The following is a 105,080-nucleotide window of genomic DNA, read 5'->3' on the forward strand; positions in this document are numbered from 1 at the left end:
CTCTGGAAGATGACATCATCATGGCAATCTGGAGCTGCGTGGGATACACCGTACTGCTGTGCTTTACGCTGTTCAAAACCGGCAGTCTCGCAAAATCAGTCTTTCAGGCGCACTAAAGGAGGGTTCTGTATGAAAAAATATCAAATCATTTACGCAGACCCGCCATGGAACTACAAAGTATATTCCAAGAAAGGATTGGGACGCAGTGCAGAAAGTCACTATCCGACCATGAGTATCGAGGATATTTGTGCGCTGCCAGTAGGCAACTTGGCGGATAAAGACTGTGCCTTGTTTTTATGGGTCACGATTCCATGTTTACTGGAAGGTCTCTCAGTTCTGAAGGCATGGGGATTTACCTATAAAACCGTCGGCTTTGTTTGGGTAAAGCAAAATCGAAAGGCAGATAGCTTGTTCTGGGGAATGGGATATTGGACGCGCTCCAATGTGGAACTTTGTATCCTCGCAACGAAAGGACATCCCAAGCGTATAAACGCAGCTGTTCATCAGGTTATTGTCTCTCACATTGAAGAACATTCAAAAAAACCGCAGGAAGCCAGAGAACGCATTGTCTCATTGATGGGTGATCTCCCGCGCATAGAACTGTTTGCTCGTCAATCCACACCCGGTTGGGATGTGTGGGGAAATGAAGTGGACAGCTCTATTTCATTCCCATAAAGGAGGTGGATAATATGGCTTATGTACCCGTACCCAAAGATTTAACCAAAGTCAAAACCAAGGTCATGTTCAATCTGACACGAAGGCAGCTGGTCTGCTTTACCGCCGGGGCGCTTGTAGGTGTACCGCTGTTCTTGTGGCTCCGTGAGCCTGCGGGAAACAGCATGGCTGCCATGTGTATGATGCTGGTCATGATGCCCTTCTTCCTGCTGGCAATGTATGAAAAGCATGGACAGCCCCTGGAAAAGATCGTCGGCAACATCCTCAAAGTAGCTGTGATCCGTCCCAAGCAGCGTCCCTACCAGACCAATAACTTTTATGCCGTATTAAAGCGGCAGGAAATGCTCGATAAGGAGGTGTATGACATTGTTCACCGCAATGAAAAGCTGGCTGCGCCGTCTGCTGGGAAAACCGGAAGAAAAGACCGTGCATCCGGTAAAGACAAAGAAAAAGCTGTCCCGCGCCGATAAGAAGCAGATCGAAGCGGCCATTGCCCGCGCCAACCGCACGGACAAAAAAGGAAAATCGGCACAGGACAGTATCCCCTATGAACGAATGTGGCCGGACGGGATCTGCCGCGTATCGGACAGCCACTACACAAAGACCATTCAGTTTCAGGACATCAACTATCAGCTCTCCCAAAATGAAGATAAGACCGCGATCTTTGAGGGCTGGTGTGATTTCCTCAATTATTTCGACAGCTCGATTCACTTCCAGCTGTCTTTTTTGAACCTTGCGGCATCGGAGGAGACCTTTGCCAACTCCATTTCCATTCCGCCCCAGGGGGATGCCTTTGACAGTATCCGTGAGGAATATACCACGATGCTGCAAAATCAGCTGGTCAGAGGCAACAACGGTCTCATCAAGACCAAATACCTGACCTTTGGTATCAACGCTGACAGCATCAAAGCCGCCAAGCCCCGTCTGGAGCGTATTGAGACCGATATACTCAATAACTTCAAGCGTCTTGGTGTAGCCGCCAGAACATTGGACGGTAAGGAAAGGCTTTCCCAGCTTCATGCGGTATTCCACATGGATGAACAGCTCCCGTTTCAGTTTGAATGGGACTGGCTGGCTCCTTCCGGCCTGTCCACGAAAGATTTTATTGCACCAAGCTCCTTTGAGTTCCGCACCGGCAAGCAGTTCCGTATGGGCAAGAAATACGGGGCTGTTTCTTTTTTGCAGATTTTAGCCCCAGAGCTGAATGACCGTCTGCTGGCTGATTTTCTGGATATGGAAAGCTCGCTCATTGTGAGTATGCACATTCAGTCGGTGGATCAGGTGAAAGCCATCAAAACGGTAAAGCGTAAGATTACCGATCTGGACCGCAGTAAGATTGAGGAACAGAAAAAAGCAGTCCGCGCCGGATACGACATGGACATCATTCCTTCTGACCTTGCCACCTACGGCAGCGAAGCGAAAAAGCTGTTGCAGGATTTGCAGAGCCGAAACGAGAGAATGTTCCTGGTCTCCTTTTTGGTGCTGAACACAGCGGACACCCCCCGTCAGCTTGGCAACAACATCTTTCAGGCAGGCTCTATTGCCCAGAAGTATAACTGCCAGCTGACCAGACTGGACTTCCAGCAGGAAGAAGGGCTGATGAGCTGTCTGCCCCTGGGACTCAATCAGATCGAGATTCAGCGAGGGCTGACCACCAGTTCTACGGCTATCTTTGTACCATTCACCACACAGGAATTATTCCAGAACGGCAAGGAAGCCCTGTACTACGGCATCAATGCCCTGTCCAACAACCTCATCATGGTGGATAGAAAGCTGCTGAAAAACCCCAACGGCTTGATTTTGGGTACGCCGGGTTCCGGTAAGTCTTTCAGCGCCAAGCGTGAGATTGCCAACTGCTTTTTGCTTACCAATGATGATGTCATCATCTGTGACCCGGAAGCGGAGTACGCACCTCTGGTGGATCGTCTGCATGGGCAGGTCATCAAGATCTCGCCTACCTCAACCAACTACATCAATCCGATGGATCTGAACCTGGACTATTCGGATGATGAAAGCCCGCTGTCCCTCAAGTCTGACTTTATCCTCAGCTTGTGTGAGCTGATCGTGGGCGGTAAGGACGGATTGCAGCCGGTGCAGAAAACCATCATCGACCGTTGTGTGCGTCTGGTCTATCAGACCTACCTCAATGACCCGCGCCCGGAGAATATGCCCATACTGGAGGACCTATATAACCTGCTCCGTTCACAGGAGGAAAAGGAAGCCCAGTATATCGCCACGGCCCTTGAAATCTATGTAACCGGCTCCCTCAATGTGTTCAATCACCAGAGCAATGTGGACATCAATAACCGCATTGTCTGCTATGACATTAAGGAGCTGGGCAAGCAACTCAAGAAAATCGGTATGTTGGTGGTCCAGGATCAGGTGTGGAACCGCGTTACCATTAACCGCGCTGCCCACAAGTCCACCCGTTATTACATCGACGAGATGCACCTGCTTTTGAAGGAGGAGCAGACCGCCGCTTATACGGTGGAAATCTGGAAGCGATTCCGCAAATGGGGCGGTATTCCGACAGGTATCACCCAGAATGTCAAAGACCTTTTGAGCAGCCGCGAGGTGGAGAACATCTTTGAAAACTCCGACTTCGTGTATATGCTCAACCAGGCAGGCGGAGACCGTCAGATTCTCGCCAAGCAGCTGGGCATTTCCACGCACCAGCTTAGCTATGTGACCCACTCCGGTGAGGGCGAGGGCCTGCTGTTCTATGGCTCCACCATCCTGCCCTTCGTTGACCACTTCCCGAAGAATACTGAGCTTTACCGCATTATGACCACCAAACCCCAGGAACTGAAAAAGGAGGATGAATAACTATGAAACAGAATATTTGCGAACTTGATACCATGATTTTTTTCCGTGAGGCATTGGAGGCTCACGAATTCATGTTGCTTCCGGTAATGGCCTCCGCTGTTGTTGAGTGTCGTACCGCTGACAAAGAACTCAAAACCTTGAATGAGGATGGCGAAATTGGTCTTGCCCGTCTCTTTTCGATTTGGGCGAATATGATGTGTGCCCCTGGTGCAGCAACCATTGTAGGGTGCAGACCTATCACAATGCTCTCTGAGATTCTGGCGCAAGTCCATGCGTATCTCACCGTGCATCCGCTATATGATCCGGAAGGTTTGGCCCTCTATGTGGAGCTGCACCACATGATGGATGCTATCCTAATGGGTGATTGGTTTGAATAAAGAGCCGCGCTTGCGCTTTACTGATGAGGAACGGGCTGACCCTGCACTGGAAAAGCCGATCCGCAAAACGGAGAAAGCTACGGCCAGAGCAGATAAGGCGCAGGCCAATATTCCAAAGAAAAAAGTCAGACAGACGGTCATTGACCCGGACACCGGGAAAAAGACCTCGAAGCTGACCTTTGAGGACAAGAAAAAGCCACCCTCCAAACTTTCTCAAGGGGTCAAGGAAGCTCCCGTCCATCTGGTTGTGGGCAAGCTCCACAAAGAGATCCGGGAAACAGAACAGGACAATGTGGGCGTGGAAAGCGCCCACAAGTCCGAGGAAGCGGTGGAGACCAGCGCTTATCTGGTGCGGGAGGGCTATCGCAGCCACAAGCTGAAGCCGTACCGCAAAGCAGCACAGGCAGAGCGCCAACTGGAAAAGGCAAATGTAAATGTTCTGTACCAGAAATCTTTGCAGGAAAATCCCCAGTTTGCCAGCAATCCACTTTCCCGCTGGCAGCAAAAGCAGGCCATCAAAAAGCAGTATGCCGCCGCCAAACATGCCGGTCAGACTGCTGGAAATACTGCCCAGGCTGCATCCAAAACAGGAAAAGCCGCAAGGACGGTAAAAGAAAAGGTACAGCAGGCAGGGGCATTCGTCATGCGCCACAAGAAGGGTTTCCTGATGGCAGGGGTTTTGTTCCTCATTACCTGTATGCTGATGAATACCATGTCCTCCTGCTCCATGATGGCGCAGAGCATCGGTTCCGTTCTCTCCGGCACCACCTATCCGTCGGATGACCCGGAAATGCTGGCGGTGGAGGCAGATTATGCAGCCAGAGAAGCCCAGTTGCAGGAGGAAATCGACAACATAGAAAGCAGCCACCCAGGGTATGACGAGTATCGCTATGACCTTGGTATGATCGGCCATGACCCCCATGAGCTGGCGGCAGTTCTCTCTGCTGTCTTGCAAGGCTATACACGCCACAGCGCACAGGCAGAGCTGGATCGTGTGTTTGATGCACAGTATCAGCTTACGCTGAGAGAAGAAATTCAGATTCGCACTTACACTGACGAAGATGGGGATGAGCATGAATATGAATATCGTATTCTCCATGTAACTTTAACAAGCCGTTCCATTGCCTCTCTTGCGCCAGAACTACTGACTCCGGAGCAGATGGAGATGTACCAGGTCTACCGACAGACTATGGGCAATAAGCCGCTGTTATTTGGTGGCGGTTCTCCCGATACAGGTGTTTCTGAAGATTTGACTGGTGTTGAATTTATCAATGGCTCCCGCCCCGGCAATCCGCAGCTGGTGGAACTGGCGAAAAGTCAGGTGGGCAATGTGGGAGGACAACCTTATTGGAGCTGGTACGGCTTTGACTCCCGTGTGGAATGGTGTGCCTGCTTTGTATCATGGTGCTATGGTCAATCCGGTCGAACGGAACCACGCTTTGCTGGTTGTCAGTCTCAGGGTGTTCCGTGGTTCCAGTCTCATGGACAGTGGGGCGCACGAGGATATGAAAACATCGCCCCCGGTGATGCCATTTTCTTCGATTGGGATCTGGATGGTTCCGCAGACCATGTGGGAATTGTTGTCGGCACCGATGGCAGCCGTGTTTATACCGTGGAGGGAAATTCCGGCGATGCCTGCAAGATTAAAAGTTATGACCTGAATTATCAAAGCATTAAGGGCTACGGCCTGATGAACTGGTAACAGAGATTTTTAAGAAGGAGTGATAGACGATGGCAAAGAACAAAATTGAGCGCATTGACCAGGAGATTACAAAGGTCCGCGAGAAGATCGCAGAGTATCAGGAAAAGCTCAAGGCGCTGGAGGTACAGAAAACCGAGGCAGAAAATCTGGAGATCGTCCAGATGGTGCGCGCACTGTGTATGACCCCGGCTCAGCTGAGCGCCATGCTGTCCGGAGGCACAGTTCCCGGCAGTTTTGCTGATGACAACAACGAACAGGAGGAAAACAGCTATGAGGAATAAACGATTGCTCCGAACACTTTCCGCCCTTTGCCTGACGCTGGTGCTGGCATCGGGCTTTACCGTTCCCGCTTTTGCCCAGGGCGCAGCGCCGCCCCCGGCAGAGGATACCACCAATGACAGCAATGTGGTGGTGGAAGAAACGGAAAAAGCACCTCCGCTGACCCCGGATGGCAACGCCGCTCTGGTGGATGATTTCGGGGGCAATAAACAGCTCATTACCGTTACCACCAAGGCGGGCAACTATTTTTATATCCTGATCGACAGGGCCAACGAGGATAAAAAGACTGCTGTTCACTTTCTGAACCAGGTGGATGAAGCGGACCTGATGGCACTGATGGAAGATGGAAAACCCAAAGAGGAGCCGCCTGCTGTGTGCAGCTGTTCGACAAAATGTGAAACAGGGACAGTCAATACGGCCTGCCCGGTCTGTGCAACCGATATGAGCAAATGTACGGGCAAAGCACCGGAACCTCCGGCAGAAACACCGGAGCCGGAAAAAGAGAAGCCTGCCGGACTGAACCCGGCTGTCCTGATCCTTCTGCTTGCTCTATTTGGCGGCGGTGGCGTATTTGCCTACTTGAAGCTCGTTAAGAATAAACCTAAGACCAAGGGCAATGACAGCCTGGACGATTATGATTATGGCGAGGAAGATTCCGAGGAATGGGAAACCGAGGATGAAGAAGTCCTTGAGGATGGTTTTGAGGGTTCTGATCCTAATGAGGAAAGCGATAGAACAGATTGAACTATTTGAGCGTAGCGTATTTCAAATCATTGCGGGATAAGGGACAGAGGACAGGGAGAAATTCCTGTCCTCTGCTGCTCTATTCACTCTCTTACTGCAAATCCACACCCAAAATCAGCAGCACATGGTCAAAGAAAGGAGGACCTCACAATGAACACATGGAACTGGTTATTACACTTTCTGATTATTTTTGATCTGGTCGCCTTCGGAATTTACTTTGGAGGAGACATTCTTTTCACTGCTATCAGCAAAGTTCAAAAAAAGTCAAAGAAGGACGATGACTTGGATCTTTATGATTTTGAAATTGAGACCGCACCCCAAAAGCGCTCTTTATGTGTGGACTCAATCCGAATGCTTTATTCTGGTGAGATAGATGAATTTGTGGAAAAGGAACTGTTGCCTGATGCAGCGGAGACCATGAACGCTTTATCTGAAGCTGAAAAAACAGCAGTTAGCCTGTTACTAAAAGCTTATATCGGTTTTTTGAGCGAAGAAGCAACGGTAGATGAACAAAGTTTTCCCATGGTTAAGGAACTGTTGTCTTATACACAGGGCAGCAAAGAAGATGGTGAAAAAGATGCCATAGATTGTCTGATGGAAGATACGGTCAGCAGAACCCACAGACATCGAGAATATTACAACAATTATCAACGCTATCAACTGATGCAGGTGGATAAAGAGCGTGTGATTATGGCCTGCAATATCATAATCAATGATTTGATTGGCAGGTTGTACCGATATGATTATCGCTTTGGCTATGACATTACACTTGCCTCAGAACACAGCATTGCAAAAAAACTGTCTGATAATTGGCAGAATGAATGGGAGGTTGAAGATTATGAAGCTGGTGATTGCTGAAAAACCATCGGTTGCACAAAGTCTGACGGCGGTGATCGGTGCAACTGCCCGTAAGAACGGGTATCTGGAGGGCAACGGCTGGCGTGTCAGCTGGTGCGTGGGCCATCTGGCCGGTCTTGCGGATGCAGACAGCTATGACCCCAAGTACGCCAAGTGGCGATATGATGACCTGCCCATCCTGCCGGAGCATTGGCAGATGGTGGTGGGAAAGGATAAGAAAACGCAGTTTGATATTCTCAAAAAGCTGATGAATGCCCCGGATGTGACGGAGGTGGTAAATGCCTGCGATGCAGGATAGTGCGGATAGGTGACTTAAGAAAAAGAAAAAAGAGACCTCATTTTGTTGAAAATCAAATTTCAAAGTCATTAAAGGAGCTATTCAAATGAAACAAAATCAGAATTTCGACCATAATCACTCTCAAAAAGTGCTTTCCTGCCACTACAACATGGACACCAACCGGGTGGAAGCCCGATTTGAAGATGGCACCACCCTTTCCATTGATTGTATCTCCATTGAGGACGAATACGGCAACACCCCTGCGCAGCGAGCAGAACTGGACTGGCTACTATATAACAAGCCCTTAGAGTACGTCCAGCTTGTGCTGAGTGGTGAGATTGAGCATTATCTCTCACTTGGCTGTGACCATGGCATATTAGTAACCGTCAAATCTCCCGGCGGATGGACACCCATGGGATAATAGTAGTGGAACGTTTCGCGACGTTCCACTACTATTAACATCAGGGAGGACACCATGACATCAACAGAGCTAAAGCACCAGGCACGACAACAGAAATGGGTGGCAGCGATTCAGAATTGCAGAAGCAGCGGTCTTCCGGTACGGCAGTGGTGCAAGCAAAGAGGAATCACACCATCTACATACTATCGTTGGGAACGGGAAGTGCTGTCCATCGCAGATGCGGCACCGGAATTCCCCGGGGCACCTGCGTTTGCAGAGTTACCAGCACCGAAACAGCAGGATCGGAACGTTTCAGAATGTTCCGCCACGCTGCGGATCGGCAATAGCAGCATTGACTTCTATCAAGAGCTGAGTCCGGACCTGCTGAAAGCCCTGGTCGAGGCGCTGCGGCCATGCTGAACGATTTTTCCGGAGCGGATCGGGTCTATATCGCCTGTGGCTATACCGATCTGCGTAAAGGCATAGACGGTTTGGCCCGGATGGTGCAGCAGCAGTTTGAATTGGATCCGTTCACCAACACGCTGTTCCTGTTCTGTGGGCGGCGCAGAGACCGGATCAAGGGACTATACTGGGAAAAGGACGGGTTTATTCTGCTCTACAAGCGGCTGGAACAGGGTGCATACCAGTGGCCGAGAAGTGAATCTGAAGTACGGTCACTAACGCCGCAGCAGTACCGCTGGCTGATGGAAGGCTTACAGATCGAGCAGCCAAAAGCCCACCGCCCAGTATCTGGGCTGAGCATAATATAAGGCAGATTAAATTTCCGAAAAGCATCGAAAACACTGGCTTTTTGACACTTTTTGTGGTATAATTTTCACATGGAAAACGAGAAGAGAATTGCCACAAGTAACGCTGAAATGGTGACCATTTCACGCGCGGAATATGAATCTCAGCAAACTCAGCTCACTGAACTCAAGCTCCAGAACCAATGGCTTCTGGAGCAGTTGGGTCTTGCGAAAAAGCGGCAATTCGGCTCCTCCTCCGAGAAGTTGCAGGAGGGCCTGATGGATCAGCTTTCGCTAAGCTTCAATGAGCTTGAAGCCTACGCCTATGGCACCAAATCCGCTACGCCGGAGCAGGTTGCCGTGAAAGCCCATGCGCGCAAGAAGCAGTCCGGCAGCGTGACCGAGATCGTTCCGGAGGGCACACCCACTGAAGTGGTGGAGCACCGTCTGAGCGAAGAAGAGCTGATCTGCTCCGCCTGCGGCAGCAAAATGGAGGAGATCGGCAAAGAGGTCCGCCGGAGCCTGCAAATGGAGCCTGCCCGGTTCTGGATTCGAGAGGATGTCTACTATACCTACGCCTGCAGGAAGTGCGAGCAGGACAGCGGCGAGGCCAACATCCTGAAAACACCGAAGGAGCCTGCGCTGCTGCCCGGCAGCTATGCTTCCGCGGAGGCGGTAGCGCATATTGCGGTACAGAAGTTTGTGATGTATTCCCCGCTGTACCGGCTGGAGCAGGAGTTTCACCGCCAGGGATTGAAGCTCTCCCGGCAGACCATGTCCAACTGGCTGCTGAATGTCTCTGATACCTGGCTGCAGCCCATCTACGAGGTGCTGCACCGGCAGCTCTGCAGGGAGAAAGTTCTCCATGGCGATGAGACGACGCTGCAGGTACTGAAAGAACCCGGGAAGGCGGCGACCAGCAAGTCCTACATGTGGCTGTACAGGACCAGCGGCTGTACGGAGCATCCGATTGTCCTGTATGAATACCAGCCGAACCGGAAGGCAGAGCACGCGGAGGAGTTCTTAAAGGGCTTCTCCGGCTGGCTCCATGCGGATGGATACCATGGTTACCACAGGCTGCCGGAGAATATCCGGGTGGTTGGCTGCTGGGCCCACGCGCGGCGAAAATTTGATGAGGCGCTGCAGACGCTACTGCAGGAAAAGCGAAAAGATTCTCTGGCAGCGGCCGGCGAGTGCTACTGCTCAAGGCTGTTCCAGTTGGAAAAGTCTTTCGCAGAACTGACACCAGAAGAACGACATGCTAAGCGGCTGGAACAGGAAAAACCGGTTCTGGACGCTCTATTGGCGTGGGCAAATGCGGCCAGCGGCAAGGCGGCACCAAAGTCCGCTCTGGGTAGGGCGCTGCACTATCTGCTGGAGCAGTGGCCATACCTGATCCGTTATCTGGAGGATGGGCGGCTGGAACTGAGCAACAACCGTGCTGAACGCAGCATAAAGCCTTTTGTTATGGGCCGCAAGAATTGGCTGTTTGCCAATACACCGGGCGGCGCACAGTCCAGCAGTGTGATCTACAGCCTGATTGAGACAGCGAAAGAAAACGGATTAGATCCGTACCGTTACTTGCTCTGGGTTCTGCGGAATGCTCCCGCTATGAGCCAGATGGACGAGGCTTGGGCCGAACAACTCTTGCCTGCCAGTGCACCCCAGGAATGCAGAATACCAAAAGAATGAACATCTCTGGCCCAGCTGCGGTTGCTAAGCCAGAGATGCTTTTTTATGCGCCGGGAGATTTGACGGTTACGTTTTTGATTCCTTTTACCAGGGTTTCTTTTCCCTCCAGTAATTCTTTTACATTCGTTTTGGTTAGTTTTTTCTTTCTAAAATGTTCAGCTAAAGTAAACTTACATTCAGGATAATTTGAACAACCATAAAACGATTTTTTTAATACAATATTGTTGCCACACTTAGGACATTTTCCTACAAGGGGTCCCGAGCGCTTAGTGGGAATTTGTACCCCTTATCGATACAAATTCCCCGTAGGCGCTAGGGACCTCTTTAGCTTCTTGGAAGCTGTCAGTAGTATATCTAATAATTTATCTCCATTCCCTTTAGTAACGTGTAACTTTCCAAATTTAAAAAAGCGACTCATAGAATTATTTCCTCCCGTTAAATAATAGATAACTATTAAAAATAGACAATACTTGCTCATAAGTAATGGTACTTAAATTGTTTACTTTGGCGTGTTTCATTGCTTGATGAAACTGATTTTTAGTAAACAGTTGACGATATTCTCGATTGACCCATTTTGAAACAAAGTACGTATATAGCTTCCAATATTTATCTGGAACATCTGTGGTATGGCGGGTAAGTTTTATTAAGACACTGTTTACTTTTGGTTTAGGATGAAAGCATTCCGCTGGCAGCTTAAGCAATTGCTGAATCGAGACTTGAGTGTGCAAGAGCAACCCTAGTGTTCGGTGAATATCCAAGGTACGCTTGTAGAATCCTTCTTCAACAATCAGATAGATGTCAGACGCACGGCTTTCAAAAACCACTTTTTTAATAATTTGTGTGCTTAAATGGTAAGGAATATTCCCAACAATTTTATACCTCTGTTTGTTAGGGAATTGAAACTGTAGAATATCTTGGTGAATTAAAGTGACACGAGTATTCAGTTTTAATTTTTCTGACGATAAGTTGAATAGATGACTGTCTAATTCAATAGACGTTACCTGTTTACTTATTTTAGCCAGTTTCGTCGTTAAATGCCCTTTACCTGTTCCAATTTCGTAAACGGTATCGGTTTCTTTTAAATTCAATTGTTTTATTATTTGGTTGAGTACTTTTTCACTCGTTAAAAAGTTTTGAGAATATTTTATATTTTTGTTCATGTAATCTCTCCTGAAGTGATTACATCTATAAACAAATACAGAAGTTAAACGATTTGTTTGTAATTTTAGTTATCTGTTTAAAAAGTCATAAGATTAGTCACTGGTAGGAATTAATCTAACGTATTTATTTATCTGCGTAATCACTGTTTTTAGTCTGTTTCAAAACAGTAGATGTTTTATCTACATTACGCATTTGGAATACCAACATGACGAATCCCTCCTTCTTAATTACAAATTTTTAGCATCTAATTTAACTTCAATTCCTATTATACAAAATTTTAAGATAATGCACTATCAACACACTCTTAAGTTTGCTTCTAAGTCTTATTTCCATAACTTCTTTTACGTTTCCCAAAATACCGCTGCTAATAAAGGATATTGCTTGTCCGGCAAGAAGTGTAAAATAAGTTTTTCTCCATGAATTGTTGTTTTGGGTCATAATGCGAACCTCCTTTTTTATTGCATTGTTCCTTTGTTTCTGCAATAAAAAGCAGGCGTTGTCCCACAGAGAGGGCAGACGCCTGCATAACAACAAAGCACGAAAAAACACCACGATACAGTTCAAAGACTGCTCGTGTCAAACCTACGTGTTCCTTTGCATACGCACGCAAAAAAAGCCCACCATCATGTGGAAAGGTACTTCTACTTTTTATTGCTTATTAGCGTACACAAATTAACACACGTAAGCCTCCTTCCAATCTCAAACTGTCGCACAGTATAACACACATCCGATAGACTTGTCAACCATTTTTAACCTTGTTTTCCATCTTGTTTTTCCATCTCTTACGGGCAGTAGCAAAGCCAGGCGAGCCAGTCAACGGTCAAGATGAACGGCGCTTTCAGCGCCGCCGTTGACAGTTTCGCCCGTCTTTGCTAATGGGTAATCAAGGCGGGAAAGCCATTTTAGGGCTTTCCCGCCCATTTCAATTTTGGGAGAAGAAAGGCCCCAAAATGAACGAGTGCGGCCAAACACTTTTAGGGATTGGCCACCTTGTCCACCCATCCAGCGGGGCGGCGGGGAACGGTCAAGGCCGGGCGTCAGCCCATTCATTTCAGCCTTGACGGTTTCTATTAGAAGATTGACCTTTAATTAAAATATCCAAAACAAACAAAACAGCCCTCTATTTGCAGTCGTTGCAAATAGAGGGCTGTTGATTTGTTGATACTTCGCTCCGAACCGTACCATCGACTGTCTTTTGATTTAGATGCGCAAATCATTAGAACACATAAGGCCAATTCTATATGTTTCCGAGTTACTATCAATAAAGCTTTGCGACACTGAAAGGACACGGGTTTTCAATTTTACACCATTGAGTTTTAGATTTATATAATATCCTTCCTTTTTTAAAACATTTCTGCAAATCATTTTATACATCTTATTAGATTTGCACAAAAAACTTATTAAAAAGCTGTTTCTGTCTTCAAGCATTTTATTGTCAATAAAAATATCAGCCTGTATTAACGTTCCTTCAAATTCGATTTCTCCACGATAAGTGCGAAATTTCGGAATGTCATTATCTTCCATATGATTTTCCATGTGTTCTATCCGATAATCAATGATACATATACGCTTCGACTCCCGGCAACACATAGGAAACACCTTGAATATCTAACATTGATCCTTCCAATGTTGCATAATTGCTACCAGGCATCATTTGAACATCTACAAGACCGCTAACATAACCATCAAAACTAATGCCATTAAGCGGGCAATAATCACCAGCTGTTGTACTCACACTTCCAGAGAACACCATCGGCCCAGAAATATTAGAAGATATTGACCAAAAAACCTGTCCCGGAATGGTCCAGTAAATCGTTGCGGTTCCTGTATCGCCCCGTACGCTAGTACGTTCGTCAGGGTCATAAACAATCAGCTTTCCGTCATCAATATAAAAATGAATGACGCCAACTGTCGAATTAGGATAAGCATCCACAGGATTTTTTGAATGTATCTGCGAAGAGTTACCGGTCGCCGCTAATGCTGTCGGACAGATAATTACAAACGCCATAACAATTAGTAACGATGCCCAAAGGTGTTTCACCGATTTCATAGTATTCCTCCAAAATGAATGATCATATTTTCATTTTGATTTGATTGCTTTTACGACTAAATAAATGACCAGTATGCCGATGCAGAGAGAAATAATTGTCAATGCCTCTGCCGTTGCATTAAGGCGCGCACCAATAAAATAAACCAATACAAAAAATGCAATAAAAGCGACAAGAAGCAGCATCCATTTGTTCTTTTTCATGTTATCACCTCCTTATCTACAAAAGTTGGCATTAAATTTCTGTTAAATCAAAGGAATTATTGCGAATACAATCAACACCCATTTGGAGAGATAGTAGCAAACCACATGACGTGTGTATGGAAGCACATTGAAAATGGCAAGTAGGAAATCTATTGACGAAAGAACAGATACGATCATCTTATAGCTTAACCGCTTCTTTTTGCCCAAAGGCTTATTCGTTGCTTCTATCGGAGAGAAAAAGATAGAGATACCCAAAAGAGCTACTGTTGTTATAATACGAAAAAGGTTATTTGCTGCAATTACTTTACTCAGCAAAATGCAGATAAGTGCCAGTCCGGTAAATGCCAGATAGCATCTGGTGTGCGACGTTGCATGATAGCCACCAATGTAGATTCTCTGAGGGATAAAGCCGATCAAGAATGAAAGCGAGTACCGAACATCACCACATATAATTGAGATGAGGATGACAAGCAGAATGCTCACAACAGATGATATGAGCAACTCGTACCCATAGACATACGCATCCGCTTTTGATTCGTCTACCACTTTTTGTTCGCAGAAAAGACGGACTAATTTCTGAGACAGCGTGCGTTCCCACATTGCAGTTGCGCCACCTTATCTTCTGATTTTTGCTTCACTGTATCATAAATTTCAACAAAATCAAGAGGTTTGGCAAAACTGGTCGTTCTGGTGACAAAAGTGGTAGGTCAGGCTACTTGTAAGGAGCCTTTGCACAGTCTATAATAGTAGCAGGACATTATTTTGTGGAGGTTGTCGAAATGCTGAAGTACCATGTTGCAGTCTGCGATGATGAGAAGTCAGACCTTGATGGCATTGTTCAAAGCGTTCAGCAGTACGATGTGCAAGGTTGCTTTGACATTGAAACTTACATGGATGGGAATGAACTTCTGAGCGAATTGCAGATGCAGAAGAAATCCTTTGATTTGCTGCTGCTCGACATTGAGATGCCATCCAACGGCTTTCAGCTGGCACAATCTCTGATTCAAATGGAGAAGCATCCCTTGGTGGTATTTGTCACGAAGCGGCACGAATATGCTGTGCAGGGATATGGTATTGCATTCCGTTATCTTGTTAAGCCCTTGGATCAGACGCTGTTCGCTGCGGCGATGGATGCCGTCCTTCAGGAACTGAACTCCAAACATTTCACGATTGAATACGATGGTGTCACCATGTCCTTGGAAACATCGGACATTTACTTTCTGGAAAGCCACGGACATAAAGTTCTGATCCACTGCAAGGAGCAAGACCTTACATTGAGAATGAGCATTCCTGAAGCCTTGGAGCAGCTTCCCAAACGATGCTTCGTGTCGCCACACAAAAGTTATCTTGTCAATATGGAACACATTGTTTACGCTACTGGAACCGCTGTTTTTCTTTCCAGCGGACATCAGCTGCCGATCAGCAGGAGGAAGCGTCAGGAGTTCAATCAAAATTTCAACGCTTATTTGGGAAGATGATGCTTTATTATTTCGTTGAGTTTGCAGGGAGTTTTGCCAACATCGCCCTGTTGCTGCTTTTCATCGGTCGGCTGTTTCCTCAAAAGGAACCCATTTCAAGATGGTTCTATGTGTATGTTGCACTTTTTATCGCTGGGCAGTGTGCTTTGAGCTTATTTCCGAATTGGGTGACGCAGCGCACAGTCTATCTTTTGGTTGGCGGATTCCTCCTTGCGTTGCTATTCTACGAAGTGCGGCCATGGCAGGCGGTTTTCGCAAGTGGAGCTTTCTTTACACTGGCTGCTTTGGTGGAAGTGTTTGCAATGCTCCTGATTGGACTGCGCATCCCGGACACCGACATTCTGATGCAAGCTGGGGCAGCACGGTTGATTTATGTCGTTTTTTCAAACCTGATACAAATTCTGCTCGTAGTCCTGGTCTCACATTTTTTCAGCCGAAAAGGAAATGCTCTGCGCATCCTATGGCTGTTGCCAATCATTGCAATCCAAGTCGCAAGCATCGCGGTTTGTTATGTAGCACAGTATCATGCTGCGGATGAGTATTTCCCGGATTATATGGTCGGCCTTATGGCTGTGCTTCTCCTTATAAACATCCTGATTGTGTTCTATGTGGAAGCTCTCCGGGAAAATGAACTGGAAAAATTCAAAGTCAAGTTCAACGAGCAGCAGTACAATCTTCAAATGGAATACTACCAGCAGCTCAAAGAACGTCAGGAAGAAGTCCGTTCCCTGCGGCATGATGTGAAGAAATATATTCTGGCGATGCAGGCGGTTGCAGAACACGGCGATACCGAAGAACTTCACAAGATTGCACAAGCTGCCACGGATATTTTTGAGCGTTCCACAAATGTTTCTGCTGTCGGAAACCCTGTTGTGGATGCTCTTTTAAATTATTACCTGCGAATCGCAGAGAAGAATAACATCAAGGTCAAACTGGATGTGACGATTCCTGAAGTTCTGACGATCTCATCGTTGTCTTTGAGCATCATTATCGGAAACACATTTGACAACGCCATTGAAGCCTGTTGCGACTTGCCAGCGGAACAGAGAATCATTCATCTACAACTGCGCAAGCAGTATCGCAGTCTCTTTTATCGGCTTGAGAATCCATACAGCGATACCGTCCGTAGCATCCGCATCGGAGAGTATCACGGTCACGGACTAAAGAACATAAATCGTATCGTTCAGGAGAATCATGGTGACTTCTATACGAAAAAGAAAGACGGTGTGTTTACCGTCCAAGTCCGCCTGAACTGCGAAAATTAAATATGTTTCCACAGCCAAATGATCAGCCTTTATACTGATTGTTTGGCTCTTTATTTTGTAAAGGAGCGTGATGCCATGACCCAACCGAAAACCAACCTTGCCTATCTCCGCAGCGAGAAAGCCAAAGCGGAGCAGAAGCTGCGCTCTTGCCAGCACCGGGAAAAGATCCTTGAACGCAGGATGTCAGAGCTGAACCGGAGAGAGCGTGTGCACCGTCTTTGTACTCGTGCCGGAATGCTGGAAAGCTTTCTGGTCTGTCCGGGAGAACTGACCGACGATCAGGTGATGGAGCTTTTGAAGATCTCATTCCGTCAACCTGAAGTCGTGCTGGCGCTTGCAAAGATGGTGCATGACGTTCACGAACGAAGCAACGTCCAAAACCCTTTAGAATAAAGGGCGCAATTATACACCGTTCCGGTGAAATTGCGGTCTTGCAGACGGCTCGATGAAATCGAAGCTGGCGTTTGTGCGCCAGCCCGATTCCATCCCAAGGAAAACTGCATTTTCCTTGCGCTGCGTTGCAGCTATCCTTTTGCAGCTCCCGCCTAAGACCGAAGCGTACAGCACTCCGTTCCAAGGCGGCGAGTACAACCGAATACGATTCCAGACCGTTCAACAAGAGTTATCTTGCTGGGCGGTCTTTTTGTTTGGGGGTGATGCCTATGCCGTGTCCGCATTTCAAAATCACCATCGTCAAGCGCAGCCAAGGGCAGTCCGCTGTTGCCGGGGCCGCTTACCAGAGCGGCGAACGGCTGTTCAGCGAGTACGACCAGAAAACAAAATTCTACAACAAAAAGAAAGAGCTTGTCCACGCCGAGATTATGCTGCCGTCCCATGCGCCGCCCGGATTTGCAGACCGGGCGACCCTCTGGAACGCCGTGGAAGCCGTGGAGAATCAATGGAACTCGCAGCTTGCCCGCCGCATCGTGCTGGCGCTCCCAGTGGAAGTTCCGAAAGAGCAGTATCTTCCCATGCTCAAAGAATTTTGCAATGAGCAGTTCGTTTCCAAAGGCATGATAGCCGATTTTGCCATCCACGACAAGGGAGATGGCAACCCACACGCCCACGTTCTGCTGACGCTCCGAGCAATGGACGAACACGGCAAGTGGCTCCCGAAAGCCCGAAAGGTATACGACCTTGACGAGAACGGCGAGCGCATCCGGCTCCCTTCCGGCAACTGGAAATGCCACAAGGAAAGCACCGTGGACTGGAACGACCAGAAGTACGCCGAGGTCTGGCGGCATGGCTGGGAGACCATCACCAACCGCTATCTGGAAGCTGCTGGCAGACCGGAACGTGTTGACCTGCGCTCCTTTGAGCGGCAGGGCATCCAGCAGATACCGACCGTCCATCTCGGCCCCGCTGCTCACCAGATGGAGAAGCGAGGAATCGAAACCTTTCTCGGAAATCTCAATCGGGATATTCGCACTGCCAACAGCCTGATGCAGTCCATCCGCAGCACCATCCGTGGGCTGCAACGCTGGATCGCAGACCTGACCGAAAAGAAGCAGATTCTTTTGGATGCACTGGAACAAGCAAAGGAACCCACGCTGTCCGATCTGCTGGTGGACTACTTCAACCTCCGCAATGAGCAACGCAGCGATTGGTCTGGCAAGGCAAAATTGAAATGCACCGTCCGGGACTTTGAGGAAGTTAAACAGGCGGTGGACTACCTGAAAGCCCATTCCCTGAACACTGTCGAGGACTTGAACCAAGCCATTGAAAGTTTAAACCAGACCGCCGCCCCTCTCCGCAGGCAGTTGAAGCGGAACGAAAACCGTATGCGGGCAATCGCCCAGATCAAGGATGCTGCTGCCATCCATGCAAAGCTGAAACCCATCCACGATACCTTTCTAAAAAAGAACTTCAAGCTGACGAAAGATGCCTATGCCAGCCAGCACAAGGAAGAACTGGACGCTTTCAATAAAGCTGTCCGAACTATGATGAAGCTGAACGGCAGCACAACTGTGGATTTTTCGGCATTGGATGCCGAATTTTCGGCGCTGCAATCGGGCAGCGCCGAGCTGCGCAGCCAACTGGAAACCTTGCAGCCGGATATCTCCGCACTAAAAAATATCCGCAAGTATATCGACATGGTGCTGAATAAGCAGCAGCTTTCTGCACCGGGCGGTAAGACCCCAGAGAAAGAATCTGTGCTGAAACAGTTGGAGCAGCTTCAGCAAGAAAAATCAAAACACAAAGCGATTACCCCCATGAACCGCGAAGAATCGCTCTAAATTATATTTCTGCCACTGATGTGCCATTGCAGTCTGTGGCAGGAATACATAGATTTTTTACATTGTAAAACAATCCAAATGTGACTTTTTTGTTAATTCTCAAAATTATGGGTGTCTAAAGGTCTTTCTCGATGCCTACCAAGTGAGAGGATTTTTTCAAAAGCGGAGATTTGGTCTCAAGAATTACAATTCAATTACAAGTTTCTCACCAATGCTACGAAACAGGCGTTCTCGATGCCTACCAAGTGTAGGGCATCTTTTTCAAGACCATTCTCGGACTATTATGACGTTTTGTTTACAAAATTGCTTGCAATGCTACGAAATGGCCTTTTTCATCGGCTACCAAGTAGAAGGATGTTTTTCGTCCGTCAAAGTCCAGAAATCTTCCATATGTTCCTTGACAAGTGAATAGTTCAATCGTCCGGTACTTCACAAAAGGTACTTCTGTAACTCGCAGCCCGGTCATAACGAAGACGGGGTGGCTGAAATGCCAATGGTGCGGTGCAAGCCCGCCGCCGGACGATTCCCCACTCCTAGGGAAGTCGAGGACCAATATGGGAGACCTTAACTTATTAACGCAGTTGAGCACTTGTTTCGTGCTTTTCTGCGACTGGAGAATTGGAACCCACCAATTCTCGTTACATACTCTTTGTTCCTGATTTCTGCTTCAGCTGGAGGTGATCAACATTTCAGAATATCTTACCACGCAAACTCTGCTGCCGCCGTTTCTCCCATACCCACGCTTCCTTTTGGAACTTGACCTGAGCCAGACTGCAAAAATGACTTATGTGCTGCTGCTCGACCGTGCCACGCTCTCGCAGAAAAATCTCTGGATAGATGAACGTGGTTTCGTGTTTGTCATTTTTACGATTTGCTCTTTGGCTGAGCAGCTAGGGCGCAGCACTGTCAGTGTTTCCAGTGCGCTTAAGGAATTGGACGCTGCGGGATTGATTGAGCGCAGACGAACGCGGTTTTCTTCGCCCAATCACATCTTTGTGAAAATTCCAAATGTTGAATAGTTCTGCGTTTTTCACGATTCAAGAACCGCCAAAATCACGATTCTGCGATGCAGATTCTTAATGGCATCTGCAAAAGAGATTTTTCCTATGCAGTATAGCAGCCTTTAAGACTGTATCAAAGAAAACTTTCACCTAACCAACGTAATAAAACAAAAAGAGAAAAACGAATAGAATCCATCCATTCCTTTCCGTATTTGCACCACATGAATGAGGAGGTCTGCCCTTGAACAAAGAAAAATCTGAGAAGAAGCCCACTACACGCAAACGTGCGCCGAGAAGTCCGAAGTCTGTGCGCCTGATCGTGGAACGCCATTATATCGGCAATGTGCCGATGAATACGCTTTTTCAGCGGCTTGCGGAAGAAGAAATTCGTAAAACTGCCGAATCGTATCTCGCCGCTGGCTAATTGGACGTTTTACTGCGGAAAAGGGCTTGCATCATCACGCAGCATCCGCTACAATGTGATTGATGAGGTCTCTTTTCCATTATGGAGGTACACATGGAAAAGGACAAAAAAGTAACTGCTTTATACTGCCGACTGTCAAAAGATGACGGTTCAAACAGCGAAAGCCTGAGCATCCGCACTCAAAAGGCGATGCTTATGGAGTATGCCACACGCAACGGTTTCGGGAATTGCCAGTTCTACGTTGATGATGGTTACAGCGGTACGAACTCTGACCGCCCTGCCTTTCAGGAACTTCTGGATGATATCCGGGAAGGAAAGGTGGCAACAGTCATTACCAAAGACCAGTCCCGACTTGGACGCAACCACATCGAAACCGGAACGTATATGGAAATCTTTTTTCCGGAACACGGTGTCCGCTATATTGCAATCAACGATGGTTATGATTCCAACGAGCAATCCCAGATGGATATTGCTCCGTTCAGAAACATCATCAATGAAATGTACGCCAAAGACACTTCCCGAAAAATCAAGAGTGCCCTTCGGACACGCAAGAAAAGCGGAAAATATATCTCCAGCGGCGCACCGTTTGGCTACCAGAAAGACCCTGCCGACCACAATCACCTTGTAATCGACCCGAACACCGCCCCCGTTGTTGAGTATATCTATTCAATGGCAGAGGAAGGGCTGGGGCTTCACCGCATCGCCAAGCGGCTCCACGATGAAAAAGTCTTGAAGCCGTGTTACTACAAGAAAGAGATGTTTGGCCGCTTTATTGATGATGAAAAGATGTTTGATTGGGACAGTGCCTATATCAGTCAGGTTCTGCACAGCCCAGTCTACGCCGGACACATCATCTACGAAGCCAAGCCCACCGTGTCCATGAAATCCAAAAAGCGCCGTTATATTCCGTTTGAAGAACGCGCTATCGTTCCGAATACACATGAAGCAATCATCCCACAAGACCGCTGGGAAAACGTGCAGCGAATCCTTTACAGCCGTTCCGGTTGTTTTATGTGTGATAAGACCGACTACGACAATATCTTCAAGGGCATCGTCCGCTGTGCAGACTGCGGCAGAACGATGTTAGTCAAGGTCGAGCACAGGCGCAAACGTAACAGTGTTCTGGATCAGACCTTTTATTGTTGCAGCACTTATCGGAAATATGGTGCGAAAGCCTGTGACTCTCATAATTTGGAAGCCCGTGTTCTGCATGAAGCTGTCTTTGCGGACATTCAGGCACACGCAAAGGCCGCTGTGAGCAATCGGGAAGCCCTTGTAAAGAAGATTGCAAATCAGATGCATCTCCGGGTGTCCTCTGACCGGGCGCAGCACAAACGGGATTTGAAGCAGTGTAAAGCACGAATCGCAGAAATCGAAGACCTGTATGCAAAACTTTATGAGGACGTATCAAAGGGACTTCTCCCGGAGAAACGTTTTCAAATGCTTGCAGATCGCTACGACAAAGAACAGGCTGAACTGACCGAGAAGATTGAGCAGTACGAGCGGGAAGGCCGTGCTGAACACGATCAGCTGGACAAGATTCAGGATTTTATTGATGAAGTCAGCAAGTACGCTGGCATCACCGAACTGAACTATAAGATTCTGCATCAGCTGATTGACAAGATTCTGGTATCCAAAGCGGAAAAGGTCGATGGCGAATACGTCCAGAAAATCCAGATTTTCTATCGCTTTATCGGCCCATTGGATGCCATCGAGTAACAATGTCAGAAAAGTCACCTCCGAGAACTATCCTACAGATGCCGGACGCGAGGGCGAGCTGATTTTCCGCAGTGTCTATGAGCTGGCAGGCTGTCAAAAGCCGATGAAAAGGCTCTGGATTTCTTCGATGGAGGACTCCGCCATAAGGGAGGGCTTTGCAAACCTGCGCCCCGGTGCGGACTATGATGGACTTCGTGATGCTGCCCTCTGCCGTGCCAAGGCGGACTGGCTGGTGGGGATCAATGCCACAAGGCTTTTTTCCGTGCTGTATCACCGCACACTCAACATCGGGCGCGTTATGTCCCCAACGCTGGCACTCATTGTCCAGCGAGAAGCTGAGATCGACACCTTTAAGCCGGTTCCCTTTTATACCGTGGCGCTGGAGCTGCCCGGTCTTACCGTATCCGGGGAGCGCATGGCGGATAAGGCTGCTGCCGAGCAGCTGAAAGAAGCCTGTCAGGGTGCAGCTGCCACAATCAAAAAGGTGGAGTGCAAGGAAAAGTCCGAAAAGCCGCCTGCCCTCTATGACCTGACTACTCTGCAAAGAGATGCCAACCGCCTGCTTGGATTTACAGCCCAGCAGACCTTGGACTATCTGCAAAGCCTATATGAAAAGAAGCTCTGTACCTATCCCCGTACTGACAGCCGCTATCTGACCGGTGATATGGCAGACAGCCTGCCGGTGCTGGTCAATCTGGTTGCCAATGCTATGCCTTTTCGCAAAGGAATCGCCATTACCTGTGACTCCCATGCGGTCATCAACGATAAGAAAGTAACCGACCACCACGCCGTAATCCCTACCAGAAATCTCAAGGACGCAGACCTTTCTGCCCTTCCTGCGGGAGAAAAAGCGGTGCTGGAGCTGGTAGCCCTGCGTCTGCTGTGCGCCGTAGCCCAGCCCCATATCTATTCGGAAACCGTTGTGATTGCCGACTGTGCCGGTGGGGAGTTTACCGCCAAAGGAAAAACAGTGAAGCACCCCGGATGGAAAGCACTGGAGGACGCTTACCGTGCCAAAATGAAGGATGCGGAGCCAAAAAAAGAGGGCGCAGAGAAAGCCCTGCCGGAGCTGACCGAAGGACAGACCCTTTCGGTTTCTGCGGCAATCGTCAAAGAAGGCAAAAGCAGTCCGCCCCAGCACTTTACGGAGGACACCCTATTGTCCGCGATGGAGACTGCCGGAAAAGAAGATATGCCGGAGGATGCCGAACGAAAAGGTCTGGGGACACCGGCCACCCGTGCTGGTATTTTGGAAAAGCTGGTATCTGCCGGTTTTCTGGAACGAAAAAAGAGCAGGAAAACGGTGCAGCTTCTCCCTTCCCACGATGCAGTCTCCCTTATCACCGTTCTGCCGGAACAGCTGCAATCTCCGCTTCTGACTGCCGAGTGGGAGTACCGCCTGGGCGAGATCGAGCGCGGGCAGCTTGCCCCGGAGGAGTTTTTGGACGGGATCAGCACCATGCTGAAAGATCTGGTGGGAACTTATCAGGTCATCAAGGGAACCGAGTACCTGTTCACTCCGCCCCGTGAGGTGGTGGGCAAATGCCCCCGCTGCGGCGGTGAAGTTGCAGAATTGCAAAAAGGCTTCTTCTGTCAGAACAAAGATTGCAAATTTGCAATCTGGAAAAACAACAAATGGTGGGCTGCCAAGAAAAAACAGCCGACCAAGGCTGTGGTGTCTGCGCTGCTGAACGATGGCCGTGTCCGTGTGACGGGGTTATATTCGGAGAAAACCGGCAAGACCTACGATGCCACTGTGGTTTTGGAGGACGATGGACAGTATGCCAATTTCAAGCTGGAATTTGACCAGCGGAAAGGAGGCAGCCGATGAAGCTCTCTTTAGTGGAACGGGAAACCATTCTCCTCTATAACCAGGCAGAACCAATGGCTGAGGTCTACACCCACGATCCCCGCCTGATGGAGAAACTGGAACTGCTGGCAAAAAAGCACCCCGACCAGATCACCCGAAAGGACGCCCATAACTTTACCGTCCCCAAGCGGTGTGTATCAGTCAGGGAGCCATACAGCGCAGAACGCCGCAAAGCTGCCAGTGAGCGTGCGAAAGCCGCCGGATACCAGCCCCCTGTGAAAAAGTCCGGCAGTTAAAGGCACATGGCAGAGAATGTATTTGAAGCAGTCAAGCAGTCGGTCAGCACCAGAGAAGCGGCAGAGTTTTATGGGATAAAAGTCAGGCGAAATGGCATGGCCTGCTGTCCTTTTCACGATGATAAGAACCCCAGCATGAAGGTAGACCAGCGATTCCACTGCTTTGGCTGCGGTGAAGATGGGGATGTGATCGACTTTATCGCAAAGCTCTTTGACCTCTCCTCAAAAGAAGCGGCGGAGAAACTGGCACAGGACTTTGGCCTGATCTATGACAGTCAGGCCCCTCCCCGCAGGAGGTATGTCCGGCAGAAAAACGAGGCACAGAAATTTCGGGAGGACCGGCAGCGGTGTTATCGCGTACTGTCCGATTACTACTATCTGCTGAAAAAATGGGAGGCCGACAATTCTCCCCGGACACCGGAGGAAGAACCGCACCCCCGTTTTGTGGAAGCAATCCAGAAAAAAACCTATGTAGAGTACCTGTTGGACCTTTTTCTTTATGAAAGTGAAGAAGAACAAAAGGCATGGATTGCAGAACACACAGCAGAAATCACACACTTGGAAAGGAGATTGAAAATCATGGCTGAGAACAAACCCACCAACCGAGAGCGGCTAAGGGAAATCACAGATGGCATCGAGCAGGGGATCAAAGAACTCTTTGAGAGTGAAAAGTATATGCGCTATCTGTCCGTCATGTCCCGCTTCCACCGCTATTCGGTAAACAACACCATGCTCATCTATATGCAGAAGCCGGACGCCACTTTGGTAGCCGGATACAATAAGTGGAAAGACCAGTTTGAGCGTCATGTAAAAAAGGGTGAGCATGGCATTACCATCATCGCCCCCACACCGTACAAGAAGAAAATCGAGGAGCAGAAACTGGACCCGGATACCAAGGCTCCGATTTTGGATAAAGACGGAAAGATCATCACAGAGGAAAAAGAAATCGAGATCCCCATGTTTCGCCCGGTCAAGGTCTTTGATGTGAGCCAGACCGATGGGAAACCTTTGCCGGAGCTTGCCTCCTCCCTTTCCGGCAATGTGCCCAATTATGAGGCATTCATGGAGGCCCTGCGCCGCAGTGCGCCGGTGCCGATCACTTTTGAAGCAATGGCCGCCGATACGGACGGCTATTTTTCTGCCGATCATCAGAAAATCGCCGTTCGTCAGGGCATGAGCGAGGTGCAGACGGTTTCGGCCACGGTCCATGAAATTGCCCACAGTAAGCTCCACAATCAGAAAAAGATTCAGATTGCCAATGACGAGAAGTATCAGGAGATCGAGCTGTTTGATAAACCCGGCCTGTTCTCCAACGGACGGATTGCCCGTGATAATCTACCGGAGGGCGTTTATTGCTATGACCTGCGCGGTTCTGATTACGACCCCGGAGAGCCAGTCTGTGTAGAAGAACGAGTGGTTGTAAACCATGCAGGCTCCGTTCTGCTGACAGAGCCGCTGGAGCTGGCGGAAGATGGACGCCTGATGCTGACCGAGGAAGAAGGGCTGAATTTTGTTGGCGGCTTTTCTACTCTCGCCCAGTTTTTGCAGGAACAGAAGAAAGACCGTCACACGGAAGAAGTAGAGGCTGAAAGCATCTCCTATGCGGTCTGCAAATATTTTGGCATTGAGACCGGAGAAAACAGCTTCGGCTATATTGCAAGCTGGAGTCAGGGCAAGGAACTGAAAGAGCTGAGAGCCAGTTTGGAGACCATCAACAAGACCTCCGGCACTTTGATTTCTGACATTGAGCGCCACTATAAGGAAATCTGCAAAGAGCGTGGAATTGACCCTCATGCAAAGGTAGAGCCGGAAACCGCCCCGATAGAGCAGCCGACCGGCAATCTAACCTACTATGTAGCAGAGTGCATGGAGTTTCCAAACCTCGGAGAATACCACGATAACCTGTCTTTGGCGGAAGCAATTCGCATTTATCAGGAGATTCCGGTAGAGCGAATGAACGGGATCAAGGGCATTGGTTTTGAGCTGAAAGATGGAAGCGACTATGAAGGACCGTTTCCGATTTTGACCGGGCATACCATTGAGCTGGACACCATTCAGGCAATCGACTATTACCGTGACAATCCGTTGGTACAGAAAGCGGTAAAGGAACTGGCTGCGGCCATGCCCGAAATGGAGGTACTGGGGGCGGATGCCAACCAGCAGGAGGCTTTGTTTCTGATCGACGATACTACCTATCTTCATATCCAGCCCTGTGACAGCGGATGGGACTACACCCTTTACGATGCTGCGTCCATGAAAGAGCTGGATGGTGGTCAGCTGGATATGCCGGAGCTTTCCTGCATGAAGGCAGTTCTCCAGATTTGTGATGATAACGATCTGGACAGCACTTCGCTCAGACACGCTCCTATGTCCATGATTGAGACCTTGCAGGAAGCGGCCTATCAGCAAATGCAGGCAGAGACCAGTCAGATGACTGCTTCTGCCCAGCTGCCGGAAGCGCAGGAGCAGGCACTGGATGAATACCCCATGCCGGATGAGCAGGTATCCACACCGGATATGCAGGAATATGGCTACTCCTATGATGGGATGTTCCCTGTTACCAGAGAACGGGCGCTGGAACTGGATGCCACCGGTTTGACCGTCTATGTGCTGCATGAGGACAATACGGAGAGCATGGTGTTTGATCCGCAGGAAATCATGGATCATGGCGGTCTTTTCGGTGTGGACCATGAGGAATGGGAGAAAAGCCCTCAGTTCCACGAAAAGGTCATGGAGCGTCAGGAACATCAGCAGAAACGCGAACAGGCATTTCTCTCTCAGAACAGAGATTGCTTTGCCATCTATCAGGTAAGTAGTGACGATCCGCAGAATGTGCGCTTTATGAATCTGGATTGGTTAAAGTCCCACGACATTTCCATAGACCGCAGCAATTATGACCTCATTTACACAGCTCCTCTGAGGGAGTCTGGCACTGTGCCGGAGCAGCTGGAAAAACTCTATCAGCAATTCAATCTGGAAAAGCCCGTGGACTTTCACAGTCCCTCCATGAGCGTCAGCGACATCGTTGCGATCAGACAGGACGGTAAGGTATCCTGTCATTACTGTGACAGTGTTGGTTTTACCCAGATCCCCGGATTCCTGCCAGAAAACCCGCTGAAAAATGCGGAAATGATGCTGGAGGACGATTACGGCATGATCGACGGTATCATCAACAATGGCGCAAAAGAACCTACGGTGGCAGAGCTGGAACAGCAGGCCCGAAGCGGTCAGCCCATTTCCCTGATGGATCTGGCTGCCGCTGCCCATCGGGAGGAACGGGAAAAGAAAAAGTCCGTCATGGAGCAGCTGAAAAGCCAGCCCAAGGCAGAACACAAAAAGACAGCACCCAAAAAGAGCGCAGAAAGGGAGATTTGATATGGGAAACTTTACTTTTGAGGAAATGAACCTGATGTGCATTTACAATACCGGCAGCCGCACCGGGCTGATTGACAGTTTGCGTGAGATGCGCGGCGAGCTTTCGCCGGAGGAAACCGAGCTGCGGGAGTTGACAGACAGCGCACTGGGCAAGCTCCAGGCCATGAGTGATGCCGAGTTTGCCGAACTGGAGCTGTACCCGGATTTTGACCAGTAAACAACATAACCGCAGGGATGGGGTGGCGATCTGCCACCCCGCCTTTTTACCCCAAAACTGAAAGGAGGACAGAACACTATGCCAACCAAAGCTGAACTATATGCACAGATGGCGGACAAGGTGGCAACACAGCTCACGGGGAGCTGGCAGGAATGGGCAGGGTTTCTCACCACTGCTTCCCGCCTTTACAAGTACCCATTCCATGAGCAGCTGATGATCTATGCCCAGCGACCGGACGCCACCGCCTGTGCGGAGTACGATTTGTGGAATGAAAAGATGGGCCGTTATGTAAGGCGCGGTTCCAAGGGAATCGCTCTGGTGGATGATTCCGGGGACAGACCTCGCCTGCGTTATGTCTTTGACATTTCCGACACCGGAACCCGTGAACATTCCCGCACTCCCTGGCTGTGGCAGTTGGAGGAGCGCCATCTGGATTCCGTGCAGGCCATGCTGGAGCGCACCTATGATGTTTCCGGTGATGATCTTGCCGGACAGCTCACGGAGGTAGCTGGAAAACTGGCCGAGGAATATTGGACGGAGCATCAGCAGGACTTCTTCTATATCGTTGACGGCTCCTTTTTGGAGGAATATGATGAGTATAACATCGGAGTGCAGTTCAAGGCAGCCGCCACCGTCAGCATCACTTACGCTTTGATGTCCCGCTGTGGACTGGAGCCGGAACGCTACTTCGACCACGAAGATTTCATGGCGATCTTTGATTTCAACACCCCGTCCACCATCGGGGCGCTGGGAACAGCGGTCAGCCAGATCAACCAGCAGGTGCTGCGGCAGATCGGCGTTACCGTCCGAAATGCAGAGCGCGAAGCCAACCAAGAAAGGAGCAAGCAAGATGAACAATCCCATGACCTACATCCAGAACGGAGACTATCAGATTCCCGACCTGAAGCTGAGCCAGCAGCCGGAGAAACCCCTGGGCAAGTACGGCAGGATGAGGAAAACCTACCTGAAGGAACACCGTCCCATCCTCTACAACCAGATGTTGCTGAGCGAGAAGCTATACCCGCACCTCATCGAGATCGACGAGACCGCCCAGAGCAGACTGGAACAGATGATGCCCCAGCTGGCGAAGGAAGCGGGAGCCACCGAGGAACTGAAAGCCAGCGATCCCATGAAGTGGGTGGGCCTGATGAACACCTGCAAAGCCCAGGCAGAGGAGATCCTGATGGCGGAGCTTATCAACAGCTGACCCTAAACCTGTTCCTCTCCGAAGCGGAGCAGATCCAATCCATAGATGAAGCAGAGAATGTAGCGCATACATCCTCTGCTTTTTCTTTTGCCCAAAATGATATTGACCATGTGCTGCGTTTGGGCGGCAATACAGACCGCCAGAGAGAGCGTGTGGTTGCAGCATTTGAAAAGCTGAAAACCACCGCTGAGATTGCCGAGATACTGAAAACGCTGTACCACGGCGGCAATGGCCTTGGCAGCGTGAGCGCATGGTATGCCGAGGATGGTATCCATCTTTCCCACGGGAAGTCTGTCCGTTATGACAGGTCTGCCCAGGTCATTTCCTGGGAGAGTGCCGCAGAGCGCATCGGGGAACTTTTGGAAAGTGGCCAGTTTGCCTCCAATGTGGAGCTTGCAGAAGCGGCAGGCTATGAACGCTCCCTCCTTGCAGAAAAACTTTGGCATCTGTACCACGATTTCAGCGATAAAGCCAGAGATTCCGGGTATCTGTCCTGTCTGTCCGGTATTCAGAGAACCGGGTTCCCGGAAGAAACTGCATGGCTTGCCGAGCAGCTGAGTGACCCGGCTTTCCGCCAAACCCTAAAGGAAGAATACGCTGCCTTCTGGACTGACTATCAGCAGGACCGTGACCTGTTGCGCTTTCATTACCATAGGCCAAGGGAAATCTGGGAGAACCTGAAGGACCTTGACCTGCCCCGCAGGACCTTTTCTTCGGACCTTTCCCAAGTGCCAACCGTCCAGCATTTCATTACCGAGGATGAGATCGACGCCGCCATGACCGGCGGCAGCAGTTTTGCCGGAGGAAAAGGCCGTATCTATGCGTTCTTCATGGAAAACCATACGGATAAGGAAAAAGTGAGATTCCTTAAAGACGAGTATGGCATTGGCGGACGCTCTCATGCCCTGTCCGGCGCAACACACAGCGGCGAAGATCACGATGGGAAAGGACTGCACTATAAAAAGCAGGACTGCCCGGATGTTCACTTGAACTGGGAAAAGGTTGCCAAGCGCATTACCTCACTTGTCCAGAAAGACCGCTATCTTACCGAACAGGAACAGGCGCAGTATGACAAGATCCAGTCTGAAAAGGAACTGGCCGAAGAAGATGCCATTCAAACACAGCAGCCGGAGGTGGAGAAAGAAACGCCAAAGCCTATCCTTCGGGAGCAGTTTGAGCAGTATAAGCCTGTGGTGACTGCCGCTATTTCCGAGGATGCCGCATACCGCAATGCCTGCGGGCATTCTGACCGTGAAAATGCTGTCATCGAGGGCAATGCCGCTGTGCGCCGTGCGATTCTTGGCTCTAAGGATATGGAGCTGATCCGACTCTATTCGGATGTGCCGGAGTTCCGCCAGCGTTTGCACCGGGAAGTGATCGACGAAACCTATCCAAAGCTCCATGAGCGTCTGCGCCCTCTTTCTCAGGAGGATATTGACAAAGCTCTCTGTGTTTGGAACGGCAATATCGAGAGTAAACACGCTGTCGTCCGCTATATGAAAGACCATGCAAGAGAGAAGGATACCGCTGCATGGCTGGCTCAGGAATACGGTGGCGGCAACAGCCCGTTCGTTGTCCGTGCCGGAAGCCCGGAGGAAACACAGCTGCCCTGGCCGAAGGTACAGCGCAGGCTTGCCCAGCTTATTCAGGAGGACCGATTCTATACCGAAGAAGAACAGGATCGTTTTGACAATATCGACCCTATCGCCATCCGGGAAGCCCTGGAGGAAAGAGGGATCGTCAACGGACAGGTGGCAGATCCGGAAAAACTGGACAATGATCCGTTTATCCAGCAGGTGATGTCGGATGCCGAGCAGATCGCAGCTGCCGAGACAGAACAGACTTCCGAGGTTTCCATTTCCGATGAGGAATATGATGCAGTTCGCAGCCCAACTCCGCAAAGAACCTCCTATGACCCTGCCGCTCCGGTCTATGCCGTGGGCGATACCGTGTATATCGAGGATGACGCCTATCAGATCACTGAGCTGCGGGAGGACACCGTACAGCTTCTGCCCACCGGGATGGTATATCCCATCTACCGGACAGAGCGCAAAGAACAGTTCGAGCAGCTGCTTCGGGCAGACCGCCGCAATGCTTACTATACCGAGTTTCTTCCTACTGACCCGGACAAGGCAGATCAGGACTTGCGGGATGTATTGGTCCATGGACTCATGGATGAAGCGGATAAACAGCAGCTTTCCACGCTGCTGCAATCCGGCAGGAGCAACAGCGAGATCGCCTACTGGTTGAGCAGAGCCTATTCCGGTGAGATCGAGACACTGAATCTGGAGACCGGCGATATTGCCGATTACCGTACCACGGCACAGGGCATGGAGCTGGAAGTCATGGATGCAGAGGAAAAGCGTCTGGCTATGCTGTATTTCCGCTGGGATGAGGTTGCGCCTTTGTTGCGCGGGATGTATACCCGTCAGCTGGATGGCTTTGGACAAGAACAGCCCCAACCGTCTGCCGAACCCCCAGCCTTTCATTCCGAGACCGTGGCCGTCTATCCGGGCGATAAGAACCATCTGCCTTATGATGTGGTGGTGGAACGGCTGCATATCGAGGAGCCAGAGCCGCCAGCCCCTGCAACAGAGCCGGAGAAAACCTTTGAGGAAGTGCTGGATGAACACCCGGTTTCCATTCAGGTCAACGGCCAGTGGCAGACCTTCCCCAATGCCAAAGCTGCCGAGGAAGCCTCCTATGAGGAATACAAGGCTAACCTGCGCCGCAATGCACAGAACTTCCGTATCACTGATGAGCATTTGGGTGAAGGCGGTCCAAAAGCCAAGTTCCAGGCAAATATCAATGCCATTCGTTTGCTGAAAGAGCTGGAAGTTGCCGGACAGCAGGCAAGCCCCGAACAACAGGAGATTCTTTCCCGTTATGTGGGCTGGGGCGGTCTTTCAGATGCCTTTGACCCGGAAAAACCGGCATGGGTTTCCGAGTATGCCCAGCTGAAAGAGCTGCTGACCCCGGAGGAATATGCCGCCGCCAGAAGCTCCACCCTCAATGCCCATTACACCAGCCCTACGGTTATCCAGGCAATCTATGAAGCGGTGGGGCGCATGGGCTTTGAGACCGGAAATATTTTGGAGCCATCTATGGGTGTGGGCAATTTCTTCGGTATGCTGCCGGAGGAAATGCGAAACAGCCGTTTGTACGGTGTGGAGCTTGACCCGGTTTCCGGGCGTATCGCAAAGCAGCTCTATCCCAAGGCGGACATCACAGTAGGCGGCTTTGAGACCACTGACAGGCGGGACTTCTTTGACCTTGCCATCGGCAATGTGCCTTTTGGTCAGTATCAGGTCAATGACAAAGCCTACAACAAGCTGAATTTCAACATTCATAATTACTTTTTCGCCAAAGCACTGGATCAGGTGCGTCCCGGCGGTGTGGTAGCTTTTGTGACCTCCCGCTATACCATGGATGCCAAGGATTCCACCGTGCGCCGCTATCTTGCCCAGCGTGCCGAGCTGCTGGGAGCGATCCGTCTGCCTAATGACGCGTTCAAAAAGAATGCCGGTGCCGAGGTTGTATCGGACATTATCTTTCTCCAAAAGCGGGACCGTCCGCTGGACATTGCACCAGAGTGGACGCAGACCGGCATTATCAGGGTTCCCGCAAAGTCGCAAGACTTTGTGGGAGAAGGAGGAGCGACGGAGCAAGCGAGCTTTTCGCCGCAAGGCGGAAACGAGCAGGCGCAGTCCGCGACGACGCAGGATGGGTTTGCCATCAACCGGTATTTTATCGACCACCCGGAAATGGTGCTGGGCAGACAGGAGCCGGTAAGCACTGCTCATGGTATGGATTACACCGTGAACCCTATCGAGGGACTGGAGCTTTCCGACCAGCTGCATGATGCTGTGAAGTACATTCATGGCACTTATCAGGAGGCAGAGCTGCCGGAGCTGGGCGAAGGCGAAGCTATTGACACCTCCATTTCTGCCGACCCCAATGTGAAGAACTATTCCTATGCCATTGTAGACGGACAGGTGTACTACCGGGAAAACAGCCGCATGGTGCGCCCTGACCTCAACGCCACCGCCGAAGCCCGCGTGAAAGGTCTTGTGGGACTGCGTGATTGTGTGCAGGAACTGATCGACCTTCAGATGGATGCAGCGGTTCCAGACAGCACCATTACCCAAAAACAGGCGGAACTGAACCGGCTCTATGACAGCTTTTCTGCCAAATACGGTCTCATCAATGACCGTGCAAACCGCCTGGCCTATGCAGACGATTCTTCCTATTACCTGCTCTGTGCGCTGGAAGTTATTGACGAGGACGGAAAGCTGGAGCGCAAGGCGGATATGTTCACCAAACGGACCATCAAGCCCCATCAGGCAGTGGCTGCTGTGGATACGGCAAGCGAAGCACTGGCGGTGTCCATCTCGGAAAAAGCCTGCGTAGATATGGGCTATATGAGCCAGCTTAGCGGAAAAACAAAAGAAGAACTGGAGGGAGAACTGCAAGGTGTGATCTTCCGTGTACCGGGACAGCTGGAACAGGACGGATCGCCCCATTATGTGACTGCTGATGAATACCTTTCCGGCAATGTACGCCGCAAACTGCGTCAGGCACAGAGGGCGGCACAGCAGGACCCGGTTTATGCAGTCAATGTGGAAGCCCTTACCGCCGCCCAGCCCAAAGACCTGAATGCGTCGGAGATCGAGGTGCGTCTGGGCGCTACCTGGATTGACAAGGAGTACATCCAGCAGTTTATGTACGAGACCTTCAACACCCCGGTTTATCTCCAGCGCAGCATTGAGGTCAACTATTCCTCCTTTACTGCTGAATGGCAGATCAAGGGGAAATCTTCTGTATCCTACAACGATGTGGCAGCCTACACCACCTACGGAACCAGCCGTGCCAATGCCTACAAGATTTTGGAGGATAGCCTGAACCTGCGGGATGTCCGTATCTATGACACCATAGAGGACGCAGACGGAAAAGAGCGCCGCGTGCTGAATGCCAAGGAGACCACTCTGGCTGCCCAAAAACAGCAGGCTATCCGGGAAGCCTTTAGGGACTGGATCTGGAGAGACCCGGAGCGCCGCCAGACTTTGGTGCGCCAGTATAACGAAGAAATGAACTCTACCCGTCCCCGCGAGTATGATGGCAGCCATATCACTTTTGGCGGCATGAACCCGGCCATTACCCTGCGGGAACACCAAAAAAGCGCTATCGCCCATGTGCTGTATGGCGGAAATACCCTGCTGGCACATGAAGTAGGCGCGGGCAAAACCTTTGAGATGGTGGCCGCTGCGATGGAAGCCAAACGCCTGGGCTTGTGCCAGAAATCTCTCTTTGTGGTTCCCAACCACCTGACTGAGCAGTGGGCATCGGAGTTTCTGCGCCTCTATCCTTCTGCCAACATCTTAGTCACAACCAAAAAGGACTTTGAGACCCATAACCGCAAGAAGTTCTGCGCCCGTATTGCGACCGGTGACTACGACGCCATCATCATGGGACACAGTCAGTTTGAGCGTATCCCCATCAGCCGGGAGCGTCAGGAAAGGCTTCTCTATGAGCAGATCGACGAGATCACCGAGGGTATCGCAGAGGTGCAGGCCAGCGGCGGTGAGCGTTTTACCGTCAAGCAGCTGGAGCGTACCAGAAAGTCGCTGGAAGCCAGACTGGAAAAGCTGCAAGCCGAGGGGCGAAAAGACGATGTGGTAACTTTTGAGCAGCTGGGTGTAGACCGGTTGTTCGTAGACGAGGCCCACAACTACAAGAACCTGTTTTTATACACAAAAATGCGGAATGTGGCTGGTCTTTCCACATCGGACGCGCAGAAATCCTCCGATATGTTTGCCAAGTGCCGCTATATGGATGAGATCACTGGAAACCGTGGCGTGATCTTTGCCACCGGCACACCGGTCAGCAACTCCATGACCGAGCTTTACACCATGCAGCGTTATCTTCAATATGAACGCCTGCAAGAGCTGAACATGACCCACTTCGACTGCTGGGCTTCCCGATTTGGGGAGACCGTCACAGCATTGGAGCTGGCACCGGAGGGAACCGGCTACCGGGCAAGAACAAGATTCAGCAAGTTCTTTAACTTGCCTGAGCTGATGAACCTGTTCAAAGAAGTGGCGGACATCAAGACCGCCGACCAACTGAATCTGCCTACCCCGGAGGTGGAATACCACAATGTTGTGGCGCAGCCCACCGAACATCAGCAGGAAATGGTCAAGGCCCTTTCGGAGCGCGCATCGCTGGTACACAGCGGAACCGTTGATCCGTCCCAGGACAATATGCTCAAAATTACCTCGGATGGCCGCAAGCTGGGGCTGGACCAGAGGATCGTCAACCAGATGCTGCCGGATGAACCTGGCACAAAGGTCAATCAGTGTGTGGAGAACATCATGCAGATCTGGCGGGATGGCGAAGCTGACAAGCTGACCCAGCTGGTGTTCTGTGATATTTCTACCCCGCAGGCAAAAGCTCCTGCAAGCAAGGCGGCGAAAACGCTGGATAATCCACTGCTTCACGCACTGGAAGGCGCTGTACCTCTGCCGGAGCAGGAACCGGCCTTTACGGTGTATGACGATATTCGTCAGAAGCTCATTGCCCAGGGGATGCCTGCCGACCAGATCGCTTTTATCCATGAAGCTAACACCGAAGTGCGGAAAAAGGAGCTGTTCTCTAAAGTCCGTACCGGTCAGGTGCGTGTGCTTATGGGCAGCACCGCCAAGATGGGCGCAGGCACCAATGTGCAGGACCGTCTGGTGGCACTTCATGACCTGGACTGTCCGTGGAGACCGGGAGACCTTGCCCAGAGAAAGGGCCGTATCGAGCGCCAAGGCAACCAGAATCCCCTTGTCCATGTGTACCGCTATGTGACCGAAGGAACCTTTGACGCATATCTCTGGCAGACGGTCGAGAATAAGCAGAAATTCATCAGCCAGATCATGACTTCTAAATCGCCGGTGCGCTCCTGCGATGATGTGGATGAAACCGCCCTCAGTTTTGCCGAGATCAAGGCTCTGTGCGCCGGAGACCCCCGTATCAAAGAGCGTATGGATTTGGATGTGGAAGTATCCCGCCTGAAGCTGATGAAAGCCGACCACCAGAGCAAGCAGTATCGTCTGGAGGACCAGCTGCTCAAATACTTCCCGGAGGAGATTGAAAAGCACAAGGGCTTTATCAAGGGCTTTGAATCTGATCTGGAGGTTTTGGCAGCTCACCCGCACCCGGAGGACGGCTTTGCCGGTATGGAGATCCGTGGAGATCTGCTGACCGATAAGGAGAACGCCGGTGCTGCCCTTTTGGATGCCTGCAAGGAGGTCAAAACCTCCGATCCGGTACAGATCGGCAGCTACCGGGGCTATGCCATGTCCGTGGAATTCTCCGCTTGGAAACAGGAATATACGCTCCTGTTGAAAGGCCAGATGACCCACCGGGCAACCCTTGGTACAGACCCTCGCGGAAATCTTACCCGTATCGACAATGCCCTCGCCCAGATGCCCCAGCGTCTGGAGGCGGCAAAGGCCCAGCTGGATAACCTCTATCAGCAGCAGGCTGCCGCAAAGGAGGAAGTTGGAAAGCCATTCCTTTATGAAGAAGAACTGAGAGGCAAAAACGCCCGTCTGGTGGAGCTGGATACCCTGCTCAACATCGACGGAAAGGGACAGGCACACACCGAATCCGCTGTTGCCAAAAGTACACGGCCTTCGGTGCTGGATCATCTGAAACGCCCGGTGCCACCCCGCAGTACTGACAAGAAACCAAAACAACATGAGGAGGTGCGATAACATGAATACCAACGATCTGAATACAGCTCTTTATGAAAAGATGGCCGCTGAGCAGGACAAATACAGGGACTGGCTGAAAAGCCAGCCCCCGGAAGAAATCCTGCACCACACTTATGAGTACACCATCCGTGAGGACATCGTGATGGCGATGGAGGAACTGGAGCTGACCGACGCCCAGGCCAAGGCGCTTTTGGAATCTCCTTCGCCGCTGGAAGATGTGTACCGTTATTTTGAAAAGCTGGAGACCGGCTATATGGATGTGATCCGGGACAGTATTGAGAACCGTGCCGACGATGTGTGCAGAGCTAAAGAGGAACTGCGAACAACACCGGTCTATCCCCACTCTGCCGCCTATGCGAGAGAACATGGGGAGCTGGAGCAGTACCGGGCTTCCAACAATGCAAATCTCCAATGCAAGGAGTCCATTGAAGCGGCGGTGCGGGAACACTTCGACGGAATGTATCTCAGTCACGATGCGGCAAAGGGTGTGATCGAGACCTATGGCATGGAGCGTGTGGCTATGGTTCTGGCTAACACCGTTCAGCTTCAGGACTGGGATGGGCGCTACTCCCGACGCAATAAGGAATGGGCTAAGACCATTCCCAACGAGAACCCCGAAACCGTCCGTTGTGGTTATGTCCTGAACAGCCACCCTGCTGTGCTGGATGGCTTTATTGATCTGGTGCGAGAAGAACAGCAGCGTAGCCGTACTCAGGGAGAAAAACTGCAACCGTCCCGCCCCTCAGTACGGGATAAGCTCAAACAGGAGCTGCCTGCCCATAAGCCTGCCGCCCCGAAGAAACGGGAGCCGGAGCGATAACTATGGCAAAGCGTAAGCGGGATATGCAATTAAACTTTAGAGTTTCAGCGGAGGAGCTTGCTGTGATTGAGCAAAAAATGTCTCAGTTTGGAACCTCCAACCGTGAAGCCTATCTAAGAAAAATGGCGCTGGATGGGTATGTAGTCAAGCTGGAGCTGCCGGAGCTGAAGGAGCTTGTTTCCCTGATGCGCCGAAGCAGCAACAACTTAAACCAGCTGACCCGTAAAGTGCATGAGACTGGGCGGGTTTATGATGCTGACTTGGAGGATATATCCCAGCGGCAGGAACAGTTATGGGAGGGCGTAGAGGAAATCCTTACTCAGCTTTCCAAACTTTTATAACAGGGATAGATACTCCATTTGCGGAGGGAGGAACGGCATTACTTCGCTGCTCCTCTCTCCGCTTTTTCTTTTTATCGGTATCCTTGTCTTTTGCCTGCCCATGCCGGATAATATGATTAGAAAAGATACCAAGAACGCTGCAAGGAGGAAATGACATGAAGATTTTGAAAGGGCTTTTGATGATTATAACTGCACCGGTCATTTTGGTGCTGACGCTTTTTGTCTGGCTCTGCACGGGACTGATCTACATATCCGGTCTGGTGCTTGGTCTGCTCAGCACTGTAATTGCTCTGCTTGGCGTGGCTGTGCTTATTACCTATTCCCCGCAGAATGGTGTGATTTTGCTGGTTATGGCATTTTTGATTAGCCCTATGGGGCTGCCGTTGGCTGCAATCTGGCTGATGGGTAAGGTGCAGAGTTTGAAATTTGCCATTCAGGATTGGGTTTATGGATAAAAAATACGCAAAGCCACAAAATGCCAAACACCGTCTGTTAAATTTGGAAAGAGAAACTATATATCCACAACTTTACTTTTGAACTAATATTGAATATAATATTAGTACGAAAGGAAGTGACATGATGGGACAATTTGAACAGCTGGATCAGATGCTAACAGCACAAGAAGGAATGCTGCGAACATCACAGGTCGTATCCTCTGGAATTTCAAAGCCGGTATTTTATGATTATGTGCGTTCACGAGATTTGGATAGAGTTGCACATGGGATTTATCTGTCCAAAGATTCCTGGGTGGATGCCATGTATCTGCTTCATTTGCGATTTGAACAAGCAGTATTTTCACATGAAACAGCTTTATTTTTTCACGATCTGACAGACCGTGAACCAATAGAATATACAGTTACGGTCAAAACTGGATGCAATCCAAGCAAAATGAAAGCAGAAGGCATTCAAGTTTTTACGATTAAAGCAGACTTACATGATGTAGGACTTACAACAGCGAAAACTCCGTTCGGGCATACTGTGCCGGTTTATGATATGGAGCGAACGATCTGTGATTTGCTCAGAAGCCGTAGCAGAATTGAAATTCAGACCTTTCAGGGAGCACTGAAAGCGTATGCCCGTAGAAAAGATAAGAACCTGCGAGCTTTAATGCAATATGCCGGGATGTTCAAGGTGGAAAAAATTTTACGACAGTATTTGGAGGTACTTTTATGATAAAAACAGCAAGGCAGCTTAAAGATTTAATACGAAACCTTTCCAGAGAAAAATCCGCAGATGCTCAGATTTTAATGAGGAACTACATGATGGAGCGTTTTTTGGAGCGTATTTCTCTTTCTGAGTATCGTGATAAGTTTATCTTAAAGGGTGGTATGTTGGTAGCGGCTATGGTTGGATTGGATGCCCGCTCTACGATGGATTTGGATGCAACCATAAAAGGAGCTAATGTTAATGTGGAGGATATTGAGAATCTAATTTCATCAATCGTAACTGTTCCGATTGATGATGGTGTTAAATTTCAGCTGAAAAGTATTTCGGAGATTATGGATGAAGCAGAGTATCCGGGGATTCGTGTCAGCATGAGTACAACATTCGATGGTGTAGTGACCCCTTTGAAAATTGATATTTCTACGGGAGATGCAATCACTCCAAGAGAGGTTCGGTATTCATTCAAACTTATGCTGGAAGATCGCTCCATTGATATTTGGGCTTATAATTTAGAAACTGTGCTGGCAGAAAAACTGGAAACCATTATTACCAGAACCACAACCAATACCCGCATGAGAGATTTCTACGATATTTACATTTTAGAACAGCTGCATGGAACCACGCTGAACCCGAAAATTTTACATGATGCGCTTCTGGCAACTGCTCATAAACGGGGATCGGAGAAGTATCTTAACCAGGCTGAAGAAGTTTTTGACGAAGTGGAAAATGATTCGGTTATGCAAAAACTTTGGGAGGCATACCGTAAAAAGTTTTCTTATGCTTCTGATTTGGAATGGGATGTGATTATGAAAGCAATTCGCAGGTTATATGTTCTTTGCGAGAAGGGCATCAGCTTATGAAAAAGCATGGACACTATTGTAAAGTTTGTGGTGAATACAAAGCCAACGAAAAATTTTCAGGCAAAGGTCATGCATCCCACATTTGTAAATCCTGTGCTTCGCTACCAGCAGAAAAGCAGGCTGAACTGATGACACTGAATCGTCTTTTGAATCTTCCATGGAGGCTATCGAAAGAGCAGTTGTCCTGGCTGAAAAATCGACTAAAGGATAGGCGGCCTGATGTCCGTGCATTGGCGCAAGAGCAATATGAAATGAGATTTCCACCAAGACACTTAGAAGATGATGAGTTCAATTTTTTCGATGAAGAAAGTTTTATAGAATAGTGAAAGCGGTCTGCTATGGCAGGCCGTTTTCTTTTCGGGAAGGAGGTCTGACCTATGGCAACCACGAGAATCATGCCGCTTCATGTCGGCAAGGGCCGCACAGAAAGTCGGGCGATCAGTGACATCATCGACTATGTGGCCAATCCCCAAAAAACAGATAACGGCAGGCTCATTACCGGCTATGCGTGTGACAGTCGGACTGCGGATGCAGAGTTCCTTCTGGCAAAGCGACAGTACCTTGCCGCGACCGGACGAGTGCGAGGTGCGGACGATGTGATTGCCTATCATGTGCGCCAGTCTTTCTGCCCCGGTGAGATCACTCCGGAAGAAGCCAACCGGCTGGGCGTAGAATTTGCCAAGCGCTTTACCAAGGGTAATCATGCCTTTGTGGTCTGCACTCACATAGACAAGTCGCACATTCACAATCACATTATCTGGTCATCGGTCAGCTTAGAATATGACCGGAAATTCCGAAACTTTTGGGGCAGCACCAAGGCAGTCCGACAGTTAAGTGACACCATCTGCGTCGAAAACGGACTGTCCATTGTGGAGAATCCGAAACCTCACGGAAAGAGCTATAACAAGTGGCTGGGCGATCAGGCAAAGCCCTCTCACCGAGAGCTGCTGCGTGTAGCGATTGACAACGCATTATCACAAAGTCCTACTGACTTTGAGGCGTTGCTGAAGCTGCTGCAAGAGTCCGGCTGTGAAGTATCAAAACGCGGGAAATCATATCGCTTGAAGCTCCCCGGTTGGGAGAAAGCCGCCCGTATGGACAGCCTGGGCGAAGGATATGGATTAGATGATTTGCAGGCGGTTCTCTCCGGGAAGAAAGCACATACCCCACGAAAGAAAGTGGTCGCACAGGCAGAGCCGCCGAAGGTCAATCTGCTGGTGGACATTCAGGCAAAATTGCAGGCAGGAAAAGGTGCTGGCTATGCGCGATGGGCTAAAGTTTTCAATCTGAAGCAAATGGCGCAGACCATGAACTACCTATCAGAGCATAACCTGCTGGAGTATGCGGTTTTGGAAGAAAAGGCTGCGGCCGCCACGGCACATCACAATGAGCTTTCGGCGCAAATTAAGGAGGCTGAAAAGCGTATGGCAGAGATCGCTGTTTTGCGTACTCACATCGTAAATTATGCCAAGACCCGTGAGGTCTATGTGGACTACCGCAAGGCCGGCTACTCTAAGAAATTCCGGGAGGAACATGAGGAAGAAATTCTGCTCCACCAGGCTGCTAAGAATGCCTTTGATGAGATGGGCGTCAAGAAGCTGCCCAAGGTCAAAGAGTTGCAGACGGAGTACGCGAAATTGCTGGAAGAAAAGAAAAAGACCTATGCCGAGTACCGGCGTTCCCGTGAAGAAATGCGGGAGCTTTTAACGGCAAAGGCTAATGTAGACCGAGTGCTGAAAATGGAGGTAGAACAGGATGTTGAAAAAGAAAAAGACCACGGCCAGCGGTAAGCTGGTCCTGGTCAAAAGCGTTCGCAGAACGCGCAGCCACAGAATGAAATTCTGTGTTCAAAGGGGCTTGGGGGCGCTGCCCTCAACAAGCAGCTTGTGGCGAAATGGATAGCCACAAGCATTGCTTGCCACAATATGCTACGCATAAAATAAAAAAACTAACGACGGGACGCTTACTGCCTCCTATCGTTAGCTTTCTGTGTTTAAGCGACTTATAAAACCAATCAGCATAATCAGATCGTCATCTGACATCTTTCTCATTCCGTCCAAAGCCTTCTTGATAAGCTGAGGGTTATTCTCCTGTGCATCAAAAAATTGAAGCGGCGTGATTTCAAAATACTCACAGATGTTGAGAAACTGCTTCATAGACGGCATAGAACGCCCGGAAGAAATCGCCTGAATATAGCTTCTGTTCTGCCCTAACTCCATGCTCATCTGATATTCTGAAACGCCTTTTTTCAATCGTAATTCTGTGATTCGATTGCGGATAAATTCTTCGTCCATACGCTCACCTCTCTGCTCTTTTAGCATAGCAGAAAGCAATTCTTGATACTTCGTATGTATTGTGTTATAATTTTGTAATATAACCTTTATACGCATTATTATTTGCGTTATTTTTGCTTTATATGCGTAATCACGGCAGTTATCAAGGGTGATTTATATGAATCAGTATGCCTGCGCCATTACCGGCCACCGACCAACAAGATTTTGCTTTGGATATAATGAGGAAGATCCCCTATGCCAAAAACTAAAAGAATGTCTCCTGGAGCAGTTTCGGATACTCCATGACGAGAAATTTGTCTGTACTTTTTTTGTCGGCGGTGCTCTTGGTGTGGATATGTGGGCTGGAGAACAGCTGCTGACATTGAGAGCACAAACGGGATACGAGGATATTAAAATTATCGTTGTAGTTCCCTTCATCGGCTATGACTCTAAATGGCCGGATCAGAGTAAACATAGATTGAAAAAGCTGATCCAAAACGCAAACGATTCTATTGTTATTTCACATTCTGCGGATGTTTCCAGTTATAAAAAAAGAAATTATTATATGGTCGATCATGCAGAGTACCTTATCGGTGTGTTTGATAATCAGAAAAAGCTGCGCTCCGGCACAGCACAGACAGTCAATTATGCCTTACGGAATGGAAAAGCAATCACTCTGATCCATCCAGATACTATGGAAATAACAACCCCTACGACTTAACAAATTCACAAAAATTTTTCATTGGCATTTCCAACAAAATATTTTCATTGAAGGAGTGCTGTGATATAATATAATAAAATATAAAACTATGCTCAGAACAAATGGTGCCGCTATGAACAAATATATTGAACAGCAATTTGCTGCTTTAAGATACGAAAAAAATATTTTGGTTGTTGAAGAAACTACATCTGCTGGTGGATGCGGCTCCTTCAACGCGGCTTCTTCATGTCCTGCGTCAGCCTGTCTTTATGACAGTGCGGCGTGGGGCATTTTTTATTGTTCGGAAAGAGGTGGCCTGATATGAATTTACCAAAACGAAATAGTGCGGACGGGCGCTGTTACTGGATGAAGCCAGAGGTGCAGGAAGAACTGCAACCGCTCTTTGACCAGTGCATCCAGGATGCCATTGACGGGAAAATCACGCGGCTTGATGATTCCCACTGGCCGCCGGTAGTGGTCAGCAGTCAAGGTGCACCCTTTGAGGTATGGCAACTGCTTAGGGCATGGACCGAAATACAGCGGGCCGAGACCCTGGATGCGGAAAAGGCCATCGCCTTCAGCGAAAACCTGCGCCGCCAGAGCCGCTGGGGTGAAATTGACCACCATCTACTTGATATGCTGAAACGGGAACTACAAGAGAAGTATTTTGTTGCAACAGGCGATGAAGATGATCGCTTCTGGGATCGGGAGTATTCCCTGAAACCAGGTATTCGTGCAGAGCAGGTCCCGGAGCCACTGCTGCGCTTTGCCTGCTATGTGGCGGTGAGCTATAAGGTATATGGTATGGACTTTCAGTATCTGGACACCAATTACCTCTTTGGATTGGTGGAGAAAGTCCGTCCCGATATGGTAAAAAAACTCCGGGACCATGGAACCGGCAGGTTGCCCCTAAACCTGCAAAAGCGGAAAACAGATCACTTCACCGCATCGGCCAACGATGCCTTTGCTGTGATCCGTATTACTGCCAGGGACAACACAGAGGAATGCTGCCACGAAGTGCTGGACTACCTGTGTGAGATTCTGGAGCAGGAGGACTTTCCCCGCAGCTATGCGGTGGAGTTCAAAGGGCCGGAAAAGAGCTATCTTCCCATCACAGGACTGCCCAAAAAGGGAGTAAACCAGCTCTTTGCCTGTGCCGTGCAGTACCCTGGCCTCCACCCCCTGATGGAACGGTACGCCCGGCTTGCCATGCGGCAATATGAGCAGTACACCAATCTCAGCGATGAGCAGTGCGCGCTCCCCGGAAGTTTTGCCGTGTTCGCCCTGGGAATGCTGGGGCAAGAATGGTGGCAACTGGTATGGGATTATCTCGATCTCTGCGATGATGAGCACTCCCACTTACAGGAAAAATTCCTCCGGGAGTATGTGAAACAGTTCAGATTTACCGCTGATACCGTCCCTGTATTTGTCCGTGGGGTGCTGTCCATGCAGAACATGAAGTATTCCAAGGACTATGCCGCGTGGATGGCAAACGCAGAAAGCCTGGACGCTCTGCTGGAGGCAAAAATCCATCTGTCCGAGATCGTTCCAAGCGGTTTTTCCTCCGACGAGGATGACGATGATGACGAGGACGAGGAACCCGACGAGGAAACAGAAGCCAGCCCGGAGGAAGTACTGCAATACGCATGGGAAACGGTCTGCTATGTGATCTGGGGCAAAGCCAGCGCCAAGGGTGGTCAGAAAGTGGTGGAAGCAGCTCCGGAGGAGCTGAGAGAACAATATCAGAAAATTTTTCAATAGACTATAAGGAGGACCCGGATGAGTGAAGTAAGCTATTCAAATGTACCTCCCATGATGGCTGCCATCAAAAGTGGTGACATAGAGGTGATTCGTTCCCTGCTTCACGCAGGGCATTCTCCCAATGAGCCACAATGCTATCAGGTAATGATTGGAGATTGGCCGCGGGATGACGAAGCCTCTCCGCTGGAATTGGCTGTACTGGAAAATCGGATGGACATGGTACAGCTCCTGATCGAATGCGGAGCAGATTTGACCCATAACCCGGAAGAATTGCTTTGTGGTTCCCTGCGCAGTCAAGACCTGACCCTGTTTTCCTTTTTGGTAGATGTGGGAGTCAGAATCCCCGCAACACAAAGGGATATATGCAGGCTGTTTCTCCACTTGATGGATCGGGATGAGCCTAATGTACTCCCCATTTTGAAAAGGATGGGCATGGATTTGAAACAATACGGCGGTGAAGCCCTGCGCAGTATGGCGAGCCATGGAAATCAGCTGCTGGTGGAGTATCTGATTCAAAACGGGGCGGACATCAACTATCACAAGCCAGATATGGTGTTTCCCTACGCTTCGACTCCTGTCACTGAAGCTGCACGGCACAACGATTTTTCTATGGTGCGCTGGCTTGTGGAACAGGGTGCAGACATCACCATCCCGGATAAATACGGTGACCGGCCCTACACCGTGGCAGTACAGAACAAAAATCAGGAAATGGCCGCCTACTTAAAAGCTCTGGAGCCGGAGGAATGGCATAACAAACAGGAAAAGGCGCGTCAACTCATGCCTTACAAGCTGCCTGCCAAGCTGGTGGAATACTTAAAGACCGGCCCCTTGCGTCTGGAATTTCCAGAGCGGGAACTGGTGAAATGGGCGGAACTGTACCCCTACATGGATGTACAGGAGATGACCTGGAAACGGAAAAAGTTGCTCTCCCTTATGGCGAAAATGGACAATTACAGCGACTATTTGCTGCTGTGGAGTCCCAGAGATAAGAAACTCTGGTATCTGGACATTGAGCATAAGGAGTTTCATCCGTTAGCCAAATGGGAGGAATTTATTGCTGATCCCGGAAAATATCTTAATGGAATGATTGAGGGCGAGTTTGAGGAATAAGGAGAGAAGCAAAATGGAACAGGCATACTGCACCGCAGTTTTCTGGCGTGGCGGAGAAAAGATTGATCTGAATGGACTAAAACCAGATGCGGTACGGTGTCTGTCTGTGACGGGAGAGCGGAAGGTGAATCTGTCCCTCCTGCGGGATTATCCCAATCTGGAGGAACTGACCCTAATGGAAAAGTGTGAGGGTGTAGAAGTTCTCTCCGGGCTAAAGCAGCTTCATACACTGTCCCTATGGCTGTCGGCCCCTGTTTCCTGGGACAATGTTTCTCTCCCCGGCCTGCGTGTTCTCCACCTGCGTGGGGAAAAGAATGGCGACATCACCCCACTTCTCACCAGCATTACCTATCTCCATTTGGAGGAAATGCGGAAAACGGAAGATATTGCCCCTTTCCTGACTCCAGCGACCCGGCTTCAGAAACTCTATCTCCAGGCACTTCCAGCTGTACAGGAACTACCGGCTCTGGATGGGCTTCCTTCCCTTTATGCCCTGAAACTCTATGAACTGCATAAACTCAGCGATTTGTCCGCCCTATCTCTCAGCCATTTGCGCTACTTTGCCGCCTCTCTGATTGCGGATAAACTCTCCGCTCAGGCGCTGGCAGATGCTGTGATGGCGATTCCCGATTTGGAGGCAGCCGCACTCCAGCTGGTAGACCGCTCCGAGCGGCGCTATGGCGGTGTCCAAAAAGCCTTTGCCGCCGCTGGCAAGTCCCCGCTGCTACGGGAGGAAATAAGTGCTTTGAGTACATGGCTGTCGCTGTAACACAACGGAAAGGAGGCAACCAGATTGTGTGAGAATGCGAAAATTCTTTGTCCTTACTGTTTGACGAGAGAAATTGATCCGGCACAGGCGATATGCTCTGTTTGTTATTCAAAAGAGGATAAATTGGAACGAGGCAGTTGGGATGATCTGCGGAAGCGCAAGAATACCGATGAAATCCAGATGTTTACCATAGCCAAGAAAGTAGATGAAGCGTTCCAGGTACCAGAAAATAAAGCCTATGCCTGTAGAGAGAAACACGAAATGATTCAGGCCGAGGCTTTGGAGCGGGAAATGGAGGATTTTCACCGGCGGCGCATTCTCTGTATGGCGGAGATATTTTCCAAGATTGATTGCAGCAGCCTCTTTCCCAGCTACATAGAATTGGATACCTATTTCAAGAATGTGCAGGATTATGCCCATCAGCACATTGCCACAGAACAGCTCAGAGAGGTTCAGGAGTATCTGCGGTCACAGATTCCATGGAAATCCCTATCCAGTCAGCGGATGGATCTGGGGGCAGAACTTCTCAACTTTTGGTGCGGAGAAGATGAGTTGGATTGGGGCTATTCTCAATATTTTGAGATTGCAGCAGGTAATCTCAAACCGTTTCTTGCAATGACCTTATTCACAAAGATTCTGTGTAAGCATTTTCCAGATGTAATGTCTGCGCCAGTCAAGCGGCTGAGCAGCAAACTTTGAGTCACTAAAAAGGGGGTACTTTCATGCCAGACTGGGCACAAATCATATCCGATGCGCTGGACATTCTGAAATTTGACGGAGCCGTACAGGACACTCTGGCGGAACTGCGAGAAAAATGGGGCGCGCAGGTCCCGGCGCTGCTGGATGAACGCTTTGATGCCGTTGGCGTTCAGTATATGAAGCTATCCCATGAAAAAGGGGCGGCGGCATTGGGGCAGGAGCTGTCTGCCTTCGGCTGGGCGCTGTATAACCTGGATGATGAGGACGAGTATCTGTTTGCCTTGATCCCAGAGGAAGAACGCAGCGAATGGGAACGCTACTGCAAAAAGCAGGGGCAATATTGTCACCTGATGAAACAGCAAGGACGAAAATGGGGCGACCATGCCAAGGAGCAGGACCCTGGAAAGCTAATGCCCTGCGAGGAATACATACTTCAGGATGAGTACGATTATTTCTTCAATTCTCTGGCGGGTGATTTTGCGGCGGGAGAATGGAAAAACCAAAACGCAGAGGAGTGGAAAAACGGCTGTGTGGCCGATCTGCGCCACCGTCCGCCGCAAGTAATCCGCTCCCACAGCTTGCCGCACCTTGGATGCCTTACCTATTCCCCGGAACATGAACTATATGCTGCATCGAGGGCCGCTGGCAGCGGGACGATTGGCCGGGCATTACTGAGCAAGAATCCGGCTACCCTCAACTGGTTCGAGCCGTCCCCCATTGGATATGACGGTCCGCCCCGGACCCTGTGCTGGGCTGACCATTCCCTCTGGGTGGGCGATCCCACCAACGCCACACGGATTGAACTCACCGACCGGGGCACCTGTCAGGATGTGAAAAACTGGACTCTGCCGGAAGATGGATGGAGCACCAAATACCATTGTGGCATCGTGACAGACGGGTTGGGCCGGGTCTACTTTTCCAACGAGTGGTACAAGGGGCAGATTTACCGCTGGGAAAATGGCAAGGTAACAAAACACACCTTCTCTCTGGATGGATACGACCATCTCTCCGAGGCCGTTCCCGTTCCCGGCACAGGCCGCATTACCATGATCCATGCAGTCAGTGGCAAGGGGCGGATGGAAGAATGCCTGCTGGAACTGGACATGGACACCGGGCGGTGCCGAATTGCCCCCCTGCCTGGAATGGGCGAGTGGCTGAAACTTCGCTGGTTTACCGGGGACTGGCTGCTGGTGCAGGGAAACGGCGAGATCCTCTCCGATGACTTTGCCCAGCTCATCAATAGGAACACCCGTGAAGTGCTGCGTATCCGTCCGGGAATGTTCGGCGGGGAGAACATGCAGCACATTGGAATACTCACCGATGGCACGGTGGTCATCGTCACCCGGCGGGATAGGGTTGGGCCGGTATTTCGTTATCCCATCGACTTCTGGGGCTTCCTGCGGACGGCAAACAAGCCCAAAAAGCTGGAATGGCGAGAGTACAAAGAAGTGTACCCGAATTTGCCCATCTTCCTACCGCCCAAGGCCACAGAGCAAAAAATCATTCTCAAAAAAGACAGCCTGACCATCCTGGGGGCGGTATTTACGCCGCCGTTTACCCTGTCGCAGCTGGCGGAAAAATTGGGGCCTGCCCGCATTGTCCTGCAAAATGGAACACGGAAAAGCCCCATTACAGGCCGAGAGAGTCCCTATACCCAGGCACTTGCTTTGTGGGACGAGCTTGGACTCCAGGGCTGGTTAGATGAAGATGAGCAGACCATCAAAACCCTTGGTGTCCGGGTAGCGGCACAGGGAGAGTATGCGGTTCGGCAGACATTTGACGGAACGGTTTGGATCGGGTCCAAGGACTACCGGGAGGCCAGTTGGAAGGATTTCGCCGGATTTGCCCATACCCTCAAATTAGGCGGCTTTACCGTTTATACCCGCTTGCCGGGTCCTGTTTCAGAGGAGCAGTCAGCGCAGAAAGCAAAGCTGGAGGCCCTCTCCGCCATGGTGCAGATCAGCTGGAAAGAGCCAGAGCAAAAGGCAGCGAAAGCGCAGAAATACAAGTTATCCAAGCCGACTGAACCAGTGCTCACCTTTACCAGCTTCAACTTCAAGCTGGCGGTCATGGAAGTCCTGATGTACGAGAAAGGCTTACTGGCTCCTAAACTGGATGCCCATGAGTTTGCCAGAGAGTATAGCCGACGCAAGATCGACATTGACGCGGAAGGGTATGAACCCATCCCAGAGATTCGGAAGTGGCTGGAGAAATACCCTGTCCCGGAGCGGTTGGCCCCGGAGGTCACAGAAATCGAGATGGATGGCGGCAGCGAGATTTATACCCAGCTCTGTCCGTTCTGGGATGGCGAGGATGGAGCCTTTGATCTTAATACCATTACGGAGGCGGAACTGCGCCAGTTCCCCAATCTCAAACATATTACCCTCATGTCCTCCAAGCCGGAACAGGTGCTGCCCGTTCTGGAACGGTGCGGTATCAAGGTAGACTTGCTGTGAGGTGAAAGTATGGAATTATTTGCAAAAAGAATGACTTGGGAGCTGGACAATGATGAAGGACTGTCCTGCCTGTTCTTTGAACTGGAGGATGGTTACTTTACACTCTCCCGCAAGACCGGCGCGGAAGCACTCCGCTTGGAAATGAATGATCCAGCCAATGGTCAATTGATTGACCCGGACTGTTTTGAATATGCCCTTGATAATACCAGGTTTCGTCTAAATATCGTGCGGAACAACCGAAAGGTTCTGCGGTATCTGGAAGAACACCACATCAACACGGAGTTGTATGGAGAAATTGTCCTTCACTACACTCCTCTCAGCAAGCCACAGCTTGAAACATTATCTGCCGTGACTCTCAGGCTGTTTTTCGGTGAACTGCTTTTTTAGGCGAAAACAGAAGTGTCGTTGGCAGAAATCATGCGAGGGGATAACTATGGTTAAAATTCATCGTATTTGGTTCAATACGGAGAGAATGGACAGAGAGGATCACTACAAAATCACATTATTCAGTCGCCCTCGTGTATCTATTCATGTGGATGAGTACATTTGGAGTTTCATCGAAGAAAACATTGTGAAGCCACACAAGCTTATGCGTAGTGAGAAGCATGAGTATCTGTTAGACATTGCGTTTGGCCAGTTTGACCCAGCAAAACACCGATATTATCCGCTTTCCCCGTACAATGGGCCGCTTCGGGAAGGTGTCGAGATGGACAGCGCCAACAGAAGCTATTTCCGCGAGGACTTTGCAGGCGGCAAAGATCGGACTACCTGGTTCTCTCCCAATAAAATATGGACAAACTGCGGTGACAAGGTTCTGAATGTGGACATCAAAGCTGCCAATGTGAGCGAGAATATTACCCCCAGAGAATACGCAGATTTGCTTTTCGATGGAATTGGAGCGGCCTTGGTGTTCAATTTCAAAAGGCTCAAGCGCGAGGAGTTTGATGGGCTGAAGCCCAAGATTGATTGGAGCATCGTAGAAAGCTTCCCCTTTCCCGCACCCTTTGAGGAACAGCGGTACATTGGGGATGAAGGCGAAATTCATGTGTATTCTTGGGATGGCCGAAAGGAAACGACCCTTGTTGGTCCCTATTCCGTGCGGAAGTTGTACCTGGAGCATTTCGGAGAATCGTGAGGAGGAATTTTGCCGTGCAAGTCTGGTCAAAGATAGATTTTGACACTGGAAAGGTCATTTTTCTGGATGCCACGCGAAAAGAAGATATGCTGCAAGTGGAATATCCGAACTGCTTTCTGCTGGATATGGGCTGGTATCAGGACAGATACATCATTTCTGTCATTCATAACTTCGATTGGGCGAATCCAGTCCAGCAGTATGAAACGACAGAAACAAATCAGCTTCCCAAGCTGTTGACGGAGGCGGTTCGCCTTGTGGAAAAGGAATCACAGTCTGCCGGAGCAAATTGAAAGAGGTCTTGTTATGAACGAGAATTTATTTCGCCCACAATTTGATACATTAAAACTGTCAGATAAGCTCTGGCTGATGCAGACGCTGGCGACTCGTTATAATTTGACATTCAAAGAACTATACGCCTTTTCCCGCTGGGGACAAAGCTGCACCACCGGCCTGTTTGAAAAAGATGGCCGGGAGTTTGTCTTTATCCCAGGTGATACCGTGATTCTTGGCTGGGAGAGCTTTGTCCAAGGGATGGACAAGGCCAACCAAGAGGAACTGGCGGATATTTTTGCGGAAATCGAATATGAGGGCTCTGTGGAGGAATTTCTCCGGCAGGGCATGACCCCAGTACGCCAGGTGACCATCGGCCCCATGTTCGTAGGCAGAAAACTGGAGGAGATCGGCTGGGAAAGCGTACCTATGAACGACCCTCGCATCACCGCCCACCCTGAGTGGCTGGAGAACTTGCAGAGGTGGGCGGGTCAGAACAGCCAGAGTTTTGAGATACATGAAACTGTTCGCTTTGAACGCAATGGCGATGACTGGCGAGCGTGGCTGTGCCATCCAATGACCTACCCAGAGTTTCAGCTGTCCCTGTTGTGGGAGCTGGCAGCCAGCCTTCCCACGCCGGATGAGTGGGCCTATCTGTGCGGAGGCGGATGCCGCACCCTGTTCCCCTGGGGAGATGGACTGGATTACTCCATGCATCTGCACCACTTTGAAAGCGAGGAAGATCAGGGCAAGCCATACGACATGGAGCAGGCTAACTTATTTGGCCTGTCTATTGCCTACGACCCCTATAAGCGAGAGTTGGTAGACGGGAAAACATTGACCACCTGCGGCGGTGACGGTGGCTGCAATGTCTGCGGTGGCATGGGTCCTTTGCTTGGATATTTACCCTGTTCCCCTCACTGTAAACCGGAGGTTCGGGAAGATAACAAGATTCACAATAACTATGACTTTTTCCGTCCTGTTATCCGGGTGCAGACATCCGGGTGGAGAATGGTAATAGATAGAGCGCAAGAGTAAGGAGGTAAACTATGGAATGGCCAAAACGGACACGAACAGCGGATTGGGAAAACGGTGTCCTAACTTTAGATGGAGAAAAGAAATTTGATATTCCGAAGCTGACCGCAGAGATCATGGAGCGGTTGGCCGGTTACACCCTGGTGGGCTTCCATGTGAAAGGGTATCCGGTGACGGATGAACTGCTGGCCCCCTTTGCCGGGCATAAAAGCATGGTCAACTTCGGCGTGGAAAACGGCACCCTCACCGACGCCTGTTTCCCCGTTTTTTCCGCCATGCCCAAGCTGCGCATCCTGCTGCTGACCGGGAACGCCGGGATCGACGGCAGCGGCCTGTCCGCCCTGCAAGGCTGTAAGCTGGACCTGCTGACCCTTGACCACACTGGGCTGGATGATGCCGGTCTGCTCCAGGCAGCCTCCATCCCCAAGCTCTCTCATATCTGGATCGACCACACTGCTGTTACTTATGATGGACTGCTGGCTGTCGCCGGCAACAACTACATCAAGCCAGTGGCCCATGTGCAATTTACCAAGGAGCAGATGGAACACTTCTCCCAGCTCCAGCGGGAAAAGGCCAAAAAGCCCGTCCAGCTGGATGAGCAGGCAGCGTCGGAATGCCGCAGTGTGTTGTCCGCTTTCTTTGCCGAAATGACAGAATGGGAGCAGTACATGGAGCAGGTTGGGTTTGAAGATGCCGAGGCTGTGCCCCGCCTGCTGGCGATCTGGGAGAAGTATGTGAGCGAAAAGCCCCGTCTGGGCTATCGGCCTCTGGCCCTCTCATACAGCGCCCAGGGCACCTACAACGGGGAAGAATTCCTTGACGCGGAGCAGATCACCAAGAACAAGCTCTACATCTACACCAGAGAGAAAAATACCAGCTTTGACCGCCGCTTTCTCATGAAGCGCGTGGGCGAGGGTTGGATGATTGACGCGGTGCAGGAGCGGCTGAACGGCTGGCAGCGGACAGGATTGTAAGGGAGGCATAATGGATGATATATAGGTTTACGGAAGTATTAAACGATCTTGTTAATTATTTTCTCCTTGGTGACATTTTGTTGCTGGAGGACTGGAAGCAGGCAAATCATCTTTCAGATGATTTAGCGATGGAGTTTACCACAAACGAAAGCGGCGACAGGGTATTTGACGAAGGAATTGTAATCCCAATGGCCGGTATTGAAAACTATCCCTATACCATATTGTTCAATCTCTCTGGTGATAGACCGGAGCTGTGCAAAGAAAGAAACCGATTGCAGCTTAGAAAAAGTGGCTATTCCCTCAAAGTAGATCATAATATGCTGATGCTTTTTACATGGCCAATATTGGAACAGTTTACGCCTGAAAAGGTGAAAGATCTGATTTCTTACTATAGAGTGCATAAGAAGCCGATGATTGAGCTTGCAAATGGCTGGTATCATATCGAGATTTTGGGTGGAGAAACCTTGCAGGATGGGGACTATGAACCTACATTTGAGTTTGTGATACAACCAGCCACAAATGAAGAAGTCACCATAAATGCAGATATGAATTTTAGCTTTGAAATTACAAGCTCTGCTTATTAGTGAAACCTATCCCTACCGAAGATGGAAAAGGAGATTATGATATGGATTTATTGAAACAATGCCAGCAATGGTTTGAACAGGATGAAGCGCAGAAGGTAATCGACACCCTGGAAGCGATTCCTGCCGAGGAGCGCACCCCGGAACTGGACAGTGAGCTGGCCAAGGCATATATTGCCGTTGCACATATAGGAGAACGGGAGCCTTTTGAAAAGGCGCTGGAACTTTTGGCTCCCCATGAGGAGCATTTTGCCGAAGATCACTGCTGGAATTATCGGATCGCTTCCGCTTATTATTTTCTGGATGAGGAAGGTCCCGCCCTGCGTTACTTTGAAAAGGCCCTGAAAGCCCGCCCCGGAGACAAAGATACCCAGGAGTACATAGACGATTGCCGCCGTCGTTTGTCCCTGCCCCGCTTTGAAAAGAACTTCCGTGAAAGGACGCAGGAAGCATGGGCAGCCTTTTCTCAGATTGAGGTAGAACTGCGTCAAATCATAGAAACTGACGAAACGCACCAGCGCGGCGAAGAACTGGTTGAAAAATGCGGGAACGCGCTCAAAACGGCCCTGCGTGATACTTCTTTTGAGCTGGGCTTCAATGGCGAAAAGTATGAATTGATCCTCAGTCCAGAGGGCCTTCGCTCCCGCCTGTTCCCGTTGGTGTACTTCCAGAAGCAGGCCCCAGAATCGGTGCTTGAGCATTGGAATATCTGGGTAGGCCGCCAGCCCTGTGAGGGGTTCGAGCTGCGGGCTGGAGAGATCGAAGTTCGGGCTGATGATGTGCAGATGTGGGCAGAGGAAACAGAGGATCATCAGGTAAGTCTGGTCCTTTACTGTGAAAAGCTGACGCCGATCTTGAAAGAGGACACAGACAAGGTCTGGTGGGCACTCTCTATGCTGGTAGATCAAACCATCGGAGAAGTTTCCGCTATCGCCTTTGTTGCTGGGTTTGATGTTTATGCTCAGCCGAAAGACGAACCGGCCAAGCTGCTTTCTGAACTGCCGGAGTTGCTGCAAAGCATGGGACTTTCTCTCTGGCGGGATGGCAGCGACTACCTGGAAAACAGCTACCTTGCCTATGAACTGAAACCGGTGGAGGACCCAGAGGCTGACTGGCGGCTGGATGTCTATACTGGAAGCTGCCGCCTGCTGGTGCTCATCAACGACTACCTGACTGCCCGCAGTGATATGGTGGATGAGTACCACAAGGATGGCATTGCCGCTGGATTCCTCCTGTACCCGCTGTCCGGTTTTACCGGTGAGGAACGAGTGAAAGTCATTCTGGATTTCCGGGATAACCTGCGGGATGCCATCCTGCGGGATGCAGGAGAGGAAGCCGTGACCTTCCTGGGTGGGGCCACTGGTCTGTATTGTGGGTATCTGGATTTTATCGCCTGGGATCTGCCCGCTGTACTAACAGCAGCACAGGCATTCTTTGAGGGAAGCGACTTGCCCTATGCTCACTTCCACGCATTCCGGCGGGATGTGGGTGGTGTGCCACTGCTGGACGAGAAAGAACCGGAGCCTGATATTCATGAGGAAACTGGCTCCCTGCTCTCGGCGGAGGATATTGAAACACTGGAATCCTTTGATGAAGGAACCACCGGTTACTTTGAGAAAATGCTCGGCTGGCTGGAGGATTTTATCAAAAGTGGCGTAGAAGAAGGACGATTCAGCGAAAAACAGGCTCACCAGGATTTGCAGATTGCCCTCTGGTATGCCTTTGCCTGCCTTAATCTGGACGATTACATCCACTACTACCGCGCTGCGGAATGGATGAAGGATTCGGAGAAAAACGCCACGGGCTGCGCTACCTGGTACTACCGGTATTCTGTGGCGTTGATGTATTGCGGCAGGCTGGAAGAAGCACTGGAATATGCGGAGCGGGGCGCTCTGGAGGAGCCGGACTACCCCTGGATCTGGCTCCATCTGGGCAAGCTGCGGGCGCATTTTGGCGATAAATCCGGTGCGCTGGATGCCGTCAAGCAAGGATTAAAACTGGAACCGGGAGATTATGAGTTCCTGACCTTAAAAAAAGAGATCAAAGCCGGAGCCACCCTGGAACAGATGGAATATCATTGGATCAATCCCGATGCTGACCAAACGCTCCAGCGGGGACTGGACGGGAATGCGGATGATAAACAATGCGCCATAGCCTGCATTCGGGTGGACGAAGCAGGACTTGCCGAATTTTATGAGCTGTTCCACCCAGAGCGGTATAGCTATGAGAAAAACTCCCCCTGCTGTGAATTCCAATATCCAGTGCAGGAACATCTTGTGGAGCTGTCCTTCCGTATGAATGAAGCTGGACTCTCCAAGATGGGAACCGACTGGCTGCGGCAGCTCAAGGAACGGCTGGACAGCGGTGAATGGCTGACCCACACCCCTGAAGGAGAACCAGAGGGCATTCTAACAGGTGTGTTTGTGGACCAGACCCGCCGCATTGGTCTTGTCTATCAACAGCCGGGAGACGATCAGTATTTTCAGATTTTCCTGAACCCGGACGGTACGAAGGCGGATGCCTTCTGGTCCTCAAGAAAAAACAGTGAGCCAGAGGTTTATTCGGAGGATGAGATGTCTGCGATAGAGCAGCACATCAAAAACACCTTTGGTGAGTTTGAGAATGTGTTCCATGAGCTGGTTTCTCCTGACATCCATGTGGACATCTGCGTTGTTCCACCCTCTGATGAGCGGGACTATTACACACTGGTAACGATGGGCATGGGTGCTCATCGGATGAATGTGCCGGAGGAACTGGCGGAATACAAGCTGGAGCGAGCAGAGCTGGCCATCGCTCTGCCACCGGATTGGAAACTGGATGAGGAATCCCTGAAGGATGAGCGGTGGTACTGGCCTATTGGTCTCTTGAAAGTGTTGGCTCGCCTGCCCATTTCCAACGATACCTGGCTGGGCTTTGGCCACACAATGGACAAGCAATCGCCGTTTGCAGAGGACACGAAGCTCACCGCCGCTATTCTGACCGGTCCCCAGGGCGTGGAGGAAGGCGGCGAAGTCTGCACTTTGCCGAGCGGCGAGGAGGTCAACTTCTATCAGGTGATCCCGCTCTATCATAATGAGATGGAGTATAAGATGGAGCATGATGCGGACGCCCTGCTTGAAAAGATGGCAGGCATCAGTTTTGTGGTCAATCCCACCCGCCAGAATGCCATCACCAGAGGAACGCTTGCAGAGGAGGAGTTCACCGGCGATATGGACGATGCCGCATGGCACCTGGAATCCATTCAGGAAAAGGGCTTGCCGGTGAATGAGATCAATGCCTACAACCACATGGCAATCTATCTGCGCTGGTGCATAGAGCATGATCTGATGAGCGCGGAATTTATGGAGCGGTACTGGGAGCAGGTGCAGCCGTTTATGGCAGATCTGAGCCGCGCCGATCTGCGTGGCTTTATCCGGGACCAGCTGAAAGGACAGCTCTTTGGGGCGCTGTTCAACAAGGAGGGCGCAGCCTTTGCTGGATATTACTATGGCGAGGCGGATAGCCCGTACTTCCCCAGCGACATTGATAACTATGCTTTGGAGTATTTCGGTTCAGAGCAATATTATTCCGATAAGTTCCAGGATGAAGCCTATCTGTTCATCCCATTTGATGAAAACTATTATCAGGCTATGGCAAAAGTCATGGAAAAGCGGTTCGCCAACTGGCAGGGACAGAGTTTCGATGAGGCCACTCTGGAGCCTTCAGACCTTGCGGAAGCCATGATGGAATATCTGGACTGTGAATGTACCTATTTCCCCTCAATGACGGATGATGACCCCATCATGTCGGCATATAACTATGCCAAACGGGAAAGTGTCAAAGAGGGCTTTGTGCCGGTTCTGATTAAGGCGGATGACGAAATCCTGTGGGAATGCCTGATTATGAATTCTAACCCGGACAGCGATGGCGAGGACGACTTTGCTTTCGACCCGGACAAAGTTGCCGAATACCGGAAGAAAATGCTCTCCGCCCCTGTCGAGAACAGTAAGGCAGTCCTGGAGGAAATGATTGGGCAGCGCAAGGAAGAAGCCGAGGATGACGATATGGACTGGGATGAGGAGATCCTGGGCGAGATGGAGGGCGGATATGATAACCGTCGTTTTTCAAGCTACTGGAATTCCGATAATAATATGACCTATCCTCTCATTCTGGCTAAAATCCCCGTGAAGAATCCTTGGGAGATATTCGCCTACCTGCCCTTTGGTGGCTGGAATGAGTGTCCTGACACGCCGGAGTTAATGGCAGTTGCGAAATACTGGTTTGAACAGCATGGGGCGGTGCCTGCTGCCATGAGCCACGACGAGTTGGAGTTCCTGCTCCCGGCTCCTGTTTCCGAGAAAGAGGCCATAGATGTGGCGGTGGAGCTGTACGGCTTCTGCCCCGATGTGATTGACCAGGGGCCGGAGGACGCCACCGTGGGCGCTCTGGCCGATGTGCTGCGACAGTCCACTGTTTGGTACTTCTGGTGGGATTGAAAGGAGGATTTTTGTGGGATACGATGTGAGTTTTCACCCGATTTCACCAGAGGAAATGCGGGAATGGTATTTTACTCCCTTAACCTGGATACAGCAGGGACAGGAGGAAAAAGTGCTGTCCCTTGCCGCGCAGCATGGAATGGAGGATTTCTATACCGAAAAATATCTGAATACCTTGCGCGTTGGGGCTGAAACGGAATCTAACGAGCTGTTTGACAAAAGCCACGGCTTTTACATTGCGGTGGTCCAGGGATTTTTCCGCGATTACTATTACACCCGGGGAAGCGGCTTTTCCTTCCTGTTGGAGGAGAAGCCGGAATATGCCCGGTATTTCACGCCGTGGGCACAGGTGGCACCAACCGCCTTTCCCAATCCGGCAGAAAATCAGATCATCGAAAATTACTGCTCCGGTGTGTACCTGTCTCCAAAGCAGGTCGTGCAGCTTCTCCGGGATCTGGAGCAGATGCCAAAGGTGCTGGAGGATCTGGAGGGGCTTTGGCGCGATGGACAGTTTGCAGTGCTGAAAAAGGCCCTCACTGCCGCGGCGGAACTGGGTGTCGGCCTGCTGGAAGCTACCGAGGTGGTGGAACCAAACCCCATCTCCCCCAATGAGAGTACCAGCTATTCCAACCTGTACCACTGTGATCGAGATGGGGTGTATCTTTATATGGACACCGTCAGCAGACAGATCGAAGATGCTATCAGGAAAAGTGAGGAATAAGTATGAGCAATAAAGTGTTCCAGCAAAACCTGGATGACAAAAAAGGCTCCCAGCCCGGAGGCCCCTATCTCATTCAGATGCTGTTCAAAGAACCGGTAGAAATGCCGGATAAAGAAAAAATGACTGCCATAATGGAGAAGTACATCGGATCAACAGAGTGCTTCTGTTATGATAAGAAAATGGCCGGTTTTGCCGCACAGGAGCATATTGCAGAGTTCAAGGACGGAAAATGCCCGGTGCAGCTGATGGTGATGAAATGCGACAAGTTCAAGGGCAAAGGCTTCGATGCCTTTTTGATGAGCCAGATGTGGGACTGCCAGGAGGACCGGGAGCGGATCTTCCGAGAGTGCCGGTATCAGGTCGTGGCCACCGATATGCTGGCAGCGGCGCTTCCGGCGCTGGAGCGTGCCAACCTGGATGCCGACTTTCTGGAGGCTCTGGCGGAGCTGTACCCCACCTGTGAGGCATTCTATTTCCAGAACTGCGGCAAGCTGTTTCTGGCAGAGGATGTACGCTCCCATCAGATTGAGGGTCCGGACCGGTTCATCCGCTTTGGGGTCAATGTCCGCTTCTTTAACATTGAGGGCACTGAGGATATGCTCATCGACACGGTGGGCATGAGCACCCTGTTCCTGCCCGACCTCCAGTACCACTTCCACGACATGGACCCAAATTGGGTAGTAAACCATGCCTACAATGTGGCGTCCTATATTCTGGAGCATGATAACCCCATTCAGGATGGTGAAACCATAGACGGCGTGGCGGATGGCCAGATGTGCCGAGAGATTCAGTGGAAGTGTCAGTATGAGGACGCCCTGATCCAGCCGCCCAGAGGGGTGCTGGACATCAACATGGGGAACTATGCCTCGGGAGGACGCTGAATGAACGGTGTTGTGCTCCTGGTGGGCGGACTGCTGCTTGTGGCGGTAATCAAGCTGATTATGGATCGAAATTGGACTGGCCTACTTCTCTGTGCTGTCGCCCTGCTTCTGGTCTTTGGGACTGGACACCACACAAAATAGGCCATTTTAAGAATCGAGGAGGTGAAGTATGCAGAATTCAACAAATATGCGGATACTGGAATTACTCCGGTTTCTCTATGCGCGGACCGATGAAAACCATCCCGCCACAGTATCTGAAATCATTTCCCATCTGAATGGAAAAGGAATTCAGGCAGTGCGGCAGACTGTTTACGCAGATACCAATGCGCTGATCGATGCAGGGATTGATATTGTGGTGGTCAAGAGTACCCAAAACCAATATTTTATGGGAAGCCGCCTGTTTGAGTATCCAGAACTGAAAATGTTGACAGACGCAGTAGCATCCTCGAAGATCATTTCTGCCAAGAAATCCGAGGAACTGGTACAGAAATTATGCCGTCTGACCAGCACACATCAGGCAGAGCAGCTTCAAAAATTTGCTGCTTTATCCAGCCGTGTCAAACCGCATAATGAAAAGGTTTACTATATCATTGATAATATCCAAACAGCGATTGGAAACCATCAGCAAATTCGGTTCCAATACTATGAATATACTCAGGAAAAAAAGAAAATCTTGAAGCATGATGGATATTATTATGTCGTAAATCCCTATGCGCTTGAATGGAAAAATGACCATTACTATTTGATTGGATTTTCTCTGAAGCATCAGAAGATTGCTCACTTCCGTGTAGATCGGCTAACAGGCGTAGAAACCCTTGAAACTTGCTTTATACCGATAGAGGGATTTGATGTAGCCTCCTATACAAACAAAATGGTGGATATGTTTACCTCAGAGTCATCGAAAGAAGTAACCCTGGTATGTGAAAACGAACTGATGCGTGTAATCATAGATCATTATGGAGAAGATGTACCTGTTGAGAAATATGATGACGCACACTTCACAGCAAGAATTGAAGTAAACCCCAGTGGAACTTTTTATGGCTGGATATTCAAATTCAAAGGGAAAATAAAAATTCTCTCTCCCAAAGAGTGCATTACGGAAATCCAGCAAATCGCTCAGGAATTTATATAGTGCAAAAGAGGTGTTATTGATTTTTAACACCTCTTTTCAAATGGAATTTTTGTCCTTGAAGTGAACGGATGTTCGATATACAATATAAGCAAGATGTTCGCAGTTCGTCGAACAAATGAGAGGTGAATGCTGTGGGCAATATAACTTTTGGATCATTTATAGCCGAGAAACGCAAGGCACATAAATTCAATTTACGCGATACAGCCAAGCATTTGAATATTGCTTATGGCTATCTGTGTGACATTGAACAAAGCCGCCGTCCTGCTCCCACTGGAGATTTTATGGAACGCATCTCTGCCTTTCTGAATTTGGATAAATCAGAACATGAGTTGCTTTTGGATCTGGCCGCAAAATCACGCAATACAGTATCTGCTGATTTGCCAGACTATATCATGGAAAAAGATATTGTTCGGGCGGCCTTGCGTGTGGCAAAAGAAGTAGACGCTACCGATGAAGAATGGCAGACATTTATGAAAATGCTAAAGGAGCGTAAACGATAGGGGGGATAGCTTTGTCAATTCCACAAATCCGTACAGAAGCAATCGAGGCGGTAGGGCGAAAAATCCTGATGGAATATGATCCCTCTCTGCTATCCGGGCAACCATGTCCTGTGCCAATCGAAACCATTATCGAGACAAAGTTTGATCTAATCCTGGAGTTTCATACACTAAGAAAAAACCCCAAGATATTAGGGGAAACAATTTTCGATGACGGTGCCGTTGTTTTATATGACCAGATACAGAGACAGTATCGAATGATTGCAGTAAGAGCCGGTACAATCTTAATTGATGAACGGCTTTGTGATCCGTCAAAATTAGGGCGGCTCCGTTTTACCTGTGCCCATGAGCTGGCTCATTGGGTACTACATAAAAAGTTGTACTCTGGTACTGGAGATGTTGCTGCTTATAACGGAAATGTTTCTTCCGACGAAAGTCATGGCATAATTGAGCGTCAGGCGGATACTCTGGCCTCTGCTCTGCTGATGCCTTTACCGCAGATCAAAAAATGTTTTTACCGGCTTAAAATAGGCCGGACAGATGAACAGCTCATTGCTGAAATGGCAAATATTTTTGAGGTTTCCAAGCAAGCAATGCAGATTCGTCTAAAATCCAGGAACCTGATATAACCAAGGGGGGAATAGAGGGAGGCACTGCCCTCTCTCACTCTCCTCTGCTATGCTATTTTGTACCTAATATGTTCGCAATATCGCGAACAAGGAGGGATGTTCCATGAGAAAAGAAAGTACAACAATCCAAAAATGTAACAGCAGGCTAACAGCTTTGGGGCTTAATAGCAACGCTGCGTTTCATAGAAGTAAGCTGATTCTAAAGATTTACCGTGATGTAGTCTGGGTTCTGAGTGAACGGGCAGAAGAATTGCAAGAAACTGCTTGGATTATGGGAGAACAAGATATAGAGTCTGGCCTCTGCTATCTTGAAAATTTTGCACCAGATATTGAACTGCAAGCCTTTGAAGAAAAAGTTTGCTGCCTTGTTCAAAATCAAATGCTGGTCAATATTATTGACCGTGCACTCCTTCGTCTGAAACGGTATCCGGATCGAGGAGAACTTTACTATGAAATTTTGACTAAGCAATTTATCTATCGGTTCAACAGTACAGAGAAAGAATTGCTGGAAGAACTAAATATAGAGCGCAGTGTCTTTTATGACCGAAAACGAGAAGCCATCTATTTATTTTCTGTTTGCTTGTTTGGATATTCTATTCCAGAAGTCCTGGAGGAGCTGCCCCGACTAAATCCCGACAAATCCCCGACCTAATCCCTACTCCCTTCCGACTTCCGACCTGCTATACTTGGTATAGTGGCAGGAATGCACTAAATTGAATACTTTTCTACATAAGGCCCGGCATTAACCGGGCTTTTTTCATTCCTGCTGCAATATGGCGGCAGGAACATGGCTGGAGGTGAAAACACTTCCGGCCTTTTTCTTTGCCCGGTATTAGGAGGCCGGTATGCGCTGGGAGGCGTACATAGCAAAATATCCATGACACCGTTCAAATTCGCTGACTACCAAGAATTTGAACGGAGGAAAGGATATGACGAGAGTATTCATTTGGAAAAATAACAGCCCACAGGAATGGGAGGAAATCAGTTTTTCAGCGTTCAGTAAGGCACGCCGCAATGGTTGCTTTACTGGGCGCTTTTTTGTTGAAACAGTCAAAATGTTCCGTGATGAAGATGACCGCATTATCATGGAATGTTCTCGCAAAGATTTTGAAAAATACCAACAGGAGGACCGCCACAGCCGCTATCTCCAGGAACATGAGAAAAGTCGCTCTATATTCCCGGCTTCTCATGTGGGAGATCGTGACGGCACAGAGGAAGGTTATCAGGATACAGATTTGTTTGTGGATGAATCTGTTGATACTGCGGAACAAGCAATTTGTAATCTTCTTATGGCCGATCTGCACCGTGCTTTGCAGCAGCTGAGTCAAAAAGAACGCTCTTTTATCTTGGATTATTACGGCATGGAAAAGCCAAGTACACTGCAATTAGCCAAAAGATATGGCATTAGTCAGCCCGCAGCTCATAAGCGTCTGAAAAAAATTGAAGAAAAAATAAAAAAGTTGGTTATAGATTTCTAAAAAAAGTGGCAGTAGCAAGTGAAAGGGAAATCCTTTTACTTGCACCTTGACAACCTCATATACGAATCATTAAGTTTGATCCTCTTTGGGCGTAATAGCCGCTACATCAGCGGTATATTTTCTGAGAGCTGCCACTCGCATAACAGGCCAACCCATTTTTGCTGTATAGATGAGTTTTCGGTTTATCAGAAATATATCAGGCTGGAATACATCGGATGGCATCCGGTCATGGCATAACAAGGAGGAAAGCTCTCTTACAGCCATAGTCCGAGCGTGATAATAACCGTCGCAGGCCATGGGTAAGACCAAACGAAGTGGAGGTGAAACTCCTGAGAAGCAGGCCAGCCACCTGCGGCTTAATGATTACCCAAATCCCTGGGGTGTCGTGGACAAGTAAGGGATAAAACAGGCGCTAAATTGAAGGAGACTCTGTAATTTGCAGAGCCTCCTTCTTACATAATCAAATCTCAAAACATAGGAGGATGAACATGAAAGAAGATTGGATTTATAAGCGTGGGGATTTATATTATGCCAATTTGAACCCTTATTTTGGATCAGAGCAAGGCGGCACCCGTCCTGTCCTGGTTCTTCAAAACAATGTGGGGAATTTTTTCTGCCCCACTTTGATCGTAGCTCCACTCACCAGTAAATGGATTAAGAAAAAGGAGCTGCCCACACACTATGCACTGGAGAGCGTTCCAGAGCTTGGACTGAAATCTGTTGTTCTGCTGGAGCAAATTAAAACGATTGATAAAAGGCGTGTTTTATCGTACATTGGGCGCGTATCTCGCGAAGAAATGAGAGCGATTGATGATGCTCTGCAAGTTAGTTTAGATATTCATATTCCGGAGGAAATGGAGGCTCCGTAAGGCCACTTACCGGATAAAGGAGGCGTTTTTATGTTTGAAGCAAGAATTGCGGAATTGAACCGCTTTAATGAACAAAATCCTGTCAGCTATGACAAAAGAACCTATACGGTCGATGAGATTCAGGACATTCTGGGTATCAGTCGTCCCACAGCATATAATCTGGTAAAACAAGGTGTATTCCACAGCGTCAGAGTCGGCGGTCATATCCGCATTTCCAAAAAGAGCTTTGATGACTGGCTGGATCACACAGATGAATGATTTGTCAAGGATGCCAATCTCCAAATCGACATCCTTAACTTTTTTTCTGCTTTCTCTTACAATGAGGCCATAGCAAGAAAAACTTTATAGAGGAGGCAAAAGCCATGCAGAAACAAAGAGTAAAGACCAGTATGTCTGTACCAGAGATGGGCAAAATGCTTGGGCTTGGTAAAGTAGAATCCTACTGGTTGGTTAAAAAGAACTATTTCAAAACAATTCAAGTGGCCGGACGAATGAGAGTTATGCTGGATAGCTTTGAAGATTGGTATGCCGGCCAGTTCCACTATAAAAAAGTGGATGGTACACCGCCCGGAGAGAAATGGCGGCATACTACGATGTCAGTACCGGAAATGGCGGATCTTTTGGGGCTGAAATCTGGCACAGCTTATGACCTTGTTAAAAGGGGCTATTTTGAGACGACCTTGATTGATCGAAGAATTCGTATCATTACCAGCAGTTTTGAATCCTGGTATCAAAAGCAAACTCATTATGTGAAAATCTCAGAAAGGAGCAATGAAAATGGCATCTATCGTGAAGCGTAAAAGCAAATATTCTGTGGTGTATGATTACACAGATGAAAACGGAAAACGCAGACAGCGTTGGGAAACCTTCAGCACAAATGCAGAAGCAAAAAAACGAAAAAAGCAAATTGAGTATGAGCAGGACTCTGGAACCTTCTTTATTCCTACAGCAAAGACCCTGAACGATCTGCTCGATGAATATATGTCCATCTATGGTGTAAATACCTGGGCAATGTCAACATATGAAAGCCGCCGTGGTCTGGCGAGAAACTACATAACTCCTATTATCGGAGATATGTTACTATCCGACATCACTCCAAGGATGATGGATAAGTATTACCGCGATCTGCTCTCTGTGAAAACGGTAAGCGTCAACAACCGCAAACCCACAAGCGAATATCTGACCCCGCATACAGTAAGAGAAATTCACAAGCTACTTCGCAGTGCCTTTAATCAGGCGGTGCGTTGGGAACTAATCAGCCGTAACCCTGTTCTGAATGCGACACTTCCCAAAGAAGAACATAAAGAACGGGATATATGGACTGCCGAAACTCTGAGCAAGGCTATGGAAGTCTGTGATGATCCTATCCTCTCCCTTGCCTTAAATCTGGCGTTCTCCTGCTCTTTACGCATTGGCGAAATGCTGGGCCTTACCTGGGACTGCATTGATATTGCACCACAGAGCATAGAAAATGGTTCAGCTTATATATTCGTCAACAAAGAGCTGCAACGGGTTACACGAGGTGCATTGGACGATTTGAGCGACAAAGGTGTTATTAAGAAGTTTCCACCTTGCATAGCCAGTACCCATACTGCTCTGGTCCTGAAAGAGCCTAAAACCAAAACCAGTATTCGCCGTGTGTACCTGCCGAAAACAGTTGCCTATATGCTGGTAGAGAGAAAAAAAGAAATCGACGAGCTGATGGATCTGTTTGGAGACGAATACATCGACAATAACCTGGTCTTTTGCTCCAGCAATGGCCGTCCGATGGAAAGCCAGGTGATTAACCGTGCTTTCAATAAACTTATCAAAGAAAACGGACTGCCTCATGTTGTATTCCATTCTCTCCGCCACTCCAGCATCACCTACAAGCTGAAACTCAATGGCGGCGATATGAAATCCGTCCAGGGCGACTCCGGTCATGCTCAGGTAAAAATGGTTGCAGATGTCTACTCTCACATCATCGACGAGGATCGCTGCATAAACGCTCAGCGATTGGAGGAAGCATTTTACTCATCCAAGACTCCTGATCCTGTTGAAGATACAGAGCCTAAAACTGCGGATACTGCCGTCACTGAAAGTGATGAAAGTGATGCAGCGAAGATACTGGAACTGCTTAAAAATCCCGAAACTGCCGCACTGCTCAAGCAGCTGGCAAAAGCTTTATAAAGTCCCTCCCTCAGAAGAACGCCTCTCACTTTGTGAGAGGTTTTCTTCGTTTGAACCACTTTGCACAGTGACCAAACACTTTTTTTGTTAGCAAGGTTCTGAAAACATTTTTGAGCGATGTTAGCAAATTCGCGATTTTGTTTGCAACTTCCTCTAATTCCTGCTAACAAATGTTTGCAAGTTCCTTTGGTAAAAATCGAACCTCTGACTTACCGCCTTTCTTAGCAAAAGGCCAAATCTCGTTAGCAAATGTTAGCAAACCAAGGTTTTTTGCAAAAAAGCCACAAAAGCCGCAGAAATAAGAAAAGCCGAAAACCCTGATAAATCAAAGGTTTTCGGCGTGTTTGCTGGCGTCCCTGGCGGGATTCGAACCCACGGCCTTTCGCTTAGGAGGCGAACGCTCTATCCTGCTGAGCTACAGAGACATCTATTCAATTAAAATTGGTAACGATCACTTTTCATCGTAAGGCGGCCGGTAGAGCATAACCTTAGGAGGCGCTTGTTATATCCATTTAACTATGGGAACAAATGCCGTATTTTCGGGCTTTTTCAGCCTTTTCGGTCACGGCAACCAACTTTATGAACTCAATCACTTTCGTGATGAATCATCTGATTTCTTATTTCGACATTTCTATATGCCATTGTTCAAATCGGACTCTTTGTTACCACCTTTTTAAGTTCCACGGCTTTAACTATGGTTACTTCTTAGACGGCATGTGCTCTATCCAACTGAGCTATTGGGACATGTAGTCTTTGAAAAACTACGATATATATCTTACCAAACAGACGTTGGAAAGTCAAGGAGGGGTAAAAAATTACCGCACGATTTGCTGGGATCGTGCGGTAAGAGTTTTTTCTGGTGCTGGCAGAAAATTTAAATATAAATGTATGAAGAAGAAATTTTTTTATCTAAAACAGATTACTCTGTGAAGATCTGAATCCACTGGCGGCCCCACTCGGAGCTGTTGTCGCTGTAGTATCCAAAGCCCATCTTGTGAGCGTCTGGATTTAAAATGTTTGCGCGGTGTCCTTCGGAATTCATCCAGTCGTTAACGACCTCTTCCGGAGTTACCTGTCCCCATGCTGCGTTCTCGCCTGTAGCTTCATCCGTTACATTGAAGTCATCGAGGACTGTAAAGCAGCTTGTTCCATCTGGACGTGTATGGGAAGTAACGGTTGCGATCTCAACGGCACGCTGCTGAGCAGCTGCGTTTAATTTCTCATCACCAAGAACGACTGGGCTAAGGCCGTTGTTGGCACGCTGTACGTTTACGAGATCAAGTACTTCCTGTGCGAATTCTGCTCTATCTGTTGCTGCCGGGGCTGTAAAAAGAACGTCCCAGTAATCGCCATACTCACCACCGTTGTAGTGACCAACGCCAACTGTCTTAGCGTCTTCGCTCATGACCTTCTTCTCGAAGAAGTCATACTGCATCATGTTATCAAGAGCTTCCTTCGGTGTTGCCTGGCCTGCGCTGTAGCACTCACCAACAAAATCATCTGCGATATTGTTGTCATCGAGAACTGTGAATTCGCGGCGGCCATCCGGACGCTGGTAGGAAAACTTCTCTGTGAGCTCTTCTGCTCTTGTCTCTGCTGCATTGTCAAGAGTGCTATTTAAAGAAACCGGCTGAAGACCATTTGCTGCACGCTTCTGGTTGATCAGAGCTACGAACTCATCATCATAGGAAGCTGCTGCTGCGGTCATAGACGGAGCAAATGTGCTGATTGCAAAAGCTGCAACAAACATTGCAAGCTTTAAAACGATACCTTTTTTCATAAAAAAAACTCCTCATTGATTCATGAAAAAAATCCAAACAAGAAGAGTATTGTAAAGGCACCTAAAGCGCATTTTACAATACTCTTCAAAGTGCAACTGGCTGCCATTTTACAGGCCCTATAGCTTTGCGTCACAGCCTTTCGACTGCTTTGCCGGTTTATGAATTTTTTACAATCCTCTTCAAGGATTCTTTTTAATTTTCGGTTTGTAATTTTAAGAGGCAGTTCAAGAGGTTTCCTGAGACCTCGGGTAAAAATAAAAGAGTGTTGTTTTTGTATAGCAAAACAACACTCTTGATGAGTCATCGTAAGTCGCAACTGGCTATCATTTCACCATATGTCGCCATTTTTGTCAATATCTGACATGAAAAAACATCCACAAAAAAGCTCCCACCCTGCAGGATCTCTCCCGCACGGTGGAAGCCATCTGTTCTGATCTGAAATTTACTTCTCTTCCGCCCCGTCCGATCTGCGTTTCCACAGGATCAATGCGAGGAGAAGAACACCGGAACCAACGCTCAACATGGTCCAGAGGACTCTGTGCGTGGTGTCACCGGTTGCCGGGTTTCCGGCAGAGAGTTTTCTTGTGTTCTGTGCGTCAGCTACAGAACTTGCCTCCGGGAATTCCGGGTTTGGCGGAGTAATCTTTGTGTTCTCAGCCGGTGAAACAGCGCTCGGCGCGTTGACCGGTGTCGGAGAGCCGTTAGAGTTACCGTCTGGTTTACGCGGTGGTCTAGGACTCGGATCATAATTGTCATCACTGCCGCTTCCGCCGGAGCTCGGTCTGCTATATTTGTTCGCAAATACGATCTCGCTGGCCTTGCTGCCGTCTGCGCTTCCTGTGCTGGCAACGATCTCCGCATGAAGCGTATTGTCCTCGCTTCTTAAAATCTGAACCGTCACAGCATAGGTACGGCTGTCATAAGTGAGATTCAACCGATTATCCGTAATCTGCGTAATGCGGTAGATGTAGTTGCCCGGGCGCTTGTAAGTGATCGGGCCGAATTCCACTGTTCCGGTTTCTGCAGCATTCACGGTGACCTCAGTCACCTCCGGAAGCGGCGCATTGTTTTCCGCCTCGATCTTGAACTTATAGTCCAGTGACGGCGGGTTCTTTCCATCTATCTGTACCTTCACCGGAAGGTTTACAGTACAGCTGAACTCTTCCGCAAATGCCGCAAACGGAATCATGATCGTCATCAGCAATGCAAGAAGAAATATCATTCCAGGTAATCGTCTGCTTTTCTTCATACTCATCTGTTTTTCCATATCGCCACACCCCCTTTCCATAAAGGAGCGGACCGCCCACCAGGAGACGCTTCTTGCAATGCAGAAGGCACAGTACCAGCAGTTAAGCCGTCACATCGAGAGCGTCCGACAGGCGAGACATGATCTCCGCCAGCACCTGAATGTAATCGACCACTATTTAAACAGCGGGAAGACGGAGGAGCTGAAGGCGTACATTGCACAGTACCGTCAGATGCTCCCGCCGGATACGTTCTGTACCTGGTGCGAGAATTACGCGGTAAATACGATGGTCAACTATTATGTCGATGAGGCGAGGAAATCCGGTGTCGATATTTCCGTCAGCATGGCAGTCCCGCAGAAGCTTTCCATGAATGAGGCAGAGTTCTGCTCGGTCCTCGGGAATCTTCTCGAAAATGCCCTAGATGCCTGCCGGGAATATACCGGCAGCAACCCGTTTATCCGGCTCCGCGCGAAGGAGGAGAACAGCCACCTTGCCCTGACGGTCGATAATTCCTGCTCCTCCGCCCCGGTGGAGGAAAACGGACGTTTTCTCTCGACGAAGCATGACGGGTTTGGAACCGGAACCGCCTCGGTCCGCTCGATCGCGGAACATTATCACGGGGTCGTCACGTTCCGGTATGCGGACCAATGTTTTTTCGCCTCCGTGTTCCTCTGATCTGTGATTTGTGAGTTTTGGCTGATGTTTCAATTCAGGAACCGTGTATAGTAATCTTTTGCCGGATATTCTTGGAAATCCCCCCACAGGGTTGTTTCATGAAGATATTTTAAAAGTCTAAAAAGGTCAGATTTCATCGAGGGTTATACATGCTATACATAAGCGTGTATAACCCTCGACTTTTTGTTCAAGTAGAGGTATAATGTCTATATAGTATAGGTATGCCATACCTATATGGAAGGGAGGGCATTATGCCAGTAACTGAGAAAAAATATCCGGAATGGGTTCAAAAACATCGCGTAAAAGGGACTACCGTGAAAAAAAAGGGGGATTCTTATTATCTTTATAAAAGAACATCCCGGCGTGTAAAAGGAAAAAAATATCCGCAGCCAGTCGATACTTATATCGGCATTATTACTCCGGAGGGGGTAATACAAAGCAACAAAAGGAAGGTATCTTTAACAGATGCAGAAGTATGGGAATACGGGTTTTCAAAAGCTGTCTGGGAATTGTGCCCGGATGACTGGAAAAAAACTTTAGGGGATGATTGGGAAGATGTGCTCTCCATTATTCTTTTAAGGCAATCTCCAACTTCTTATATCCAGAAAAAACGAACGATGAAAAACGAATCAGATTTTCGTTATCAGTTTGCAGCTCAAATATCGTCCCTGTCCCGCAGAATATATAAAAAATGGGGCGTGGGTCTGGAAGAACTGCGCAAGTTAGAGACCATCTATTTAGTATGTCTGGATAAAACGGAAATCATTTCAAAAGTGAATGAGGAACAGCAGGAACTTCTGGAGAAAATACAGGTGGCTCTGGAAATGTGCTGAAAAACCATTTCTGACAGAAAAACTGATTCATTATTTCAGGCAGATCCCGGATTATCGATGCGACAGAGAGAAAAGACACGATCTGGCAGAAATGCTGGTATGTGTCACAATCGGATTTCTTTGTGGCAGGACAACGATCCGCAGGAGTCTTAACTGGTGCAAGAACAACCTGGAATGGCTGCGGAAACATATGGAATTGAAATACGGGATCGCCTCGCCTTCCACGATTAGTCGGATGCTGAGCGGAATTGATGAAGAATTAGCCTTGTGTGCTTTTATGGAATGGATTGGAGAGATCGTGGACTCGAAGAATACCCATCTTGCGATTGACGGGAAAGCACTCTGCGGCGCAACGGAAAAGACAAAATGTGCGGCAACTCCAATGATTTTGAATGTAGTGGAAACTGTCCGGGGATTGCTGCCTGCACAGCTTCCTGTAGATTCAAAGACGAATGCGATTGCGATGATTCCTGAATTATTGAATCTTCTGGATATCAGTGGAAGTATCATAACGATTGATGCGATTGGAACGCAGACCGCAATCATGGAACAGATCCATGAACAGGAAGGACATTTTGTGCTTACCGTAAAGAAAAACCAACCAGAGGCTTATGAGGAGATCCATACGTTCATGGACAAACTGGAAGCGGAAGCTGCTAAAAAGAAAAAAGGCGAAATTCCAGAACCTGTAATGCGGGAGTATCTTGAGAAATATGAGGAGATCAGTCAGAAGGAAAAGAATCGGAACAGAAATGAGTATAGGACTTGTCAAATATGTAAAGATGCCTCAAACCTGACCAAAAGCCAAAAAGAATGGGCGCACGTTCAGAGTATTGGACGGATCAGGCAGGTAAGGGTACCGGTTGAGAAGGACAGCCAGGGAAACGATGTTACTCCATCCAGGGAAGCATTTATGAAAAAAGGCTCCAAAAGAGTCCCGGCACCGTCTGCGGAAGAAGGGGCCGGAAAGGATATTCCGTGTACCGCACTGATATCAGACCTTATTCTTACCGCAGAGGAACTGGGCAGCATAAAAAGAATGCACTGGTCAATAGAGAACCGGCTCCATCATGTGTTGGACGACACATTCAGGGAAGATCGCTCACCTGCCAAAAAATCCCGAAATAATCTGGCGCTCATCAGAAAATATGCATATAACATCCTGCGCCTGGCAATGCACGAGACAGGTATCACAAATATAATGACAGAGATGATGGACTGTTTTTGTGACAATGCAGATTTGCGGGAACAGTATGTGTTTAAAGGCATAGCCGGTCTGTATTGACTATGTATAAAGAATACCTCTGAAAAAAGGTACTGTAAAGGAGATAGGGATAATTTGCGCTTTTTTTCAGAGTAAGCAAGTATACCAATGCACTTCAGCGGTGTATGTAGCATGATCGAGACTGCTGAAAGCAGGAATCGTTGGCACATGGTCTTCATGAAACAACCCTGATCCCCCCATTATCCGGTTGAAGTTTTATCCTTTGAAAGTTATAATAAAACCATCTATATATAAATATATGAAACAACACACTTGCAAAAGGGGACCATACATATGACATTAAGAGAATGCTACCAAATGATGTGCGGCGATTATGAGGGAGTTACCGGGAGACTCGTTTCGGAGAGTCTTGTCAGGAAGTTCGCGTTGAAATTTTTAAATGATCCGAGTTTTGGGCAGCTGCAGGCCGCGATTGAGAGCGGTGACGGCGCGGAGGCGTTCCGCGCATCCCACACTTTGAAGGGGATCTGCCTGAACCTCGGATTTACTGCTTTATTTGATGCCAGCTCCGATCTGACCGAAAAGCTCCGCGGAAACAATACTCTGGACGATGAGAGCAAATCACTTTTCGCACGCGTCCATGAGGAATATGACCGCACGATCCAGGCGATTGAAAAGCTCGATCCGCAGTAGGCAATGACGGCGGATCGGAAGTAACCGGCTACAAATTTACATTGGGGATAGAATATGGAAAAGATTGCGTTTCAGCTCGCGTGGCTGGGGGAACACAAGGTATTGATATTTCTGTTTTTTTGCAGAATTGCTGGTCGCGGCGTGCCTGCTGATCGTTTTTCTTCATCTGCGTCTGTCCTGGCGCAGGTTAAATTTTAACAAGTCTGACGACAAGGGGAGTCTTAACGGGTTTGACCTCGTGGATGACCCCTGTTTTCTTCTCCGCTCTTCGGACCTTTTTCCACTCTATGTGACAAAGGATTTTGAACGGCAGTTCGGTCTTACGAAGGAACATTTTAAGAACGACGTTCTCTGCCTTGCCCCGAAGCTTCCTGAGGAACAGGCAAAGCGGCTTCGGAAAGAATATAACGCGTGGGACGGAAAACATCCGATCCTGATGGATATCGAACCGCTCGGGATGGATGCCTGCTACCGCCTTTCTGTGACAAGGAAAGACGGGATGGACCTGTTCCACTTCCGGGATATCACGGAGGAAAAGAGACAGCTTGATGAGATGCGGGCAGATCTCGAGGCCGCCGAGAACGTAAGCCAGTCGAAATCCGCTTACCTCTCAGAGATGTCCCATGAGATCCGTACTCCGTTAAACGGAATTATCGGTATGCTGAACCTGGCGCACCGCCAGCTTCACGGGCACAGCACCGAGGACTATATCGTGAAGGCAGAGCAGCTTTCCGAGTTCCTTCTGACCGTTATCAACGAAGTTCTCGATATGTCCCGGATTGAGGTCGGTAAGATCGAGCTTGAAAATAAGCCATTCGACCTCTACCACCTGGCAGACCAGATCCGGAACCTGTTTAAGAAGACAATTGAGGAAAAGGCCGGGGATGGCATCTGCTTTTTTAATCAGATGCAGCAGTATTATCTTGATCACAAGGATGAATGGGGCAGCCCCGATACCCTGAATTCCATCTTCCCCGGCTGGTCCCTGGCTGAAGGCGGCGAACCGCTTGGGAACTGGTTTACTCCGGCAGGACCGGGGCGTTATGTCTTTTATCCGTTGGACCGTGTTCCTGTCCCGGACGGCCTTACCGTCTCTGCCTCCGCAGGCTGGGATCCGACCCATGATAATAACTGCTATGCCGCTTTTCTGCAGCGGCTGTCTTCCGCGCCGGAGGGACTTGATGTCCTTGCGATATCCCGGCGCGTTACGCGGAAGGTTACTTTTTAAGCAGCCGCGCTATCGAGGCCGCGGGCGGCAGGGATGTACAGCTCACCTCCTCCGATGCCCACGCGTGGGTAGAGGTCTACATGGACGGCATGGGCTGGATCCCGGTGGATGTGACACCCGGATTCTACTATGATACCTACGCGCTCTTACAGATGGCACAGGTTCCCGGTGATATCCAGAGGACAGCGGCTCTGGAGGACAGCGGCGAGGAAGTGGATGCCCCGGATTCCCTGCACGCCGGAAAACGTCCGGACTCCGAGGTCATCGACCAGTTAAAGACCGCCGTAAACATCCTGTGGGGCATCCTGCTGGTCGTTCTCCTTTTCAAGGGAATCGGCATCGTCCTCCTGGAATTCCGCCATCTGATCACGGAGCGGCGGCTTTTAGGCATTCTGGAACTGCCTCCGGGCGACCGGGCCGGCATGATGTTCCAGGCGATCCGCCATTCGCTTCTCTTCTTCGGGATCTCCATCCATCCCGGATGGAACTGCGGCAAGACGGAAGCGCGGCTCTCCAGGATCCTTCTGGATTACGAGCCGGGACTTTACACCCGTGTGAATGAGCTGATGGAGAAATACTATTACGGTGGTGAGGTCCTGAAGGAATATGAGCTGCGGCTCCTATACCGGTTCCTGACGATGATCCGGTCCAGCCGTAAGAATCTGACGCTTCTGGAACGCTTCCGGATGCGGTATGATCTGTAACGCACCGCAAAAACGCCCCAGAGCAGCTTTCCCGGCTGCCCTGGGGCGTTTCTTTATATATTCTCCTGTCCTTCCTTCTCGCCGTACCAGCGATCTTTTCCTTCTGATTTTGCCTGGTAGAGACAGGCATCCGCCCGTTTTAAGAGGGCGTAATAGTCTCTGCCGTCCCGCGGCGCAATGGCGATCCCGACACTGCCGGAGATCCTTGTACTGTTTCTTCCTTCTACGGTAATGTTCTGGATCCCCGCGAGGATCTTTTCCGCGGTCTCCCTGGCGCGGTCCTGCTCCGTCTTTACAAATACGACAAACTCGTCCCCGCCGACACGGCCCACGAGATTCTCCGGGCCCGCCACGTCCTTTAAAACGTCCGCCACCTGGCGAAGGACCTCATCCCCGGCCAGATGACCCATGGTATCGTTGATCTGTTTGAAATTGTCGAGATCCACGAAACAAAACGCGTAATTGTCATCCGTATCCGTCAGCTTCTCGCTGATGGCATCAAAGGTCGCCTGGAAGTTGCAGATCTTCGTGAGTGGGTCTGTCTGGGCTTTTAAGAGCAGCTCCTCCATCCTCTGGCTCTTCTTCTGCTCCTCGAGATAGACGTTCGTCACGTCTGTCCTGGAGAACAGGATCATCTGGCATTCTTTATCGTAATAGCGGTAGTCCAGGCGCTTTCTCTTGTAGCCTCCGTGCTCCATAATCCCGCAGGTGAAGCTGTGGACCTCGTTGTGTTCCAGGACCTCCTGGATCCGGGATATCTGCATCTCACGCATCACCATCTCCTGATCTTCCTCCACCACATATTTCCTCACGTATTCGATCTTGGATCCTTCGTAATCATTGCATATCACCGGAGGAAGCGGGGTTCCCGCCCGGCTGCTGAACATCTGGTAGCTGTTATGCTTCGCGTCCAGATAAATAAAATAATCGCAGGTCGATGATACATACTGATTCGCGATGGACCACATAAAGTATTCCTGTCCGGCCTTGCGCAGCAGGATATAAACCTTTTCCTGACTGTCGTTTCCCGGCGCGAACGCCAGCACCGTAACATGGTTATCCGGCAGTTTCCCGTTCATCGTCGAAAAGTTGTTGGAGAACAGACCTTTGCCCTTTTCGCATTCATTTCTCAGATGCCGCAGGCAAAAGTTGTCTCTCATCCTCTCGTGATCCGACGGTTGGATCTTATTTTTCATGTATTTCTCTAACTGGCTGTCCCAGATACATTCTTTTCCGCGGTCTGAAGGATCCGTGATGCTGTGGAGGATTGTCGCTTTTCCCGTCTTCAGGTCAACTTTGATGATCTCCTGATATAATTCCTGGATAGATTCATAAATTTCCTGGGCTATATTCATTGGAATACCCCCCACCCGATAATTTTTTAACAAAGTTGTTTTTTTCACACTTGCCACCTGCCCTGCTCCGGCTGGATCTGCTTCTCAGTATCCGGCCAGGTACTTTTTTACTCCATCATCAGCGGATTTAACTGCATGTTGGCAATATCCATGTTTTCCTGCGCATCCGCGTCCCTTACGAAGTCCTCCGTGCTCGTAACGCTGATCTTCCGGCGGATCTCATCCTGGATATCCAGCATACACTCTAAAATCAATGGGTTGAAGTTCCCGCATTCTCCGTTTAAGATCATCTGGATCGCTACCTCATGCGGATATGCTTTTTTGTAGACACGCTCGCTGACCAGGGCATCGTAGACGTCCGCCACGGATACGACTTGGGCGGAGATCGGGATCTCGTCTCTCTTCAAGCCATCCGGATAACCCTTTCCGTCCCAGCGCTCATGGTGCCATCTGCAGATCTCGTAAGCAAGCTGTACAAGGCGCTCACTGTGGTACAGATCGATCTTTCCGATCATGGTCGCACCAATGGTCGTGTGGGTCTTCATGATCTCAAATTCCTCTTTTGTTAATTTACCAGGTTTGTTTAATATCTTCTCATCGATATTGATCTTTCCGATATCATGGAGCGCCGACGCCGTAGCGATCAGACCGATCTCCTGCCAGGAAAGATGGTATTTGTTTTTCTTTTTGATCAGCTGCTCTAAAAGCAGTCTCGATACGATATTCAGGTGAATGACATGTGGTCCGCTCTCGCTGTTTCGGAATTCAACAATCTGGCTTAAAATACCGATCATAATACGGTTGCTGCGCTCTTTTTCCCGGATCTGGGATGTTACAAGGCGGAGCTGGCGGCGCTGTTTGGAGTACAGCTTGATCGTATTTAACACGCGCTGGTATACGACTCTCGCGTCAAATGGTCTCCTGATATAGTCGCTGACGCCGAATCCGTAAGCTTCACTGATATATTTCCCGGAGTCCTCGCTGGAGATCATGATGACCGGAATATCCTCCAGCAGGCGTCTCTCATTCATCACCGTCAGGACCTGGAATCCATCCATCTTCGGCATCACAAGGTCCAGCATCACAAGGGCGATACCTGTTCCATACTGCTCCAGCATCTTTAAGGCAGCTTCGCCGTTTTCTGCCTCCAGGATCTCATAATCCTGTTTCAGGATCTCTGTCAGGAGCTCGCGGTTCATATCGGAATCGTCGACGATGAGGATCTTCGGCTTGATGGTCTGTGTCCTTAAATATTCCTGCATCGTCTCGTCCAGATACTCGGTCTTTTCCTCCGTGATAACCATGTTTTTCTGGTCTTTCGCGAAATACATCAGGCGGTCGGCCCTGAGAACTGCCTCCTCGATACTCTCGCCGTCGCGGGTGATCACACCTCCGATGCTGACAGAAAGGCGGAGATTTCCGTAATCCGCAATAGCGGTATCGTGGATCTTTTCCTGGATCATTTTTAATTTTTCGTTGAAGCTGTCCTTGCTGATTTCCGGCAGGATCAGGAGGAATTCGTCTCCGCCGTACCGGATCAGGCTGTCCGTCTTCCGGATATTCTGTCGGATCACGTTGACCATCATCTCAATGGCATGGTCACCCGCCCGGTGTCCATATGTATCGTTAATGACCTTCAGATAGTCCATATCGATCACAGCGACTCCCGCTGTGTTGGTCTTATTTTTTATCTCATCCTCAAAATAACGGCGGTTGTAGACTCCTGTGAGGGCATCCATGTAGACCATATGGTTATATTTCATCAGGCTTCCTATGAGCTTTTTGCATCCGTCCTCATCGATAAAGTTCTGGCTGTCCTGCTTCTGCAGCATCTCCATCACATACGGCTCGCCGTCGATCTCCACGTATCTCGCCGTCACCTGGTACATCTCTCTGCCGAGAAATTCCAGCTTTGATGTTTGGCCATGCTCTTCCATCATTCTCTGGCTGATGCAGTTTCTGCATGGTTCATTCTTCTGCCAGAAAGCAAAACATTCGCAGGGAGGGGCTGTCTCCATCTTGTCCAGGCCTTCCATCGCTCCCGTTTTTCCATTCAGATCCATCACCGTATACCCACGCACAAGGCGGACGATCGGGAAGATCTGCCGGAGCACTTCCATCTTCTTTTCGGCCTCTTCTCTGGTCATAATATCGTAATCTTCCATATAAACTACAGTTCCTCCCCTGTTCTATGGATTCCGGTTTAATAAAAAAGCATTTTCCTCTGTCTCTATATCTTCGAGATCGCAGGAAACTGCATGTCAGTCTTTGTTTTTTTGGTAAATTTAAGCTGATTCGAATGAGATAATCTGTTTTTATTATACCCCCATGATTCTGTTTGTTGTCTATACTTTTTATCGCTTTTGATCCATCGGTCCCGCCTTGTAAGGTACCAGATTTAAGGTACCCTGCATCCAGATCTGTCCTTTAAAACGGCGGCCCGGCTGCGGTTCTCCTAAGAGGTCCCTGCTGTTGATGCAGACCATGAATTCCAGGTCATGGCTCTCGATCTTCATGCGATAAATCTCTTCTTTTGTATAAATATTTCGGATTTTCTCAACTTCTTTGATTTCTCCGATAATGGAATACTGGTCGCACTCCACTCCGCAGGGCATGAAGCAGGAGTCGATAATGGAGTAGAGATCTTCCTTCATGGCTCTTCTGGAGATCTGGGAATAGAGGTCAATATCCTCGATGGTCAGGGTCTCCATGGCGTCCTCGTCCCCGTTTTTTGCGGCCTCGATCAGGCTGCTGCGTTCTTTTGCGGAAACTTTTGCCTTCTGGATCTGTTTCTGGCTTTTCTTGATTGGAAGAAGGACCTTTCCGCCGATGGACATGCCAGAAAAGCAGACCGATCCGATTCTGGAGTGGTGCTCTTTATCCAGCATTTTCTCCCGGAAATCCAGGAAATTCTGGATGTAGAAGATCAGCGTGATGCCAACTCTATTCTCATCCACCATGCCGGAGTAGGTCTCTTTCTCCGTGTGTCTCTGGACGGAGCACTCCTCCGTGGAGCCGACGACATTGCTCTCCAGGTACGGGAAGTAGTATTCCCGCTCGAAATTCCCCTCTTCGTTCAGCTCTCCGACGATCGAGATTCCAAGTCCCGGGGCGACTTCCGCGCGCATTTCGCACACGTTGCTCTCCTCATCGACCTGGACGCACTTCGTTATCGACGGCTGCCGTTCCAGCAGATCCAGAAGCTTTTCGATATCCTTTTTCTTTGTATACATGCTGAAACCAGCTGCACGTAAAAATTTATGCATATGGATCAATAATCTCCTTTATCCTCGCCGTTGAAATCATCCGGCATCGCATCAAAATCCTCGATGTTGTCTGTCTCGATCTCAATCTCTTCCACATCGTATGCATCCGCATACTGCTTTACACGTTCTTCTTCATCCTCGCGGCGCTCTGCCTGACGTTTTCTCAGTTCTTTCATGCGCTCGCTCTTCTTACGCTCGCTGCTCGGAACCTCGATATCCTGCTCTCCGGAGCCGCCTTTTAACTCTTTTTTCCTGCCGTTTTCGGCCTTTTCCTTTATTGCAAGGCGCTCATCCATAGTCGGGCGCTTTACATAGCCCAGGGCCTGCTCCAGCGCTTCCTGCTCTTCTCCGCCGAGGAGAACTTCTGTCGCACCTTCCTCTACCTCTTTTAAGTAAATGTAGCAGCCCTCACGGCTGTGAACAACATCCAGTACGAAACCACTGTTGTTGTTGTCCAACATTGCAATAACAAAGCTTAAGTTGCCGCCCATGCCCTTGAACGCGTTATACTTGACGTATCCGAATTTCTGGAATGAGGACTTGATCTGCTTGGACAGCTGTTTCATTGCATCCTTGCTGGCCCGGTCTTTCGCCTGCAGCTCCTCCATCTCATCCATCATGTCCATGATCGTATCTTCCAGTGTCTCCGCGTCTTTTCCGCGCATGAAGATATCGTATCTGCGGTATAGTTTATTGAGCTTCACAATACAAATGATCACCACGATCAATAATACCAATGACAGGATTGAAAATCCGATGATCAGTGCCATTGGATCGATGGGAAGATTGTATAACATACTGTTTTCCATATTTTATTTTCTGTCCTTCCGTATGTGTCTGTGCGTTTCGTGATTTTAGTCTTTTTCGTTCAATTTTTTCCTGTTCGTCAGCTTCCTTTTCATTTAGCTTTCATCTTGGGCAAATGCCTGCTTTCTGCTTTTTGCTAAATTTCAGAAAACCCTAAATACAGTCGGCTTTTTCAGCATTTTCTTTCCAAAAATCCCATCAGCGAAGCTGATCTGGAATGGATTTTTGCGTGTAACTATGAAGATACTGAATAGTTACGCTGGATTATTGATTGGTTATGCCCTCAAGGATTCCATGAGCTCGATCAAGCGCTCTAACTCTTCCTGGGAGTAATACTCGATCTCGATTCTTCCTTTATTTTTGTCTTTCTGGTTGATGACAACCTTCGTGCCCATGATGGACTTTAATTTGTCCTCCACCTGACGGTAGATCAGATCGATATCCGGTCCTTTTTCCGGCTTCTTCTCCTTCGGCGGGCGGTTCATCATCTTCACGAGCTTTTCCACGTCGCGGACGCTTAATTTTTCCTCGGTGATCTTCACCGCAACCTGGTACTGGCGTTCGCCTTCCTCAAGACCAAGAAGCGCTCTCGCATGTCCGCTGGAGATCTTTCCGTCTGCCAGCATATCCTGTACACGGACATCAAGCTTCAGAAGACGCATGCTGTTTGTGATCGTTGCGCGGTTCTTGGATACGCGGTTCGCAATCTCTTCCTGTGTGAGATGGAACTCCTGGATCAGCTGCTGGAACGCCTGTGCTTCCTCGATCGGATTCAGATCCGCACGCTGGACGTTCTCGATCAGCGCGATCTCCATCGTCTGCTGCTTATCATACTCGCGGATCAGCACCGGGACATCCGTGATCCCCGCAAGCTTTGCGGCGCGCCAACGGCGCTCACCGGCGATGATCTCGTAGTGATTGCCCTTTTTCTGGACGATCAACGGCTGTAAAATTCCATACTGCTTGATAGAATCCGCCAGCTCCTGAAGACTTTCTTCGTCGAAATTCTTTCGCGGCTGCTCACTGTTCGGCTCGATCAGGTTAAGCTTTAGTGTCTGCTCTACCGGTTTTTCTACGATCTTTTCAACGGGTTTTTCTACCACTTTTTCAACGATCTTCTCGACCGGTTTCTCAACGATTTTCTCAACGATCTTCTCGACCGGTTTCTCAACGATTTTCTCAACGATCTTCTCGACCGGTTTCTCAACGATTTTCTCAACGATCTTCTCGACCGGTTTCTCAACGATTTTCTCAACGATCTTCTCGACCGGTTTCTCAACGATTTTCTCAACGATCTTCTCGACCGGTTTCTCAACGATTTTCTCAACGATCTTCTCGACCGGTTTCTCAACGATTTTCTCAACGATCTTCTCGACCGGTTTCTCAACGATTTTCTCAACGATCTTCTCGACCGGTTTCTCAACGATTTTCTCAACGATCTTCTCGACCGGTTTCTCAACGATTTTCTCAACGATCTTCTCGACCGGTTTCTCAACGATTTTCTCAACGATCTTCTCGACCGGTTTCTCAACGATTTTCTCAACGATCTTCTCGACCGGTTTCTCAACGATTTTCTCAACGATCTTCTCGACCGGTTTCTCAACGATTTTCTCAACGATCTTCTCGACCGGTTTCTCAACGATTTTCTCAACGATCTTCTCGACCGGTTTCTCAACGATTTTCTCAACGATCTTCTCGACCGGTTTCTCAACGATTTTCTCAACGATCTTCTCAACCGGTTTCTCAACGATCTTCTCAACCACTTTTTCTACGACAACCGGCTCAGAATTACCGGCATTCCGGGAATTATTCTTTTTAGCTGCGTCAGTGCTTACAGCCGTATTTCCTGCTTTCTTTGCTGCTTTTCCGCTGTCACTCTCTGCCCCGGTTCCATTTTTTTCTGTATTTTTAGCAGTTCCCTGATTTGCCATCAGGTGCTCTTTTCTCTCACTTCTGCTTACTTTTTCCGCAGCGTTCTCTTTCGTAGCTGTAACTTCTTCCCCGAAGAACGCGCCTAAACCTTTACCTAAACCACGCTTCGCCATTATAATTCCTCTCCTCTGCTGATGACTTCCGCTGCTAAAAGTCTGTAGCTCTCTGCCCCTGATGACCGGCTGTCATAGAGATTAATCGGCATCCCGTAGCTCGGTGCTTCTGCCAGTCTGACGTTTCTCGGAATAATTGTCTTGTAAATATTTTCATTCAGATGCTCTTTTACGTTCTCTACAACTTCCAGGGACAGATTAGTTCTGGAATCATACATCGTAAACACAACGCCCTCTACTTCCAGTGCCGGATTCAGCTTTTTCTGAACAAGATTTACTGTTTTTAACACCTGGCTTAATCCTTCCAGTGCGTAATATTCACATTGGATCGGGACAAGTACCGTATTTGCCGCGGTCAGCGCATTGATCGTAAGAAGGTTCAGGGACGGTGGGCAGTCGATGATGATAAAATCATATTTTCCATCCAGCAGTTCCAGATTTTTCTTGAGGATGCTCTCCTTTTCTTCCATATCAAGAAGCTCGATCTCTGCTCCCGCCAGATCAACATCCGACGGCATCACATCCAGTCGCTCCTGGATGCTGGGATTAACGCACTCTTCCACGGTGCACTCCCCCATCAGCAGTTCGTATACAGTATTGTCAATATTTCCTTTTTCCAATCCAAGCCCGCTTGTCGTGTTTCCCTGCGGATCAAAGTCAACCGTCAACACTCTCTGCCCTGCTTCAGCCAGGCAGGCCGACAAATTGATAGCTGTCGTCGTCTTTCCGACACCGCCTTTTTGATTTGTAATTGCAATAATACGTCCCATACCTCTATCCTTTCCGCAGGTCAGCTCTACTCTTTTTATCGTGTATCTCTCTCGATTCAGCCCAGATTTACCATAAAATCCGGTTTTTTCACGGGCTTTTCTCTATTTTTCTTCTACTATTTACTATCAAAACATTAGCGAAACTTAGTATAACACAATTTTTCCTATTTTCCTATTGATTTACCCTATAAAATTAAAAATGTTTCACGTGAAACATTTTTGTAAATCCTATAAGCCATATTTTCCGAGTTCCATGTGGCAAGTGTTTCACGTGAAACACTATACTCTCTTCTCGATTTTTCTTCTTGTGGTTCATTGATGTTTCACGTGAAACATTATGATTTTTATCGTTATCTTTTCACTATACCCTTTTCCCTTTATTTGGTCTTTTCTTTTGGCGTTTCTTTTTGGTCCTTCTTTTGGTTCTTCTTTTGGTCTTCCTTTAGCGTTTCTTTTGGTCTTTCTTCTGGCGTTTCTTTTGGTCTTTCTTCTGGCCTTTCTTTTTCCTTTCTATGTGTTCTGTTTTGCTCCCCGCAAATGTTTCACGTGAAACATTTATATTTATCGCTATTCGCCTTTCGCAAACGGTAACGCATATTCTTCAGAAACATTTCACACTTTCGCCTGTTGTATCTCTCTATCAATTATATTATAATATAATCAGGGTTTACCTTAGAGAAAAGTGATAAAACTACTTCTCTTCTCTCACAGTATTCCCACTATATTTCTATACCCTATCATCTAATTTCGAGGTGAATTTATGAAAGCAAAAAACAAAATCATCACTGCCGTTCTCCTGTCTGCCGGCGCGGCTGTCGGAACTGCGCTGATCAATAAATACATCAAAATGTCTGCCGTTGCAAGAAATCTTCTTACCCAGCCGGAACCACGTTGCTATCGTTGGAGACTCGGCAATATCTACTATACAAAAACAGGAACCGGAAAGCCGCTTCTTCTCGTTCACGACCTGACACATGCGTCCAGCAGCTGCGAGTGGGATTCCCTGATTCCGCTTTTAAAAGAATACTACACGGTTTACACCATCGACCTTTTAGGCTGTGGCCGTTCCGAAAAGCCAAACCTTACTTACACGAATTTTCTCTATGTGCAGCTGTTAAATGATTTCGTAAAATCCGAGATCGGCCGCCGCACAAATATTGTCGCCACCGGTGCGTCCGCTCCGGTCGTGACAATGGCCTGTGGATACAATCCGGATCTCTTTGAGCAGATGATGTTCATCAACCCGGATTCTCTCCTCTCCTGCAGTCATATTCCTGGAAAATCCGCAAAATGTTATAAGTTTATCCTTGATCTCCCGATCATCGGAACACTTCTCTACAATTTTGCATCCGCGAGAAGTATAATCTCCAAGACCTTCTCCGAGAGTTACTTCTATAACCCGTACGATGTGAATCCGCATAACATCGACAAATACCACGAGTCTGCCCACCTTGGCGACTCCCCGAAATCTGTCTACGCCAGCGTCCAGTGTAACTACACAAAATGTAATATTACAAAGACTCTGGAAAAGATTGACAACAGCATCTACATTCTCGGCGGTGAAGCCGAACCGGACATCGACCTGACGATCAAAGAATACACTAAATGCAACCCGGCAATCGAGTCCAGCACCATTGTCAACACCCGGCATCTACCTCAGCTCGAAAACCCAGAGGAAGTCAGCGCAACCGTGCAGATGTTCTTCAATTAGTTTCACACAACCATATTTCAATGTTTCACGTGAAACATTCCTATTAACTACAAAAAGGCGCCGTTGCTTCTCTTCTGGCAGCGACGCCTGATTTATTTCAATTGCTTTCCAACAGCTTATCTATTTCTGCTCTGTTATCAATCTACCGATGTTCCATCGCAAATGTTTCACGTGAAACATCGTGGCATTTTTATCTCCTTCATGGCAAAAAAAAGAACCCCATTATCCTAATTTATAAAGATAATGAAGTTCTCAATTTTTCTTTAAATTTTACTTTTTTTACTTTAACGGTTCCTTCCCCGGAAGTCCCGCTTTTCTCGGATATTTCTTCGCTGTGATCGCCATCTTCTTTACCGGAACAAAGGTGCGTTCCACGTCCGTCTCCGGAAGAACCTTTACGATAATATCCTTCATCTCTCCGCCAAGCTGCTTCACAGCAGATCTCGCCTGGGCAATCTCCTCGTCAGCTTTTCCGGATTTATACGGGATAAAATATCCACCCTTTTTCACAAACGGGATACAGTACTCGGAAAGGGTAGACATATTTGCCACCGCCCTGGATACGCAGATGTCGTACTGTTCCCGGTATTTCGCATCGCGTCCGTAGTCCTCGGCACGTCCATGGACAGCCGTAACATCCGTAAGTCCCAGTGCCTCTATCACCTCATTTAAGAATCCCACTCTCTTATTTAAAGAATCAAGCAGTGTGACCTTCAGTCCCGGAAACGCAATCTTTAACGGAATTCCCGGAAATCCTGCACCCGTGCCCACATCGATACAGCTGTATTCTGCGGATCCGTCAAGCTTTAACCCAAGCTCCGGCGCAGCCAGAACAAGCAGAAGGCTGTCCACAAAATGCTTCGTGATCACATCAGAAAGCTCTGTGATCGCCGTGAGGTTCATCACCTTATTCTTCTCGATCAGCATATCATAATATTTAAAAAACTGTTCTTTCTGCTGATCCGAAAGCTCGATTCCAAGATCCGCGCAGCCCTGATCCAATAATTTTACAAATTCATCTGTCATCAAATTATTTCCTTCCCATCTGCTCTAAATGCACCATCAGGACAGAGATATCTGCCGGTGAAACGCCGGAAATTCTCGATGCCTGTCCGATATTCTCCGGCTTATAGAGATTCAGCTTCTGGACAGCCTCTCTTCTTAAACTGTTTACCGTTGTATAGTCGAGATCCGCCGGGATTTTTCTTCCCTCAAGCTTTTTAAACTGTGCCACCTGCTGCTTCTGTCTGCGGATATATCCGTCATATTTCAGATTTATGTCAACCTGCTCCCGCACATCCGCCGGAAGCTCCGGCCTCTTTTCATCTAACTCCGCCAGCATCCCATAATTTAATTCTGGTCTCTTAATGAGCTCCGCCAGTGTACTTCCGGACTTTAACGCCGTACTTCCATGAGCCTCCAGGAACGTCTGAACCTTCTCGTTCGCACCGATATTCGTCTTCTCGAGACGTGCGATCTCCGCCTCAATGGCCTTTTCTTTCCAAAGTACATACTCGTACTGTTCATCGGATACAAGACCGATCTCATGTCCGATCCCGCGAAGTCTGAGATCCGCATTGTCCTGACGCAGGAGCAGACGGTACTCCGCTCTCGATGTCATCATGCGGTACGGCTCATGATTTTCCTTTGTCACAAGATCATCGATAAGGACCCCGATATACGCCTGGGAACGATCAAGAACCACCGCGCTCTTCTCCTGCAGCTTTCTCGCCGCGTTCACACCGGCCATAAAGCCCTGAACGGCTGCCTCCTCATATCCGGAGCTTCCGTTAAACTGGCCGCCGGAGAACAGTCCGTCAATATTTTTAAACTCCAGGGACGCCTTTAACTGTCTCGGATTGATGCAATCATACTCAATTGCATATGCATTTCGAACAATTTTGACATTTTCCAGTCCCGGAACCGTCCGGTACATGGCATACTGAACATCCTCCGGCAGGGAGCTGGACATTCCGCCGAGGTACATCTCATTCGTGTAGAGTCCCTCCGGCTCCACAAACACCTGATGGCGCTCCTTATCCGGGAATTTTACGACCTTATCCTCGATGGACGGGCAGTATCTCGGACCGGTTCCCTCGATGGCACCGGAGAATAATGGGGAACGTTCCAGGTTGTTCCGGATGATCTCATGGGTCTTCTCATTCGTATACGTCAGCCAGCAGGAGATCTGTTCCTTCTGTATCGACTCCGGATCCGTAGAAAATGAGAACGGAACAACCCGCTTATCTCCAAACTGCTCTTCCATTTTGGAGAAATCGATACTTCTCTTATCCGCTCTCGCCGGTGTTCCCGTCTTAAAACGGTACATTTCGATTCCGTTCGCCTTTAAGGAATCTGTCAGATGGTTCGCCGCCTGCAGACCATTCGGTCCCGTCGGGTTGCTCACATCGCCGTAAATACATCTTGCACGGAGATAAACACCTGTAGCAAGAACCACCGCACGGCACCTATAGACCGCGCCGGAGTAGGTTTTTACACCCACGATCCGCTTTTTCACCGGATAACTGCTCTCCTGCTGCCCCTCATGCTCCTTCTTAAAGGTTCCGCACTCGCCCGGGATTTCCTCCGTGAGGATCTCAGCAACCTCCGCCTGTCGGATCGTCAGATGATCCGTGTTCTCCAGGACGCGGCGCATGGATCTCGTGTACTCCTGCTTGTCCGCCTGAGCACGCAGGGAGTGGACCGCCGGTCCCTTGGATTCATTCAACATCTTCGACTGGATAAACGTTTTATCAATATTTTTGCCCATCTCACCGCCGAGGGCATCCAGCTCACGGACAAGATGTCCCTTGGAACTTCCTCCGACGTTCGGGTTGCATGGCATCAGGGCAATGCTGTCCACGCTGACCGTAAACATGATCGTCTCAAACCCAAGTCTCGCTGCCGCAAGCGCCGCCTCGCATCCCGCATGGCCCGCGCCGACAACTACAATATCATATGTCTCCTCTACTACCGGCATTTTATTTCCTCTTTTCTTGTCAATTCCCTACTGTCTCTTCTATACTCCCAGCGGAATCTCCCATAAAAAACGTTCCGATCCGCCAATTTCTTTCCACCATAATCTTACTTACCCATACAGAACTTGCTGAAGATCTCATTCACCAGGTCATCCTCCACAGACTCCCCGACAATAAGACCTAACTTCTCATAGGCATCCATCAGATCGATCGAATAAAAATCCTCCGGCATGCCGTTCTCTATACTGTTCTCCACCATGGACATGCTCTCGAAAGCGTCCTTTAAAGCCTTCACATGGCGCACATTCGTGATCATAACCTGGTCGTTGAAGTCGATCTCACCTTCATAGAATAAGGACTTTATCTCCTCTTCCAGGAGGTCGATTCCCGTCTCCTCCTTCGCGGAGATTCCGATCACCTTATGCCCGGACCGCTTCTCCACCTCATCCGCGGATACTACCGGCTCCAGGTCGCTCTTATTTAAGAGCACCACCGACTTCCGTTCCTTAATAAAGTCCATGATCTGATAGTCGTTCTCATCCAGCTCCCTCGATCCATCTACAACGTAGATGATGAGATCCGCCTTCTTCGCCTCTTCCATAGCCCGGGAGACGCCGATCTTCTCCACCACGTCCTCCGTATCCCGGATTCCTGCAGTGTCCACAACATTCAGGCTGATTCCCTGAAGATAGATATGTTCCTCAAGGATATCTCTCGTCGTTCCCGCCACATCCGTAACAATGGCGCGATCCTCGCCAACTAAAACATTCATCAGGGACGATTTTCCGGCATTCGGCTTTCCTAAAATAACAGTCTTTACGCCCTCAGAAACCACCCGTCCATTGGAGGAAGAACGGATCAGCTTCTCAAGCTTCTTCTTCACAGAAAGAACAACCTTAAGCAATTTCTCCCCGTATCCGTCCAAGGAAATATGCTCCGGATCGTCAAGCGCCGACTCGATAAAGGCAATCTCATAGATAATCTGTTCCCGGATCTCATGGATCTCCTTCGATACACTCCCCCGAAGCTGGCTCACAGAGGACTGCAGCGCATATTCATTTTTCGCGTTGATCACGTCGATGACCGCCTCCGCCTGGGAGAGGTCGATCCTGCCGTTTAAGAACGCCCGTTTCGTAAATTCACCCGGCTCTGCCAGTCTCGCCCCGGCCTTTAAGACTGTCTCCAGGATCCGTCTCGTGACCAGCATTCCGCCGTGACAATCGATCTCCACGGTATCTTCCGCTGTGTAGCTCCGTGGTCCTCGCATAAGCATCAAAAGGACCTCATCCACAGCCTCATCCCCGTCATAAACGTATCCGTAATGGATCGTATGGCTCTCCGCCTCAGAAAGCTTTTTCTTTCCAGGTTCCCGAAAGACCTTTTCCGCGACTTCAACCGCGTTCTCACCGCTGATCCTCACGATTCCGATTCCTGAATTTCCCATCGCCGTGGCGATCGCTGCAATCGTATCTGTATATTCCATAATCTCCATCCTGTCACTCATGCCTGCTGCCTTAAAACATCAAGCTGAATGATCTTCTATTTTCTGGCTCCGCAAGTCCTGTAAACTCACGGAAATTCACACAATTAGTCACCCTATCATAGCACAAAGGGGCTGCCATAGGCAACCCCCTCTACTACGATATCTTGAACTATTCAGCACCTTCCTGGTTACCTTTGTTTCCAGACAAAATCAGCCATGCGTTCCCGCACAGTGCGGCGCATGGCTGATCTGTGAATTATTATTCCTGACTGCTGCTGCGATAGCTATTCTCAGAACCAGCGGTTCTTTCGCGTCTCTCGTATCTCGGTCTTCTCTCTCTGCGCTCTTCCTTCTTTAACGCGATCACAACATGGCGGAACGGCTCCTCACCTTCGCTCTTTGTGAATACGTATTTATCGTTCTGGAGTGCGGAGTGGATGATCCGTCTCTCATACGGATTCATCGGCTCTAAGGAAACCGGACGTCTTGTCCGCTTTACCTTGTAAGCGATATTCTTTGCGAGAGTCTCCAGTGTTTCTTTTCTTCTCTCTCTGTAATTTTCGGTATCCAGCTTGACTCTTAAGTAGTCCTCAGATTCCTTATTTACAACAAGGCTTACAAGATACTGAAGGGAATCGAGTGTCTGTCCTCTCTTGCCGATGAGAAGTCCCATCTCCTCGCCGGTCAGGTTGACATCCATCTCCTTTTCCTCTTCATTCATTTTCACTTCCACGTCAACAGCAAGGCCCATTGCATCGAAAACGGAATTCAGGAAATCTACGGCCTTATCGTCAACGGTCTCGATCTTCTTCGCGCGGATCACTGCCGGCTTGGAACCAAAAAGTCCGCCGAGAACTCCGGCACTTCCCTTTTCAACGACCTCATACTGAATCCGATCACTGCTCACACCGAGCTGCAGGGATGCCTGTGTGATTGCATCTTCCACAGTTTTCGCAGTCACTGTAATCATTTCCATAACAGAACCCCCTTATTATTTTCGCTTGTCATGTGCCTCATTGTACTTCTGGACCATCGCTGCCTTGGAAGCGAGACTTCCCGGTTTCGCGTTGGTGTTGTAGTACTTGCTGGACTCCTCGATCTGTTTCGCGATCTTTTCCTTCTTAACTTCCTCAGCAGCTTTTTCCTTCTCCTCCTCAGCCTTGATCGCCTTTAAGGATGCGGTAGCGTTCTGAGTTACCTTAGCCGGCGGAAGTCCCTGTTTTGCACGTTTCTTATTTACCTTTTCCAGGTTCTTTGCGATCATATCGTCGATGTTTACCTTATCCATGTACGCGTTAACGATGAGCTGCTGGATAATTGTAACAACGCTGGTCGCGATCCAGTAGATGCCAAGACCTGCCGGCATCGTGATACAGATGAACGCGGAGAATAACGGCATTGTCGTTGTCATAGTCTTCATGGACTGGGCCATCGGATTCTCTGCATCTGCGGATGTGGACGGCTGATTTCCGCTCATGAGCTTTGTGCTGAACCACTGGGACACTGCCGCAAGAACCGGGATGATCCATGCGAAGGACGGTACCCAGCCCGGTGCCTCTGCCATATTTAAACCGAGGAACGTGTTCATTCTCTCGACAACAGCAGCATTCTGGCCGATCACATCAGAGATTGCCGGGAACAGTGCCTGAAGCTCTCCCCACTGGGATGTGGAGAATTTATAGAGCATGTCTACAAGACGGTTTGCATTTGTGAAATCAAACTTGTCTAATTTTCCGCCGCAGGCGGTTGCGATATTTGTGATTTCCTGTAACTTCTGAGCATAGTCAGCCTGTCCCATCAACGGAGTGACAACGTTGTCGAAATAAACGCGGACAGACGGAACGTATGCCGGAATATTGTAGATGACACGGTACAGTGCAAGAAGGATCGGCATCTGGATCAGCAGTGGAAGGCATCCGCCTGTCATGCTTGTGCCGTACTTCTCGTAAACAGCCTGAATCTCCACGTTCTGACGCTGCATGGACTCCTGATCCGACTTTCCTTTATACTTCTTCTGGATCGCCTGGATCTCCGGATTCATGACAGACATGAGTTTTGTGGTTTTCTGCTGTTTGATCGTGAGCGGTATCATCAGTGTTTTCATTACGATCGTAAACAGAATGATGCACAGACCTACGTTGAACACGCCGAAGCTGCTCGTAAATCTGAAGAGGATGTCCATGACATAGCCAAGGACAGTCGCGATCGGTCCCAGAATGGAACCAGCCTTCGTCAAAACCATATCTTACCTCCTGGGTTTTTTACGGGACTGGATCATAACCGCCTTTTGCAAACGGGTGACATCTCAAAATCCGCCTGCACGCAAGATAAGTACCTTTTATAGCGCCGTATTTTCTGATTGCTTCCATGGCGTACTGGGAGCAGGTAGGCGTATAAATACAGTGAGGGCCGATACAGGGAGAGATAAACTTCCTGTAAATCTTAATCAGACCAATCAGAACCCATTTCATAAACCACTCACTTCGATTCTTTTAAAATGTTATGAAGCCCGCATAAGTGCAGAAAAGCACTCTCAATCTTGTCGAAATTTTTGTCTTTTGCCGCAGCACGTGCGACAACAATGATGTCTTTTCCTTCTTCTAATATGTCCTTATTTAACCGGAAGCTTTCGCGGACAAGTCTCGCGAACCGATGCCTTACAACGCTGTTTCCGACCTTTTTGCTGGCGGAAATTCCGATTCTCGTGTCCTCCCGTCCCGAATCCATCACGTACATGACCAGATATTTGTTTGCGTAGGACTTCCCTCCCCGGTAAACCGTCTGGAAATCCTGATTTTTCTTTAACGAATTGAACCTTTTCATTCAATACCTCTGCAAAACTAAGTCGATAAAGCCGTAAAAATCCCGCATAACAAAAAAGAGCATCCAAAAGTTTTCCTAAACTTCCGGATACTCTCTTGGTTCATTAAGCAGATAATCTAGCTCTACCTTTTGCTCTTCTGGCAGCTAAAACTTTTCTACCGCCTGCTGTTGCCATTCTCGCTCTGAAACCATGAACTCTTTTTCTCTGAGTGTTCTTCGGCTGAAATGTCATCTTCATAAACCCGGCACCTCCTCTTACTCTAAATTCAAGTACCTTCTCATGTACATATAAACTAAGACATATTGAAGCATCGTATCGATTATATAAAAATTGCCGCCCTTCGTCAAGACTAAATTTCAAAAAAATCCTTAAAACATGGGGATTTCTCCCATATGATTTTTCCTTTTTTTCGCTGTATATCCACATTCTGCTTTTGCATGGAACGTTACTTTTCGGTCTTTCAGTAATAAAAAAGGGGAACAGCGTTTCGCTATCCCCCATAAAATGTATGTATTGATTTTATGTCACTATATTTAGTATCTCTTCATTATATTATGATGTTGGGGTCAAAAGCTTTTGACCCCTCTGATACCGAATTGCTCTGCACTGCGTGCTCCCGCAATTCTCAAAAACATTCGTAATTCGCTCATTTTTCTATGAAAAATGGCTACTTACTCATGTTTTTGGCGGGTCCCAAGGTCAAAAATTCTCCTGCAAGCAAGCTTGCGTCGAACTTCTGACCTTTTGACCCTGGTATCATATTATAGAAGCTGCAGCGTTATTATTTTCCGCTGCTCTCATTTTTTATACCTGATCTTCTTCCGGAAGCTGCCACACCACGCTTCTGAAAGGTATTCATATATAACCGGCTCTTTCCGATCAGCCGTTATCTTTCATGATTTTAAACAGAACCTTCGTGATGGCCGTCGTAAGGATACCTGCGACGATCGCCTCCGGGATACCAAATCCCAGGATGATTCCCAGGATCACATCGTAGATGTGCTCCACTGCCTTGTTGGACGCAGCCGCGTAGCTCTGTCCGAAGAAGATATAAATTCCGTTCATGACAAGCAGTGTGTTTGTCATAGCTCCTGCGATACCAGCCACCCAGAGGGCAACGGTCTGGCTGCCTTTGATTCCGTGAGCTGCTTTCATGATCAGCTTATAAACAAAATAAGCAACGATGCCGATGCATACACGCGGCACGATGGCGATCACGGCGCTCCACATGTTTCCGCTGTATCCGCCGATCGTAACGAACGGGCTGAATACGAAGGAGGTCACTCCCGGGGCAATGGTCGCTTTTACAAGGCTGGTCACACCAAATACCAGTCCTAAGTAAGCGCCGTACTTCGGTCCAAGGATGATCGCTCCGATGATGACCGGGACGTGGATGATCGTTGCGTTCATAAAGCCTAACGGAATGTAACCGAGAAACGGTACGACCGACATGGCGATGATGATCGCGGTGAAAATCCCGGCGAGGGACATGTCCAGAACTTTCTTTTCAATTTTCATTTTTCTTTTTCCTCCTGCTACTGCTCTCTTGCGAGATACAATGCAATATAGTCACGTCTTGCATTATAGCGTGTCAGCGTGATGCCGTCAAATTCTTTCTCTAAAATTTTCCATTTATTTTTACTTTTCAATTTTACTTCCTACAATATAATTCCTGTTGCCGCCTTCTTTCTCCCGATCTCACCCTTTTTTCTCCCCTGCTGCCTTAATTTTTTTCGATTTTTCATTTTTCCCTCATATACGCCCTCTCCAACGTCCAGTCCTCTAAAATCGTTCTTTCTTTCCCTTCTGATTTCGGTGTCTTTCTCCCGCGGACACAATTTATTGTATTTTTTTCTGTCCGCTCCTGGCGCACATCTTGTTATGTGGCTATTCACATGTTTTCCACTCATAATTATCAACTTATCCCCAAATCGTGGATAAGTTGTGGATAAGTCACTGGAAAAGTTGTGGATTTTCACATTTGACATTGAAAATTATTCCGTTTTACGCTAGAATAAATTCAGAGTGGGTTTATATGCTTTTGTGGACAGGTTTCCGCCTTTTCCACAACTATGCACATCGTTATACACATGTTTAGGAGTATGAATATGCTGGAAGAAATCAAAGAGAAATGGGACGAGATCCTCTTAAATATAAAGGAAGAACACGATATTTCAGAGGTGTCCTACCGCACATGGCTGTTGCCGCTGATCCCGGATTCTGTGGATAAAGATATCCTCACGATCCTGGTGCCTGATTCCGCGTTTATCAGCTATGTGAAAAAGAAATATGAATTCCTGTTGAAAATTACGATCGAAGAAATTACAGGATTTCAGTGCGAACTCGATTTCAAGTTAAAATCTGACGTGAAGGAACCGGAAAAAGAGAACCGTCTGATCAATGTAACCAACAATACGGTCAGTCAGCTTGCTCTCCAAAACGCGAACTTAAATCCGCGTTATACCTTCGATACCTTTGTCGTCGGAAAAAACAACAACCTTGCCCATGCCGCATCCCTTGCAGTTGCGGAATCCCCGGGCGAAATTTATAATCCGTTATTTATTTATGGAGGCGTGGGACTCGGAAAGACGCACTTAATGCATTCCGTCGCCCACTTCATCCTGAAAAATAACCCGAGCGCAAAGATTCTGTACGTGACATCCGAGAAATTTACAAACGAACTGATCGACGCAATCCGAAACAAAAACAACGTTTCCACCACGGAATTCCGTGAAAAATACAGAAACAATGACGTGCTTCTGATCGACGATATCCAGTTTATTATCGGAAAAGAAAGTACCCAGGAGGAATTTTTCCATACATTCAATGCCCTCTACGAGGCAAAAAAGCAGATCATTATTTCCTCCGACCGTCCTCCAAGAGAAATTGAAACTCTGGAAGACCGTCTCCGTTCCCGTTTCGAATGGGGACTCACCGTAGATATCCAGCCGCCGGATTATGAAACCCGGATGGCGATTCTCCGGAAAAAGGAAGAACTTGAAGGATACAACATCGATAACGAGATCATCAAATATATCGCTACCAATGTAAAATCCAACATCCGTGAACTGGAAGGCGCCCTCACAAAAATCGTTGCTTCCAGCAAATTAAATAATAAGGAAATCAATCTTGAACTTGCAGAGGAAGCATTAAAAGATCTGATCTCCCCGAACGCTGCCCGCGAAGTGACTCCGCAGCTTATTATTAATGTAGTTTCTGAGCATTTCGGCATCACACCCCTTGATCTCATCGGCCAGAAACGAAGTAAAGAACTCGTATTCCCGCGCCAGATCGTCATGTATCTCTGCGGCGATATGACGAGCGAGTCTCTCCAGAACATCGGAAAAGCTCTCGGCGGCCGCGATCATACAACGATCATTCACGGAACGAAAAAGATTGCCAGCGAATTAAAGACCGACGAGAATTTAAAGAACACGATCGATATTTTAAAGAAAAAAATCAACCCACAGTAAGCTTGTGGATTTTTTCGTGGAAATCCCGTTGAAAATTTGTGGATAAAATGAGGATGATTTTTCCCGATTTTTGCCTGTGGAAAACTCCCGGGTTGTCCTTTTGGATTTGCAGAGTTACCCACAATGGTTTTCACAGAGGTTTTTTCAGGGTTTCATTAGGGTTTTCCCCCTTATAAACAAATTCACACTCCCTACTACTGTTAAGACTAATATCTTTTATATATTTCTTTATTTGTGAACGTTTCTTAAGAAAGGAAGTTATCAACAACTATGAAACTGACATTCCAGAAAACCGCTCTCTTAAACGGTATCAATATTGTTCTCAAGGCAGTTCCATCAAAAACAACGATGCCTATTTTAGAGTGCATTCTGATCGACGCTTCTACTGATGAGATCAAGCTGACTGCCAACGATATGGAGCTCGGCATTGAGACAAAAGTTGAAGGTGATATCCTTGAAAAAGGTAAAATTGCACTGGATGCAAAGCTTTTTTCTGAAATCGCAAGAAAATTATCCGATTCAGATTCCCTTGTAACCATCGAATCTGATGAAAAATTCAATACTGTGATCACCTGTGAGAACTCTGTATTCAAAATTCAGGGCAAAGATGGAGAGGAATTCTCCTATCTTCCGTATATTGAGAGAAATAAAAACATCACACTCTCCCAGTTTTCCTTAAAAGAGGTGATCCGCCAGACGATCTTCTCCATCTCTGTCAACGACAGCAACAAGATGATGACAGGCGAACTTTTTGAGGTAAACGGTGATACACTCCGAGTCGTTTCTCTCGACGGACATCGTATGGCAATTCGTAAAATTGTATTAAAAGATGAATATGAAAGCACAAAAGTCATCGTTCCGGGAAAAACTCTGAACGAAATCAGTAAAATTCTCACCGGTGACAACGAAAAAGAGGTCCAGATCTTCTTCGGAGCGAACCATATTCTCTTCGAATTTGATGATACGATCGTAGTTTCCCGCCTGATCGAGGGCGAATATTTCAAAGTAGACCAGATGCTTTCCAGCGATTACGCCACAAAAGTGTCTCTGAATAAGAAAGATTTCCTGGACAGCATCGAGAGAGCTATCATTTTAATCCGCGAAAATGACAAAAAACCGATCATTCTGAACATTGAAGACTCAAAAATGAGCCTGAAATTAAATTCCAGCTTCGGTACCATGAACGCGGAGATCCTGATCCATAAAACAGGACAGGATCTGATGATCGGATTCAACCCGAAATTCTTAAGTGATGCGCTGCGGATCATTGATGATGAGGAAGTTACCCTCTATATGATGAATGCGAAATCTCCGTGTTTCATCAAAGATGAGGATGAGAGCTACATTTATCTGATCCTGCCGGTAAACTTTAACGCCGCTGCGATTTAAAATCAGATGAAATTTCCCCGAAGTTCCGGTAAAATCCGGGGTTTCGGGTCGATTTTTTCATATATCTGGAATAAAAAAGGAGAAAAATGGAAAGTATTCACTTAAAAGATGAGTTTATCAAGCTTGGACAGGCATTGAAACTTGCAGGTCTGGTCGGCTCCGGAGTGGACGCAAAGTTTGTAATTCAGGACGGGCTTGTAAAAGTAAATGGGGAAGTTGAGACCCAGCGAGGCAAAAAACTTTACCCGGGAGACACGGTTTCCTATGACGGAAAGACATTTAAGGTAGAAAATTAAAGGATTTTTTCATGTTTATAGAATCCATCGAGCTGTCAGATTACAGAAATTACAGTCATTTACATATTGATTTTCATAAAGGGACGAACGTTCTTTATGGAGATAATGCCCAGGGAAAGACAAATATCCTGGAGGCAGTCTATGTGTGCAGCACAACAAAATCGCATCGGGGCAGCAAAGATAAAGAAATTATCCGGTTCGGCGCGGACGAATCCCACATCAAAATGATGGTCCGGCGGGATGGAATTCCCTACCGGATCGATATGCATCTGAAGAAAAATAAAGCAAAAGGGGTCGCGGTGAACGGAGTTCCGATCAAAAAAGCCAGTGAACTTTTCGGAATCGTCAATGTGATCTTCTTTTCACCGGAAGATCTGAACATTATCAAGAACGGACCCGCCGAGCGGAGACGTTTCGTCGACCTGGAACTCTGCCAGCTAAACAGGCTGTATGTCTACAATCTGGCACAGTATAACAAAACGGTTATACAACGAAACAAACTATTAAAGGACATAGACTACAACACGTCCTTAAAAGAGACACTCCCCATGTGGAATGAGCAGCTCTTAAAGTACGGCACAGAACTTATAATTATGCGTTCTGAGTTTATAAAAGAGCTGAATCCCCTGATTGCGGAGATCCACGCGGGGCTCTCGGGCGGAAAGGAAACACTCTCTATCGCCTACGAGCCGAATGTGTCGCCGGAAAATTTCAGGGAGCAGCTTGCGAAGAACCAGTTTCAGGAGATCAGGCAGAGGCAGACTCTGACCGGTCCCCACCGCGATGACCTGAACTTCATCGTAAACGGAACGGATATCAGGCGGTTCGGGTCCCAGGGACAGCAGAGAACGGCAGCTCTTTCTTTAAAACTTGCGGAGATCGAGCTGGTGAAAAAGATCGTAAAGGATTATCCGGTGCTTCTTCTGGATGACGTCCTTTCTGAACTTGACAGCAAGAGACAGGAACATTTACTTTCAGAAATTACCCACATTCAGACCTTGATCACATGTACGGGACTGGATGAGTTTGTAAACAGCAAATTCCGGATGGACAAGATTTTTAAGATTGTTGAAGGAACGGTAGAGAGCGAAGACTAAAGGAGGAACTTCATGAGCGCAGAATATAATGCAGATCAAATCCAGATTCTGGAGGGACTTGAGGCTGTAAGAAAAAGACCGGGAATGTACATTGGAAGTACGTCTTCGAGGGGACTTCACCATCTGGTATATGAGATCGTAGACAACGCGGTGGATGAGGCCCTTGCGGGATACTGCGATACCATCGATGTACAGATCAATTCCGACAATTCCATCACCGTTGTCGATGACGGACGGGGAATTCCGGTCGATATCCAGAAAAAAGCGGGACTTCCTGCAGTCGAAGTCGTCTTTACGATCCTTCATGCCGGCGGTAAGTTCGGCGGTGGGGGATACAAGGTATCCGGCGGACTGCACGGTGTAGGAGCTTCTGTTGTAAATGCCTTATCCGAGTGGCTGGAGGTCGAGGTTTACCACGGAGGAAAGGTCTACAAGCAGCGCTATGAGCGAGGAAAGACCATGTACCCGTTAAAGATCGTGGGTGACTGCCCGACAGACAAACATGGCACAAAAGTAACATTCCTTCCGGACAAGACTATCTTTGAGGAGACCGTCTATGACTATGATACCTTAAAGATCCGTCTCCGCGAGACCGCGTTCCTCACAAAGAACTTAAAGATCATTCTGAGGGATGACCGCGAGGACAAGAAGGAAAAGGTATTCCACTACGAAGGTGGAATCAAGGAGTTCGTCACTTACTTAAACCGCAGCAATGTGCCGCTCTATGACACGGTCATCTACTGCGAGGGCAAGAAGGACAACGTGCTGGTGGAGGTTGCCATGCAGCACAACGATTCCTACACCGAAAATATTTACAGCTTTGTAAACAACATTAACACACCGGAAGGAGGAACCCACCTCACCGGTTTCAGAAATGCCCTGACAAAGACCTTCAATGACTACGGAAGAAAGAACAAGCTCCTTAAGGACAGCGAGCCGGCCCTCACCGGTGAAGACATCCGTGAGGGACTGACTGCTATCATCAGCGTCAAGATCGAGGAGCCACAGTTTGAGGGTCAGACAAAGCAGAAGCTTGGAAACAGCGAGGCGAGAGGTGCTGTTGACAGCGTGGTATCTGAGCAGCTCACCTATTTCCTCGAGCAGAATCCGTCCGTAGCAAAGACGATCATCGAGAAATCCGTTCTTGCCCAGCGTGCCCGCGCTGCTGCGAGAAAGGCAAGAGACTTAACAAGAAGAAAGACGGTCCTTGACGGCTTATCCTTACCTGGAAAGCTTGCGGACTGCTCCAGCAAGCACCCGGAGGAATGCGAGATCTACATCGTAGAGGGAGATTCCGCCGGCGGTTCCGCGAAGGACGCGAGAAATAAGAGCACCCAGGCAATCTTGCCGCTTAGAGGAAAGATTTTAAACGTGGAGAAGGCGAGACTCGACCGTATTTACGGAAACGCGGAGATCAAATCCATGATCACGGCCTTCGGAACGGGAATCCACGAGGATTTCGATATCTCGAAGCTCCGCTACCACAAGATCATCATTATGACCGATGCCGATGTGGACGGTGCCCATATCAGTACACTGCTTCTGACATTCATCTACCGGTTTATGCCGGAGCTTATCAAACAGGGCTATGTTTACCTGGCTCAGCCGCCGCTCTATAAGATCGAGAAGAACAAGCGGGTATGGTATGCGTACAGTGATGAGGAGCTAAACAATATCTTAAAAGAGATCGGACGTGACCAGAACAACAAGATCCAGCGTTACAAAGGTCTTGGTGAGATGGATGCGGAACAGCTCTGGGAGACAACAATGGATCCGGAGCACAGAGTCCTTTTACGTGTGACCATGAATGAGGAGATGACGTCGGAGATCGACCTCACCTTTACGACACTCATGGGAGATCAGGTAGAGCCGCGCCGTGAATTCATCGAACAGAACGCGAAGTACGGAACTCTTGACATTTAATGCGGCAGCAGGGCTATCCGGGAATCGGTAAGTTTACTGGATGGTCATGCGGCGCAGTTTACGCAGGTTTAAGGCGCAGCGCAGGCTGCATTGGAGGAAAGAATGGAACCGAATATTTTTGACAAAATTCATGAGATAGACTTAAAGAAGACCATGGAGAAGTCGTACATCGACTACGCCATGAGCGTTATCGCATCCCGAGCGCTCCCGGATGTCCGTGACGGATTAAAGCCGGTACAGAGACGTGTCCTCTACTCCATGGCGGAACTGAACAACGGTCCGGATAAGCCCCACAGAAAGAGTGCCCGTATCGTCGGCGATACCATGGGTAAATATCATCCGCACGGAGACAGCTCCATCTACGGTGCTTTAGTAAATATGGCACAGAGATGGTCCATGCGTTACATGCTCGTGGACGGCCACGGAAACTTTGGATCCATCGACGGCGACGGTGCCGCTGCCATGCGATACACCGAGGCGAGACTCAGCAAGATCTCTGTGGAGATGTTAGCGGACATCTATAAAGATACCGTTGACTTTATCCCGAACTTCGATGAGACGGAGAAGGAACCAACGGTACTTCCGTCCAGATTTCCGAACCTTCTCGTAAATGGCGGGACCGGTATCGCGGTCGGCATGGCCACAAATATCCCGCCCCACAACCTCCGCGAGGTCATCGCGGCTGTCGTAAAGATCATCGACAACCAGGTGGAAGAAGGAAGACAGACCTCCATGGAGGAGATCTTACAGATCATCAAAGGACCGGATTTCCCGACTGGAGCTGAGATCCTGGGAACGAGAGGAATCGAAGAAGCGTACCGCACAGGCCGCGGGAAGATCAGAGTCCGCGCGGTGACAAACATCGAGACAGCTCCGAACGGAAAGAGCCATATCATCGTCACAGAGCTTCCGTACCTTGTCAACAAGGCGAGACTCATCGAGAAGATCGCGGAGCTCGTAAAGACGAAAAAGATTGACGGAATCACCGGAATCACCGATGAGTCCAACCGTGAGGGAATCCGCATCAACATCGAACTCAGGAGAGATGTGAACGCGAACGTCCTCTTAAACCAGCTCTTAAAGCATACACAGCTGCAGGATTCCTTCGGTGTGATCATGCTTGCACTGGTAAACAATGAGCCAAAGGTCCTCAATATTCTCCAGATGTTAGAGTACTATCTGGACCACCAGAAGGACGTTGTGACGAGAAGAACGAAGTACGACTTAAATAAGGCCGAGGAACGCGCCCACATCTTAGAGGGCTTATTAAAGGCCTTAGATCATATCGATGAGGTGATAAGGATCATTCGCGGCTCCGCAAATGTCGCGGAGGCGAAACGCGTCCTCATGGAGCGCTTTGAACTCACAGACCCGCAGGCACAGGCGATCGTGGACATGCGTCTGCGCGCTCTCACAGGTCTGGAACGCGAGAAGCTCGAGAACGAGTACAAAGAACTGGAGACAAAAATCGCGGAATTGCGTGCAATCCTTGCAGATGAAAATAAATTATTAAGTGTGATCAAGAAAGAGATCCTTGTGATCTCCGAGAAATACGGTGACGACAGACGGACAAAGATCGGCTTTGACGATGATATGTCCGTGGAAGACCTGATCTCCGACGATGACACTGTAATTGCCATGACCAATCTTGGATACATCAAGAGAATGTCCGTGGACAATTTCAAGAGCCAGAACCGCGGCGGAAAGGGAATCAAGGGAATGCAGACCATCGATGAGGACTTCATCGAGGATCTTCTCATGACAACGAACCACCACTATATCATGTTCTTCACGAACACAGGACGATGCTACCGGATCAAGGCCTACGAGATCCCGGAGGCAGGAAGAACAGCCCGCGGAACGGCTATCGTGAACCTTTTACAGCTCCAGCCGGGCGAAAAGGTCACAGCGGCGATTCCGATGCGTGAGATCGATGATGACAAGTACCTCTTTATGGCCACAAAGGGCGGAATGGTGAAGAAGACCAGAATGTGCGAGTACAGCAACATGAGAAAGACAGGTCTTCAGGCGATCCTGCTCCGCGAAGGTGATGAGCTGATCGAGGTAAAAGTAACAGACAATACCGAGGATATTTTCCTCGCGACAAAATTCGGTATGTCCATCCGCTTCAAGGAGACAGATGCGAGAATTACCGGCCGTGTTTCCTATGGCGTTATCGGCATGAAGCTCGACGAGGGCGACGAGGTCATCGGCATGCAGATGGCGAGCCAGGGCGAGTACATGCTCGTGGCATCCGAAAAGGGATACGGAAAGAGAACGAGAATCTCTGAATTCAAGCTGCAGCTTCGCGGCGGCAAGGGACTTCTCTGCTATAATGTGACAGAAAAGACAGGAAATCTTATCGGAATGAAGCTGCTTGACGACGGAAGAGATATCATGCTGATCACCAATGAGGGAATTCTGATCCGCATGGGGGTTGACGATATCTCTGTCATCGGCAGAAATACATCTGGCGTAAAACTGATGAGCATTGAAGCTGATTCTGATGTCCGCGTTGCCTCCATCGCGAAAGTGCGGGAAAGCAACCGCCAGGATGAGGAGGAAAATGCGGAAGATCCGGAGAATCCGGAAAATGAGGATGAGGAGACCACGGAGGAGTAATGTTCATGAATGTGAAGAGCGGTTATAAGACCGCCATTCATCCATAAAACAGGATTTCTGACTCTGGAGTGATTGGATACAGGAATCCGGGGATACCGGATTCCTGTATTTTTCATAATAATAGGCCATCATGAATATTCGGAAGGAATCCGTCCGATGGCGATCAATCAAAAAATAATCGGGAGGAAAATCGTCTATGAGAACTGTTCAGACGAGTGAGATCACAAAAAACATCCGGGAAATGTGCATCGAGGCAAACCATTTCCTTTCGGATGACATGAAAAAAGTATTTAATGAGAGCGTGGAGAAGGAAGAATCACCTCTTGGAAAACAGATCTTAAATCAGCTTAAGGAGAATCTTGAGATTGCCGGAAGAGACATGATTCCGATCTGCCAGGACACGGGCATGGCCGTTGTTTTCGTTAAAGTCGGGCAGGAAGTACATATCGAGGGAGGTAGTCTGACGGACGCCATCAATGAAGGTGTCCGCCAGGGATACGTGGACGGATACTTAAGAAAGTCTGTTGTCCGTGATCCCATCGACCGCGTGAATACAAAAGACAATACCCCGGCAATCATCCATTACGAGATCGTAGACGGGGACCAGGTGGACATCACTGTTGCGCCGAAGGGATTCGGAAGCGAGAACATGAGCCGCGTGTTCATGTTGAAGCCGGCTGACGGCATTGAAGGGGTGAAGGAGAAAATATTAGAGGCTGTCCGTGACGCTGGTCCGAATGCCTGTCCCCCGATGGTGGTCGGTGTCGGCATCGGCGGAACCTTTGAAAAGTGTGCCCTGATGGCAAAACATGCCCTGACGAGAAATCTGGAAGAGGAATCTCCAGTTCCGTATGTCAGAGACCTGGAGAAAGAGATGCTTGAAAAGATCAACGGACTCGGAATCGGACCGGGGGGACTCGGCGGTCGTGTGACTGCCATGGCCGTCAATATCGAGACATATCCGACGCATATCGCGGGACTTCCGATGGCAGTGAATATCTGCTGTCATGTAAACCGTCATGCGCATCGCGTTATTTAATAAGAGAAACAGGAGGAAACCATGGACAGACAGATCAGTGTACCAATTAAGAAAGAAGACGCAGTGTCTCTCCGGGCCGGGGACTACGTGACTCTTACGGGAACCATCTATACAGCGAGAGACGCAGCGCATAAGAGAATGCAGGAAACGCTGGACGCGGGGGAAGCTCTGCCCATCGAGATGCAGGGAAACGTCATCTACTATATGGGACCGTCCCCGGCAAGAGAGGGACGTCCTATCGGGTCTGCGGGACCAACAACGGCGAGCCGTATGGATAAGTACGCGCCGAAGCTTTTAGACCTTGGCCTGGGTGCCATGATCGGAAAAGGGAAGAGAAGTCAGGCGGTGATCGATGCTATTGTGAGAAATGGTTCCGTCTACTTTGCTGCAATCGGCGGTGCGGGGGCACTATTGTCCCAGCGCATCAAAAAGTCGGAGGTCGTTGCCTACGATGATCTTGGAACTGAGGCAATCCGGAAACTGGAAGTAGAAGATTTTCCGGTGGTCGTCGTGATCGATTCCCAGGGAAATAACCTGTATGAGACGGCAATCAAGGAATATCAGAAATAATATCAGATGAGAAAGCGGAGAACCGACAGCCGGAAAAGGAGTTGATTTCCCGCTTTTCTGGTATAAAAGTATGGAGAAAAATCATACTGTAAAAAGATGGTAAAAAAAAGATGAAAAAAGTTGTTGACAAAAAGAGCTATAGCTTGTATAATTAATCCTGCGTCTGGCGAGTTCGCCCGACAAACTTAATAAATGATAATTAGCTACGGTAATAAGGAGAAATACTCAAGAGGCCGAAGAGGCGCCCCTGCTAAGGGTGTAGGTCGGGAAACCGGCGCGAGGGTTCAAATCCCTCTTTCTCCGTTCATCTGCTTGAAGGACTTCAAAAAAGAACTTCAAAAAAAGATGAAAAAAGTTGTTGACAAACAGCAAACACTGTGATAAGATATCAGAGTTGCCGCTGAGATACAGCAACAACAAAACAAAGTTCCTTGAAAACTGAACAGTATGTAAAACCCTGAAAATTCTTA

Annotated in this window: 99 protein-coding genes, 2 tRNA genes, 3 pseudogenes and 1 riboswitch; of the genes and pseudogenes, 75 read left to right on the forward strand and 29 right to left on the reverse strand. The window is 48.8% G+C overall.

The genetic code is table 11. The annotated features are described in order from the left end of the window. The first annotated feature begins 129 nt into the window (after positions 1–129). The 13 genes and pseudogenes from DWY93_RS11865 (at position 130) to DWY93_RS11930 (ending at position 10,576) form a co-directional block, all read left to right on the forward strand. On the forward strand, positions 130–675 hold the full coding sequence (locus tag DWY93_RS11865; RefSeq protein ID WP_002589060.1) for an MT-A70 family methyltransferase: 546 nt from the start codon (positions 130–132) through the stop codon (positions 673–675). Positions 676–689: 14 nt separating this feature from the next. Beyond that, positions 690–1,145, forward strand: coding sequence for a PrgI family protein (locus tag DWY93_RS11870; protein ID WP_002589059.1), 456 nt, complete (start codon positions 690–692; stop codon positions 1,143–1,145). Next, on the forward strand, positions 1,102–3,501 hold the full coding sequence (locus DWY93_RS11875) for a VirB4-like conjugal transfer ATPase, CD1110 family (protein ID WP_006059580.1): 2,400 nt from the start codon (positions 1,102–1,104) through the stop codon (positions 3,499–3,501). Before DWY93_RS11870 ends, DWY93_RS11875 begins: the two co-directional genes overlap by 44 nt. A gap of 2 nt (positions 3,502–3,503) precedes the next feature. Continuing rightward, positions 3,504–3,878, forward strand: a complete 375-nt coding sequence (locus tag DWY93_RS11880; RefSeq protein WP_002569211.1) for a DUF3851 family protein — start codon at positions 3,504–3,506, stop codon at positions 3,876–3,878. Next, positions 3,871–5,580: a CHAP domain-containing protein gene (locus DWY93_RS11885; RefSeq protein WP_117472315.1), complete on the forward strand. Its 1,710-nt coding sequence runs from the start codon at positions 3,871–3,873 to the stop codon at positions 5,578–5,580. The genes DWY93_RS11880 and DWY93_RS11885 overlap by 8 nt, the downstream gene beginning before the upstream one ends. 29 nt (positions 5,581–5,609) lie before the next feature. Continuing rightward, on the forward strand, positions 5,610–5,861 hold the full coding sequence (locus DWY93_RS11890) for a DUF4315 family protein (protein ID WP_054355274.1): 252 nt from the start codon (positions 5,610–5,612) through the stop codon (positions 5,859–5,861). Beyond that, positions 5,851–6,603 (forward strand): DUF4366 domain-containing protein, encoded by a 753-nt coding sequence (locus DWY93_RS11895; protein WP_117472317.1) that lies wholly within the window; start codon positions 5,851–5,853, stop codon positions 6,601–6,603. The genes DWY93_RS11890 and DWY93_RS11895 overlap by 11 nt, the downstream gene beginning before the upstream one ends. Positions 6,604–6,753: 150 nt before the next feature. Beyond that, complete coding sequence (locus DWY93_RS11905; protein ID WP_002589131.1) at positions 6,754–7,461, forward strand: hypothetical protein; 708 nt, start codon at positions 6,754–6,756, stop codon at positions 7,459–7,461. After that, positions 7,433–7,756, forward strand: a pseudogene (locus DWY93_RS11910) (DNA topoisomerase III); the annotation flags it as partial. The gene DWY93_RS11905 and the pseudogene DWY93_RS11910, both read left to right, overlap by 29 nt. An 88-nt stretch (positions 7,757–7,844) precedes the next feature. Continuing rightward, positions 7,845–8,159 carry a DUF6061 family protein gene (locus tag DWY93_RS11915; protein ID WP_117472319.1) on the forward strand — a complete coding sequence of 105 codons (315 nt, stop codon included), beginning with the start codon at positions 7,845–7,847 and terminating at the stop codon, positions 8,157–8,159. A 54-nt stretch (positions 8,160–8,213) separates the two neighbouring features. Continuing rightward, positions 8,214–8,558, forward strand: a complete 345-nt coding sequence (locus DWY93_RS11920; protein ID WP_117472322.1) for a hypothetical protein — start codon at positions 8,214–8,216, stop codon at positions 8,556–8,558. Further along, the gene (gene tnpB / locus DWY93_RS11925; RefSeq protein WP_117472324.1) at positions 8,552–8,908 is read left to right on the forward strand and encodes an IS66 family insertion sequence element accessory protein TnpB; all 357 of its coding nucleotides are present in this window, start codon (positions 8,552–8,554) and stop codon (positions 8,906–8,908) included. The genes DWY93_RS11920 and tnpB overlap by 7 nt, the downstream gene beginning before the upstream one ends. Before the next feature lie 69 nt (positions 8,909–8,977). After that, complete coding sequence (locus tag DWY93_RS11930; protein WP_165852602.1) at positions 8,978–10,576, forward strand: IS66 family transposase; 1,599 nt, start codon at positions 8,978–8,980, stop codon at positions 10,574–10,576. Positions 10,577–10,646: 70 nt separating this feature from the next. Here DWY93_RS11930 and DWY93_RS11935 read toward each other — a convergent pair. The 8 genes and pseudogenes from DWY93_RS11935 to DWY93_RS11975 form a co-directional block, all read right to left on the reverse strand. Then, positions 10,647–10,829 (reverse strand): annotated as a pseudogene (locus tag DWY93_RS11935) (topoisomerase DNA-binding C4 zinc finger domain-containing protein); the annotation flags it as partial. A 169-nt stretch (positions 10,830–10,998) separates the two neighbouring features. Continuing rightward, positions 10,999–11,736: a 23S rRNA (adenine(2058)-N(6))-methyltransferase Erm(B) gene (gene erm(B), locus DWY93_RS11945; protein WP_001038795.1), complete on the reverse strand. Its 738-nt coding sequence runs from the start codon at positions 11,734–11,736 to the stop codon at positions 10,999–11,001. A gap of 124 nt (positions 11,737–11,860) precedes the next feature. Next, the gene (locus DWY93_RS11950) at positions 11,861–11,944 is read right to left on the reverse strand and encodes a 23S rRNA methyltransferase attenuation leader peptide (RefSeq protein WP_001814874.1); all 84 of its coding nucleotides are present in this window, start codon (positions 11,942–11,944) and stop codon (positions 11,861–11,863) included. 48 nt (positions 11,945–11,992) lie between these two features. Continuing rightward, a complete protein-coding gene (locus DWY93_RS17520) occupies positions 11,993–12,175 on the reverse strand; it encodes a hypothetical protein (protein WP_242985277.1) in 183 nt (60 codons plus the stop codon). Positions 12,176–12,937: 762 nt separating this feature from the next. After that, positions 12,938–13,261 (reverse strand): hypothetical protein, encoded by a 324-nt coding sequence (locus DWY93_RS11965; RefSeq protein ID WP_117472326.1) that lies wholly within the window; start codon positions 13,259–13,261, stop codon positions 12,938–12,940. Positions 13,262–13,289: 28 nt separating this feature from the next. Further along, the gene (locus DWY93_RS11970; RefSeq protein ID WP_117472328.1) at positions 13,290–13,787 is read right to left on the reverse strand and encodes a hypothetical protein; all 498 of its coding nucleotides are present in this window, start codon (positions 13,785–13,787) and stop codon (positions 13,290–13,292) included. A 30-nt stretch (positions 13,788–13,817) separates the two neighbouring features. Next, positions 13,818–13,988 carry a hypothetical protein gene (locus DWY93_RS17190; protein WP_165853685.1) on the reverse strand — a complete coding sequence of 57 codons (171 nt, stop codon included), beginning with the start codon at positions 13,986–13,988 and terminating at the stop codon, positions 13,818–13,820. A gap of 42 nt (positions 13,989–14,030) precedes the next feature. Then, positions 14,031–14,588 (reverse strand): accessory gene regulator B family protein, encoded by a 558-nt coding sequence (locus DWY93_RS11975; protein ID WP_117472330.1) that lies wholly within the window; start codon positions 14,586–14,588, stop codon positions 14,031–14,033. Between the two features lie 179 nt (positions 14,589–14,767). On the opposite strand from DWY93_RS11975, the gene DWY93_RS11980 reads away from it, so the two are divergent. The 11 genes and pseudogenes from DWY93_RS11980 to DWY93_RS12030 all read left to right on the forward strand — a co-directional run bounded on the left by DWY93_RS11980 (position 14,768) and on the right by DWY93_RS12030 (position 27,810). Continuing rightward, complete coding sequence (locus DWY93_RS11980; protein ID WP_117472332.1) at positions 14,768–15,466, forward strand: LytTR family DNA-binding domain-containing protein; 699 nt, start codon at positions 14,768–14,770, stop codon at positions 15,464–15,466. Beyond that, the gene (locus DWY93_RS11985; protein ID WP_117472334.1) at positions 15,463–16,731 is read left to right on the forward strand and encodes a GHKL domain-containing protein; all 1,269 of its coding nucleotides are present in this window, start codon (positions 15,463–15,465) and stop codon (positions 16,729–16,731) included. The genes DWY93_RS11980 and DWY93_RS11985 overlap by 4 nt, the downstream gene beginning before the upstream one ends. 75 nt (positions 16,732–16,806) lie before the next feature. Next, complete coding sequence (locus DWY93_RS11990; protein ID WP_117472336.1) at positions 16,807–17,124, forward strand: DUF3847 domain-containing protein; 318 nt, start codon at positions 16,807–16,809, stop codon at positions 17,122–17,124. 269 nt (positions 17,125–17,393) lie between these two features. Next, positions 17,394–18,968: a MobQ family relaxase gene (gene mobQ / locus DWY93_RS11995; RefSeq protein WP_117472338.1), complete on the forward strand. Its 1,575-nt coding sequence runs from the start codon at positions 17,394–17,396 to the stop codon at positions 18,966–18,968. Positions 18,969–19,645: 677 nt separating this feature from the next. Beyond that, positions 19,646–19,987: a replication initiator protein A gene (locus DWY93_RS12000; RefSeq protein WP_097786354.1), complete on the forward strand. Its 342-nt coding sequence runs from the start codon at positions 19,646–19,648 to the stop codon at positions 19,985–19,987. A gap of 223 nt (positions 19,988–20,210) precedes the next feature. Continuing rightward, positions 20,211–20,393 carry a hypothetical protein gene (locus DWY93_RS12005; protein WP_005924684.1) on the forward strand — a complete coding sequence of 61 codons (183 nt, stop codon included), beginning with the start codon at positions 20,211–20,213 and terminating at the stop codon, positions 20,391–20,393. 93 nt (positions 20,394–20,486) lie between these two features. Next, positions 20,487–22,112: a recombinase family protein gene (locus DWY93_RS12010; protein WP_242989847.1), complete on the forward strand. Its 1,626-nt coding sequence runs from the start codon at positions 20,487–20,489 to the stop codon at positions 22,110–22,112. 37 nt (positions 22,113–22,149) lie between these two features. Continuing rightward, positions 22,150–23,943, forward strand: a pseudogene (locus DWY93_RS12015) (DNA topoisomerase); the annotation flags it as partial. Further along, positions 23,940–24,218, forward strand: a complete 279-nt coding sequence (locus DWY93_RS12020) for a hypothetical protein (RefSeq protein WP_004798047.1) — start codon at positions 23,940–23,942, stop codon at positions 24,216–24,218. The pseudogene DWY93_RS12015 and the gene DWY93_RS12020, both read left to right, overlap by 4 nt. 6 nt (positions 24,219–24,224) lie before the next feature. Continuing rightward, complete coding sequence (locus tag DWY93_RS12025; RefSeq protein WP_117472342.1) at positions 24,225–27,593, forward strand: LPD28 domain-containing protein; 3,369 nt, start codon at positions 24,225–24,227, stop codon at positions 27,591–27,593. A gap of 1 nt (position 27,594) precedes the next feature. Continuing rightward, positions 27,595–27,810, forward strand: coding sequence for a transposon-transfer assisting family protein (locus DWY93_RS12030; RefSeq protein WP_002588976.1), 216 nt, complete (start codon positions 27,595–27,597; stop codon positions 27,808–27,810). Positions 27,811–27,906: 96 nt separating this feature from the next. Here DWY93_RS12030 and DWY93_RS12035 read toward each other — a convergent pair whose 3' ends face one another. Next, a complete protein-coding gene (locus DWY93_RS12035) occupies positions 27,907–28,674 on the reverse strand; it encodes a hypothetical protein (protein ID WP_117472344.1) in 768 nt (255 codons plus the stop codon). Between DWY93_RS12035 and DWY93_RS12040 the strand changes: the two genes are divergently transcribed. From DWY93_RS12040 to DWY93_RS12080, 9 genes are all read left to right on the forward strand, one after another. Next, positions 28,661–29,017: a TnpV protein gene (locus DWY93_RS12040; RefSeq protein ID WP_117472346.1), complete on the forward strand. Its 357-nt coding sequence runs from the start codon at positions 28,661–28,663 to the stop codon at positions 29,015–29,017. The two genes, DWY93_RS12035 and DWY93_RS12040, sit on opposite strands and share 14 nt — an antisense overlap. Before the next feature lie 41 nt (positions 29,018–29,058). Continuing rightward, positions 29,059–36,777, forward strand: coding sequence for an SNF2-related protein (locus DWY93_RS17310; protein WP_347466134.1), 7,719 nt, complete (start codon positions 29,059–29,061; stop codon positions 36,775–36,777). A 1-nt stretch (position 36,778) separates the two neighbouring features. Next, on the forward strand, positions 36,779–37,597 hold the full coding sequence (locus tag DWY93_RS12050; RefSeq protein ID WP_039864661.1) for a DUF3849 domain-containing protein: 819 nt from the start codon (positions 36,779–36,781) through the stop codon (positions 37,595–37,597). A gap of 2 nt (positions 37,598–37,599) precedes the next feature. Beyond that, on the forward strand, positions 37,600–37,938 hold the full coding sequence (gene mobC / locus DWY93_RS12055) for a plasmid mobilization relaxosome protein MobC (protein WP_006773030.1): 339 nt from the start codon (positions 37,600–37,602) through the stop codon (positions 37,936–37,938). Positions 37,939–38,093: 155 nt separating this feature from the next. After that, complete coding sequence (locus tag DWY93_RS12060) at positions 38,094–38,393, forward strand: CD1845 family protein (RefSeq protein WP_008816745.1); 300 nt, start codon at positions 38,094–38,096, stop codon at positions 38,391–38,393. Positions 38,394–38,514: 121 nt separating this feature from the next. Further along, the gene (locus DWY93_RS12065) at positions 38,515–39,111 is read left to right on the forward strand and encodes a type IV toxin-antitoxin system AbiEi family antitoxin domain-containing protein (protein ID WP_002595843.1); all 597 of its coding nucleotides are present in this window, start codon (positions 38,515–38,517) and stop codon (positions 39,109–39,111) included. After that, entirely contained in the window at positions 39,108–39,962 is an 855-nt protein-coding gene (locus DWY93_RS12070) for a nucleotidyl transferase AbiEii/AbiGii toxin family protein (RefSeq protein WP_002595844.1), read from the forward strand. Before DWY93_RS12065 ends, DWY93_RS12070 begins: the two co-directional genes overlap by 4 nt. Next, positions 39,959–40,285, forward strand: coding sequence for a hypothetical protein (locus DWY93_RS12075; RefSeq protein WP_006773027.1), 327 nt, complete (start codon positions 39,959–39,961; stop codon positions 40,283–40,285). The genes DWY93_RS12070 and DWY93_RS12075 overlap by 4 nt, the downstream gene beginning before the upstream one ends. 54 nt (positions 40,286–40,339) lie before the next feature. Further along, positions 40,340–41,752 (forward strand): relaxase/mobilization nuclease domain-containing protein, encoded by a 1,413-nt coding sequence (locus tag DWY93_RS12080; RefSeq protein WP_117472349.1) that lies wholly within the window; start codon positions 40,340–40,342, stop codon positions 41,750–41,752. Between the two features lie 189 nt (positions 41,753–41,941). Here the strand turns inward: DWY93_RS12080 and DWY93_RS12085 are convergent, their stop codons facing one another. Then, complete coding sequence (locus tag DWY93_RS12085) at positions 41,942–42,256, reverse strand: helix-turn-helix transcriptional regulator (protein WP_117472350.1); 315 nt, start codon at positions 42,254–42,256, stop codon at positions 41,942–41,944. 157 nt (positions 42,257–42,413) lie between these two features. Here DWY93_RS12085 and DWY93_RS12090 point away from each other — a divergent pair, with 157 nt between their 5' ends. The 25 genes from DWY93_RS12090 (at position 42,414) to DWY93_RS12215 (ending at position 66,576) form a co-directional block, all read left to right on the forward strand. Then, the gene (locus DWY93_RS12090) at positions 42,414–42,956 is read left to right on the forward strand and encodes a DUF1273 domain-containing protein (RefSeq protein WP_117472352.1); all 543 of its coding nucleotides are present in this window, start codon (positions 42,414–42,416) and stop codon (positions 42,954–42,956) included. A gap of 112 nt (positions 42,957–43,068) precedes the next feature. Beyond that, positions 43,069–43,260 (forward strand): hypothetical protein, encoded by a 192-nt coding sequence (locus DWY93_RS12095; RefSeq protein WP_117472354.1) that lies wholly within the window; start codon positions 43,069–43,071, stop codon positions 43,258–43,260. After that, the gene (locus DWY93_RS12100; RefSeq protein WP_242984369.1) at positions 43,257–44,696 is read left to right on the forward strand and encodes a DUF6138 family protein; all 1,440 of its coding nucleotides are present in this window, start codon (positions 43,257–43,259) and stop codon (positions 44,694–44,696) included. Before DWY93_RS12095 ends, DWY93_RS12100 begins: the two co-directional genes overlap by 4 nt. Positions 44,697–44,714: 18 nt before the next feature. Then, a complete protein-coding gene (locus DWY93_RS12105) occupies positions 44,715–45,806 on the forward strand; it encodes an ankyrin repeat domain-containing protein (RefSeq protein ID WP_181968541.1) in 1,092 nt (363 codons plus the stop codon). Between the two features lie 13 nt (positions 45,807–45,819). Next, positions 45,820–46,575, forward strand: a complete 756-nt coding sequence (locus DWY93_RS12110) for a hypothetical protein (RefSeq protein WP_117472356.1) — start codon at positions 45,820–45,822, stop codon at positions 46,573–46,575. A gap of 24 nt (positions 46,576–46,599) precedes the next feature. Then, on the forward strand, positions 46,600–47,274 hold the full coding sequence (locus DWY93_RS12115) for a hypothetical protein (RefSeq protein ID WP_242984370.1): 675 nt from the start codon (positions 46,600–46,602) through the stop codon (positions 47,272–47,274). A 23-nt stretch (positions 47,275–47,297) separates the two neighbouring features. Continuing rightward, on the forward strand, positions 47,298–49,730 hold the full coding sequence (locus tag DWY93_RS12120; RefSeq protein WP_117472358.1) for a hypothetical protein: 2,433 nt from the start codon (positions 47,298–47,300) through the stop codon (positions 49,728–49,730). 9 nt (positions 49,731–49,739) lie between these two features. Then, on the forward strand, positions 49,740–50,117 hold the full coding sequence (locus tag DWY93_RS12125; protein ID WP_117472360.1) for a hypothetical protein: 378 nt from the start codon (positions 49,740–49,742) through the stop codon (positions 50,115–50,117). Between the two features lie 46 nt (positions 50,118–50,163). After that, positions 50,164–50,865 (forward strand): hypothetical protein, encoded by a 702-nt coding sequence (locus DWY93_RS12130; RefSeq protein WP_117472363.1) that lies wholly within the window; start codon positions 50,164–50,166, stop codon positions 50,863–50,865. A gap of 14 nt (positions 50,866–50,879) precedes the next feature. Next, complete coding sequence (locus DWY93_RS12135; protein WP_227898881.1) at positions 50,880–51,155, forward strand: hypothetical protein; 276 nt, start codon at positions 50,880–50,882, stop codon at positions 51,153–51,155. A 13-nt stretch (positions 51,156–51,168) separates the two neighbouring features. Next, complete coding sequence (locus DWY93_RS12140; RefSeq protein ID WP_117472365.1) at positions 51,169–52,173, forward strand: hypothetical protein; 1,005 nt, start codon at positions 51,169–51,171, stop codon at positions 52,171–52,173. 11 nt (positions 52,174–52,184) lie between these two features. Next, a complete protein-coding gene (locus tag DWY93_RS12145) occupies positions 52,185–53,144 on the forward strand; it encodes an NTF2 fold immunity protein (protein WP_097777485.1) in 960 nt (319 codons plus the stop codon). 14 nt (positions 53,145–53,158) lie between these two features. Then, positions 53,159–53,728: a hypothetical protein gene (locus DWY93_RS12150; protein ID WP_097777486.1), complete on the forward strand. Its 570-nt coding sequence runs from the start codon at positions 53,159–53,161 to the stop codon at positions 53,726–53,728. A gap of 41 nt (positions 53,729–53,769) precedes the next feature. Next, a complete protein-coding gene (locus tag DWY93_RS12155) occupies positions 53,770–58,200 on the forward strand; it encodes a suppressor of fused domain protein (protein WP_117472367.1) in 4,431 nt (1,476 codons plus the stop codon). Between the two features lie 13 nt (positions 58,201–58,213). Continuing rightward, positions 58,214–58,921, forward strand: coding sequence for a hypothetical protein (locus DWY93_RS12160; RefSeq protein ID WP_117472369.1), 708 nt, complete (start codon positions 58,214–58,216; stop codon positions 58,919–58,921). Between the two features lie 2 nt (positions 58,922–58,923). Then, positions 58,924–59,802 carry a DUF4261 domain-containing protein gene (locus DWY93_RS12165; protein ID WP_117472371.1) on the forward strand — a complete coding sequence of 293 codons (879 nt, stop codon included), beginning with the start codon at positions 58,924–58,926 and terminating at the stop codon, positions 59,800–59,802. A gap of 169 nt (positions 59,803–59,971) precedes the next feature. Further along, the gene (locus tag DWY93_RS12170) at positions 59,972–60,934 is read left to right on the forward strand and encodes a WYL domain-containing protein (protein ID WP_117472373.1); all 963 of its coding nucleotides are present in this window, start codon (positions 59,972–59,974) and stop codon (positions 60,932–60,934) included. 131 nt (positions 60,935–61,065) lie between these two features. Next, positions 61,066–61,434 (forward strand): helix-turn-helix transcriptional regulator, encoded by a 369-nt coding sequence (locus DWY93_RS12175; RefSeq protein WP_117472375.1) that lies wholly within the window; start codon positions 61,066–61,068, stop codon positions 61,432–61,434. A gap of 11 nt (positions 61,435–61,445) precedes the next feature. After that, positions 61,446–62,060 (forward strand): ImmA/IrrE family metallo-endopeptidase, encoded by a 615-nt coding sequence (locus tag DWY93_RS12180; protein ID WP_002592912.1) that lies wholly within the window; start codon positions 61,446–61,448, stop codon positions 62,058–62,060. A gap of 103 nt (positions 62,061–62,163) precedes the next feature. Next, positions 62,164–62,712, forward strand: a complete 549-nt coding sequence (locus tag DWY93_RS12185) for a hypothetical protein (RefSeq protein ID WP_117472377.1) — start codon at positions 62,164–62,166, stop codon at positions 62,710–62,712. 277 nt (positions 62,713–62,989) lie between these two features. Then, positions 62,990–63,538 (forward strand): hypothetical protein, encoded by a 549-nt coding sequence (locus DWY93_RS12190; protein ID WP_003524839.1) that lies wholly within the window; start codon positions 62,990–62,992, stop codon positions 63,536–63,538. 488 nt (positions 63,539–64,026) lie between these two features. After that, positions 64,027–64,407: a type II toxin-antitoxin system PemK/MazF family toxin gene (locus DWY93_RS12200; protein ID WP_002569115.1), complete on the forward strand. Its 381-nt coding sequence runs from the start codon at positions 64,027–64,029 to the stop codon at positions 64,405–64,407. 30 nt (positions 64,408–64,437) lie between these two features. Continuing rightward, entirely contained in the window at positions 64,438–64,665 is a 228-nt protein-coding gene (locus tag DWY93_RS12205; RefSeq protein WP_002589006.1) for a helix-turn-helix domain-containing protein, read from the forward strand. Between the two features lie 104 nt (positions 64,666–64,769). Further along, complete coding sequence (locus tag DWY93_RS12210) at positions 64,770–65,207, forward strand: helix-turn-helix domain-containing protein (protein WP_117472379.1); 438 nt, start codon at positions 64,770–64,772, stop codon at positions 65,205–65,207. Further along, positions 65,185–66,576 (forward strand): tyrosine-type recombinase/integrase, encoded by a 1,392-nt coding sequence (locus tag DWY93_RS12215; protein WP_007862346.1) that lies wholly within the window; start codon positions 65,185–65,187, stop codon positions 66,574–66,576. Before DWY93_RS12210 ends, DWY93_RS12215 begins: the two co-directional genes overlap by 23 nt. A gap of 348 nt (positions 66,577–66,924) precedes the next feature. Here DWY93_RS12215 and DWY93_RS12220 read toward each other — a convergent pair. From DWY93_RS12220 to DWY93_RS12230, 3 genes are all read right to left on the reverse strand, one after another. Then, positions 66,925–67,001: transfer RNA gene (locus DWY93_RS12220), tRNA-Arg, on the reverse strand. A gap of 494 nt (positions 67,002–67,495) precedes the next feature. Further along, on the reverse strand, positions 67,496–68,356 hold the full coding sequence (locus DWY93_RS12225) for a CAP domain-containing protein (RefSeq protein WP_117472381.1): 861 nt from the start codon (positions 68,354–68,356) through the stop codon (positions 67,496–67,498). An 88-nt stretch (positions 68,357–68,444) separates the two neighbouring features. Further along, positions 68,445–68,520: riboswitch (cyclic di-GMP riboswitch) on the reverse strand. Positions 68,521–68,799: 279 nt separating this feature from the next. Further along, on the reverse strand, positions 68,800–69,624 hold the full coding sequence (locus DWY93_RS12230; protein WP_181968542.1) for an FctA domain-containing protein: 825 nt from the start codon (positions 69,622–69,624) through the stop codon (positions 68,800–68,802). 58 nt (positions 69,625–69,682) lie between these two features. On the opposite strand from DWY93_RS12230, the gene DWY93_RS12235 reads away from it, so the two are divergent. From DWY93_RS12235 to DWY93_RS12260, 7 genes are all read left to right on the forward strand, one after another. Beyond that, complete coding sequence (locus DWY93_RS12235; protein WP_165859924.1) at positions 69,683–70,279, forward strand: GHKL domain-containing protein; 597 nt, start codon at positions 69,683–69,685, stop codon at positions 70,277–70,279. 251 nt (positions 70,280–70,530) lie between these two features. After that, on the forward strand, positions 70,531–71,112 hold the full coding sequence (locus tag DWY93_RS12240) for a hypothetical protein (RefSeq protein ID WP_117472385.1): 582 nt from the start codon (positions 70,531–70,533) through the stop codon (positions 71,110–71,112). After that, positions 71,057–72,397 (forward strand): ISAs1 family transposase, encoded by a 1,341-nt coding sequence (locus tag DWY93_RS12245; protein WP_347466122.1) that lies wholly within the window; start codon positions 71,057–71,059, stop codon positions 72,395–72,397. The genes DWY93_RS12240 and DWY93_RS12245 overlap by 56 nt, the downstream gene beginning before the upstream one ends. A gap of 273 nt (positions 72,398–72,670) precedes the next feature. Continuing rightward, positions 72,671–73,030, forward strand: a complete 360-nt coding sequence (locus DWY93_RS12250) for an Hpt domain-containing protein (RefSeq protein ID WP_117472387.1) — start codon at positions 72,671–72,673, stop codon at positions 73,028–73,030. Positions 73,031–73,084: 54 nt separating this feature from the next. Then, on the forward strand, positions 73,085–73,228 hold the full coding sequence (locus DWY93_RS17195; RefSeq protein ID WP_181968543.1) for a hypothetical protein: 144 nt from the start codon (positions 73,085–73,087) through the stop codon (positions 73,226–73,228). Between the two features lie 91 nt (positions 73,229–73,319). Further along, a complete protein-coding gene (locus DWY93_RS12255) occupies positions 73,320–74,258 on the forward strand; it encodes a histidine kinase dimerization/phospho-acceptor domain-containing protein (RefSeq protein ID WP_147324205.1) in 939 nt (312 codons plus the stop codon). An 80-nt stretch (positions 74,259–74,338) separates the two neighbouring features. Continuing rightward, positions 74,339–74,962, forward strand: a complete 624-nt coding sequence (locus tag DWY93_RS12260) for a hypothetical protein (RefSeq protein ID WP_242990610.1) — start codon at positions 74,339–74,341, stop codon at positions 74,960–74,962. A gap of 53 nt (positions 74,963–75,015) precedes the next feature. Here the strand turns inward: DWY93_RS12260 and DWY93_RS12265 are convergent, their stop codons facing one another. From DWY93_RS12265 to DWY93_RS12290, 6 genes are all read right to left on the reverse strand, one after another. After that, positions 75,016–76,317 carry a GGDEF domain-containing protein gene (locus tag DWY93_RS12265; RefSeq protein WP_117471091.1) on the reverse strand — a complete coding sequence of 434 codons (1,302 nt, stop codon included), beginning with the start codon at positions 76,315–76,317 and terminating at the stop codon, positions 75,016–75,018. A gap of 107 nt (positions 76,318–76,424) precedes the next feature. Beyond that, entirely contained in the window at positions 76,425–78,482 is a 2,058-nt protein-coding gene (locus DWY93_RS12270; RefSeq protein WP_117472391.1) for a diguanylate cyclase, read from the reverse strand. Positions 78,483–78,671: 189 nt separating this feature from the next. Further along, entirely contained in the window at positions 78,672–79,583 is a 912-nt protein-coding gene (locus DWY93_RS12275; protein ID WP_117471089.1) for a DUF3881 family protein, read from the reverse strand. Between the two features lie 5 nt (positions 79,584–79,588). Continuing rightward, positions 79,589–80,392 (reverse strand): DUF4446 family protein, encoded by an 804-nt coding sequence (locus DWY93_RS17875; RefSeq protein WP_117472393.1) that lies wholly within the window; start codon positions 80,390–80,392, stop codon positions 79,589–79,591. Between the two features lie 273 nt (positions 80,393–80,665). Beyond that, a complete protein-coding gene (locus DWY93_RS12285; protein WP_347466126.1) occupies positions 80,666–82,435 on the reverse strand; it encodes a ParB/RepB/Spo0J family partition protein in 1,770 nt (589 codons plus the stop codon). Then, a complete protein-coding gene (locus tag DWY93_RS12290) occupies positions 82,435–83,205 on the reverse strand; it encodes an AAA family ATPase (RefSeq protein WP_117471086.1) in 771 nt (256 codons plus the stop codon). Before DWY93_RS12290 ends, DWY93_RS12285 begins: the two co-directional genes overlap by 1 nt. 760 nt (positions 83,206–83,965) lie before the next feature. Here DWY93_RS12290 and DWY93_RS12295 point away from each other — a divergent pair. Further along, a complete protein-coding gene (locus DWY93_RS12295; protein ID WP_117472395.1) occupies positions 83,966–84,916 on the forward strand; it encodes an alpha/beta fold hydrolase in 951 nt (316 codons plus the stop codon). Between the two features lie 279 nt (positions 84,917–85,195). On the opposite strand, the gene rsmG is transcribed toward DWY93_RS12295, so the two are convergent. From rsmG to DWY93_RS12345, 10 genes are all read right to left on the reverse strand, one after another. Continuing rightward, positions 85,196–85,942: a 16S rRNA (guanine(527)-N(7))-methyltransferase RsmG gene (gene rsmG / locus DWY93_RS12300; protein ID WP_117472397.1), complete on the reverse strand. Its 747-nt coding sequence runs from the start codon at positions 85,940–85,942 to the stop codon at positions 85,196–85,198. A gap of 4 nt (positions 85,943–85,946) precedes the next feature. Beyond that, positions 85,947–87,896 (reverse strand): tRNA uridine-5-carboxymethylaminomethyl(34) synthesis enzyme MnmG, encoded by a 1,950-nt coding sequence (mnmG, locus tag DWY93_RS12305; protein ID WP_117472399.1) that lies wholly within the window; start codon positions 87,894–87,896, stop codon positions 85,947–85,949. A 104-nt stretch (positions 87,897–88,000) separates the two neighbouring features. Then, a complete protein-coding gene (mnmE, locus tag DWY93_RS12310; RefSeq protein ID WP_021904726.1) occupies positions 88,001–89,377 on the reverse strand; it encodes a tRNA uridine-5-carboxymethylaminomethyl(34) synthesis GTPase MnmE in 1,377 nt (458 codons plus the stop codon). Between the two features lie 259 nt (positions 89,378–89,636). Then, entirely contained in the window at positions 89,637–90,353 is a 717-nt protein-coding gene (jag, locus tag DWY93_RS12315; RefSeq protein ID WP_117471082.1) for an RNA-binding cell elongation regulator Jag/EloR, read from the reverse strand. 15 nt (positions 90,354–90,368) lie between these two features. After that, the gene (locus tag DWY93_RS12320) at positions 90,369–91,619 is read right to left on the reverse strand and encodes a YidC/Oxa1 family membrane protein insertase (protein WP_117471081.1); all 1,251 of its coding nucleotides are present in this window, start codon (positions 91,617–91,619) and stop codon (positions 90,369–90,371) included. A 19-nt stretch (positions 91,620–91,638) separates the two neighbouring features. After that, positions 91,639–91,848 (reverse strand): membrane protein insertion efficiency factor YidD, encoded by a 210-nt coding sequence (gene yidD, locus DWY93_RS12325; RefSeq protein ID WP_021904729.1) that lies wholly within the window; start codon positions 91,846–91,848, stop codon positions 91,639–91,641. A 7-nt stretch (positions 91,849–91,855) separates the two neighbouring features. Then, on the reverse strand, positions 91,856–92,200 hold the full coding sequence (gene rnpA / locus DWY93_RS12330) for a ribonuclease P protein component (protein ID WP_021904730.1): 345 nt from the start codon (positions 92,198–92,200) through the stop codon (positions 91,856–91,858). 103 nt (positions 92,201–92,303) lie between these two features. After that, a complete protein-coding gene (gene rpmH, locus DWY93_RS12335) occupies positions 92,304–92,438 on the reverse strand; it encodes a 50S ribosomal protein L34 (protein WP_015552758.1) in 135 nt (44 codons plus the stop codon). A 642-nt stretch (positions 92,439–93,080) separates the two neighbouring features. Further along, entirely contained in the window at positions 93,081–93,719 is a 639-nt protein-coding gene (locus DWY93_RS12340; RefSeq protein WP_015552757.1) for an ECF transporter S component, read from the reverse strand. Positions 93,720–93,859: 140 nt separating this feature from the next. Then, positions 93,860–94,189, reverse strand: coding sequence for a hypothetical protein (locus DWY93_RS12345; protein WP_147324206.1), 330 nt, complete (start codon positions 94,187–94,189; stop codon positions 93,860–93,862). A 120-nt stretch (positions 94,190–94,309) separates the two neighbouring features. On the opposite strand from DWY93_RS12345, the gene dnaA reads away from it, so the two are divergent. The 9 genes from dnaA to DWY93_RS12390 all read left to right on the forward strand — a co-directional run bounded on the left by dnaA (position 94,310) and on the right by DWY93_RS12390 (position 104,913). After that, the gene (dnaA, locus tag DWY93_RS12350; protein WP_015552755.1) at positions 94,310–95,674 is read left to right on the forward strand and encodes a chromosomal replication initiator protein DnaA; all 1,365 of its coding nucleotides are present in this window, start codon (positions 94,310–94,312) and stop codon (positions 95,672–95,674) included. Positions 95,675–95,944: 270 nt separating this feature from the next. Further along, a complete protein-coding gene (dnaN, locus tag DWY93_RS12355; RefSeq protein ID WP_117471077.1) occupies positions 95,945–97,063 on the forward strand; it encodes a DNA polymerase III subunit beta in 1,119 nt (372 codons plus the stop codon). Positions 97,064–97,149: 86 nt separating this feature from the next. Further along, on the forward strand, positions 97,150–97,359 hold the full coding sequence (locus DWY93_RS12360; protein WP_015552753.1) for an RNA-binding S4 domain-containing protein: 210 nt from the start codon (positions 97,150–97,152) through the stop codon (positions 97,357–97,359). 11 nt (positions 97,360–97,370) lie between these two features. Next, positions 97,371–98,456, forward strand: a complete 1,086-nt coding sequence (recF, locus tag DWY93_RS12365; RefSeq protein WP_015552752.1) for a DNA replication/repair protein RecF — start codon at positions 97,371–97,373, stop codon at positions 98,454–98,456. Between the two features lie 12 nt (positions 98,457–98,468). Next, on the forward strand, positions 98,469–100,379 hold the full coding sequence (gyrB, locus tag DWY93_RS12370) for a DNA topoisomerase (ATP-hydrolyzing) subunit B (protein WP_021903924.1): 1,911 nt from the start codon (positions 98,469–98,471) through the stop codon (positions 100,377–100,379). A gap of 102 nt (positions 100,380–100,481) precedes the next feature. Beyond that, positions 100,482–103,001, forward strand: a complete 2,520-nt coding sequence (gyrA, locus tag DWY93_RS12375) for a DNA gyrase subunit A (RefSeq protein ID WP_117471076.1) — start codon at positions 100,482–100,484, stop codon at positions 102,999–103,001. 196 nt (positions 103,002–103,197) lie between these two features. Beyond that, entirely contained in the window at positions 103,198–104,040 is an 843-nt protein-coding gene (locus tag DWY93_RS12380) for a fumarate hydratase (protein WP_021903927.1), read from the forward strand. 21 nt (positions 104,041–104,061) lie between these two features. Further along, positions 104,062–104,610, forward strand: a complete 549-nt coding sequence (locus DWY93_RS12385) for a Fe-S-containing hydro-lyase (protein ID WP_015552748.1) — start codon at positions 104,062–104,064, stop codon at positions 104,608–104,610. 215 nt (positions 104,611–104,825) lie between these two features. Then, positions 104,826–104,913 (forward strand) — tRNA-Ser (locus DWY93_RS12390). The last annotated feature ends 167 nt before the right edge of the window (positions 104,914–105,080 follow it).

The organism is Clostridium sp. AF28-12 (genome assembly GCF_003435225.1).
Lineage (GTDB): Bacteria > Bacillota > Clostridia > Lachnospirales > Lachnospiraceae > Pilosibacter > Pilosibacter fragilis.

Excerpts from the sequence above, each read along its gene's own strand:
- rpmH (WP_015552758.1), bottom strand. The coding sequence starts at position 92,438 with ATGAAGATGACATTTCAGCCGAAGAACACTCAGAGAAAAAGAGTTCAT.
- DWY93_RS11880 (WP_002569211.1), top strand. The coding sequence starts at position 3,504 with ATGAAACAGAATATTTGCGAACTTGATACCATGATTTTTTTCCGTGAG.
- DWY93_RS11895 (WP_117472317.1), top strand. The coding sequence starts at position 5,851 with ATGAGGAATAAACGATTGCTCCGAACACTTTCCGCCCTTTGCCTGACG.
- DWY93_RS11985 (WP_117472334.1), top strand. The coding sequence starts at position 15,463 with ATGATGCTTTATTATTTCGTTGAGTTTGCAGGGAGTTTTGCCAACATC.
- DWY93_RS12010 (WP_242989847.1), top strand. The coding sequence starts at position 20,487 with ATGGAAAAGGACAAAAAAGTAACTGCTTTATACTGCCGACTGTCAAAA.
- DWY93_RS12125 (WP_117472360.1), top strand. The coding sequence starts at position 49,740 with ATGGAATTATTTGCAAAAAGAATGACTTGGGAGCTGGACAATGATGAA.
- DWY93_RS12170 (WP_117472373.1), top strand. The coding sequence starts at position 59,972 with ATGCAGAATTCAACAAATATGCGGATACTGGAATTACTCCGGTTTCTC.
- DWY93_RS12290 (WP_117471086.1), bottom strand. The coding sequence starts at position 83,205 with ATGGGACGTATTATTGCAATTACAAATCAAAAAGGCGGTGTCGGAAAG.
- rsmG (WP_117472397.1), bottom strand. The coding sequence starts at position 85,942 with ATGACAGATGAATTTGTAAAATTATTGGATCAGGGCTGCGCGGATCTT.
- DWY93_RS12035 (WP_117472344.1), bottom strand. The coding sequence starts at position 28,674 with ATGGGATTGTTCATCTTGCTTGCTCCTTTCTTGGTTGGCTTCGCGCTC.
- rnpA (WP_021904730.1), bottom strand. The coding sequence starts at position 92,200 with ATGAAAAGGTTCAATTCGTTAAAGAAAAATCAGGATTTCCAGACGGTT.
- DWY93_RS12030 (WP_002588976.1), top strand. The coding sequence starts at position 27,595 with ATGGGAAACTTTACTTTTGAGGAAATGAACCTGATGTGCATTTACAAT.
- DWY93_RS12120 (WP_117472358.1), top strand. The coding sequence starts at position 47,298 with ATGCCAGACTGGGCACAAATCATATCCGATGCGCTGGACATTCTGAAA.
- DWY93_RS12210 (WP_117472379.1), top strand. The coding sequence starts at position 64,770 with ATGCAGAAACAAAGAGTAAAGACCAGTATGTCTGTACCAGAGATGGGC.
- DWY93_RS12075 (WP_006773027.1), top strand. The coding sequence starts at position 39,959 with ATGAAAAAGCATGGACACTATTGTAAAGTTTGTGGTGAATACAAAGCC.
- DWY93_RS12040 (WP_117472346.1), top strand. The coding sequence starts at position 28,661 with ATGAACAATCCCATGACCTACATCCAGAACGGAGACTATCAGATTCCC.
- gyrB (WP_021903924.1), top strand. The coding sequence starts at position 98,469 with ATGAGCGCAGAATATAATGCAGATCAAATCCAGATTCTGGAGGGACTT.
- DWY93_RS11915 (WP_117472319.1), top strand. The coding sequence starts at position 7,845 with ATGAAACAAAATCAGAATTTCGACCATAATCACTCTCAAAAAGTGCTT.
- DWY93_RS12200 (WP_002569115.1), top strand. The coding sequence starts at position 64,027 with ATGAAAGAAGATTGGATTTATAAGCGTGGGGATTTATATTATGCCAAT.
- DWY93_RS12385 (WP_015552748.1), top strand. The coding sequence starts at position 104,062 with ATGGACAGACAGATCAGTGTACCAATTAAGAAAGAAGACGCAGTGTCT.
- DWY93_RS17195 (WP_181968543.1), top strand. The coding sequence starts at position 73,085 with ATGGAAAAGATTGCGTTTCAGCTCGCGTGGCTGGGGGAACACAAGGTA.
- DWY93_RS12100 (WP_242984369.1), top strand. The coding sequence starts at position 43,257 with ATGAATTTACCAAAACGAAATAGTGCGGACGGGCGCTGTTACTGGATG.
- tnpB (WP_117472324.1), top strand. The coding sequence starts at position 8,552 with ATGCTGAACGATTTTTCCGGAGCGGATCGGGTCTATATCGCCTGTGGC.
- DWY93_RS12105 (WP_181968541.1), top strand. The coding sequence starts at position 44,715 with ATGAGTGAAGTAAGCTATTCAAATGTACCTCCCATGATGGCTGCCATC.
- DWY93_RS12020 (WP_004798047.1), top strand. The coding sequence starts at position 23,940 with ATGAAGCTCTCTTTAGTGGAACGGGAAACCATTCTCCTCTATAACCAG.
- DWY93_RS12245 (WP_347466122.1), top strand. The coding sequence starts at position 71,057 with ATGAGGAACAGCAGGAACTTCTGGAGAAAATACAGGTGGCTCTGGAAA.
- DWY93_RS11905 (WP_002589131.1), top strand. The coding sequence starts at position 6,754 with ATGAACACATGGAACTGGTTATTACACTTTCTGATTATTTTTGATCTG.
- DWY93_RS12265 (WP_117471091.1), bottom strand. The coding sequence starts at position 76,317 with ATGAATATAGCCCAGGAAATTTATGAATCTATCCAGGAATTATATCAG.
- DWY93_RS11920 (WP_117472322.1), top strand. The coding sequence starts at position 8,214 with ATGACATCAACAGAGCTAAAGCACCAGGCACGACAACAGAAATGGGTG.
- DWY93_RS12065 (WP_002595843.1), top strand. The coding sequence starts at position 38,515 with ATGATGGGACAATTTGAACAGCTGGATCAGATGCTAACAGCACAAGAA.
- DWY93_RS12240 (WP_117472385.1), top strand. The coding sequence starts at position 70,531 with ATGCCAGTAACTGAGAAAAAATATCCGGAATGGGTTCAAAAACATCGC.
- DWY93_RS12140 (WP_117472365.1), top strand. The coding sequence starts at position 51,169 with ATGAACGAGAATTTATTTCGCCCACAATTTGATACATTAAAACTGTCA.
- DWY93_RS12230 (WP_181968542.1), bottom strand. The coding sequence starts at position 69,624 with ATGGAAAAACAGATGAGTATGAAGAAAAGCAGACGATTACCTGGAATG.
- DWY93_RS12050 (WP_039864661.1), top strand. The coding sequence starts at position 36,779 with ATGAATACCAACGATCTGAATACAGCTCTTTATGAAAAGATGGCCGCT.
- DWY93_RS11870 (WP_002589059.1), top strand. The coding sequence starts at position 690 with ATGGCTTATGTACCCGTACCCAAAGATTTAACCAAAGTCAAAACCAAG.
- dnaN (WP_117471077.1), top strand. The coding sequence starts at position 95,945 with ATGAAACTGACATTCCAGAAAACCGCTCTCTTAAACGGTATCAATATT.
- DWY93_RS17520 (WP_242985277.1), bottom strand. The coding sequence starts at position 12,175 with ATGACCCAAAACAACAATTCATGGAGAAAAACTTATTTTACACTTCTT.
- DWY93_RS11965 (WP_117472326.1), bottom strand. The coding sequence starts at position 13,261 with ATGGAAGATAATGACATTCCGAAATTTCGCACTTATCGTGGAGAAATC.
- DWY93_RS12285 (WP_347466126.1), bottom strand. The coding sequence starts at position 82,435 with ATGGCGAAGCGTGGTTTAGGTAAAGGTTTAGGCGCGTTCTTCGGGGAA.
- DWY93_RS11990 (WP_117472336.1), top strand. The coding sequence starts at position 16,807 with ATGACCCAACCGAAAACCAACCTTGCCTATCTCCGCAGCGAGAAAGCC.
- DWY93_RS12320 (WP_117471081.1), bottom strand. The coding sequence starts at position 91,619 with ATGGTTTTGACGAAGGCTGGTTCCATTCTGGGACCGATCGCGACTGTC.
- DWY93_RS12340 (WP_015552757.1), bottom strand. The coding sequence starts at position 93,719 with ATGAAAATTGAAAAGAAAGTTCTGGACATGTCCCTCGCCGGGATTTTC.
- DWY93_RS12070 (WP_002595844.1), top strand. The coding sequence starts at position 39,108 with ATGATAAAAACAGCAAGGCAGCTTAAAGATTTAATACGAAACCTTTCC.
- DWY93_RS11970 (WP_117472328.1), bottom strand. The coding sequence starts at position 13,787 with ATGAAATCGGTGAAACACCTTTGGGCATCGTTACTAATTGTTATGGCG.
- DWY93_RS11890 (WP_054355274.1), top strand. The coding sequence starts at position 5,610 with ATGGCAAAGAACAAAATTGAGCGCATTGACCAGGAGATTACAAAGGTC.
- DWY93_RS12060 (WP_008816745.1), top strand. The coding sequence starts at position 38,094 with ATGAAGATTTTGAAAGGGCTTTTGATGATTATAACTGCACCGGTCATT.
- DWY93_RS11930 (WP_165852602.1), top strand. The coding sequence starts at position 8,978 with ATGGAAAACGAGAAGAGAATTGCCACAAGTAACGCTGAAATGGTGACC.
- DWY93_RS12025 (WP_117472342.1), top strand. The coding sequence starts at position 24,225 with ATGGCAGAGAATGTATTTGAAGCAGTCAAGCAGTCGGTCAGCACCAGA.
- DWY93_RS12190 (WP_003524839.1), top strand. The coding sequence starts at position 62,990 with ATGACGAGAGTATTCATTTGGAAAAATAACAGCCCACAGGAATGGGAG.
- DWY93_RS12235 (WP_165859924.1), top strand. The coding sequence starts at position 69,683 with ATGCAGAAGGCACAGTACCAGCAGTTAAGCCGTCACATCGAGAGCGTC.
- mnmG (WP_117472399.1), bottom strand. The coding sequence starts at position 87,896 with ATGCCGGTAGTAGAGGAGACATATGATATTGTAGTTGTCGGCGCGGGC.
- DWY93_RS12095 (WP_117472354.1), top strand. The coding sequence starts at position 43,069 with ATGAACAAATATATTGAACAGCAATTTGCTGCTTTAAGATACGAAAAA.
- DWY93_RS12260 (WP_242990610.1), top strand. The coding sequence starts at position 74,339 with ATGGACGGCATGGGCTGGATCCCGGTGGATGTGACACCCGGATTCTAC.
- DWY93_RS11865 (WP_002589060.1), top strand. The coding sequence starts at position 130 with ATGAAAAAATATCAAATCATTTACGCAGACCCGCCATGGAACTACAAA.
- DWY93_RS11975 (WP_117472330.1), bottom strand. The coding sequence starts at position 14,588 with ATGTGGGAACGCACGCTGTCTCAGAAATTAGTCCGTCTTTTCTGCGAA.
- DWY93_RS12275 (WP_117471089.1), bottom strand. The coding sequence starts at position 79,583 with ATGCATAAATTTTTACGTGCAGCTGGTTTCAGCATGTATACAAAGAAA.
- DWY93_RS12155 (WP_117472367.1), top strand. The coding sequence starts at position 53,770 with ATGGATTTATTGAAACAATGCCAGCAATGGTTTGAACAGGATGAAGCG.
- mobC (WP_006773030.1), top strand. The coding sequence starts at position 37,600 with ATGGCAAAGCGTAAGCGGGATATGCAATTAAACTTTAGAGTTTCAGCG.
- DWY93_RS11980 (WP_117472332.1), top strand. The coding sequence starts at position 14,768 with ATGCTGAAGTACCATGTTGCAGTCTGCGATGATGAGAAGTCAGACCTT.
- DWY93_RS12085 (WP_117472350.1), bottom strand. The coding sequence starts at position 42,256 with ATGGACGAAGAATTTATCCGCAATCGAATCACAGAATTACGATTGAAA.
- DWY93_RS12145 (WP_097777485.1), top strand. The coding sequence starts at position 52,185 with ATGGAATGGCCAAAACGGACACGAACAGCGGATTGGGAAAACGGTGTC.
- DWY93_RS12345 (WP_147324206.1), bottom strand. The coding sequence starts at position 94,189 with ATGTCAAATGTGAAAATCCACAACTTTTCCAGTGACTTATCCACAACT.
- gyrA (WP_117471076.1), top strand. The coding sequence starts at position 100,482 with ATGGAACCGAATATTTTTGACAAAATTCATGAGATAGACTTAAAGAAG.
- DWY93_RS12360 (WP_015552753.1), top strand. The coding sequence starts at position 97,150 with ATGGAAAGTATTCACTTAAAAGATGAGTTTATCAAGCTTGGACAGGCA.
- DWY93_RS12185 (WP_117472377.1), top strand. The coding sequence starts at position 62,164 with ATGAGAAAAGAAAGTACAACAATCCAAAAATGTAACAGCAGGCTAACA.
- DWY93_RS12110 (WP_117472356.1), top strand. The coding sequence starts at position 45,820 with ATGGAACAGGCATACTGCACCGCAGTTTTCTGGCGTGGCGGAGAAAAG.
- jag (WP_117471082.1), bottom strand. The coding sequence starts at position 90,353 with ATGGAAATGATTACAGTGACTGCGAAAACTGTGGAAGATGCAATCACA.
- dnaA (WP_015552755.1), top strand. The coding sequence starts at position 94,310 with ATGCTGGAAGAAATCAAAGAGAAATGGGACGAGATCCTCTTAAATATA.
- DWY93_RS12295 (WP_117472395.1), top strand. The coding sequence starts at position 83,966 with ATGAAAGCAAAAAACAAAATCATCACTGCCGTTCTCCTGTCTGCCGGC.
- DWY93_RS17190 (WP_165853685.1), bottom strand. The coding sequence starts at position 13,988 with ATGAAAAAGAACAAATGGATGCTGCTTCTTGTCGCTTTTATTGCATTT.
- mnmE (WP_021904726.1), bottom strand. The coding sequence starts at position 89,377 with ATGGAATATACAGATACGATTGCAGCGATCGCCACGGCGATGGGAAAT.
- DWY93_RS12090 (WP_117472352.1), top strand. The coding sequence starts at position 42,414 with ATGAATCAGTATGCCTGCGCCATTACCGGCCACCGACCAACAAGATTT.
- DWY93_RS12080 (WP_117472349.1), top strand. The coding sequence starts at position 40,340 with ATGGCAACCACGAGAATCATGCCGCTTCATGTCGGCAAGGGCCGCACA.
- DWY93_RS12270 (WP_117472391.1), bottom strand. The coding sequence starts at position 78,482 with ATGGAAGATTACGATATTATGACCAGAGAAGAGGCCGAAAAGAAGATG.
- mobQ (WP_117472338.1), top strand. The coding sequence starts at position 17,394 with ATGCCGTGTCCGCATTTCAAAATCACCATCGTCAAGCGCAGCCAAGGG.
- DWY93_RS12165 (WP_117472371.1), top strand. The coding sequence starts at position 58,924 with ATGAGCAATAAAGTGTTCCAGCAAAACCTGGATGACAAAAAAGGCTCC.
- DWY93_RS12225 (WP_117472381.1), bottom strand. The coding sequence starts at position 68,356 with ATGAAAAAAGGTATCGTTTTAAAGCTTGCAATGTTTGTTGCAGCTTTT.
- DWY93_RS11950 (WP_001814874.1), bottom strand. The coding sequence starts at position 11,944 with ATGTTGGTATTCCAAATGCGTAATGTAGATAAAACATCTACTGTTTTG.
- DWY93_RS12205 (WP_002589006.1), top strand. The coding sequence starts at position 64,438 with ATGTTTGAAGCAAGAATTGCGGAATTGAACCGCTTTAATGAACAAAAT.
- DWY93_RS12150 (WP_097777486.1), top strand. The coding sequence starts at position 53,159 with ATGATATATAGGTTTACGGAAGTATTAAACGATCTTGTTAATTATTTT.
- DWY93_RS12250 (WP_117472387.1), top strand. The coding sequence starts at position 72,671 with ATGACATTAAGAGAATGCTACCAAATGATGTGCGGCGATTATGAGGGA.
- DWY93_RS12380 (WP_021903927.1), top strand. The coding sequence starts at position 103,198 with ATGAGAACTGTTCAGACGAGTGAGATCACAAAAAACATCCGGGAAATG.
- recF (WP_015552752.1), top strand. The coding sequence starts at position 97,371 with ATGTTTATAGAATCCATCGAGCTGTCAGATTACAGAAATTACAGTCAT.
- DWY93_RS17875 (WP_117472393.1), bottom strand. The coding sequence starts at position 80,392 with ATGGAAAACAGTATGTTATACAATCTTCCCATCGATCCAATGGCACTG.
- yidD (WP_021904729.1), bottom strand. The coding sequence starts at position 91,848 with ATGAAATGGGTTCTGATTGGTCTGATTAAGATTTACAGGAAGTTTATC.
- DWY93_RS12130 (WP_117472363.1), top strand. The coding sequence starts at position 50,164 with ATGGTTAAAATTCATCGTATTTGGTTCAATACGGAGAGAATGGACAGA.
- DWY93_RS12215 (WP_007862346.1), top strand. The coding sequence starts at position 65,185 with ATGGCATCTATCGTGAAGCGTAAAAGCAAATATTCTGTGGTGTATGAT.